This window comes from Embleya sp. NPDC020886 (assembly GCF_044333915.1).
Taxonomy (GTDB): Bacteria; Actinomycetota; Actinomycetes; order Streptomycetales; family Streptomycetaceae; genus Embleya.
The window spans coordinates 225,425-312,016 of record NZ_JBIRRX010000012.1 but is presented as its reverse complement, the minus strand read 5'-3'; the positions used below and the strand labels follow the sequence as shown (position 1 = coordinate 312,016).

Sequence of the window (86,592 nt, the reverse complement as noted above, 5' to 3'; positions counted from 1 at the left end):
GCGGCTTCGCTTTCCTCGCTTTCGGCTTCCACCGCGTTTCCGCGCTTTCCGCCTTCCGGACTCTAGCAGATCCTGCGACCCGCTTTTCGTCCGTTGCTTTCCGCCTTCGAAACTTTCGTTTCCTCGGCTTCCGGCTCTTCGAGCTTACCAGGTCTTTCGACCCGCTTCGCTCACCGCTTCGGCTTCGGAAATTTGTTCTTCCCGCTGCTTTCTGCGACGCCCCGAACATTAGCGGATCGCATTTCCCACCGTCTAATCGGCAGTAATTTGCGTTCCGGCAATCCGCAGGGACTCCCGAGCACAGGACGACGTGTGTGATGCGCATGCGCACCACACCCGGTTCAAGTGATCGGAATGGCCACCCCGGGACCAGCCAGCGCGGGCGCCTAGGCTCGCATCTGTCTCAGGTCTCCCTGTCGGGCAACTTGGAGGACCCTACCGGGGCCGGGGGCCGACTGCAAACCGGCGCCCACGGGCTCCGTTTCGGGTGTTCGAGTCCGAGCAGACTCCCGGCATGGTGACCTCTACCGCACGGCGAGTGAATCCGATCGCGACGGTCGTCAGCGTCGTCGCCGCAGGGATCGCAGTCGTCATCCTGCTGCACATCATTCTGTTCGTCTTCGAAGCCAATCCCGCCAACGGCGCGGTGGAGACCATCGCCGACTGGGCGGATTGGCTGACCCGGTGGGCGAGGGATCTCTTCACCCCCGACAACGTCAAGGCACGGGTCGCGGTGAACCAGGGGCTGGCCGCGGTGGTCTACCTGGCCGCCGGTGCGCTGATCTCGCGGCTGGTCGGCCGAGTCTGATCACGAGCGCAGTCGGCTCGATACTTCCGTACGGTGGCGGCGCATCAGTCGTAATGATTGGTGTGGAGTACCGAACTGCACCGCCGCCGACCGGAGGGCCCCATGTCCCTGCTCACCCCGGACAGCCTGGGCGATCTCCTGGGCTTGTTCGATTTCGGGAACGGGTGTGTCACCCGAGTACAGATCGACGACCCGTTCAGCCCGGGCGGGGCGACCGCGCGGGTGCTGGTCGATGCCCGGGACCGGGAACACGGCTGGCCGTGGATTCCGGTCGAGTTCACCCTTACGGGGCTTCGCGACTACCGGGTCGAACACGGCAAGGGTTTCTCCGGAATGCTCTATTTCGACCCGGTGCTGTCGCGTTTCACCGATGAGACGTACGGCGACCTCTTCTATCTGGACTTCGATCCGGTCGACGGGCCCGGGGCGTACGAACCCGTCGACGCCGGCGATGTCGTCGGACGCTCCCAGTGTTTCTTCGCCGCCGAGAGTTGCTCGTGGCGTGCTCTGCCGCCTACGGAGAGTCCCCGACTCAGGCTCATTGGTAACGCTTAGGTCTCAAACCTTTTACTCACTAGGTTTAGCTTCTACGTTCACTCGCACCTGAATCGGCCGCGAGTGTCGACGTCGTGGACACGCGACGGTCGATTCCTCCGTATTCGCCACGAAGTCGAGTCGAGGAAACATGAAGCTTCAGCGAAAGCGCTTCGTCGCCCTGCCCGCCGCCCTCGGCGCGGGCGCCCTGCTCCTGGCCCTGACCGGGAGTGCCGACGCGGCGCCCGGTCACGGCAACCACCGACCGTCCGTCGCCGGGATGCGCATCCTGCTGAGCAACGACGACTCGATGCAGAACGCCAAGCCCGACGGCGCCGACGGGCGGGGCGTCTACGAGGTACGGCGGGCGCTGTGTGCCGCCGGGGCGGATGTCGTGGTGATGGCGCCGTGGCAGTACATGAGCGGCTTCGGTACCGCGGCCACCGGCAGCGGCGCGCTCACCATGTCCAAGCGCACCGCGCTGCCGACCGGCTTCGAGGGCGACTGTGCCCAGGCCCCGAGCAAGGGAGCCGTCTTCGGCGTCTGCAAGGGCAATGCCCCGTGCGGCCCGACGACCCCGAGCGCGACCCCCGTGGACACCGTGCGGCTCGCCCTGCGCGGCGGACTCGCCGCCAAGATCGGCTGGCGCAACGGTCCCGACCTGGTGCTCACCGGCATCAACTCCGGGCCCAACGTCGCCTCGGTCACCAACGACTCGGGCACCCTGGGCGCCGCGATCGCCGCGATCGAGAACGGCAAGCCGGCCATCGCACTCAGCGGCGGCTTCGACATGGAGACGTTCAAGGTGACTCCGGCCACCTACCGGGCGTTCGCCGACTTCCTGCCCTCGTACGTGGCGCAGCTCAAGGACCGCAAGGCGCTGTCGGACGAGTACGTCATCAACATCAACCACCCCAACGTGGTGCCCGGGAAGCAGCCGGGTCGGCCGGTGTGGACCGAGATCGGCACCGAGACCGTGGTCGCGATCGCGTATTCGGCCGCCCCCGACGGTGACACCTTCGCGATCGGTCAGGGCGACTGCGCGGAGCCCGGCACCTTCTGCCGTCCGGAGACCAAGCGGCACGCCGACTGGACCGAGCTGAACAAGGGGAACATCACCGTCTCCGCGGCGACCGGCGACCGCACCCTGCGCGGCGGCGCGGACGACAAGCTGGAGCGCTTCGTCAAGACCGGCCGCTGATCCTTGCCGGGAGTGCGCGGACCGTCTCGATCCGGCCGGATCGGGGCGGTCCGCGTCGCGCGTCGACCGGCTCGATACTGGTCGGATGGCAGACAAGCAGCGTCGACGCGGGCGCGCGCCCGAGCCGGTCCGCGCCGAGGTGGGTTCCGGCAGTGTCGAGTTGGAGCCCGATCCGGATCGGGCCGGGGCATGGACGCTGCGCCTGCACGGGTCGCCGCAGTCGCATGTGGATCTGGGCGACCCGACCTGGTTGGAGTTCGAGTACGTGCGTCGGCTCGGCCACCTGGTCGACCTGATCGCCGACGCCGGCAAGCCGCTGCGGGCCTTCCACCTCGGTGGCGGTGGGCTCACCCTGGCCCGCTATGTGGCGGCCACCCGGCCTCGGTCGCGACAGCAGGTGGCCGAGTTGGACGCGGAGTTGGTGGAGTTCGTCCGGCGGGAACTGCCGTGGGACAAGAACTGGCAGATCCGGGTACGCGCCGGCGATGCCCGCGAGATCGCGGGCAAGGCGCCGGACGCGGCGTTCGATCTCGCCGTGGTCGACGTGTTCGCCGATTCCCGCGTGCCCGCGCATCTGACGTCGGCCGAGTTCGTCGGCGAGGTGGCCCGGACGCTTGCTCCCGGTGGGGTGTACGCGGTGAATCTGGCCGACGGGGGCCGGCTCGACTTCGTCCGGTCGCAGGTGGCGACGGTGCGCTCGGTGTTCCCGAATCTGCTGCTGATCGCCGACCCCGCGGTGTTGCGCGGACGGCGGTTCGGCAATGTGCTGGTGGTCGCCTCGCACGGCGAGCTGCCGGTCGCCGCGCTGGCGCGGCGCACGGCCGCCGACCCGTTCCCGGGTCGGGTCGAGCACGGCTCCGCGTTGGCCGACTTCCCCGGCGGGGCGGCCGTGGTGCACGACGCCACGGCGGTCGCGTCGCCGGCCCCGCCCGCCCGGACCTTCGGCCGGAACTGAACCGACGCGCACCGACGCACCACACGGCGAGTCGACGCACCGCTACCGCCGCCGCTTGCGCTCCTCCACCCGGCCCTTGAGCAGGCCGACGATCGTCAGCACGACCAGCGTCGCGACCAGCAGCACCACCGTGACCGCGGACCCGAGCAGCACCTTGCCCCGGTCGGTCAGGGTGAAGACCGAAACCGGCAGCGTCCGCCACTCGGCCGGGTAGACCATGATCGTCGCGCCGACCTCGCCCATCGACAGGGCGATCGCCAGGCTCGCCGCCGCCGTGATCGACGGCAGCAACATCGGCAGCCGTACCCGCAGCAGCACCCGGGCGGCGCTCGCACCGAGCGAGGCGGCCACGTCCGCGAAGGCCGCGTCGGTCCGGTCGAGTCCGGCCGACACCGTCGAGTAGGCGAACGTCACCACCAGCACCGCGTGGGCCGCGATCACGATCCACTTGGTGCCGTTGAGCAGGATCGGGCCGTCGCTGAAGGCCACCAGCATGCCGAGCCCGACCACCACCGACGGCACCGCGACCGGCAGGTGGAAGACCGCGTCGGTGAGCCGGCGAAGCCAACGCGGCGCGGTCCGGGCGGCGATCGCCGCCCAGGTGCCGACCACGATCGCGATCAGCGACGCGCCCAGCGCGGTCTCGATGCTGACCACGAGGCTGTCGTGGTTGGTGCCCGCCGTGGCCTCGCGGATGTTCTCGCTCGTCCAGGACGCGGGCAGCACGCTGTTCCAGTCGCCGGCGAACGCGGCGATGCCCAGGATCGCCAGCGGAGCGAGCACGAGAGGGGCGAAAACGAGTGCGAAGAGCGCCCAGACGAGGGCACGTCCGCTACGCGACCAGACCAGCACGGCCGGCTCCTGTCCGGGAGAAGACGAATCGGTAGACCGCGTAGAGCGTGAGCGACAGCGCGACCTCGACCACCGCGACCACACACGCGCCCGGGTAGTCGAAGGTGACCGCGCCCTTGGCGTGCACGAGCATCGGCAGCGTGGTGACGTCCTTGGCGCCGATGAACAGCACGATGCCGAACTCGTTGAGGGTGAGCAGCAGGGTCAGGCTGCCGCCGGCCGCGAGGGCGGGCCACGCCTCGGGCAACAGCACCCGACCGATCACCCGCAGCGGCCCCGCGCCGAGCGAGGCCGCCACGTCGAGCCGGTCCCGGGGGACCAACGCGAACGCGGCGAGCAGCGGGCGCATCACGAACGGCGTGTAGAAGGTGATCTCGGCCAGCACCACGCACCACGGCGAGTACAGGAAGCCGACCAGCGGCTCGCCCAGGCCGAGCTTGTCCGCCGCCGCGTTGACCACGCCCGCCGTGCCGTACAGGAAGGTGAAGGCCAGCGCGATCAGGAAGGACGGGAAGGCGAGCACGGTGTCCACGATCCGACCGACCGCACGGGCACCGGGAAACGGGACGAAGGACAACACCAGGGCCAGGAAGAAGCCGACCACCAGGCAGCCGAGCGTGGACAGTACGGCGATCTTGACCGTGTTCCACAGCGCGTCGCCGAACGAGGGCGAGTTCAGCACGTCGCGCCATACGTCCAGGCCGACCCGCTCGTTCTTGTCGACGAAGGACTGCTTGACCACGAGGGCGAGCGGATAGAGGAAGAATCCGGCGGCGAGCACGAGCGGCGGGAGCACCCACAACGCCCGGGACGCCCCGCCGCGGGCCTTGCTCGCGCGCGCCGGGGCCAAAATCGACTCGGCCGCGCTCGTCGGCTCGGTCAGGGTCGCGCTCATCCGGCCGCTCCCGCCGGGACCAGGACGCACGGTTCGGCGGGCAGCGCCACGCCGAGTCGCTCGCCCAGCGCCGGGACGTCGGCCAGGTCGGTCACATCGATCCGGATCTCCCGACCGGCGCGACCCGACTGCTCCGACCGCCCGGACTCGTCCGACTCGTCCGCCGGACCCGCCGCGCCGTCCAGCACACAGGTCAGCCGGTAGTCGGCGCCGCGCCACTGGGTCGCGGTGAGCGTCGCGGGCAACGTGTTCGGGTGGTCGACCGCGGTCACCCCCAGGGTGTGCGGGCGGGCCACCAACAACGCCCGCTCGCCCTCGGCGAACGCGCGGGTGGGATCGGCGGTCACGGTCAGCCCGCCCACCGCGACCTCGACCGCGTCGTCCCCGGCCGTGCACGCCGCGAGCAGCCGCGCGCCGAACAGGTTGGCCGCACCCAGGAAAGACGCGGTGAACTCGCTGGGCGGGCGTCGATACAGCCGATCCGTGGCGTCCAGGTCGACCAACCGCGCGTCCCGCATCACCGCGATGCGATCCGCGAGCGCGAGCGCCTCGGTCTGGTCGTGCGTCACGTACATGATCGCCACGTCCGGCAGGTCGGCGCGCAGCCGCTGCAACTCGCCGAGCAGGTCGGCGCGCAGCGTCGCGTCCAGCGCGGACAGCGGTTCGTCGAGCAGCAGTACGGGCGGCCGGATGGCCAACGCCCGGGCGATCGCCACCCGTTGCTGCTGCCCGCCGGACAACTCGCGGGGGTGGCGCCGGGCGTAGCTCGCCATGCCCACCATGTCCAACGCCTCGGTGACCCGGCGGGCCACCTCGGCGCGCGGTATCCGGCGGGCCTTGAGGCCGAACGCGACGTTGTCCGCGACCCGCATGTGCGGGAACAGCGCGTAGTTCTGCACGACGACGCCGATTCCGCGCTTGTTCGGCGGTTCGTACGTCACGTCGCGGCCGGCCAGGGTGATCCGCCCACCGGCGGGTCGGAGGAATCCCGCGACCGCCTTGAGCGCCGTGGACTTGCCCGAGCCGGACGGGCCCAGCAGGGCGACCGTCTCGCCTCGGGCGACCTCCAGGCTCAGCCCTTCCAGGGCCACGACGGATCCGTATCGGACCGTCAGATCCTGGATGCCGATCGCCGGCGGGGTCGGCGCTGCGCTCACGGTGATCGCCTCGGTGCGCTCGATGGCTGGTGCGGTCATGCGGGTTCCCTCCCTGTCCGCGGTCATCTCGGGGTGTGGGTGGACCTCGGTCGGGTCAGCGACCGACGGCCTTGTTGTACGCGGTCAGGTCGGCGTCCAGGTCCTTGAGGACCGTGTCCCACTCCGGCGCCCAGATCTCGACGCCCTCCAGGGCCTTGGTGATCTCGGCGGCGTTGGCGTCGGTCGGCTTGACGTCCTCGCGGGCGGGCAGGCCGAGCGCCTCGGCGGAGACCGAGGTCTGCGCCTCCGGGGAGAGCAGGTAGTCCATCAGCTTGCGACCGGCGTCGGCGTGCGGGGCGCCCGAGGACAGACCCATGAAGTAGGGCAACGCGAACGTCGACGCCTTGCCCGCGTCGTCGGCCGGGAACCAGACCTTGAAGTTGGACTTGTCGTTGTGGATGGACGCCAGGTTCATCTGGAGGTCGCCGTTGGCCACGGTGAGTTCGCCCTTGCCGACCTTGGGCTGGAGCTTGCCGGTGGAGGAGGACGGGCCGACGTTGTTCGATTCGAGCCGCTTGAGGTAGTCGAGCGCGCCCTGCTTGCCGTACAGGTGCTGGAGCTGGATCAGCACGGCGGTGCCGTCCCCGGCCTGGCCCGGCGTCGAGTACTGGAGCTTGGACTTGAACCGGCCGTCGGTCAGTTCCTGGAACTTGGTCGGCGCGGGCTTGGCCTGGTCGGGGTTGTAGATCCAGGACGCGTAGTTGTTGACCACGGCCACGTAGCGGCCCTGCGCGTCCTTGGAGGTCGCGGGCACCTGGTCGGCGCCGGCCGGCGCGTACGCGGTGAGCAGGTTCGCCTGGGCCGCGCGCTGGATGAACGGCGGCAGCGTGATCGCCACGTCGGCCTGCGGGTTGCCCTTCTCCTTCTCCATCCGGGTGACCACCTCGCCGGAGCCGGACTCGACCAGGTTGACCTTGATCCCGGTCTTCTTCTCGAAGTCCGCGAAGCGCTTGGTGTACCAGTCGGCGAGCCCGTCCACGGAGTAGACGGTCACGCTGCCCGAGCCCTTGGCCGGGGCGCTGCCGGGGGCGGCGTTCGCGGCGGGCCTGGTGTCGTCCGAACCGCTCCCGCCGGTCCCGCCGCAGGCGCTCGCGCTGAGCACGACCACGGTGGCGGCGGCGGTGAGGCCGAGAATGCGTCGCATGGGAAATCGCCCTTTCGAAAAGACGAATCAGCCCTGGAGCAGGGCGGGAAGTTCACGGATGGAGCCGAGTACGTGGGTGGCACCGGCCGCTTCGAGCGCGGTGCGGTCGTGGGCGCCGGTGAGCACACCGGCGGCGATACGGGCGCCGGAGCGCAGGCCGGTGAGCACGTCGAACGCGGTGTCGCCGACCACGGCGACCGCGCGCAGGTCCTCGACGCCCAGCCGCAGCACCGCGGTGAGCACCAGGTCCGGGTACGGCCGGCCGCGCCCGGCGTCGGCCGGGCACAGGGTCAGGTCGGCCAGGTCGGTCCAGCCGAGCGCGCTCAGGATCGCGTCCTGGGTGGGCCTGCCGAAGCCGGTGGTGAGGGCGACCTCGACGCCCGCCGCACGCAGTGCGCGGATGGCCTCCTCGGCGCCGTCGATCGGCGCGCAGCGGCCCTGGGCCACCAGGTCGGCATAGGCGCTCTCGAACGCGAGGTTGGCGGCCTGCGCGCGTTCCTCGTCGCCGTCGAGCAGGGCCCGGAAGACGGTGATCTTGCTCTCGCCCATGGTGGCGTGGACGTAGCCGAGCTTGTCCTCGAAGTCGGCGGAGCCGGCCTCGACTCCGGCCGCGCCGATCGCCCGGGTGAACGCCTCGACGACGAGGCCGTCGTCGGCGACGGTGGTGCCGGCCATGTCCAGGACGGCGAGTTGATAGTGCGTCATGAGTAGTGCTCCGGTTGGGCTTTCGGCGACGGGCGGGGGAAGCGGGAGGGCCTAGAGACCGGCGAGCCGCGCGGTCTGTTCGGCAATGGCGGGCGAGCAGGTCATCCCGCGTCCGCCGGGGCCGGTCACCAGCCAGGTCGCCGGGGCGACCTGCTCGCGGTGCACGACGCGGGTGGTGTCGGTGGTCTGCGCGTACACCCCGGCCCAGCGGCGGCGAACGGCCGGCAGCGGGCGACCGAGCAGCGCTTCGGCGACCTGGGCCAGGTGCTCGTAGGGCGCGGAGTCCACGTCGAAGGTGAACGGCTCGTCGTATTCGTGGGTGTCACCGATGGTCAGGCCGCCGTCCAGGCGCTGGACCATCAGGAGCTGCATGCGGTGTTCGGTGGGCACCGGCGCCTGCGGACGGGCGCTCCTCAGTGCCTCCAGCGCGGTGCCGGCGTAGGCCGGGTAGTAGCGGAAGCTGTCCCCGTCGGCGACCGAGGTGGTCAGTGGCTCGTCGAGCGGGTCGGTCTGCATCATCTGCAGCCGCACCCGGCGCACCGGCAGCTCGGGGGCCAGCTCGCGCACCAGGCCGGTCAGCCAGGCGCCGGTGCACAGCAGCACCAGGTCGCCCTCGTGCACGTGTCCGTGGTCGTCGCGCACGCCGGTGCCGCTCGGCAGCAGGTCGCGCACCTCGCGGCCGGGCAGCCAGGTGTAGCGACCGCTCGCCGCGAGGTGCGTACGCAGTGCGGGCAGCGCGACCCGGGATTCGACCGCGCCGTCCCGCTCGCACCACAGCGCCGCGTCGAAGGTGCCGCGCAGCGCCGGGTTGTGCGCCCGGGCCTCGCCCGGGGTGAGCAGCTTCAGGCCGCGCTCGGTGGCGTCGGGCAGGGCGAGGGCCGCCTCGGCCACCGCGACCTCCTCGGCGCCTCGGCACACGGTGAGCGAACCGTTGGGCCGAAAGCCGGTGCCGGGCACGTCGGCGCCGATGCGTTCCCACAGTTCGCGGGCCCGGAGCGCGGTGTCCAGTTCGTCGCCACCGGCCCGGCCGCCGATCCACACCAGGCCGAAGTTGCGTACCGAAGCACCGCGCGCCTCGCGCTCGCGCTCGATGTGCACAACCTCGTGACCTCGATCGATGGCCTGCCAGGCGTGCATGGTGCCCAGCACGCCACCTCCGACGACGATGACTCGCACCGGCTTCCTCCATGTACTCGGGGGCGAATGCGACCAGCTTGGGAGTGGTCGATGCCGAGCATGCGGAGGCGGTATGTCGCCCGGGTGAACAGTCCGTTAAGGTCCGAACCTGTTACCTTTCCGTTATCGAAGCGGGCCGGGCCTACGCCCGCAGGCGCGTGGCGAATCCCATCCGGTCCCCCCGGAACAGCGCCCGGACCCGCTCGATGGGCACCCCCTCCGGGTCGTAGGACGTGCGCATCACCAGCAACATCGGCAGCGCCGGGTTGGTCTCCAGGAGCAGTGCCTCGCGCGGCGCCGCCAGCACGGTCTCCACCGTCTCCTCTATCTCCGCGAACACCACGCCCAGATCCTTTTGCAGGCACTGGTAGAGCGAGCCCTCCGGGCGCAGCACGTCCAGCAGGGTGGGAAAGCGGTCCAGCGGCAGATATGTGCTCTCCAGGCCGATCGGTTCGTCGTCGGCGAGCAGCACCCGCTCCAGGTGCACGGTCAGGTCGCCGGTCCGCAGCCGCAGCCGGTCGGCGAGGTCGGGCTGCGCGACGTGGTGTTCCAGGGTGACCACGCGACGCCCGGGGGTCAGTCCCATCGAGCGCACCGCCTCGGTGTAGCTGCCGAGGCTGACCGGCTGCATCAGCTTGGGCGGCGCGACGTAGGTGCCCCGACCGCGGGCGGAGCGCAGTCTGCCCTCCATCACCAACTCGCCGATCGCCGATCGCAGGGTGCTGCGGGCGACCCCGTAGGTCGCGGCGAGCTCGCGTTCGGAGGGCAACAACGCGTCCTCCCCCAACTCGTCCATGAGTTGGAGCAGGCTCATCTTCACCGTGTACGACTTGGGGACGCGGCCGTGTTCGGGGACGCCGTCGCGATAGGGACGGGCGGTGGAGTCTGGGCTGGGCACGAACGGAGCCTATTCGGCCGGCGCCGGGTACGTGCGACCCTTCCACGCCGCCCCGCGCCCCCGAGCGTGCCGCAGCGCCGAATGCACCGTCATGCCCAGGTACAGCAGGGCCGCGAACGGCAGCAACACCGCCGCCGCGGCGGGTTGTCGGTAATAACGCACCATGGGCAGATAGGTCGCGGTCATCAGCGCCCACACCGCGAGCCCGAGCAGCGCGAGCGGGCCGTTCGCGCCGACGATCCCGGCGAACAACGCGACGGGTGCCGCCAGATAGACCAGGGCCAGGCCCGGCACGGTGCCCGCGAGCAACAACCAGGAGTGCCGCAACTGGGCGAACGCGCTGCGCGCGACCATGTTCCACAGATCGGCCAGTGCCGGATAGGGCCGCACACTGTCCACGTGCTGCTCGGGGTCCGCGAGCACGAGTCGGATCCGGCCGCCGGCGCGCTTGACCGCGGTACCCAGCGACACGTCGTCGATCACCGCGTCCCGGATCGCCGCCACGCCGCCGGCCCGCTCCAGCGCGGTGCGCCGCACCAGCACACAACCGCCGGCGGCGGCCGCGACCCGTGAGCCCGGCCGGTTGACCCGGCGGAACGGGAAGAGTTTGCCGAAGAAGTACACGAAGGCGGGCACGATCAACTTCTCCCACCGGGTGTGGGTGCGCAGCCGGGCCATCACCGACAGCAGGTCGAGCCGGTCCCGCTCGGCCTCGCCGACCAGGCGGGCGAGCGAATCGGGCGCGTGCGCGATGTCCGCGTCGGTGAACAGGATCCAGTCCACCTCGCCGACCGATGCGACGCCGTGCCGCAGCGCCCACAACTTGCCGGTCCAGCCCGCGGGTGGATCACCCGGCGAGGTCACGCTCAGGGGCACCCGGCCGGCCGTACCCAGCCGCCGGGCCAGCTCGCCGGTCCCGTCGGTGCTGCCGTCGTCGACCAGGAGCACCGCGGCCCGGCCGGGAAAGTCCTGCGCGAGCAGCGTGGGCAGGCTCTCGCCGAGCACCTCGGCCTCGTCCCGGGCGGGCACGATCACCGCCACCGACACGGTGTCGGCCACCGGCCCGGCCGAGGCCGCGAGGCGCACGTCGGTGCGCCAGAACCAGCCGTGGCACAGCGTCAGATAGAGCCACACGAGACCGGAAACGGCGGTGATCCACCACAGGACGTCCACACCGAAAGCCTGCCGGCTCGGCCGCGCCACTCGGGCGCTCCTTCCGGGTGAAGTCCGCGCGCGAACGGAGTCCTTGTCTCAAGAGCGTGCTCGCGCGGCCCGATATCGGGTAAGGGACCTGTTCTCGAAGGTTGAGTCAACTACCCATCGGCAGAAGGGCGGTGCCCGTCATGGGCGACGCGACGACGAGGACCCAGGAGCATGTTCGCGGCGGGGCCACCCGCTGGCAGGGATTCGAGATCGGCACCCGGGTGCAGGTCCAGGTGGGTCTGAGTACCGGCCACATCGGCGAGGTGTGCGAGGTGTTCGCGGACGCGCATCGGCCGCCGTTGTCCCCGTACCAGTGGTACATGGTGCGCTTCGCCGACGGTCTGCGCCCGCTGTATCGCCACGACGAACTCGTCGAGCTCGCCCAGGGCGGGTAGCCGGGCCGCCCCACCGGTCTCCGCCCCTGCCGCTGCCCACCCGAACCGCGTGCGCCCGCGCCCCGATGGCGGGCGCACGCGGCATGCAGGGACCGAACACCGAGGTCAAGCGCCCTTCGGCCGCGTGTCCAACGACACCGTCGGTCGGGTCTTGCGCTCGCACGCCCGTCGCGGCAGGGTGCGGACACGGGATCTGAAAGGGCGTCAGAATGACGATCAAGCTGGGCGTGATGGCGCCCTTCGCGGACGGTCTGATCACCTCGGGCGGCTTCCTGCGCGACTTCGCCGGGACGCTGGAGGAGTGCGGCGTCGAATCCGTCTGGACCGTCGAACACGTCGTGGTCGCCGAGGACTACGAACCCCTGTACCCGTACTCGGATTCCGGGCGCACCCCCAGCGCCGCCGGCGTCGTGCCGATGCCCGACCCGCTGGAGACCATCGCCTTCCTGGCGGGCGCGTCGCGCACGTTGCGATTCGGCACCGCGATGGTGGTCGCCCCGCTGCACAGCCCGGTGGTGCTGGCCAAGCGGGTCGCCACCATCGACCGACACTCCGCCGGCCGATTGATGTTGGGTCTGGGCATCGGCTGGCAGAAGGAGGAGTACGCCGCGGTCGGCGCGACCTTCGGCGAGCGCGGCGCCCGCCTGGAGGAGTGCGTCGGCGCGATGCGCGCGTTGTGGGCCGACGCGCCGGCCACCTTCCGCGGTCGGTTCACCGACTTCGAGCGGGTGCACTGCCTGCCGCAGCCCGAGCGTGGCGCGGTACCGGTGATCCTGGGCGGCAACAGCGAGCCCGCCGTGCGCCGGGCGGGGCGGATCGGCGACGGTTGGTTCCCGTACACGATCACCGCCGAAGACTTCGAGGCCCGCACCCAATTGTTGCGCGCGTCGACGCTCTCGGCCGGTCGGGCCGAGCACGCGGTCGAGATCACCGCGTGGCCCGGCTCGTGCGACCGGGAGCGCCAGCACGACCCGAACTGGGTGCGCCGGTTCACCGAGGCGGGCGCGAGCCGCCTGGTGTTCGCGCCCAACCCGGCCGAACTGGCCGGGCCGGGTGGGCTGGACACGTTGCGCGAGCGGATCGCGCAGTACCGCGAACGAGTGCTGGAAAAGTTGTGAGCAGCATCGACCCGGCCGCCGACTCCGCCGTCGAGACGGTCGACATCCTCGACCAAGTCACCCTGACGAACGATCAGGTGGCGTGGTGGCTGCGTCAGTTCCATGATCGTTACCTGCCCGGCGCGCAGCGGCGCGGGATGCGACTGGAACGGGTCTGGCGCTCGCCGGCGGGCCGCGAGGCGACCACCGTGCACATCCTGTGGGTGTTGCCCGGGATCCGGGCCTTCTACGCGATGCGCGGTGCCGCCGCGGCCGATCCGGACGTCGCGGCGTTCTGGGCGGCCACCGACGGCTACGCGTTGCACCGGCAACGTCGGGCGTTGCAACCGGCGATGCCCCCCTCCGGGGACGGCCCGGACCCCGGGGCGGCGGACCCGACCGCGGCCGGAACGACCGGGACGCCTCCCACCGCTGCGGTCCCCGCCGAGGCGGACCGCGCCGCACACCGCACCGGAGCGCACGCATGACACGTTGGGTGGTACTCGCCCCGACCATGCCCGAGCCCGGACTCGGCGCGGTGCGCTCGGCCGGACCGGATCTGCCGGGCAGCGTCGGCGGGCACGGCTTCTCCTGGGATCTCGACGCCGACGCGGCCCCCGAACTGCCCACCGGGGCCGAGGCGGTCGCGTTGCGCCCGGTGCGGGCCGCCTTCGTGCCGCTGGACGGTCCCCGGATCAAGCGCACGCTGCTGTTGACCGTGCGTACCGGCACATCCGCCGACGTGCTCGCGGAGTTCGAGTCGGACCTGCTGGGGATGCCGGAGCACATCGCGACGATTCGTTCGTGGGCGCTGTCCCGGGTGGCCGAACGGGCCGGGCCGGCGTCGCCGTGGACGCATGTATGGGAGCAGGAATACGCCACGGTCGAGGGGCTGACCGGCGAGTATCTGTTGAATCCGTACCACTGGGCGCATGTGGACCGCTGGTTCGACGGCGAGGTACCCGGGTCGATCGTCGAACCGGGTCTGGCCCACGTCTTCCGCCGCAGCGAGCCGCCGGTGCTCACCGCCGATGATGCTGACTGACCGTCAACTCCGGGCCCCGACAAGGGCAACCAACAGGTGCGTCCACTCCCGATCGGCGAATCGCAGGACCGCGCAGGCACGTTGCTTGGAATCGCGGACCGCCACCTCGCGCGGACACCGATTCGCCACCTCGACGCAGTTCCCCTGCACGCTGCTGTAGGAGCTTCGCCGCCACGTCGGTGCGTGGGTTTCCTGCAACAAGGTCGCCATCGGCCCGTCACCCCTGACTAGTCGAGGCCACGCCGACGGACGAGCAGAACCCGCTTCCTCCATGTGAGGGCCAGGGGCATCGCCCGATCGGGTGAACCGTGTACACGCGGACACCGAAGTGGCGGCGAGAGTTGCACCACCGGGTTTCGTGGAGCATCCTACCGAGCACCCTCACTTTACGCGCTTACAAGATCACTTAAAGCGACGGGACGGGGCGGGGCCGCTTGCGGGGGCAAACGCAGCCCACGCAACAGGAGGTAGCTGCATGACCACCCTGGCCGATCCGGAAGTGGCGGATGCAGAGGACGAGGTCAGCCCGACCATCACGCTGCCGGCGATGCCCGCCTGCGTGTCCGCCGTGCGGGAGCATGTCCGCGTGGCACTGACGGTCTGGGACCTCGACTCGTTGTCCGACATCGCCGTACTCCTCGCCTCCGAACTGGCGACCAATGCCGTACGCCACGCGGGCCTGGGACGCCCGTTCAGCGTCGTGGTCCGCCGAGATCGCGCCCCCGACGGCGCCGCCTGCGTCTGGATCGAGGTGCACGACACGGACACCCGGACGCCACAGGTGGTCGAGGCCGGCGACGACGACACCACCGGTCGCGGCCTGCTGCTGGTCGAATCGCTCTCGGACGGCTGGGAGTCGGTCCCCGAACCCGGTGGCAAGTGTGTGCGCTTTCGACTCGCGATGACCGCCTGACCCCGCCCCCGGCAGGCCCGCCCGCTCACCCCGCCGCCGGCTCGCCCGTCACCGATCGGGCCGCGTAGACCGGCAGTTCGTGCACGTGGGCGCGGCCCGGCGCGAGCGTGTCCACGGCCAGCCGACCCAGGTGCGGGTGGTGGGTGAACAGCACCACCTGGAACCGGTCGGCCATCGCGTCCAGCACCGCGAGCATCGCCCGGGTCCGCCCGTCGTCGAAGGTCATCGCGATGTCGTCGAGCACGATCGGCATCGCCCGGCCGGCATCCGCGTACGCGTCCAACGAGGCCAGCCGCAGCGCCAGATACAGCTGATCGCGGGTGCCCTCGCTCATCTCGTCCACGCCGACCGACCCGGCCGCGAAAGCGCTGCCGACGGCGTCCGCCGCGGCCGACGAGGAGCCGCCGGCGCGGCGCGCGCGCAACACCGGGGCACCCTTGCGGCCGTCGGTCTCCACGAGCAGCCGATCGAAACGGCCCGCGGTGAGTGCGGTGAAGACCTCCTCCGCGCGGGCCAGCACCGGGGCCTGGTTCTGTTTGCGGTAGTCCTCCATGCAACGCAGCAGCACCTCGCGGGCCAGCCGCAACCGGACGAACTCCTCGGTGTCCTCGGCGATCGCCGCCACCGTGCCGGCCGCCTCCTCCTGCGCCCGGGCGGCGGCCGTCGACTCGCGTTCCATCTCCAGCAGGATCTGCCGGCGCCGACCGAGCGTCTCGCCCGCCGCCGCGTAGGCGGTCTCGGCCTCCTCGACACGACGCGCGGCGTCCTCGATCTCCACGTCGAGTTCCTCGCCCGCGTGCCGCGCGACCTCCTGTTCGACCTCCGGTGTCAGCAACTCGCGATGCTCGGCGAGGGCCCGCTCGATCTCGCGCAGCCGGGCCGATCGCCCCACCGCGCGGCGCAGTTCGTCGGCGTCGGCGGTGCCGGCCGCGGCGACCAGCGCGGCGAGTTCGCCCGCGATCTGCTCGATAGCCGCGCGCCCGGCCGCCACCGCGAGCTCCAGCCGGGCGATGCGCTCGGCGATCCGATCGCCGGCATCCTCGGCGCCGCGGGCCGCGGTCAGCTCCTCGTGCAACGCGCGCACCGCCGCGAACGCCGGCCGACCGCCGTCCGCACCGGGCACCGGGCGTCCGCAGGCGGCGAACACCTCGGCCACGCGCGCGTCGAACCCGGCCACCCGCTCGGCCGCGCGAACCCGGCGCTGGTCCGCCTCGGCCGCGTGGCCGACCGCCGCCGCGACGCCGGCCAGGGTGCCCACCGCGGCGGCGACCGTGTCGGGGTCGCCCTCGGGCAGGTCCAGGCCGTGCACCAGGTCGTGCCAGCGCCGCTCCCACGCGGCGCGCTCGTCCCGGGCCCGGTCCGACTCCGCGCCCGCCTCGGCGAGTTCGGCCTCTGCCTCGCGCACGGCCGCCAGCGCGCTCTCGCGCACCCGCGCCGCGTCGGCGAGCGCGTCGCGGCGGGCGTCGGCCTGTTCGATCAGCGCGGCCAGCGTGCCCGTCGTGGTCGGTGCGCCGGATTCGGCCAGCGCGGTACGAAACGCGGTCACCAACTCGGCGGCGCGCTCGCGACCGGCGGCCAGCCTGGCCCGCGCCGTGCGCGCCTCGACCTCGACCCGGGCCAGCTCCCGGATCGCGTCCAGCAACGCGGCGGCGTCGTGCGGGTCGGGCGCGGGCAGCCCGCCGGCCGCCCAGGTCCGCACCCAGCCCGCCGCCAGTTCGTCCCGACGCGCACTCGCCTCCTGCCGCCGCTCGGCCAGCCGGGCCAGCGTGCGTTCGTCGTGTTCCAGGTCCACCTGGAGCCGGCCGCGCCGAACCGCGTCCTCGGCCCGGCGGGCGATCCGCTCGGCGATCTCGTCGGCGGCCCCGACCGCCTGCTCGAACGCGTCGATCCGGTCGTCGGTCAGCGGCGGGCTCGCGCAGATCTGCGTCCACAACCGATCGCGCTCGGCACGGGCGGCGGCCCAGTCCGCAGGCGTGGGCGGCGGATCGGCCAGGGCCGACACGGCCCATTCGCGGCGCCGCTCGTCGTGCTCGGCCACCGCCGCGTCCTGCGCCCTGGTGATCGTGTGCAGTTCGTCCAGGGCCCGGGCGAGCTGCTCCACGTGCTCGGCGACCCGCTCCCGGCCGGGCAGCTTCAACCGCGCCGCGTGGTCGTCGGCGAACAGGGCCGGATCGTGCAGATCGTGCCGGGCGCGCAGATCGGCCGCTTCGTGTTCCAGCTCGGCCACCCGCTGCTCGTCCCGGACGACGTCCTCGACCAGGCTGCCCGGCACGGCCCGACGCAGCGCGCGCAACGCGGCCGGGTCGCCGGGCTCGGGGATCAGGTCACAGGCCGCGCGGGCCGCGTCCAGCCGGGCCCGACGATGCGCGACCTGCTCGGCGGCGCCGGCGAGCCGGGCCTCGCACATCTTGAGCCGATCGCGCAGCTCGGTCACCCGTTCGCCCACGCCGGCCGGCACGTCGTACGCGGTGGGATCGTCGAGGGCTCGATCCGGGCGCACCCGGGCCAGCAGGTCGGCGGCGCCGGCCCGAGCCGCCGACGCCTCGGCATCGGCCTCGGCGGCCAGGTCCACCGCGTCGCGAACGGCCGCGACGTCCGCGTGCAGCGCGTCCACCTCGGCGGCATGCGCCGACAGCTCCCGGTCCACCACCACCTCGGCCGATTCGAGCCGGGCCTCGGCCAGGTCCCGGGCGAGCCGGTCACCCTCCGCCGCCACCTCGCGGGCACGTTCGTCCAGGGCGGCGAGTCGGGCCGCGAGGTCGGCGGCGACCGGCGGGCCCTCGGCCAGCAACTCGGCCCGCTCGGCGGCCAGCGCACCGTGCCGGGCCAGCACCGGAAGCGCCTGCCGGATGCGATCCAGCCGGTTCGCCGCGGCCCGCGCGTCGCTGCGATCGCGGCCGAGCCGGTCCCGCTCCTCCTCGGCGCGCCGAGCCTCCTTGACCGCCTCGCCGAACTCCGAGGGGGCCAGGCCGTCGTCCTGGACCCGCTTGCGCAGCCTGCCCAACTCGGTCAGCCCGGCGTTGATCCGCTGGTTCTTCCCGCGCGTCTTGTACAGCGCGTCGGCGCGCTCCTCCAGGCGGGTCAGCACCTCGCCGAGCCGGGCCGAAGAGCGCGACTCGAACAGGGCCCGCCCGATGTCGCCCTCGCCGCGCAGCAGTTCGACCCCGCCCTCGCGCAGGCCGGCGTGGTCCAGCGCGAACACGTGCCGGAAGTCGTCCCGGCTCACGCCCGCGAGCACCCGGGTCAGCTCGGTCTCGGCGAGCACCGTGCCGTCCGCGCGGGTGAGCGGGTTCTTGTCCCGCTTGTGCCGCACCACGTCCAGCACGCCGCCGTGCTCGTCGCGCACCAGCGCGCCGAGCCTGAGGTCGCGCATCGCGTGCACGAAGTCGTACGAGGTCTGCCGGTCCATCCCGTACAGGAGTTGGTCCAGGGCGTGGCGCACGGTGGACTTGCCGGCCTCGTTCGGGCCGCAGATCACATGCACGCCCGGTGCGCCCAGCTCGATGTGCCGGTCGGTGAAGCAGCCGAACGCGAACAGGTCGAGTCGGTCGATTCTCATCCGGACTCCCCGTCGGTCCCGGTGACCAGCGCGGTGAGCAGGTCGACCGCCTGGTCGAAGATGTCCGCGCGCCAGGTCGGGTCCGCAGGCGCGATGCCCTCCTCGGCCACCTTGGGGTCGAGGGTGCGCAGCCCCGGCACGGCCCGGACCAGGTGTTCCAGCGCGGTGGGGTCGGCGCGCAGTGCCTTGGCGGTGCGCGCCAAGTCCTCCACCAGCGTGGGCAACTCGACGCCGGCGTCGCCCAGATCGCGGTGCCGGGTCTCCAGCCGGATCTTTTCCAGCCACACCCCGGAGAACTCGGCGGCCAGGGCGCGGGTCTCGAAGACGAACCGGCGTTCGTCCCGCCACAGCGCCTCGTGCGCGTCGCTGGCGCCGACGATCGCCACCCGCGCGGCCAACAACCGGTCGCCGGCCGCGGCCCGTGCGTCGGCCAGGTGCCGACGGACCGAGCCCAGCACGTCCTCGACCCCGGTCGCCCCGGTGGCGTCCACCTCCAGCCGAGCCCAGCGCACCACGTCGAGGTCGCGGTGCTCGATCACGGCCCGCCCCCGGTCGCCGTCGACGGTGATCAGCGTCGCGCCCTTGGGCCCGGTCTCCCGGGCGTGCCGGCCCTGTGTGTTGCCCGGGAAGACGATCCACGGCTCGGCCTCGTGCACCACCGCGCGCGTGTGCACATGGCCGAGCGCCCAGTAGTCGTAGCCGCGGGCGACCAGGTCGCCGACGCTGCACGGGGCGTAGTTCGCGTGCCCGTCCGCGCCGGTCAGCGCGGTGTGCAGCAGTCCGACGTTGAACATCCCACCGCGCGGCGCCGGGTAGCTCACCGCGAGGTTGTCGGTCACGTCCCGGACCGCGAAGCCCTGGCCGTGCACGGCCAGGCCGAGATCCTCGAACGCGACGGTCTCCGCACGCGCGGTGGAGAACCGGTGCACGTTGGCGGGCAGTCGCAGTTCGCGGGTGATCCGACTGTCCGCGTCGTGGTTGCCCGCGACCAGCAGGACCGGGATCCCGGCCTCGGCCAGGCGACGCATCTGCACGGTGAAGAACAGACCCGTGTGGTAGTCCTTCCAGTCGCCGTCGTAGATGTCGCCCGCGAGCAACACCGCGTCGACTTCCTCGGCCAGGGCCAGGTCCACCAGGTTGACCACCGCGTCGCGGGCCGCGCCGCGAATGCGGGTCGCGGGCGCTCCCTCGTAGCCGGAGAGCCCCCGCAGCGGGCTGTCGATGTGCAGATCGGCGGCGTGCAGCAGCTTCATCGAGCGGGGCGCCTCCGGTCGGCGGTCACACGGGCAGCCCAGGATAGGCACACGGCACCGACAGGGCGGGAGTTCGGGCCGATCCGGCCGGGGGGTGGGGCTGGCCCCACCCCTGATCCGCCAGGCACCTACCTGGTTCGCCGGGGGTCGTCGGGCCAGGCTGGAGGAAACGCTGCACAGCCGTCCTGGAGTCACCGTGACAGTTCGCCGTACCGACCGGAGCCGGCCGGTCCCGACCGCGCTCGCCGCCTGCGCGGTCTGCGCGGTGGCCGGGGCGGTCCTGTGTCTGGCGGCCGCCCGTCGGGACGGATTCTCGGCCGACCTGGACGTGGTCGGGCTGCTGCGCCGGCCCGCGCCGACGCTCACCCTGGTGCTCGGCGTCTGCGGTCTGCTGGTGGCGCGGCACACTCGTCCCGGCGGCGGAAAACCGGTTGAACCGCAGCGGCGTTCGGCGGCACTGTGGAGCCTTCGCCGAAGGGCGGAACGTACGAGCGGGCCGCCCCGTCACGGGGAGGGGGCGACCCACTCGCGCACTACTGGTTAGGATGTGCACGAAACCTACGCAGGCTCGCGTAGCTCAGCGGGAGAGCGCCTCGTTCACACCGAGGAAGTCACTGGTTCGATCCCAGTCGTGAGCACCGATCATCCGATGATCCGCATCAATCGAGGGCCGCTCCTACGAGCGGCCTTCGGCACGTCCAGGACGGTGCCGGGCAGGAGTCGGTCCGGATCCGGGCCGATCACGTCGCTGTTCGCCGCGTACAACGCCTGCCAGCCGCCGATCACGCCCAGGTCGCGCGCGATCGAGGACAGGGTGTCGCCCTCCTGGACCGTGTAGGTCGCCCCGAGCAGCCCGACCTGTCGGGCGCACTGCGGCCACGCCTCCCAGCCCTGCAGCCGCAGGATCTCCTCGGCGACGGTGATCTGCTCCCGGCGGGTGGCCCGATCCGGGCGCGTGGCGTACTCCTGCCCGCCCGCCTCGTCCCAGGTGCTCGGCAGGATCTGCAGCCCGCCGTAGTAGCCGTTCCCGGTGTTCAGGTCCCAGCGACCGCTGCTCTCGCAGTCGGCGATCCGGTCCCAGACGCGGTCCTCGACCGCCGCGGCGGGTGCGGCCGGCAACACGACCAGGCCGGCACCCACGACGCCGGCGAGCAGGAGCAGGACGGACGATCCGATCATCAGCTTGGCCATGCCAGCCGACAGTAGGCAGTGAACGCCCGGAAACGGCCGACCCGACCCGGGGCCGGCCGAGGAATCACCCGAGTGCCGCAACGCGAGCAGCCACGCGCCCGGCACGACCGGCACCGGGCCCGACGGCGGGCACCGTCGGATCCGCAAGCCGTCCTAGCCGAGGTCCGGCAGCAGGTCCGAGGGGATGTCCAGCCCCGAGGGGAGCAGTCCGGACGGCAGTCCCGAAGGCAGGCCCGGTTGTTGGGGCGCCCGGGTCGTGGGGGTCTTGCCCGGGCTGTCGTCGCCGTCGTCCCCGCGGGCGATCAGGATGATCGCGGTCACCACGGCCGCCACCACCACGAGCGCGATCACCAGCGTGATCAACGGGTTGCCGCGCCGGCCGCCGCGCTGGGTGGGCGGGGGCGGCTGCCCGGGTCGTTGCGAATGGGGCGGTGGCGGTTCGTGGTGCGACACGGCTTCGAATCCCCCGATCGACCGGTGCCGGGGCCGAAATATCCCCGAACACCCATGCTGTCACGATCGCGACGCCCCGGCGGGGATCCACCGAAGTCCGGCCCGAGAGCACATCGAATCGAGGGGAATCCCGAATCGACCCGGCGTGCCGCAGCGGCCGGCACCGGTTTCGGTCAGCACAGGTCCTTGGTCAGCAACTCGAACTCCAGGTCGTCGCGCAGCGGCCTGCCGAACCGTTCGTTGCCATAGGGGAACGGCGTCGACACGCCGGTTCGGGCGAAGCCGCGCCGCTCGTACCAGGCGATCAACTCCTCGCGCTGGCGGATGACGGTCATCTGCATGCGCTTGCCGTCCCACCGCCGCACCGCGACCCGCTCGGCCTCGGCCAGCAACGACCGGCCCAGGCCGCCGCCTTGCCGGCCCGGTCGGATCGCGAACATCCCGAAGTAGACGACCGAGTCCGCGCGGCGCTCCAACTGACAACAACCGAGCAGCGCGCCCTCGCGCTCGGCGATCCACATCACACTGTCGGCCCCCTCGACCACCGCCGCGACGCCGTCGACGTCGGTGCGTTGCCCCTCCAGGAGGTGCGCCTCGGTGGTCCAGCCCCGCCGACTCTCGTCTCCGCGATAGGCGGACTCGATCAGCTCCACCAGGGCAGGGATGTCGGTTGATCCGGCCTGACGAAAGGAGACCGGGATGAGCCCCTCGGGGGACTCGTGCGTCCGCGTCGTCGCGTCCTGCGGCACCATTGTTGTTTCTCGCCCCTCGTCGATTCGGCGATGTGTTCCATGCCGTCCCCGAGCGTACGGCGCGGGTTCGGCGAGGACCCCTCCGCTTTCGGTCACGCCCGGGCGGTGACAAGGTGTCCGGAGCGTGGCAACCGGATGGCCTCGCCACGGATCGAGGACCATCGGGCGACAAGACACGGAAAACGGGAGAAGTCGCACATGGTGAGGGCAGGCGTTCGCCGGCTGCTGGACATACGACGGACCAGGCTCTCCCTGGCCCTGGTGGGTCTGTGGCTGCTCGCCGCATGCGTCGCCGTCCGACAGGCCAACGAGGTACTCGACCGACCCCAGGACCGCAGGCTGCCGGAGTTGGACGCCTGGCTCGGCCCCGAGGGTGTCCTGCACCTGCCCGGCTCGCTGTACGACACCGACTCGCGCGGCACCACGTTCAGCGGCACACCGTTCGCCGGCTGGGTGCTGCGTCCGCTCACCAACGCGGCGGAGAACGCGTTGGGCGTCGCGTGGACGATCGTGACGCTGCTGATAGTGGTCGCCATCGGCGTGCTGGTCGCGTACGCCCTGCCGGCGTTTCGCACGCGTCGCGCGCGGCTGCTCGCGGCCCCGCTGATCATCAGCCTCCTGGTGATGTCGCTGCCGGTTCGGGGCAACCTCTCGCTCGGTCAGATGAGCCTGCTCCCGGTGTTGCTCGTGCTGCCCGCGATGCTCAAACCCGCTCCGGGCAAGCTCGCCTCGATCGCCGCGGGTGTCGCCGCGGCGCTGCACCCGGCGATGTTGCTGTTCGCCGTGTACCTGTGGATGACCGGCAAACAGCGTGCCGCCGCGAACGCGACCGCCACCTTCCTGGCCTGCACCGCGCTGGCCTGGATCACCATGCCGCGCGACTCGTTCGCGTACTGGGTGCACCATGTCGCGGGCGCGGGTCTGGGCGGCGACGCCGACGCGTTGTCCAACCAGTCGCTGCACGGCCTGCTGCTGCGGATCGGGCTGTCCGGGCCGCTGGAGATCGCGCTCGTGGTGCTGCTGTCCGCGGCGGTGTTGTGGTTCGGCCTGCCGCGCGCGGTGGCCTACGCCAAGGACGGGCAGGCGCTGCTCGGCGTCGCGCTGGCCGGCTGTGTGATGGTCGCGGTGGCGCCGGTGTCCTGGCAGCACCAGCAGTTGTGGATCCTGCTCGCCGCCGCCGGTCGCCTGGGCGCCCGGCAGACCGACCGCATGGTGTGGCCGGTCGCGGTCTTCATGATCATGACGTTCGACAGCAAGACGCTGATCTGGGGCAAGTTGGCCGCCGTGCGGACGATCGCCGACAACGGGCCGCTGTTGCTCGCGATCGCCTCGGCGTGCGTGGTGCCGTTCATCACCCGGGCCTCGAACAAATGGAACCCGCAGGCGATGCCGCAGGGAGCCACCGCGCAGAGCCGGTTCTCCTGGATCCCGGCGCTGCCGTTCGGCTGGCGTCCGCTGTCCCGGCCCAACCTGCTGCTCGAACTGCTGATGATCCGGGTCGGCTACCAGGTCTACTCGTTCATCCGGGCCTCGGTGCCCGATCAGCGCCGGGTCGCCGAGACGCACGGGCAGCAGATCATCGACCTGGAGAAGTTCCTGTACATCGACGTCGAGCACGCTCTGAACCACTTCGTGGCGAAGATCGGCTGGCTCGAGAACGGCATGAACTTCTTCTACGAGACGTTCCACTTCGTCGTGCCGCTGACCATCCTGGCGATCCTGTACATCCGCAAGCCCGCCGCGTACCGCTCGGCCCGCACCGTACTGAGCGTGGCCACGATCACCGGCCTGGTCGGCTTCTGGCTCTACCCGCTCGCGCCGCCGCGACTGATGCCCGGCTACGACTACATCGACACCGTGCACGGCGTGCAGGACCTGAACAATCCGAACTTCGGCGCGCTCACCAAGATCTCCAACCAGTACGCGGCGATGCCCTCGCTGCACGTGGGCTGGTCGTTGTGGTGCGGCCTGATGATCCTGGCCATCGCCCCCAAGGGCTGGCGCTGGCTGGGTCTGCTCTATCCGCTGTCCACCACGCTGGTGGTGATGGGCACCGCGAACCACTGGATCATGGACGCGGTCGGCGGCGCCGCCGTGGTCGGCCTCGGCTTCGCGGTCCAGTACCTGCTCACCGGGCGCTCGGCCTTCTCGGTGGAGCCGCCCGCGGTGCCGATCGCGGCCGGGGTCGGGGCCGGGTCCGCCGACGGGACCAACCCGGCGGTGCCGGCCCAGATCGGCGAGTCGGTGGTGGTCACCCGTTCGCCGGAGTCAAAGCGGGACGATTCCGATCCACGCGACGATCCCGACAAACAGCCGGTCAGTCACAAATAGTGACGGCACGCCTTGCCATTACCAATACTTTGCCAACTATGCCCGCAACTCGAAGGTGCTTCGAGCGGTAGTCACTGTGGTCGGTGCCGGAGGGGCCCGACCTTCAGCAACACCACGAGGAGCACCATGACGCACATCTCGCGCCGCGTAGCCCAGGCCGCACTGCTGATCGCCGCGGGCGCCGCGCCGATCATCGGCGCGTCGGCCGCGCACGCGGCGGACCTGCCCACGGGTGGCCTCGGCGCACTGACCCAGCCGGACGTCGGCGGCGTCGCCGACAAGCTCCCCGCGGCGTCCGAGAGTGCCGGCGACGCGGCGGGTGGAACGGCCTCGAAGACCCTCCCCGCGGCCACCAAGACCGCAGGTCAGACGGCCGGCACCACCGCCGTCAACGCGAACAGGACGCTCGGCGAGACCGCCGCCGTGGCCGCCCCCGCCGCCGGTCAGACGGTCGGCCAGGCGGCCCCCGCCGCCGGTCAACTCACCGGTGGCGGGCTGCCCGCGGCGCCGTCCCTGCCCAGCACGTCCGCCCTCGGCGGTCTCCCGCTGGGCGGCTGATCGATCGGGTTGGAATCCCAGTGAAACCGGCGGGGCCGGTGCGGCGTGTCCATTGATGCCGCACCGGCCCCGCCGTATGTCCGAACCGTGCGTCTCCACCATTGGGAGTAGCAAACGATCGGGTATCCCTCCGTGGGATGACGTACAAAGGGCCATCGTGCGCATCCAAATTTCTTGGTGCATGTCTACGCTGTTGTGCGAGCGTTACGAAGAGTCGCAATCCTGGACATAAGACACAGGAGACCCTTCCACCACCCCACAATCGAGGAGCACGGTGTCTGCCACGACGCGGGCCGCCGCGAACGGCCACAACAAGAACGGCACCGGCACCCCGGCCGCCGAGCGCGTGCGCGGGATCTCGGCGGGGGTGTTGATCTGGTACCTGCGGATCGTGGCGGCGCTCGACTTCGTGTCCGCGATCTCGGTCCCGCTGCGTGACCGGGTTCGCCACCACGACACCGGCGAGTACTACACCCCGTTCCTGGTCACGTCCGGTTTCACGTCGGCGGCGCTCGCCGCGTTCCTCGCCATCATGCTCGGCCGACGCAAGCGGGCCGCCTGGGCGTTCACGGCGATCCTGCTGGTCCCGTCCACCGGCGTCTACATCTGGGCGCTGTGGTTCGACGACCTGCGCCAACACCCGTTCAACTGGTCCTCGACGATCATCACCCTGCTGATCTGCGTCGCGCTGCTGCTGAGCTTCGCCGAGTTCGGCGCCAAGGGCGACCGGGGCAACGTGCTCAAGGCCGGCCTGGTGCTGGCGGGCGGCGCGGTGGTCGGTGTGGTCCTGGGTTCGACCCTGGTCAACGCCACCGACGAGATCTCCACGTCGAGCATGGGCGACCGGATCCTGTACGCGGTGCTGCGCATCTTCACCCTCGCGCCGGACAGCGATCTGGGTTCGGTGTCGGTGCCGCGCTGGGTCGACATCCTGATCAACGTGGCCGGCGTGGTGCTGTTCCTGCTGGTGCTTTACGTGCTCTTCCGCGCGCCCAAGGGCCGCGAGTTGCTCACTCCCGACGACGAGGTACTGCTGCGCGAGCTGCTCGACAAGCAGGGCGAGCGCGACTCGCTGGGCTACTTCGCGCTGCGTCGGGACAAGGCGGTCATGTGGTCGCCGAGCGGCAAGGCGGCGGTCGCCTACCGGGTCGTGGGCGGCGTCTCGCTCGCGTCCGGCGACCCGATCGGCGACCCCGAGGCGTGGCCCGGCGCGATCGACCGCTGGCTGGCCGAGGCCGAGGACCGCGCCTGGGTGCCGGCCGTGATGGGCGCCAGCGAGGAGGCCGGCACGATCTTCGCCCGGCACGGGCTGGACGCGCTGGAGCTGGGTGACGAAGCGATCGTCGAGGTGGCCGAGTTCAGCCTGGAGGGCCGCGCGATGCGTGGGGTCCGGCAGGCGTACAACCGGGTCAAGCGGGCCGGGTACACCACCCGGGTGCGTCGGCACGAGGACATTCCCGAAGGCGAGATGCGCGAGCTGCTCGACCTCGCCGACCACTGGCGGGACGGCCAGACCGAGCGCGGCTTCTCGATGGCGCTGGGCCGGTTGGGCGACCCCGACGACGGCCGCTGCCTGATGGTCGAGTGCATGGACGACGAGGGTCGGCTGCGCGCGGTGCTCAGCTTCGTGCCCTGGGGCTGCAAGGGCGTCTCGCTGGACCTGATGCGCCGCGACCGGGACTCGGACAACGGTCTGATCGAGTTCATGGTGCTGGACGTGATAGAGGGTGCGAAGGCGTACGCGGCGGCGAACGCCAAGCCCGCCAAGGGCAAGGGCAAGGGCCGACCGGCGCCGGAGGCCGAGGCCGTCCCCGAGCCGTCCTCGCCGATCGACATCGAGCGCATCTCGCTCAACTTCGCGATGTTCCGCTCGGTCTTCGAGCGCGGCAACAAGCTCGGCGCGGGCCCGGTGTTGCGACTGTGGCGCACCGTCCTGGTGTTCTTCTCGCGCTGGTGGCAGATCGAGTCGCTGTACCGGGCCAACGAGAAGTACCGGCCGATCTGGGAGCCGCGCTACATCTGCTTCCGCAAGGCCAGCGAGCTGCCCCGGATCGGCATCGCGGCGGCCCGGGCCGAGGGCTTCCTGACCACGCCGACGCTGCCCCAGCTCTTCGGCGCCCGGCACGAGCAGCGGGTCGCGGCGATGGCCAAGCGCAAGGCCGAGGAGACGACTCCGCCGCTCACCGGGTGGACCGCCGAGGAGCGCGAGCCGGCCGAGCACAAGCAGCCCTGATCGGCGATCCGATCGGTTCGACCACGCCGAAGGGCGGCGCTCCCATCCGGGGGCGCCGCCCTTCGGCGTTCGAGTCCGCGCTGTCGCGGAAGCGGCTCAGACCAGCCGGCGAATCTCGCCGCGCACACGGTAGAAGCCGCCGCGTTCGGCCGGGTGTACCGCGTCCACCACGTAGCGCGCGCCGGCGACCCGCACGTTCTTCGGGAACTGCACGTTCCAGCCGCTCTCGTAGCCCGCGGTGACCACGTGCACCCGCAGTCGGCCGCCGCCCTGGTCGACGCACTCGACCACGACGCCGGTGCCCGCGTCGGTGGTGGTGGCCACCTCGGTGGTCGGCACCACGGCCTCGATCGTGGCCGCCTTGACGTCGCGCACCTGCGGCACGGTGCCGGCCTGGGCCGCCTCGATGGCGGCCTCGCTCACGTCGATGCAGGCCAGCGAGCCGTCCGTGGTGACGATGTACAGCCGCTCGTCGCGGTACTGCATCGAGTAGGCCGAGCCGCACGTGGTGCCCAGCTTCCACAACCGGCGGCCGTCCTCGGCGAAGCAGTACACCGTCGAGGAACTGTCGCCGGCGAACACGTACTTGCCGTTCTCGGCGGTCGCGCAGGAGAACACCGAGGAGTCGCAGTCGTAGGTGGTGCGGATCGTGCCGTCCGACTTGGCGATCCGGTGCACCTTGTTGCCGGAGGTGCCAGCGTAGACGTCGTCCCGCTCCTGCCAGCCGAAGAGCACGCTGCCCTTGGTCTTCTGGCGCCACAGTTCCTTGCCGTCGTCGGCGGCGAACGCCTGCACACCGGCGCTGTGTCCGTGGTAGATCGCCTTCTCGTCGCAGCGCACCATCCACGCGCCGGTGCCGTTGGTCGCCGCGGCCCACAACGACTCGTCCTCGTGGTCGATGGTGGTGCAGCCGCCGTTGGAGTCGGACACGCCCAACACGCCGTCGTGGATGTCGAGCCAGTAGATGTCGATGTTGTCGGTGATCTCGTAGGCCACGCGCGGGGCCTTGCCGCCGACGTCGTACACGTTGCCGTTGTCGCACCCGGCGTAGATCCACGAGTCGTCCGCGACGATGCACTTGACGCCGTTGGGCAGTTGGTAGCGACCCGTCACCACACCGCTGTGGTCGAGGAACCACACGTCGCCGCGCTGGTTGCCGACCAGCACCCGCTCGGCGTCCACGAAGATGCCGAACGCCGAGGAGCCGGTGCGGTAGCGCCACAACACGGGCGCCGAGTTGCGGGCCGTGGTCGGGCGGGACACGATCTCGCGGCGGGTGATCGAGCGCGGCTGGCGCACCCCCTGGACGGCCGCCTCGTAGCCCTTGCGCAGCTTCGCGGCGACCTTCTTCTTCGCGTCCGCCTGGGCCTTCTCCGGGCTCGGGTGGGTGGCCGTGCTGGTCTGGCCCTTGGCGCCGATCCGGCCGTACGTGACCGTGACGTCGACGCCGTCGACGACGACCTCGTAGTACTTGTGCGCGCCGTCGCCTTCTTCGGACAGCTCAAGGTAGGTACGGGTCTCGGCCATGACGACTCCTCGGCTCCGCTGCTCTGTCGATGCTGTTGTTGTTGCCGTGCTCGGGATGTGTGACTGCTGGTCGTACCGTGCTGCCGCCGCGGGCGGCTGCGGCCCGCGGTGGTGGACCTCGCGGTGGTGGACATCCGCCGCGAGACTCGTGGCGGGGCGCGGGAGGTGTGCCGTACGCGGGTGCCGTTCAAGGGGACTGATGCGCCGTCATCCCCCGTGGCGATGGTCAAGACCCTACTCACGCGAGCCGACAGCCACCGGGCCGGCGCGGTGCGGTTTCGCTCACTCGGACGGCGCAACCCGGGATCGAGCGGTTCGTTGTCGGGCAAAGCGTTGCGGAATCGAACCGTCCCCTACTCCGAGGGGAGGAGCGAGCCGGGTGCGGCCCCTCCCCCGGGACGACGTTTCAGCCTCGGAGGCCGGGTTAATCTCCACTCATCCCGATCACCGGTCGCCGGTCCGACCTCAGCACGGTCGGCCGAAGGCCCCGCTTGCCCGAGGAGTCCATGTGGCCGGGCACTTCTTCACGTCTTTGGCTCCCGCGGTGTTCGGCGCCAGACCCGCCGGCGAGCGGTTGGCCCGCATCCACAAATCCCCGCACTTCCGGGACGGTGCATTCCAAAATCCCGTGCCGACCCGTCGTGGCAGCCCCGGCGCGGTCGGCAAGATGTTGCGCGCGCAAAAGGCCGCGGCCGGGCTGCGTCGGCCGGCCCGCGCGATTCCGCTGGTCACCGCGTCCGCGTTGGACTTCGCCCGGGCGCCGCTGACCGGGCTGCGCGCCTGCTGGCTCGGGCACGCGACGGTGCTGGTGGAGATGGACGGCGTACGGGTGTTGTTCGATCCGGTCTGGAGCACGCGCTGTTCGCCGTCGGCGGCGTTCGGCCCGGCCCGGATGCACCCGGTGCCGGTGCGCTTCGCCGACCTGCCCGATCCGGATGTCGTGGTCGTCTCGCACGACCACTACGACCACCTCGACATGGCCACCATCCGGGCCCTGGGCAGGCGGGACGCGAAGTTCGTGGTGCCGCTGGGCATCGGCGCGCATCTGGAGCGCTGGGGCATCGCCGCGGATCGCATCACCGAGTTGGACTGGCACGAGGCGGGCGAGGTCGCCGGGCTGACCTTCACCGCGACGCCGGCCCGGCACTACTGCAACCGCGGCGCCCGGGTGCTCGGCACCGTGCTGTGGGCGTCCTGGGTGGTAGCCGGGCCCGAGCACCGGGTGTTCCACAGCGGGGACAGCGGCTGGTTCCCGGGCTTCGCGCAGATCGGGCGCGAGCACGGGCCGTTCGATCTGACCATGATTCAGGCCGGGGCGTACGCGGAGGCGTGGCCGGAGGTGCACCTGCACCCGGAGGGCGCGGTGCAGGCACACGCGGAGCTGGGCGGCGGGCTGATGTTGCCGATCCACTGGGGCACCTTCGACCTGGCGCCGCACGCGTGGGAGGAGCCGGCCGAGCGGTCGGTGGCGGCGGCCCGGGCGCTGGGCACCGACCTGGTGATCCCGCGGCCGGGTGCGCTGTTCGAGCCGGCGCTGGTGGACGGCGCGACGGTGGAGCCCTGGTGGCGCGACGTGGCCGCGGAGCCGACCCGATGGGCGGGCGCCGCGGGCACGGAGCGGGCGGCGGCGATCACGGCGGTGCCGGCGGCCTGAGCGGGGGCGGTGTGTGGCCGGCGTCGGGTCGGGAGCCGTCCCAGAGGTCGGCACGGACGCCGCGCGGGAGGACCATGACCGGGGTGCGGGCGTTGCGGACGATCTTGTGCGAGGCGTCGCCGACGAAGACCCGCTTGACCGGGCCGACCGTACCGGACGCGCAGATCAGCAGGTCGTCCGCCCAGGTGACCGCGTCCAGCGCGGTGCGCACGTCGGCGCCCTCGGCGGTCTCGCCGTCGGCCGGCACCGGAATCTCGGTCATCGCCGCCGCGAGGTCCTGCCGGGCCTGCTCGCGTGCGGCGCGCAACACCTGCTGTTCGGCGGCCTGGTGCTGCCTGCCGGAGTACAGCCGCACCGGGCGCAGCACCAACGTGAGCAAGCGCACATCCGCGCGCAGCCGACGGGCGAACTCCACGCCACAGGTGAGCACTCCGCTCGGGTGTGTCTCGCGCTGGTAGGCGATCGTGCAGCGGGCGATGCCGGGCGGCGGATGGTCGGCGAAGCCGCGTGGGGCCAACACGACCGGCACCGGCGAGCCGTGCAGGAGCTGATCGGCGGTACTGCCGACGGCGACCCGCGCGGTGCGGCCGCCCGGGGCCGGGCCGATCACCACGAGTACGGCGCGGTGTCGTTCGGCGATCCGGGCCAGCCCACGACCGCTGCCGCGGTTGTCCTCGATCGCCCGCTCCACCGGCAACTCCGGCGCCCAATCCCGGAGTCGGGCCTGGGCGTCGTCCAGCAACCGGTCGGTCTCCTCGCGCAGGAACGCGCGCCACTCGGCGTCCACCGCGCCGACCCCGGCACCGGGCGACGCGGGCGGACGCACGTGCGCGAGTACGACTTTCGCGCCCAGTTGCCGGGCCAGCAGCATGCCCAGCACCAGCGCGTCCCGGGCCCGCGGTTCCGGTTGGCAGCCCACCACGATTCGCATCCGCGCGTCGTCCCCGCTCATCGGCCCACCTCGACGCCGTCGGCGCCCTCGGCCCGCCAACGCGAGTGGCGGTAGCCGTACAGGAAGTAGATCGCCACGCCGGCCGCCATCCAGACCAGGAAGACCTGCCACGTGGTCCCGGACAGCCGGGCCATCAGGTAGATGCAGAATCCGACGCCCAGCAGCGGGGTGATCGGGAAGAACGGGGAGGTGAAGCCGCGTGGCAGGTCCGGTCGGGTCCGACGGAGCACGATCACCCCGATGTTGACCAGCATGAACGCGAACAGGGTGCCGATGCTGGTGGCTTCGGTGAGTCGGCCGAGCGGGACCAGTGCGGCGAGCAGGGCCACCCACGCGCCGGTGATCAGCGTGTTCGCCACCGGGCTCTGGGTGCGCCGGTTCACCTTGGCGAAGATCGGCGGGATCAGGCCGTCCCGGGACATCGCGAACAGGATCCGGGTCTGTCCGTAGAGCACGGTCAGCACGACGCTGGCGATCGCGATGATCGCGCCGCCGGACAGGATCGTGGAGGCCCAGGAGCCGCCGGTGACGTCGGTGACGATCTTCGCCAGGGTCGCCTCGCTGCCCTCGAACTCCTGCCACGGCATGGCGCCGAGCGCGGCGAGGGCCACCGCGACGTAGACGACCGTGACGATCCCGAGCGAGATCAGGATGGCCAACGGCAGGTCCCGGCGCGGGTTCTTGGCCTCCTCGCCGGCCGTGGAGGCGGCGTCGAAGCCGATGTAGGAGAAGAACACCTGGGACGCGCCGGCGCTGATCCCGGCCACGCCGAGCGGTGCGAACGGCGACAGGTTGTCGTGCTCGAACGCGGTGAACGCGATGGCGCAGAAGAACGCCAGGGTGATCAGCTTGATGAAGACCATGATCGTGTTGGCCACGGCACTCTCCGAGACGCCGCGCACCAGCAGGATCACCGCGAGCAGTACGACGATCACGGCCGGGATGTTGAACGTGCCGCCGTCGCCCGGAGGTTGGCTGATCGCGTCGGGCAGGCTCACCCCGAACGCGGAGTCGAGCAGCTCGTTGACGTACTGCCCCCAGCCGACCGCGACGGCGGAGATCGACACGCCGTACTCCAGCAGCAGACACCACCCGCACACCCACGCCACGCCTTCGCCGAGCGTGGCGTAGGCGTAGGAGTAGGACGAGCCGGACACCGGGATGGTCCCGGCCAGTTCGGCGTAGGACAGGGCCGAGAACAGCGCGGTGACCGCCGCGAGCACGAACGAGATGACCACGGCCGGGCCGGCCTTGGGCACCGCCTCGCCCAGGATCACGAAGATGCCGGTGCCCAGGGTCGCGCCGACGCTGAAGAAGGTCAGTTCGAGCAGCCCCATGGTGCGCCGCAGTGGCGGGCCTTCACCGGTGCCCTCGTCCTCGCCGTCGGAACTCTCCTCGAGGATGGCGTCCACGGGTTTCGTCCGCAGCACTCCCCGAAGCGACCGGGGTACGGCGTGGCTGGCGGGCAATCCGGCCTCCCTGGAGAACAGGTCCTGAGGAGGGACGGGTGCCCCGATGGCGGGCTGTCGAACGGGCCTTCAGCCATTCGGCCGGGCCTGGGCGCGGGCGCCGGGCGCGGTGGCCACATCCGGTGCGCCCGGGCGATCCGCGAGCGGGCCGTGCACCGCCGCGTGGAGTGCGCCGGGCCGGGTCCGGGTCGGCGCGCCGTTCGGCCGATCCTCGGCGAGTCGAACATCGAGCGCTCGCCCGTGATCCGCCGTCGGGTCGAAACGCGAAACAGGTCGGATGCCCTTTCGGGTATCCGACCTGTGTTGGAGCCACAATCCGTGTGCGCTCGGCAGGATTCGAACCTGCAACCTTCTGATCCGTAGTCAGATGCTCTATCCGTTGAGCTACGAGCGCTTGGTCGCTTGGACCGAGGTCAACAATACATGGTCCCCGGCCGGGGGTGAAATCCGTTGTTCGAGGGTGGCCGAAAGTCGGGCAAGCAGTGATCAAGCGCCTTTTACGTGTGGGTGTTCGATGCCGGAACGGGCGGTCGTGGGGCGGCGTTCGAGGGACGGTGTCGATCGGCGGGCGGCCTCGGCGGGGTGGCGGGCGGCGAACGGGCGGAACGGGCCGGCGAACGGGTTCGCCGGCCGGGGTGCTCCGAGCGGGCGCGACCCGAGGGTCGGCGACGCGCGCGAGGATGGGCTCGGCGCGTTCGCTGTGAGCTGAAAGCGCCTTTTCGGACATGTCGGCTCGTGGGGGAATCGCCGGACGCATGTTCGGGGTGCGACGGTCGCTCGGCGGCGGCCGGCCGCGGGTCGACCGAGCGGTCGTGGCCGGCGGACGAGAGGTCGGGGGCGCGGCTTCGGAAAAGAGCCGTATACCGGACATCGCGTCCGGTGTCGTGACCCGGGGTCGTCGTGCGCTCACCGAAACGGCATCGTGACGGGCACGAAACAGCCCGCCTGGTGGGACCAGACGGGCTGTTCGGGAAGCGGAGGCTCCGGGATTTGAACCCGGGATGGGGATGAACCCAAACCGCATTAGCAGTGCGGCGCCATAGACCGGACTAGGCGAAGCCTCCATCGGTGTTTGCCGACGAGGAACAGATTACTAGGCTCGTCAACGTGACTGCAAAAACAATGGGATAGTCGGTCGTGACATGCCCCGGCGGCGACGGGCAAGATGGCCGTCGCGCAGTCCGAGGACCGGAGGAGGTACGCGCTTCGTGAGCAGCAGGCCATCCCGAGGCGCTGCTCGCCTCGCCGCCATACTCGACGCCCTGCCGGATGCTCTCCTGCTGGTGAATCGCAACGGCACCGTCGTCAACGCGAACGCCATGGCACTGGAGGTTCTGGAGGCGCCGGGCACACCCGTGGTCGGGCGCGGTCTCCTGGACCTGTTGCCCTCGTTCGACCATCGACGCATCCCGGGTTCGGTTCGACCCGACGACTCGCGCGACACCCGGACCAAGCCGACCCGGATGTCCGCGCACCGTACCGACGGCGGCGTCTTCCCGGTCGAGGTGACCAGCGCGAACCTGCCCGCCGGATACGACGACGAGTTGCTGATGATCGTCGTGCGCGACCTGACCGGCAAGGTCGACGTCGAGGCCGAACTGGCCCGCCAGCAGCGGCAGACCGAGATGATCCTGCGCGCGGCCTGCGAGGGCATCGTCGGCATCGACGCCGAGGGCAACATCGTGCTCGCCAACCCGGCCGCCGCCCGGATCCTGCGCCATCGCGCGAGCGACCTCGGCGGCAAGAGCGTGCACGAACTGCTCATGCACGCCCGCGCCGACGGCACGCCGCTGCCCGCACAGGAGTGCCCGCCGCTGGTGACCCTGGGCAACGGCCGCCGACAGCGGCTGCGCGACCAGGTGTTGTGGCGCGGCGACGAGGGCTACGTGACGGTGGACATGATCACCGCGCCGATCCTGCTCGGCGGCACCGTGGTCGGCGCCGTGATGACCTTCAGCGACACCGGACGGGAAAAGCTGCTCGCCGAACGGCGCTCCCAGCTCGCCGAGTTGGTCGACGCGGAGATACTGGGCCGACTCGCCGCGGTGCGTGGTCGGCTGAAGAAGGTGGCCGACGGCGCGGTCGGCGAGGTCGGCCACGGGGCCCGACGGATGGTGCGTCAGGTCGCGGGCGAGTTGGAGAGCCTGGAGGAACTCGCGGGCGAAGTGCTCGCGCACCAGGCGGCCGGCGGTACGGACAAGGTCGAGCCGAAGGACGACGCCGACGCGGCGACCGAGCCGGAGCGGGTGCCGACCACGGTGGACGATCTGGTCGATCGGGCCATGGAGACCGTGACCTACCTCGCCCGCGGCGCGGGGGTGGAGTTCGCGGTCAACGCGTCGCCGGTCGGGGTGCGGGTGGACGTGGACGCGATGACCCGGGCCCTGGGGCATCTGCTCGCGGACGTCGTCGCCGCCGGTCCGGAAGGATCCACCGTCGTGGTCGCGGCGGCCCAGCGCGGCAACGTCGCGCGCATCGAGGTGCGCGGCCCGGAGAGTCGGGGCAGCGCCGTTCGGGTCCCGCTCGCCCGCGCCGTGGTCGAGGCGCACGGCGGCACCGTCGAGTCGCACACCATGGCCGGTCGGGGCAGCACGTACGTGGTCGAGTTGCCCGCCGACGCCGAGGCCGCCGAACAGGCCGAGAGTTCCGGCGAGCACCGCGCGGCCAAGGGCCGCCGGGCCCGCCAGACGGGCCGACCGGACCCGGCCGCCGACAAGGGCGGCAAGACCGGCAAGGACGCCGGGAACACGAAGGACGCCAAGGACGCCAAGGCCGAGGACGCGAAATCCGACGCCGACGACGCCGAGGACGCCACGACGTCGACCGACGAGGCCCAGGACACGCCGGCCGAGACGAGCGAGCCGAAGGCGGACGACGCGGCCGCGACCGAGACCGCCGAGAACGAGCCGGAGAGCGAGAACGCCCCCGACCCGAAGGCACGTTCGGGCGCCGCCCGCACGAAGGACGTCGCCCCGCGCCCCACGCCCGGCAGCGGAGTCGAACTCGCCGTGCGCGGACGCGGCGCACAACCGCCGCGCGCCCGCCTGGAGCCGGTCGGTTCCGCCACGCCGCCGGTGCCCGCGCCGCCGCCGCCCGGTTCGGTGGCCGCCGCGCCGCAGGGGCCGTTCGCGTTGCCGCCCGGCACGGTCGCGCCGGTGCCGCTGGTGCCCGCGGGTTCGGGTGCGTCCGAGGGGCAACACGAGCGACCGGACGCCGACGCGTACGACGAGGCCGAGGAGGCCGCCCGCAACAACAGCGGCGCGTTCGAGGCGGTCTATCCGCCGCGCTCGCGTCGCGGTCGGCCCTCGCGCGACGCACACGACGCCGGCGAGTCCGCGGCCGGACCCTCCGGTTCGCACCGCGGCGTCGCCCACCACGGCGGTGCCGAGGTCGAGCGGGTCGAGCCGACGCCGCTGCCGCAACGGCCCGCCGCCCCACCCGCTCCCCAGGCACCCGCGGCCGGTGGGCGGCTCAACGGCACGCACGCCCCACAGGGCGCCCAGGCGCGTCGCCGGTTGTCCACGCCACCGGCGCCGATCCCGGCGCAGGGCCGCACGTCGGACGGTTCGGGGCGCAGCACCAGCGTGCAGGATCGGCCGGGCCGGCCCGCCGCCGCCGACATGCCCACCGAGTTGTTGCCGCCGATCCCGGCCGCGCCGGATCAGCCGATTCCGGTTCAGGGCCGGCGGTCCGGCTTCCCGGGCGGGCCGCCCGGTGACGTCGAGGCGATGTCCGGGGCCGACCTGCCGACCATGGTCACGCCCGCGCCGGACGGCCAACCGCGCCGGCTGCTGGTCTGGCCCGAGCCGGACACCGCGACGGCGGGCGCGCTGACCGCGCGCGGCTGGAGTCCGTTGCTGGTGCGTTCGCGCGAGGAGGTCGACGCGAGCGTCCCGGTGCAGCCGGCCGCGCTGTTCGTGGATCCGCTGACCGGCCCGATCACCCGGACCGCGCTCCAGTCGCTGCGCACCGCCGCGACCGCCGCGCAGATCCCGGTGCTGGTCACGGCCGGCCTGATGCAGGCCACCCGGGACGCGGCGTTCGGTGCCGACCCGGCCGTGCTGTTGCGCTCGCTCGCCCCGGCGGACAGCGCCGGGCACGCCTCGCGCGTACTGCTCGTGGAGGGCAATCCGGACATCGCGTCCGCGTTCACCGCGTCCCTGGAGCGGCGTGGCATGGACGTGGTGCACGCGGCCTCGGAGAGCGAGGCGGTCTCCAAGGCGTCCAGCGTCGAGCCCAACCTCGTGGTGCTGGACCTGATGTTGGTGCGCCGGCGCCGGATGGGCGTGGTCGACTGGCTGCGCAACAACGCGCGCCTGCACTCGACCCCGATCGTCGTCTACACCACGCTGGACCTGGTCGAACACGACCTGCATCGGCTCCAGACCGGCGAGACCGTGTTGTTCCTGGCCGAGCGATCGACCCGCGAGGACGTCCAGCAGCGCATCGTCGACCTGCTCGGCAAGATCGCTTCACCCTCGTAGCCGTCGGGTGACCCGCGCTCCACCCGCGCGTCACCCGAACGGGCGGACCACCCGGGCGCGCCCCGGAGGCCGCCCACCCGACGTCCCGGTCATCCGCACCGACGCCGGGGACCGCTCCGGCAGCGGAAAATCGCACACGTACGCACCCGGACCGCCGGCACCCGGGGCCCGCACGGCACCCGCCGTATCCGCACCGAACCGCACCGCCTCACCATGCCGCCGGCCCCTGGGCGTGCAGCCGACGGCTCATCTCGCCGACGGCCAGCGCCAGTTCGGTGGCCAGATCCATCGCCTGGGGGTGGTCGTGGTGTTCGCGCATCCACCAACACATGACCTGCACGATAGGCCCGGCGGACTCCGGATGTCCGATGATCGCGGTGCGTGCGCACAACGGACGCGGGGGCCCGTCCCGATCGAGTCGGAACCAGTAGCCGTCCCGGAAGCCGAGCACGGGATGGCCGAGCGCGTCCGGTAACACGACGTCGTACGGTCGGTGCGGTTCGGGTCGCACCTCCAACGGGTACATGGGGCGCCCTCCAAGCGGGAGTCGAGGGCTCGCCGGTCCCCCTCCGGAAGCATGAAAAAGCGGGAATTACCGAACGCTCGCGGCGTTATGCCGAAAACGATGTGTCATCCGGAGCAACCGGGACACCGTCGCATTCTTCCGCTCGTCCGGCCCGATCGGCCGATCGCCGCGCCTGGTTCACCCGTACGGGCGCACGGCGGATCGTCGCCGGCGCGTGCGTCGGCGCTCGACACGGGCCCGATTCCGAGAGCCCCGGGGGCTGACAACCACCCGATCGGCGAGAAAGAATCCCTTCACCTCGACCGGTCCCCGTCCGGCGAATGCAGGGAGGCCACACAGTGCTGAGCACGATGCAGGACGTGCCCTTGACGATCGCTCGCATCATGCGCCACGGCACCACGGTGCACGGTGGTTCCGAGGTGGTGACCTGGACCGGTGGTACGCCCCGGCGGGCCACCTACGCCGAGGTCGGGCGCCGGTCCGCGCAACTGGCCCACGCCCTGCGCGAGCTCGGCATCACCGGCGACGAGCGGGTCGCCACGTTCTTGTGGAACAACCAGGAGCACCTGGAGTGCTACCTCGCGATCCCGTCGATGGGTGCGGTGCTGCACACGCTCAACCTGCGCCTGCCGCCGGAGCAGTTGATCTACATCGCCAACCACGCCGAGGACCGGGTCCTGGTGCTGGACGGCTCGCTCGCCGCGCTGGCCGCCCCGCTGCTGACCCACCTCGCGACGGTGGAACACGTCGTGGTCACCGGCGCCGACACCGATCTGGCCCCGCTCGCGGACTGCGGCAAGCAGGTGCACCGCTATGACGACCTGCTCGCCGGCCGGCCGACCGAGTTCGACTGGGCCGAGGACATCGACGAGCGGCAGGGCGCCGCCATGTGTTACACGTCCGGGACCACCGGAAACCCGAAGGGGGTCGTGTACAGCCACCGGTCGACCTACCTGCACAGCATGCAGGTGTGTGCGATGGAGGGCTTCGGCCTGGGCTCGGCGGACCTGTTGTTGCCGGTCGTGCCGATGTTCCACGTCAACGCGTGGGGATTGCCGTACGCGGCGATGTTGTGCGGCGCGTCCATCCTGATGCCCGACCGGTTCCTCCAGGCGGAGCCGCTGGCCACGATGATCGCTGCGGAGAAGCCGACCTTCGCCGCTGCGGTGCCGACCATCTGGACCGGGCTGCTGGACCACCTGGACGTGCACAAGACCGACGTGTCCTCGCTCAAGGAGGTCGTGGTGGGCGGCTCGGCCTGCCCGCCCGGCCTGATGCACGCGTTCGAGGAGCGGCACGGGGTGCGGATCATCCACGCGTGGGGGATGACCGAGACCTCGCCGCTGGGTTCGGTGGCCCGCCCGCCGGCGGGGCTCACCGGCGACGAGGCGTTCCCGTACCGGATCTCGCAGGGTCGGCTGCCCGCCTCGGTGCAGGCCCGGCTGGTCGGCCCGGACGGCGTGGACGTCCCGCTCGACGGCGAGGCGGTCGGCGAACTGCTGGTGCGCGGGCCGTGGATCGCGGGCGCGTACATCGGCGACGAGGGTTCGGTGGACGCCAGTGGCGGCGGCCGGTTCAAGGACGGCTGGTTGTGTACCGGCGACGTCGGCACCATCACCGCCGACGGCTTCCTGCGGCTGACCGACCGGGCCAAGGACGTGATCAAGTCGGGCGGCGAGTGGATCTCGTCGGTCGAGTTGGAGAACACCCTGATGGGTCACGACGACGTGGTCGAGGCGGCCGTGGTGGGCGTGCCTGACGACAAGTGGGGCGAGCGCCCGTTGGCCACCGTCGTGCTGCGCGAGGGCGCCACGACCACGGTCGAGCAGCTTCGCGACTATCTCGCGGGCCGGGTGGCGCGCTGGCAGGTGCCCGAGCGGTGGAGCCTGATCACCGCCGTGCCCAAGACCAGCGTGGGCAAGTTCGACAAGAAGGTGATCCGGCGTCAGTACGCGGAGGGCGCGCTGGAAGTCAGCGAGCTCGACCGGGGCTGAGCCCGGGTACGGACCTCGCCGGTCGGACCGTTTCGGGTCCGGCCGGCGCGGGGCCCGTGCCGGTCCGTCCCGGAGCGGTCACAACACCCCGACCGGTCCGTCGACCGCGTTGCGGTCGATGACGACGCGCTTGCCGCCGTGTGTCTCCGAGACGTTGCCGGTGTACTGGTGCACCCGCCGGCCGCGCCAGTATCCGTCGGGCAGCGCGCCGTCGCCGGTGGTGCCGGCGTGCCCGTCCCAGCGGGCGTACCAGACCGCGTCCGGGATCGGGCGTTTGTCGACCGCCTCGATCAGGTCGGCGATGCCGGAGCTGAGACTGCTGTAGTAGCCGGCGACGTAGCCGCGTTCGCGGACCCGGTCGGACCACGCGGACACGAAGTCCAGCACCGCGGTTCGGCAGCCGGCGTCGGTGTTGTCGTACGCCTCCATGTCGAACCAGATCGCGCTGCCCGGCCGGAAGCCGAGGGTGGCACTGCGGTCCACCGCGTCGTTCGCCTCGGCGACCCCCTGTCGGGCCGCGCGCGCCGGGTCGATCCGGCCGGTCTTGCCGGACTGCGTGCACGGTGCCTGGAGGCCCACCTGGATGGGCAGGAAGTCCCAGCCCTGGGCGTGGACGGCCTTGACCCAGTCGAAGGTCAGCCGGCTGCTCTTGCAGGCCCGGTTGTCGCCCGCGACGTAGATCCCGACCACCCGGTACGGCGATTCCCGCCAGGCGCGCATGGTCTCCACGGTGGGGGTCTCGCACGTGTCGAAGCCCGGCGCGGTCACCCTCCGGGAACGTTCCGGTGGGGCGCCGGCGGCTTCGGCGAGCCCGGCCGGCAACAGGCCGAGCACGGCGGTGAGCAATACGGTCGAGGCGATCCGACGAGTGGTCAGCGGGCGCACGAGAGCTCCTCGCGTGGTGGGAATCGGGCGTCCCACCACGCTGCGCACCACGTACGGCCGTACCGGTGGACCGCACGGGTGACGCGCCGACGCGTCACCCGTGCGGCCCAAACCCTCGGGGGTGTTCGCCCTGTTCGCCCCCGTCGGCACCGCTCCCGCTACTCGACGCCCAGCACCAGCCCCGACGTCGGCACCCCGGTGCCGGCGGTCACCAGCACGTTGTGCACGTTCTCGACCTGGTTGACCGAGCTGCCGCGGATCTGCCGCACGCCCTCGGCGATGCCGTTCATGCCGTGCAGGTACGCCTCGCCCAACTGGCCGCCGTGCGTGTTCGTGGGCAGCTTGCCGCCCAGTTCCAGGCCGCCGTTCGCGACGAACGCCGGCGCCTCGCCGCGCCCGCAGAAGCCGAACTCCTCCAACTGCATCAGCACGAACGGGGTGAAGTGGTCGTAGAGCACCGCGGTCTGGATGTCGTCGGGAGTCAGCCCCGACGTCTGCCAGAGCTGCTTGGCCACCACGCCCATCTCGGCCAGTCCGGTCATCTCGTCCCGGTAGAAGCTGGTCATCTGGTCCTGGAGGCGACCCGCGCCCTGCGCCGCCGCGTTGATGATCGCGGGCTTCTGCTTCAGGTCCTTGGCCCGTTCGGCGCTGACCACCACGATCGCCTGGGCACCGTCGGTCTCCTGGCAGCAGTCGAGCAGCCGCATCGGCTCGACGATCCAGCGCGAGTTCTGGTGGTCCTCCAGCGTGATCGGCTTGCCGTGGAAGTACGCCTTCGGGTTGTTCGCCGCGTGCTTGCGGTCGGCGACCGCGACGTGGCCGAACGCCTCGGTGGTCGCGCCGTACACGTGCAGGTAGCGCTGCGCGAACATGGCCACCCACGAGGCCGGGGTGAGCAGCCCGTGCGGCATGTTCCAGCCCAGGCCCACACCCTCGACGGTGGGATCGCGCTGGAGCACGCCGGAGCCGAATCGACGGCCGGAGCGCTCGTTGAACGCGCGGTAGCAGACCACCACGTCGGCGACCCCGCTGGAGACGGCCATCGCGGCCTGCGCGACGGTGGCGCAGGCCGCGCCGCCGCCGTAGTGGATCCGACTGAAGAAGGTCAGGTCGCCGATCCCGGCCGCGGCGGCGACCGCGATCTCGGGGTTGGTGTCCATCGTGAAGCTGACCAGGCCGTCCACCTCGGACGGTGCGATCCCGGCGTCGTCCAGGGCCGCGCCCACCGCCTCGACGGCCAGGCGCAGTTCGCTGCGACCGGACTCCTTGGAGAACTCGGTCGCGCCGATGCCGGCGATGGCGGTCCTGCCGCGCAGGTTGTCGGCGTGCTTGAGGCTCACGCTTCGGCTCCTTCCGGCAGCTTCACCGTGACCGTGCCGGTGACGTGATTGCCGAGCTTGTTGGCTCCGACGACGGCGATCTCCACGAGGGGGGTGCCGTCCTCGGCGGTGGTCTTCGCGGTCACCGTGCCGGTGAGGGTCATGGTGTCGCCGGGGTAGTTCGGGGCGCCGAGCCGGATCGCGACCTTGCGCAGCTCGGTCTCGGGGCCCGCCCAGCCGGTGATGTAGCGGCTGACCAGACCGTTGCTGGTCAGGATGTTCATGAAGATGTCCGGCGAGCCCTTGTCCGCGGCAAGCTGCGGATCGTGGTGCACGTCCTGGAAGTCGCGGGTCGCCAGCGCGGTCGACACGATCAGCGTGCGGGTCAGCGGGATGGCCAGCGGCGGCAGTTCGTCGCCGACGGACACCTCCGCGTGGGTCCGGCTCACGAGGTCCTCGGTGGTCATCGGCTGCCTCCCTGGGCGGGCGCGTGGGCGAGCAGCTTGCCGAGCGCGGCGAGCTGTTGGATGCCGCTGCCCAGGGTCACGTCGATCTGACGGCCCCACAGGAAGTGGCGGTGGATCGGGTGGTCGATGTCGGAACCGGTGCCGCCGTGCAGGTGCTGGCACGCGTGCACCACGCGCTTGCCCGCCTCGGAGGCGAACCAGCGGGCGACCAGTGCCTGTTCGGTGGCCGCTTCGCCCCGGTCCATCCGCCACGCGGCCTCCAGCGTGGTGACCCGGATGGCCTCGGTGTCCATGTACGCCTCGGCGGCGCGCAACATCACGCCCTGCTTGGTGGACAGCGGCTTGCCGAACTGCTCGCGGGCGTTCACGTGTTCGACCGTGCGGGCCAGCCCGCGCGCGCACACGCCCACCTGCTGCGCGGCCAGCGCGACGCGCGCCCGGTCGACGATCCACCCGGCGATCTCCGGGCCGGCCTCGGCGGTGCCGACCAGTCGGGCGGGCGCGTCGGTCAGCCGCAGGTTGCCCGACGCCCACGGCGCGGTGGTCGGCGCGGCCTCGATCGCCACGCCGTCCGCGTCCACGTCCACGGTGAACACGGCGAGCGCGCCGTCGAGGGAGGCGGTGACCAGGACGCGGTGGGCGACGGTGAGCCAGGCCACCGCGCGCTTGTCGCCGTCCAGACGATGGCCGGTGCCGTCCCGCCGGGCGGTCACCTTCGGTACGGCGGGCAGTCCCGCGCCGACCTCGGCGAGCGCACCGGCCACGATCCGCGAACCGTCCAGGAGGGCGGGCAGGTCGGCCTCGATCAGCTCGTCCGAACCGAAACGCAGCAGCGGCAGCAGCCCGTACACGACCGTGTCGAGCAGCGGGATCTGCGCGGTGAACCGGCCCTGCTGCTCCAGCAGCAGCGCCAGGCCCACCAGGCCCAGCTCGCCGCCGCCGTGCCGCTCCTCGATCAACGCGCCGACCAGACCGGCCTCGGCGACCTTGCCCCACAACTCGGCGTCCAGGTCCGCGTCGGACTGGGCGAGCTTCTTCAGCCGCTCGTCGGTGGACTGGTCGGCGAAGATGCGCTCGGCCAGCGAGGACAGCTCCCGCTGGTCCTCGGTGAGGTTGAAGTCCATCAGTTCTCCCCAACCGCTCGGAACGCGGGCACCGTCAGCTCGGCGTCGTGGGTGACGAATTCCAGCTCCACCGGCATCCCGATGCGGACCTCGTCGTGTGGGACTCCGAGCACGTTGCCGAGCATCCGCACACCCTCCTCCAGCTCGATCAGGCCGACCGCGTACGGCATGTCGAACGCCGGGAACTTCGGGTAGTGCATGGTGACGTGCGAGTAGACGACGCCCTTGCCGGCCGACTCGACGGTCTCCCATTCCAGCGACGCGCACTTGTTGCAGCCGGGTGCGAACGGGAAGCGCGGCGTCGCGCAGTCCACGCACTTCTGGAACAGCAGCTTCCCGTCGGCCACACCGTCCCAGAACGCCTGGTTGTCCTTGTTGACCACCTTGCGCGGGCGCAGCGGCCGCTCGACCGGCGGCGCGGCCGCGGCCTTCTTCTTGTGCGGGGTGTAGCGCAGGATCCGGAAGCGGTGCGTGCCGACCAACTCGCGGCCGGCCTCGCCCTCGACGTAGATGTTGGTCAGCGTGGTGATGAAGTGGCCGGTGCCCAGGCCGGTGGTCTTCTGCTCGGACACGGTCTCGATGAGCTGGTCGTACTGCACCACCTCGCCCAGCCGCAGCGGGCGCACGTACTCCTGCTCGCAGTTGGTGGCCACCACCGAGCCGAAGCCGTTGTCGGTGAAGTGCTTGTACAACTCGCCGGTCGCCGAGTTCGCCGGGGCGCCGCCCTCCAGGCCGCGCATGATCCACACCTGGAGCATGGCCGCGGGCGCGACGATCTCGCCGAAGTGGGTCCGGGCGGCGGCCTCGGGGTCGGTGTACACCGGGTTGGTGTCGCCCATGGCCTCGGCCCAGTGCCGGATCATCGGCCCGTTGACCGGGTCGAGCGCGAGCACGCCGGAGACGTCGTGCACGCCCTCGTACTTCTTGACGACCGCGAGGAAGGCGGCCTTGTCCTGGCTGATGGGGTCGGTCATGTCGTCCTTCACCGCTTCACTCGGGTCATGCCAAGGCGAACCATGGCGACGATCTCCCGCTGGACCTCGCTGACGCCGCCGCCGAAGGTGTTGATCTGCGCGCGGCGGTTCATCGCCTCCAGGAGGCCGTCGCTGAACGCGCCGGGCGACTTCGGTCGCAACGTCGCGTCCGGGCCGACGATCTCCATCAGGTTGCGATACACCTCGATGGCACCTTCGGTGCCGAAGAACTTCACGCCCGACGCGTCACCCGCGTTGAGCGTGTTGTTGCCCACGTCGTGCACGAGCCGCCAACTGAACATCCGGACGGCGGACAGGCGTGCGTAGGTCTCGGCGAACTTGAGCTGGACCCACGGCTGGTCGACCACCTTGACGCCCGGCTCGATCTCGGTCTCGCGGGCCCACTCCAGCACCTCGGCGAAGAAGTCCTCGGCCTGCATGCCCAGCGCGGCGAGGGCGACCCGCTCGTGGTTGAGCTGGTTGGTGAGCAGCTTCCAGCCCGAGTTCTCCTCGAACACCAGGTTGTCGTAGGGCACCCGGATGTTGTCGTAGTACGTGGCCGTCGTGGTCATCCCGCCGACGGTGACGATCGGGGTCCAGGAGAAGCCCGGGTCGGTGGTCGGCACCAGGATCATCGTGATGCCCTTGTGCTTGGGCGCGTCCACGTCGGTCCGGCAGGCGAGCCAGATCCAGTCGGCGCCCTGGGCGGTCGAGGTGAAGATCTTCTGGCCGTTGATCACCCACTCGTCGCCCTCGCGCACCGCGCGGGTGCGCAGCGACGCCAGGTCGGTGCCGGCCGAGGGCTCGCTGTAGCCGATCGCGAAGATGATCTCGCCCGCGAGGATCCTCGGCAGGTAGTAGCTCTTCTGCGCCTCGGTACCGAACTTCATCAGGGTCGGGCCGACGGTGTTCAGGGTGACCATGGAGACCGGCGCGCCGGCGCGGTACGCCTCGTCGAAGAAGATGAACTGCATCTCCGGGCCCTTGCCCTGGCCGCCGTATTCGGTCGGCCACCCGATGCCGAGCCAGCCGTCGGAGCCCAGTTGCCGGCGCACCCGCCGCGTGGTGGGGCCGCCGGCCTCGCCCTCGCGGTCGAGTTCCGCCCGGACGTCGGGGGTGATCAGGCGGGTGAAATAGTCCCGCAGCTCTGCCCGTAGAGCGTCCTGCGCTGGGGTCGGGGCGAGATGCACGTCGCTGCTCCTTCACGTGCGTGGATCGCGTGGTCGCGACGCGGGTCGACGCCCGCCGGGCACGGAAGGGTCGCGGTCGGGTCTGCCCCGCGCTGCACATCGATATGGACCGGGAAACGCATGTCACCCGGCAACATCGAATCTCTCCGACTCGGGATCGCTTGTCAATATCAAGCATTTTTTGGGAGCCGGCTCACGCCCGGTTCACGCCCTCTCCGGCGCCTCCCGCGGGCCGGCGAAAACGGGTGGTCCGGGCCGGGCCGCACCGACACACTGCGGGGCATGGAGACACCGAACCGACAGATCCGCGCCGCGTACACCGACGACACCATCACGGTGTATCAGGCGTACAAGCCGCAGATCGCCGATGCGGCCGTCCGCGATCAGCGGTTTCCGGACACCTGGAGTCGGGAGCGGATGACCTGGGTCAAGCCCAGCTTCACCTGGATGATGTACCGGTGCGGGTGGGCGACCAAGCCTCGGCAGGAGCGGGTCTTGGCGTTGGAGATCAGCCGCGAGGGGTTCGAGGCGGCGCTGGCCGGGGCGTGTCTGAGCCACTACGAGCAGCCGACCTACCCGGACCGGGACGCCTGGGGGCGGCGGTTGCACGCGACCACCGTGCGGATCCAGTGGGACCCCGAACGCGACCTGTCGCTGCGGCCGTTGGCGCATCGCTCGTTGCAGCTCGGGCTGGCCGGGTGGGCGACGCGGGCCTACGCCGAAGAGTGGACCCGCCGGATCACCGACGTGACCGCGCTCGCGCATCGGGTGCACGACCTGGTCCGCGCCGGTGATCCGGCCGGCGCCGAGGCGGTGCCGGTCGAACGCGTCTATCCGCTGCCGGACCCGCTGGTCCCGGTGATCGGCGCCACCGCGTCGTCGCACGGCACCTGAGCGCCGATCGGCTCAGTGCACGGTCAGCCCGCCGTCGATGCTGACGATCTGGCCGGTCATGAAGCTGCCCGCATCCGACGCGAGCAACAGCGCCAGGCCGGTCATCTCCTCCGGCGCGGCGATCCGGTTCAGCGGCGCGGCACCCTTCATCCGGGCCATCATCTCGGGGCCGGTCTTGCGGACCATGTCGGTCTCCACCGCGCCCGGGGCCATCGCGTTGACCCGGATGCCGTGCTCGGCGAGTTCGCCAGCCATCGTGCGGGTGAAGGCGACCAGGCCGGCCTTGCCCGCCGCGTACAGGCCCTTGCCCTCGGCGCGGGTGAACACCGCGGCGCTGACCACGTTGAGCACCGATGCGCGCCCGGAGGCGATCAGGTGCGGCAGCGCGTACTGGACCAGGAACACCGGTCCGCGCAGGTTCACCGCGAACGACTTCTCCCACGCCTGTGGAGTGATCTCGCCCACAGGTTGGGCGAGTTCGTTGGCCGCGTTGTTCACCACGATGTCGATGCCGCCGAAGTGGGCGACGGTCGCCTCGACCAGGGCGGCCAGGGCGTCGAGTTCGCCGCAGTGGGTGGGCACCGCGAGTGCCCGGCCGCCGGCATCGGTGATCTCCTTCGCCACCGCTTCACATGCGTCCGCCTTGCGGCTCGCGATCACCACCGAGGCGCCCGCCGCCGCGTACGCGTGCGCGATCGCCCGGCCGATTCCCCGGCTGCCGCCGGTGACGATCGCCACTCGACCGCTCAGGTCGAACATCGCGTTCGCGTCTCGTACTGCGCCTGCGTCGCTCATTTCGTTGCCACCTCGTCGTCTGGAACACGGTGCGCCGCATCGGGCGAAACCGCCGATCCGTCGCCGCATGGGCCGGTCGGCCGGTGCGACACGTGTAGAGATTTGTATTGCACAGTCAATTACTTCGGTGCAAGGTGTCGGGGCGAGGCAACGACCGGCGGAGGGTGCACACATGACCGGGCTCATCGACGCGCGACGCACGTGGGAACTGGTCGAGAAGCGCCTGGCGGCGGAGGACGATCCGCGTCGGCACGCGATCCTGACCACACTGGTCGCACACATGCGTGCCGAGCACGAGGGCGACCTGGACGCGCTGATGGCCACCGTGTCGCCGCGGGCGGTCTACCACCAGTGGGGAGCGTCGCCGGTCGATCGGGCCCCCAAGTCGCACGCCGAGGTCCGCGAGTTCTATCGTGCCGTGGTCGACAACGACTGCGGCCGACTCGCGCACCACATCGACCGGCTGACGGTGGATCAGGACACGGTGGTGACCGAGGGGTTGCTCCGGATCGCCTATCCGGGCCGGGTACTGGCCGGGATGGGTCGGGTGGTGGCGGACGTCGACGCGTTCTACCTGTACGAGACGCAGATGGCGATCGTGTGGGGCTTCGACGCGGACGCGCTCGTGGTGTGCGAGGACAGTTACTCCACGGGTGACGGGTTCGCCGACATGCGCCGCCTGGACCCGGACGAGGTGCCTGCCCGCAAGGGGGTCTGACGGCGTGTCCCCGAGGTGGTGCGGTCGGCCCGGCCCACGATGGGACACGCCTTGTCCACAGGAATCCCCGGCATCCACCAGAAGTTTCCACAGCCTGTGGATAACTTATGCACACCCGAGGCATCGGGTCGTGGCAGGAATCCATTCATGGTTGGCGTTTCCGCCACTCACGGCGACCCGACGCCGGCGACGAGGATCGAAAGCGAGCCGGCGTACCCCGCATCCCGCCCCGAGGCTCTTCCCGGGAGGTGGGGTACGCCGATCCGCTCGCTCGATCCCATCGGTCACGGGGCCGATGGGCGCGGGCCGCGCCAACGACGGCCCCGACGACAGGGGTCGGTCGGGAACGAGGACGGCCCACTCCCGGGCCGTGCTCGCTCCGGAGTCGGTACGGGCATAGGTTGCCGCCATGCGCCGCGTGGGAATCCTGCTGTTCGACCCGGTCCGGGTGTTCGAATACGCGGTCGCCTTCGAGATCTGGGGCGTCGATCGAACCGGCCGGGGGGTGCCCGCCTTCGAGGTGCGCGTGTGCGGCCCGCGGCGCGCCGATGTGGACCTGGGCGCCGGCGTCGTCTGCGTCCCCGATCACGACCTGGACGGCCTGGACACGTGCGATCTCGTGGTCGTTCCGGGCAACGAACAGCGGACCGAGCCGCGACGCGAGGTGTTCCCCGACGACGTGCTCGAAGCCCTGCGGTCGGCACACCGGCGGGGCGCCACGATCGCGTCGTTGTGCTCGGGCGCCTTCGTCCTGGCGGCGGCGGGCCTGCTGGACGGGCGGCGGGCGACGGCCCATTGGCTGGACACCGAGGACCTGGCCCGCCGGTATCCGAAGGTCACGGTGGACGCCAACGTGCTGTTCGTCGGCGACGGTTCGATCTGGACCTCGGCGGGCTCGGCCGCCGGCATCGACCTGTGCCTGCACCTGGTCCGGCTCGACCACGGCGCCGCCGCCGCGGGCGAGATCGCCCGGACGATGGTGACCGCGCCGTTCCGGTCCGGCGGGCAGGCCCAGTTCATCAGCAACCCGGTGCCGACCTCGCCCACCGACCAGGGCGACAGCCTCGGCCGGCTGCGCGACCTGGTCCTCGACGACCTGCGGCATCCGTGGACCGTCGCCGAACTGGCCGCCCTCGCCGGCATGTCCGAGCGCAGCTTCGCCCGCCACTTCGTCCGCGGCACCGGCACCTCGCCGCTGCGCTGGTTGGCCGGCCAACGGGTCCTGGCCGCGCAGCGCCTCCTGGAGATCGGCGACCTGTCGATCGCGGCCATCGCCCGCGAGTGCGGCTTCGGCTCGCCGCTGACGCTGCGCCAACACTTCACCCGCCATGTCGGCGTCGCGCCCAGGGACTACCGCGCCGCCTTCCGCGGCGGCCGGGGTCGACCGACCGCGAACGGCGGCATCGGGTAGCCGGCCGGCCGCACCCGCTCACGTGCCTGCGGCGATCCGCACCGTCAGGGCGAGGATCGAGTCCAGGGACGGGGCGAAGGCCAGGGCGCGAATCTCGGCGACCAGGGCGCGGGCGTCGCGACGGCTGCCGCCGAGACGTTCACAGATGTCCAGGTCGAATCGGTAGTCGGTTGTCCCGGCGGCGGCGGCGGGGTGCGGCGCGCAGGCCCACTCGACCCCGAGTCCGGCCCGGACCGTCTCCGGCCGCAGCCGCCAGGTACGGAGCAATTCGTCCATCCCGCGCGGCGGCCCGTTCGCCCCGGCGGCGGCCAGCCGCGCGGCGACGATCGCGTTGCCGGCCGCCATCCCGCCGGCCGGCCCGAGGATGCCGCCGGCGCCGATCGGCTCGCCCACGAACCCGCCCGCGATGCCCACCGCGTCCCGGATCCGGGCCCGGTCCAGCGCCATCAGCCGGGCCGCGGCCAACGCGCCGCCGAGCACCCCGACCGAGCGTGAGCCGTCCGACGCGGCCAACCGGCAGGCCAGTTCGTGCCCGGCGATCACCGCGATCAGCACCTCGTCGCCGCGTGCCTTGACCTCCTGGCCGACCGCCAGCGCGACCGGCAGCACCACCGCCATCGCCGCGCCCACGTCCACGTGCTCGGGGTCCGGCCGCGTCGCGCCGATCAACATGCCGTTCGCGAACGCGGCGGCGGGAGCGGCCAATCGGCCTGCGGCGTGCCCGATCAGCTCGGCCTCGGGTGGACCGCCGATCCCCACCGCCACGTGCACCGCCGGGTCCACCAGCCCGACCCGCGCCGCGACGACGCCGTCGGAGATCGCGGTCAGGATCCGCCGACCGGTCGCCCGTCGTACCGCCACCGGAATATGGCGCATTGTCAGCTCTGCGGCCCACTCGGCGAACTCGCCCGATACCGGCATGGAACACCTCCCCGTACCCAGGCTGCACGACGACGTGCGGCAAAGCACGGCGCAATGTCCCATTGTGACCATTCCGACGACATCGCGTCAGCTTCCGGTCACCTCGGGCGCACGAGCCGCGGACGCGGGCGCGGGCCCGCAGGGCGCCGACCCGGAGCGCCGACCCGGGACCCCGCGCTCCCGCGCCGGATCAGCGCACGACACCCGCCGCCCGCGCGGCGGTCAACCACTGCGGGAACTCGGCCAGGATGCGCTCGTACAGCTCGACGTCGGAGATCCGGTCGATGTCGTCGACCTGGAAGAAGCCCGCGTTGTCCACCAGTCGCCCGGGCATCGTGTCGATGCGCTCCAGGATCCCGTAGTTCGACCGACCCAGGCCGACGAACTGCCAGAAGATCGGCAGTCCGGCCGCGTCGGTCAGCAGCCGCTGGATCTGCTTGCTGCGGTTGACCCCGCCGTCCGAGTAGAACAACACCAACACCGGCGCGCCCGGCTCGCGCCGGTAGCGCGCGATGATGTCCTCGATCACCGCGGGCTCGTTGTTTCCGCCGAACACGCCGGAGAGGTGGTCCGGTACACGCTGCCCGCCGTCCGGCAACGGCGGCGACTGCGGCCGGTTGTTGCGGCCGTCGATGTAGACGTTGTCCGCGATCCAGCGCGGCAGTTCGGGGATCCGGACCGGTGCCAGCGGCGCGAACTCGTCGGCGAAGATCCACGCGTCCAGCTCGCCGTCGTCGTCGAGCCGGGCCGCGATCGGCGCCATCCGCTCGACCAGCCGCCCGACCGCGCCGTTCCCGTACAGCTCCCGCATCGAACCCGAGCGGTCCAGCACGATCGCCACCCGGGCGCGCACCTCGCGCAGGCCCTTCTTCTCCAGCGTGATCCGTACCGCCTCCTTGCGCAGCGAGATCCGCGCGCCCACCTCCGGCGGCAGCCCGGCCAGTTGCGGGTCCTCCGAGGGCGCGGGCAACCGCATCGTCGGCTCGTCGCTGTACGGCGGCGGCGCCCACCCGGGCGTCCCGCCCACCGGCGCGACCGGCAGCGTCCCGGCGGGCCGTGCGGCGTCGGCCGCGGCGGGCGTCTCGTCCTCCTCGCCGACGTCCACGCCGTAGTCGCTCGCGAGCCCGGCCAGCCCGGTGTCGTAGCCCTGGCCGATCGCGCGCAACTTCCAAGCGCCCTGGCGCCGATACAACTCGCCGAGCACCATCACCGTCTCGCTGCCCGCCGCCTCGACCGCGAACGTCGCGACGGTGGCGCCCGATCCGTCCAGGACCACCAGCGCCAAACCGCCCACCGCGGCGAAGGTGCCCTCGTGCACCGACGCGGCCAGCACCACCCGATCCACGTCGGCGGGCAGCGCGGCCGGATCCGCCACCACCGCCTCGCCGCCGGCCGTCGGACCGACGTGGCGCACCGCGCCGTCGGCCGCGCTCGGTTGGTTGTAGAACACGAAGTCCTCGTCCGAGCGCACCTTGCCGTGCGATCCGAGCAGCAGCGCCGAGACGTCCGCGATCGGCGCGTCCGCCGCGCGGCGGATCACCAGGGTCAGCGGGCCCGCGGGAACCGGGACATTGGCCCCGGCGATCAGAGTCGTCATGGTCGTCAGTGTGGCCCGAATCGGCCTCCTGCCGCTGGGGTGTGGCCGACCTCCGGGGAACGGACGTGATCGGCATCACGAGTGATGAGCCGGCACATCGTGAATGATCGGCCCCATCCGGTGGGAACCAAGCGGTTATGGGCAACAACGGTCATCATCCGGGCGGACATCGCGCGGACCCCGGCGAGTGGAGCGAGGCCGAGCACGAACGTGCCCGGGTGCTGGTCGAACGCGCGGCGTCGATCGCCCGCCGCCTGGAGTCGCTGTGCGCCGCCGAGGCGGCCCGGACGCAGCGCGGCCCCGGTCGCACCTGACGGTGCCACCGGGGCCGGTCGAGAGGCCCGTGGGACCCCTCGCGACGCCCCGTCCCCTCCACGGCGCGTCGGGGTACTGCCGCCACCGCGGTGACCGAAAGCGCACCACACCGACCGAATCGTAGGAAAAGGTCGGGGGCGACCGCATCTCCCGGTGTTCCCACAGGAGATACGGCCGCCCCCGACCGAACACGCGGGACTCGCCCCGCGCACTGCCTTGTTCCACGCACCACTCACTCGACGCCGTGCACCGCGTCGCGGGCACCACACGGCGTACGCCGAACGCTCAAGGACCGACCCGGCCCCGGGGAGTTCTAGCGCAGGACCAGCTTCTGGCCCGGGAGGATCAGGTCGGGGTTGCTGCCGACCACGCCCTGGTTCTTCGCGTACAGCGCCTGCCAGCCGCCGCCCACGTTGTTCGCCGCGGCGATACCGCTGAGCGTGTCACCGGCCTTGACCACGTATTCGCCCGCGGTCGAGGTGGTCGAGGTGGTCTCCACGACCGGAGCCGCGGCGGGCTTGCTCGCCGGGGCGGCCTTCTTCGGCGTCTCGCTCTTGGGCGCGACGGCGACCTTCTTGGGGGTGCTCGTCTTGCTGGTCGACTCCTTCTTCGGGGTCGACGCCTTCTTCGTGGTGGTGCTGCCGGCGTCCGAGGACGGGCTGCCGCCGCCGCGGGTCAGACCGGCCTTGACCGAACACACCGGCCAGGCACCCGGGCCCTGGGTCCGGAGCACGTTCTCGGCGACCCGGATCTGCTCGGCCTTCGAGGCGTTCTGCGGGCTGCCGGTACCGCCGTTGGCGCGCCACGTGCTCTGCGTGAACTGCAGACCGCCGTAGTAGCCGTTGCCGGTGTTGATGGACCAGTTGCCGCCGCTCTCGCACTGGGCGACCTTGTCCCACGTGGAAGTGGTGGCAGCGCCGGCCGAGGTCGCGGTCGCGAGCCCGACGAGCGGGGTGGCGGCGACGACGCCGACGATGGTCGCGGTGCGCAGGCGGCGCTGGGTACGACCCATGCCGCGGTGCGTGTTGGTGCGACCGAAAGCGTTGCGGAGAGACATACATTCCTCTCGGAATTCCCCTGGGGCGGATGGACCGGCGCGACCCTCGCGGATCACCCCCGCCCGGAACCGAACGGTCACGTCCAAGACGTGATGTCCGATGCCGCAACCCCGCGGCCCTCCCAGACCGCGAGTTCCGCCATGCCGTGCCGGCGGGAACCCAGGAGGTGCGATTTGCACATCGCCAGGACCATAAACAGGTTATCCGGCCCTTATCAACCCGCTCGGGCATTTACGCAGGTCAGGATAGGTATTAGAAATGCCCACCGGGGCCCGTGGGACGGCCTTCCGGGCCGGATTCGCGTTTACCGGGCCGCAAACCAGGGAACGTTTTGCCCCTTTTGACCCACAGCCATACACAATACGCAGTCGACACGTGACGCATTGTCGAATCATCACCGAAGGCGACCGGGCGATCACCCGGCCCGAGGGGTCGAAAGCCGCATTTCGACCGAGCCTTAAATGCCTTTATGTCCGGCTTACGTGCCGGGCGTGAGCGGCATCACAATTCCCTCGATGGTAGTCCGCGGGGGCGCCGGGTATAACCGGCCGGCCATGGCCCGGCGAACCGTCCCCGGCCTGCGTGTATTCACGCTGCGACAGCACTCCGCCACCGGCCGGAAAAGTATGCCGAATGCGATCCGAGCCACCCGGGGAACTGTGACCCGCGCCACTTTCCCCCACGCGTGGGGCTATTCACCCCCCTTTCGAGGGACACCGGCGCGGAACGCGACCGTCCGGAAGCCGGCATGCCGGGAAAGCGCGCCGATATCACGATGCGTGGCTCCGGGAAAGCGGATTCCTTGCGCCGAAAGTCGCGCCCGGCGTACCCCCTATATATAGGAGCGCTCTTCCGGGGTCCGGCGCGCCCCGGTACGGACGAATGCAGACCCGGCGCGGATCGGGGCCCGCGGGGTTCGCCGGGGGTCGCGAGGTCGCCGAATCCGCCGCGGGCCCGCCCGGGGGTGGGCCCGGCCCCGAAGCCGGTGGGACGTGCTCAGTCGCGAATTCCGTCGGCGGCCCGCGGCAGCAGGCCGCTCTCGATCGCGATGACCACCGCGTGCGTGCGGTCGCTGACGTCGAGCTTGGCGAAGACGCGCAGCAGATGTGTCTTCACCGTCGCCTCGGCGATCACCAGCCGCTTGCCGATGTCCGCGTTGGAGAGCCCGTCCGCCACCGCGTCGAGCACCTGCACCTCGCGGGTGGTCAACACCACCGGGGCGGGCCGGCGCATCCGGGCGACCAGCCGCTCGGCCACCCTGGGGGCGAGCACGGTCTGGCCCCGAGCCGCCGAGCGAATGGCGTCGACGAGTTGTTCGCGAGTGGTGTCCTTGAGCAGGTAGCCGATGGCACCGGCCTCCACCGCGCGCTCGATCTCGACGTCGGTGTCGTACGTGGTCAGGATCAACACCCGGGTCCGGCCGTCGAGTCCGACGATCCGAGTGGTGGCGGCCACCCCGTCCAGGACCGGCATCCGCAGGTCGATCAGCGCCACGTCGGGCTCCAGTCGCTCGACCAGTTCGACGGCGGCGAGCCCGTCGCCCGCCTCGCCGACGATCTCGATGGTGGGCTCCGAGGCCAGCAGCGCGACCACCCCGGCGCGCATCACCGAGTGGTCGTCCACCACCACGACGCGCAGCCTGTCCTGTGTCATGTCCTTCACTCCTGACCATCGGTGGGAATCATCGCCAGGATCCGGGTGCCGTCCCCGACCGAGCTGGTGACGGTGAACTCACCGCCGAGTTCGGCCAGTCGCCGCCGCATGCCGTCGAGGCCGAAACCTCGCGCCGCGTCGACCACGAATCCTCGGCCGTCGTCGGTGATCTCCAGTTCGATGCCGTGCGGGTGGGCGGCGAGCAGCACGCCGACCGTCGTGGCACCCGCGTGTTTGCGCACGTTGGCCAACGACTCCTGGGTGCAGCGCAACAGCGCGATCCGGGTCGGTTGGTCGCATTCGACGTCGGGCAGTTCCGCGTCCACGGTGAGCCCGGTGTCCTCCACGAAACGGTCCAGTGTGCGGCGCAGGGCGCCGGCGACCGAGCCCGGGACGACCCCGCTCTGCGGGGCGGAGCCGACCAACACCCGGGCCTCGGCGAGGTTTTCCCGAGCGGTGTGCTCGATCGAGAGCAACTGCCGGCCGGTGGTCGCGGGATCGCTCGTGATGCCCGACCGCGCCGCCTCGGCGAGCACGATGATGGACGCGAAGCCCTGGGCGAGCGTGTCGTGGATCTCCCGGGCCAGCCGCTCCCGCTCCTCCGCGGCCCCCCGGCGCTGATTGGCCTCGGCCAACCGCCGCTGCGCGCTCTCCAGTTCGCCGTCCAGGGCGCGCACCCGCTCGTCGCCCTGCTCGACGAAGCGAAGCACCGACAGCCCCAGCGGGACGCTGATCGCGTAGGCGATCAGCGTCGCCACGGTGTTGCCGGTGAGCAGGTCCGGGCTCCAGCCCTGCGGCGCGACACCACCGGCCACCGTGGCCGCGGCACCCAGGCCGCCGTAGACGATCGCCGACCGGGAGTCCCTGGTCAGGAACCAGAAGTGCGGGATGGTCGCGACGTACACCGACGCGCCGCCGTGGCGCGAATAGGCCATCGCGCCCAGTCCGACGATGAGTACCCACCCGAAGGTGCGCGGTCGCAGCACCGGGTTGTCCGGGAACAGTCGCATGATCAGGTAGGCCAGTGCGACCAGGACCGGCAGTGCCATCGACCAGTACCGGGACGCCCCCGGGTCGTCCCGGCCGGCGACGATCATCGGCATCAGACCCAGCAGCACCCAGAAGAGCAGGTACCACCGGTGCAGGTTCCAGATCCGGAATCGGTCGATGGACTGCGGCCGTTCGGACATGCCGATCAGCCTACTTTTTCGGTCGCACGCACCCCGGCGGCGGGGCCCTGCGCGCTGCTCCGGCGCATCCCGATCGACGGCCACCAGCTCCGGTCGCCCAGCAGCAACATCGCGGCGGGCAGGATCATGATCCGGATCACGAACGCGTCCAGCAGGACGGCCGCCGCCAGGCTGAAGCCGAACTGCTTCATCTCGATCAGATGCAGACCCATGAAGCTGGCGAACACGGTCACCATCACGAACGCGGCGCTGGTCACCACGCCGGCCGAGCTGCCGATTCCCTCCAGTACGGCCTGCCGGGTCGGCACCCCGCGCAGCGCGGCCTCCCGGATCCGGCTGATCACGAACACCTGGTAGTCCATCGACAAGCCGAACAGGATCACGAACAGGAACAGCGGCACCCGGGAGCCGATCGACCCGGTCGAGGTGAAGCCGAACAACCCCTCGGCCCAACTGTTCTGGAAGACCACGACCAGCAGCCCCAACGCGGCACCGGCGGACAGCAGGTTCAACAGCACACCGACCAGGCCCAGCACCACCGACCGGAACGCGAACACGGTGATCACGAAGGTCACCAGGAGCAGCGTCGCGATGATCAGCGGCAACTTCCCCTTCTGATGCTCGGGATAGTCCGCGTAGCGAGCCACATCGCCGGTCACCGCGATGTCGACGCCGGCCAACCTGCCCACCGTGGCCGGCACGTAGTCCCGGCGTACCCGCTCCAGCGAGTCCTGCGCCGCATCGGCACCGACGAAGTGCGGTACGCGCAGTTCCAGCATGGTGATCCGGCGGTCCGGCGAGGTGCGCAGCTCGTCGATGTGCGCCAGTGCCGGGTCGGCCTGTGCCCGTCGCTGCAACTCGCGCAGCGCGCCCGCCACCTCGTCGGCGCGGCCGGCGTCGGCCCGGACCACGACCTGGTGCATCGACTTGAGTTCCGGGAACGCCTGGTTCTGCCGGTGCCAGGTCTCCATCGCGGGCAGGCTGCGGGAGTAGGTCTCCCGGCCGATGTCGGTCAGCTTCAGGTCGGCCAGCGGGGCGGCCAGGGCCAGCATGCCGAGCACGGCGACGGCGAGCGTGGCACCGGGGCGGCGGCTGGTGAAGCCCAGCACGGCCGAGGTGATCCGGCCGGCTCCGGCGCGCGGTTCCCGGCGCACCGGTACGGCCCGGCCGCGCCGGCTCGCACGCTCGGCCCGGCGGGCCGCCCGACGCTCGGCCCGGGTGCCCAGCTCGACCAGCAGCGCGGGCAGCACGGTCAGCGACCCGAGCACCGCGACCAGGCAGACCACGATGGCCCCCGTGGCGATCGAGGAGAAGATCACGTCGTCGGCGAGGAACAGCGTCGCGCTGGAGGCGGCGACCGCGAGCCCGGACACCACGACGGCATGTCCGGAGGTGGCGGCGGCCAGTTCGACCAGCGCCCGCGAGTCGAGTCGGCCGCCGGAGCGGGCCCGTTCCTCACGTTCGCGCTTGAGGTAGAAGAGCGCGTAGTCGACGCCGACCGCCAGGCCGATCAACAGGATGACGTTGGTGCCGACCCCGGCGTCCGGGAACACGTGCGACGCGAGCATCGACAGCCCGATCGACGCCGCGATCGAGGACAGCGCGAGCAGCAGCGGCACGGTGGCCATCGCCGCCGAGCGGAACACGATCAACAGGGTGAGCAGGGTGACCGGCAGCGCGATCAGTTCGGTCCGCGAGAGGTCCTCGCCCCGCTGGCCCTGGACGTCCTTGCTGATCGAGGGGCCGCCGGTCTCCGCGATCCGTAGGCCGGGGTATCCCGCCCGCACCTTCGCGGTTTGCGCCAGCAGCGGGTCGACGTGGTTCTTCCCGTCCAGCTCGGCGCCCTTCATGGTGACGTCCACCCGGATCGCTGTGCCGTCCGCCGAGCGCACCGGCGCGACCACCGACGACACCTCGGGCAACCTGCCCATCCGGTCCACGATCTCGCCGGCCGCGGCGGTCGCGGCGCGTACGTCCAAAGGTCCGGTTTTCGCGGTGATCAACACCCGCTCCATCGGCCGCTGTTGCAGCCCGCCCTCGGTGGCCAGCGCCTCGCCGCGACCGGCCTCGCCGACCCGGAAGTCGTCCGCCGTGGCCGCGTTGCCCCCGACGGCGATGCCACCGCCGAGGCACAACGCGACAAAGAGAACCCAGCCGGCGATGGCTCGCCAGGGGTGTCCGGCGCTCCACCGCGCCACCCGAACAGGAAGATTCGTCATGCCCGAAATCCTGGTCGCCGGGCCGGTATCGCGGACAGGCTCGACCGATGGAACCCCTCGTCCACCGATCGGTGGACAAGGACCGAGGAACCGGCGGTCAGGACCCCGTCTTCTCGGACCCCGTCTTCCACTGGGTGACGTTCACGGAGAACGTCCGCAATCCCCCGGCACTCGAAGGCTCCCGGATGTCGGTCACCCACACCAGCACCACGGTCTTGCGGCTCGTCTCGACGCAGAACCCCATGTCGCGCGCCACCAGGTTCGAGTTGAGCGCGGAGAGCGGCAACGTGTCCGGCAGCGACGCCACGCGGGCCGCGCCGCGGCACTCCTCGACGGTCGCGTCGGGCTTGGCGACCAGGCCCGCGACGGCTCCGGTGTCCAGGAACCGCAGCTCGGCCGTGAGAGAGTCGTTCGAGTCACCGCCCGAATCCGAGTGACACGCCATGTACTTGAGCGTGACCGGCGGCGACACCGCGCTGTCCGCGACGTCCCGCTGATCGGCCTTGACCGACAGATTCTCCAGGTCGACGTACGTCGCGAAGCCGTCACTGCAGATGTCGTCGACGAGGTGCGCGGCCGACGGCACGCGGGGCGCGCTGATCACCAGGGCGACCTTCGAACGATTCGGCGTGGAGCCGTCGCCGTGACCGGCCCCGGTGTTCCCGGTTCCGTCACCGTCACCGTCGATCAGGGGCGGGACGACGAATACTCCCGCGACCATCACCGCGACGGCGGCAGCCGCGCCCATCGCGATCCGGACCCACGGTCGGCGGCGCGGCCCGCCGCCCGGAACGGGCTGCGCGGGCGCGAAGGGCGGGGCGGGCGGCCGGGCCGGGGGTGCCGCCTTGCGGAGGTCCGGCCCCCGGCCCATCCCCACGGTCGGCGGCAGCAGCGGAACAGGCGGGGCGGCCGGCCTCGGCGGCGGCGGAATCGGCGAACCGGGCGCGGCCTCGTCCGATTCCCGCTCGTCGGTCGCCGTCGGCGATGCCGCCTCGCGGCTCGCGGCGTCCTTGGCGATCGCCGCCGGCAGCCAGCCCGTTCCGCGCACGAGCGTGGTCACCTCGGCACCGCGCCGGCAGCCCTCGATCACCTCCGCGAGCGAAGGCCGGTCGGCGGGATCCTTGGCCAGGCACGCGTCGAGCACGCCCCGCAGCGGCTCGGGGCACGCGCTCAGATCCGGCGCTTCGCCGACGATCCGATACATCAGGGCCTGGGCGTGGCCCTGCCCGAAGGGATGGTCGCCGGTCGCGGCGTAATGACCCACCAGCGCGAGCGAGAACACATCGGACGGGAACCCGACCGGCCTGCCCTGCACCTGCTCCGGCGACATGAACGCCGGTGTGCCGACCACGACATCGGTGCCGGTGAGCGCGGTGGTGTCGGCCGCGCGGGCGATGCCGAAGTCGATCACCCGCGGTCCGTCCGAGGCCAGCAGCACGTTGGACGGTTTCAGATCACGATGGATGACACCCGCCGCATGCACCGCCTCCAGCGCCTCGGCCACCCCGGCGACCAGCAACAACACCGTCTCGACGGGCAGCGGCCCGTGCACCCTGACCGCCTCCGACAACGGCGGCCCCGCGACGTACGCCCCGGCCAGCCACGGCAGCGGGCCGTCGGTGTTGCTGTCCAGCACCGGCGCCGTGTACGGCCCGTACACCCGCCGAGCGGCCTGCACCTCGCGCTCGAACCGCCGACGAAACTCGGGATCCTGCGCCAGATCGGGCCGCACCACCTTGAGCGCGACCGGCTGCCCACCCCGCGTGTACGACAGGTAGACGCTGCCCATCCCGCCCTGGCCGAGCCGACCCCGCAGCCGATACCCGGCAACCTCCCGAGGATCACCCGGCAACAACGGATCCAACATGCGCAGTCCCCCGTTCGACCGATCCCGATCCCGGCCCCACGAGGTCGCCGGCCGAATCGAGCCCGGCCCCGATTATGGCCACCTATGGCCACCCACCCGACCCCACCCACCCACGCCCCGGGACGACCCCGTACGGGCGGAACGACCGCGAGGTCCGACCAGCTCACCCCCGCGCGCCGCAGGCCGGCGCACCCACACACAAGGGCGGCGGCACCCGAGTTGCCCCGGGTACCGCCGCCCACCTGCGTTTTCGCGCATCCGCGCCGCTTCCTGCGGAGGACGTGGGATTCGAACCCACGAACAGAGTCACCCCTGTTAGCAGTTTTCAAGACTGCCGCCATCGGCCACTAGGCGAGTCCTCCAGCGCCGCGACCTGGTTGGGGCGCGGGCGGCATCAGTCTCTCATGAGCGGTGGCTCGGATCACTGGGGATTCCGGGCGGGCCCACGGGTGGCCGGGGGCGGGGGTCAGTTGTCGCCCACCCGCTGACCCAGGGTGACCTCGGTGGTGGCCTCCTTGCCGTCGCGCTGGTAGGTGACCTTCACCTTGTCGCCCGGACGGTGGCTCCAGATCTCGCTGAACAGGTCCTCGTAGGAACCGATCGCCCGGGTGTTCAGCTTGGTGATCACGTCACCGGCCTTCAGGCCCGCGTTCGCCGCCGGGCCGTTCGCGGTGACCGGGTCCTGGCCGTTGGTGCCCTGCGCCATGATCTTGGCGCCGGTGCCGGTGTAGCGCGAGTCGGGCAGGACGCCCATCTGTGCGTAGACCGGCTTGTTGCCCTGGATCAGCGTGTCCGCGACCCAGCGGGCCTGGTTGACCGGGATCGCGAAGCCCAGGCCGATGCTGCCGGACTCCTGCTGCTGGCCGAACGGCGACTGACCGCCGCCGCCGGTCGAGCGGATCGCCGAGTTGATCCCGATCACCTCGCCGGCCGCGTTCAGGAGCGGACCGCCGGAGTTGCCCGGGTTGATCGCCGCGTCGGTCTGGATCGCGTTCATGTACGAGACCTTTTGCTGGTCGCCGGAGGCCACCGGGCGGTCCTTGGCGCTCACGATGCCCGTGGTCACCGTGTTGGACAGGGTGAACGGCGCACCGATCGCGATCACCGGGTCGCCGACCGCGACCTTGTCGTTGTCGCCCAGCGGCAGCGGCTGGATGCCGGCGGGCATGTCGTCGACCTTGATCACCGCGAGGTCGTAACCCTCGGCGCGGCCGACGATCTTGGCCGGCTTGGTGGTGCCGTCGGAGAAGGTCACGCTCAACTCGCCACCGGCGGCGGCCAGCGACACCACGTGGTTGTTGGTCAGGATGTGGCCCTGCTTGTCGTAGACGAAGCCGGCACCGGTGCCGCTCTCGGTGCCCTGGCCGGACACCTTGCCCTTGGTCTTGATCGTCACCGTGCTCGGGACCGCCTGCTTGGCGATGCCCGCCACGCTCGTGGGCGAGCGGTTCAGCGAGGCCGGGTCCACCGGAGAGGAGGACGGGCCGACGCCCGCCGAGGCCGGCTTGTCGTCCCGATCCACGATCCACGCGCCCACCCCGCCGCCGACGCCGCCGGCGAGCAACGCGGCCACCACGGCCGCGACCAGGATTCCGGACGGCCGACGCTTGGGCTTGGGCGGTGCGCCGAAACCGGGGTAGCCCGGGTAGCCCGGATAGGCGCCGGTCCCCCCGAACGGCGGAGCCCCCGCCCCACCCGCGGCGGGTCCGGCCGCGAACGCGGCGGGCACCTCGGCCGTCGGCTCACCCACCGGCGGCAGCGCCGCGGTCGGCGCCCCGACCTCCCCGTACGCCCCGGCCTCCCCGTGCGGCTGTCCCACGGTGGGCGCCCCGACCGGCTTGGCCGGCACCTCGGTGCGGAACTCCGGCTCCGCCGCCGGGCCGACCCCCGGCTGCGCCGCCTCGGACCCGATCCCCGGCTGCGCCGGCAGTGGTGTGGCGGAGGACGATCCGTGGCCCTCCCCCGGCACCGGTGAACCGACTTCGCCGCCGGTCACGTCGCGGTCGTCGCTCACGGTCTTCCTCCCACACACATCGGAATGTTTGATGAGCACAGACTCCCCGACGCCCTGTCTGAACACCGTAAGCGCCGGACGTGCCGGCCGCCCCTCCCCCTTATCCCGGGGTTATCCGTGCAGGTCCGGCCACGCGCGTCGGCACGGAAATCCCGGCGGAATCACCGAGGATCGGCCCCGAAAGCACCCCGACGACCCGATTCGGGAGCCCGTCCGGGCGCGGGACACCGTCGCCGGACACCCGGCCGTCACCGTGCGCTCACCTCGGGATGGCACGATTGTTCCGTGTCCACCACCGGGGCGCGCCCACTGCGCGCCAACGTGCAGGTCGTCGCCCACCGAGGCGCGTCCGACACCGTCCCAGAGCACACGCTCGCGGCCTACCTCCAGGCCATCGAGGACGGCGCCGACGCCCTGGAATGCGATGTCCGCCTGACCGCCGACGGCCATCTGGTGTGCGTCCACGACCGCAAGGTCGACCGCACCTCCAACGGCAGCGGGATCGTCTCGACGCTGGAGCTCGCGGACCTGTCCGCGCTCGACTTCGGCTCCTGGAAGGAATCCGGCGTCGAACGCGAACGCCCCGACGAACCGGAGGCCCCCGACTGGGACCGCCGCTCGGTGCTCACCCTGGAGCGCCTGCTCGAACTGGTGGTGGACTCGCCCCGCACGGTGCGCCTGGCGATCGAGACCAAGCACCCCACCCGGTACGCGGGCCTGGTCGAGCGCCGCCTGGTCGATCTGCTGGAGCGGTTCGGGCTGACCCGGCCCGCCACCGAGGACCCGTCGCTGATTCGGGTGATGAGCTTCTCCCAGTTGTCCCTGCGCCGGATGCGACTGATGGCGCCCGAGCTGCCCACCGTGTTCCTGATGGAGCACGTGCCGCTGCTGTTCCGCGACGGCACATTGCCCCGCGAGGTGCGCATCGCCGGCCCCAGCATCGACATCGTGCGCGCCCACCCGCGCTACGTCGCCCGCCTGCATCGGGCCGGGCACCGGGTGCACGTGTGGACCGTGGACGCGCCCGAGGACGTCGAGCTGTGCCTGCGGCTCGGCGTGGATGCCATCATCACGAATCGGCCACGACAGGTACTGGCCCAGGTGTCCGGTTAGACCCCATTGGGGGGCGTACGCTGGTGGCCTTTCGAGACGTTATATCCGTCTTGGCGGGATCACATACCCCTATACGCCCCCGAGCGAGTCTCAGCGCACAGCGCCCCGCCGTTTCCCGTCCGTCGGCATCGGGCATCTCAAGCCCGACGCGCGCGAGAGACCTGTGCGCAAGGCAGACGTGTGCACTAAGGAGGCCGGGGGTGGCAATGGTCGTGGCCCGTGGGGTGCCCGATTCCGCGGCGGTGTTGGTACCGCACGCTCCGGTCGGTGTGTCCGCGGCTCGGCACCGCCTGGCCATCGATCTCGACGAACGCGGCATCGCCGGGGCCGTCGTGGACGACGCGGTGTTGATCCTTTCCGAATTGTTGAGCAACGCGCTGCGCCACGCCCGCGCCCTGCCCTCCGGCAACGTGCGCGCGGCCTGGTGGGTGCGTCCCGACGGGTTGTTGGCGATCGAGGTCACCGACGGCGGCAGTTCCACCCGTCCCCGGCAGGCCAGCCCGTCACTGAGCGCACACGGCGGTCGCGGCCTGTCCATCATCGGCACGCTGGCCGCCGACTGGGGCGTGCGCGGCACGCCGGACGAGGTCACCGTGTGGGCGCTGGTCCCGATCGAGTCCCGCGCCGCCGACCATCTGTGGGACGAATTCGACCTGGACGCGGTCGACCCGCTCGACTGAACCCGGCGCGCGCCGGTGCCGCCCGCCCCCGGTCGACCGTCGCGTCGTGCACGCGTTCGAGCGTCCACTCGTGCTCGCGGAACTCAGTACCCTCGGACCTGGTGAGTCGTCGACCACCATCCCCCCGACACCGAGGCGGAGAGACCGCAGCATGGGCAAGAAGGCCGCGCTGAAGGGCCACACCGGCAACAAGACCCAGACCGCAGCCGCCACGGGATCCGTCCCGGTCGTCGGCGGTCGCGAACCGTGCCCGTGCAACTCGGGCCGCCGGTACAAGGCATGTCACGGGCGCGAGGCATCCGTCGCCGCCGAGACGCTCGTCCTGCGTCCCTTCCAGGGGCTGCCGAACGAGTGCGACTGGATCGCGCTGCGCGAATTGGTCCCGGCCGCGACCGCGCGGCTGACCCTGTCCGGCGAGCACGCCGACCAGGTGGTCACCCTCGCGACCGTGCTGCCGATGGCCTGGCCCGCGCTGCGGCGCGCCGACGGCGCCATCCTGGTCGGGCTGCAGACCCACACCAGCTCGGGCGACGTCAGCCGGGACATCGCGCACGCCCTCGAACGCGCGCTCGCCCAGGAGGACGGCACCTCGGTCGCTCCCGGCCCGCTGCCCGAGTCCGGCGACCGGCTGCAGGACCTGCTCGACCTGTCCAAGCCGCTCGAGATCACCGTGCACCCGGGCTTCGACTTCTGGGTGGACGACCCGGCCGCGATGAACGCCGAGGTGAGCGCGTCGCTGGAGCGGGCCAACGCGGCGGCCATGCCGACCGTCCGGCTGACCTCGGTGGACGCCGCGTACTGGTGTGGCACCACCGAGAAGAACCACCTGCGCTGGGTCATGCCGCACGCGGAGGAGGAACTGCTCGACGCCATCGCGCGGCTGCACGCGGCCGGCGAGTCGAGCCTGGGCGAGGGCACCCGCTTCGTCGGCTCGTTCCGCGCGCACGGGCTGCTCGTCCCGGTGTGGGACCTGCCGACCGCGATGACCGCCGAGGACGTGGAGAAGCCGGCCCGCGAGTTCGGTGAGCGTCTCGCCGCCGCGATGGCGGACACCAGCCCGCTGACGCCGCGTCAGCGCAGCGCCCGCAACGGTCTGCTGAACCGCCAGATCACGCTGAACTAGGCGACCCCCGGCCGACCCGCCTCGACGTGGGTCGGCCGGGACGAGGGCCGAACGCCCCGGGCACCGACCACCCGGGGGAACGCGCCTATCGGGATTCCGGGGACACGAGCGCCGGCGGCCGGGTGCCGGCCGCGTCGCCGTCCCGCTCGTCCACCCCGCCACCGGGCCGGCACACGTCGACGTTCGCGGCCGGCAGTTCGATCACGACGGTCAGGCCCGCGCCCGGTTCGGTCTCGACCCGCACACTGCCCCGGTTCGCGGCCACCCCCGCCCAGACGATGGCCATGCCGAGCCCGCTGCCCGTACCCGAACCACTGCCCGAGTCGGCACCGCCCGCCGTACCGGTACGGCCGTGCTCGCGCGCGGCCCGGAAGAACCGGTCGAAGATGCGCTCGGCATCCTGCGGTCGCATGCCCGGTCCCTCGTCGCGCACCCGCAACACCGCACGCCGCTCGCCGTCGTCGCCCGCGGTCTCGGACACCGACACGTGCACGTCCGCCGACACCGGCGTGTGTGCCCGGACATTGGCCAGCAGATTGCCGACCACCTGACTCAGCGTCGCCTCGTCGGCCAGCACCACACAGGTGTCCGGCGCGTCCGTATGCACCCGCCGAGTCGCCTGCTGCGCGGACAGATCGGCGACCGCCCCGCGCACCATGCCCACCAGGTCGATCGGGCGCGGTCGCAACTGCGGGCGCTGGTCCAGCCGGGCCAGCGCGAGCAACTCGTCGACCAGCCGGGCCATGCGCTCGGCCTCGCCCCCCATCCGGTTCAGGGCCCGGGTGCGCTCGTCCTCCGAGACGAGCATGCCCTTCTCGTACAACTGCAGATAGCCGCGAATCGCCGCCAACGGTGTACGCAGCTCGTGCGACGCGTCGGCCACGAACCGCTTGAGGTGCGTCGCCGCGTGCTCGCGGATCTCGAACGCCGACTCGACCTGCTGCAACATCGCGTTCAACGCGGTCCGCAACTGCTCGACCTCGCTGAACGACCTCTTGCGCGCCGCCACACGCGCGGACAGGTCGGGCCGGTCCGGACCGCCCTCGGCGATGCCCGACGCCGTCTCGACCATGTCCTCCAACGGCCGCAGCCGCCACCACGCGAGGCAGTAGATGGAACTGCCCAGCAGCACCAGCAGCACGCCGCCGACCATCAGTTCGAAGTGCACGACCCGGTCGACCACGGCGTCGAGCTCCTCGGTCGAGCGGGCCAGCAGGATGTAGCGGCCGTCGCCGAGGCGCGCCGCGGCGGCCCGGTAGGAATCCCCACCGAGCGAGATGCCGCGCGGCCCGGCATGCGGCATCAGGCCGCGCCCGTCCCGAAACGTCGACGCCAACGCGCGTTGCAGGGCATCCGGCGCCCGGTCGGCGATCGGCAGGGCCACGCCCCGCTCGTCGACCAGCACGAAGACCTTGCCGTGCAGCCCGGCCGACATCAGCACATCGCGCATGCCCGCGGTCGGGCCCGGTTCGGACAACTGCGCACTGGTGATGCCGGTCCGCTCGATGCCGGTCCGGCCGGTGGACAGGTCCTCGTCGACGCCCGACTCCAGATAGTGCCGAACACCCATCATGCTGAACCAGATCAGCAGCGCCAGGCCGGAGGCGAGCAGCGCGATGCTGCTGAGCGCCAGCGTCGCCCGCATCGCCACGATGTGCGGACGCTTGCGCACCGGCCGCGGCAGGAACCGTCGACGGACCGGGCCGGCCCGCCCACTCTCGCCGTCGCCACCGCCATTGCTGCCGCCGCCACCGGCGGACCTGCCCGCGTCCCCCGGCCGTTGTCCCGGTGCGCCCGGCCCCTCGGCCGACTCGCCCACGTCGCTCCGCTTCATCGGTCCGCCCGTCATGCGCCGTGGCCCGCCGGTCGCAGCCCGTACCCCACGCCCCGCCGCGTCGTGATCAGCGGCGGCCCGTCCGGCACCAGCGGATCGAGCTTGCGGCGCAGATAGCTGATGTACGTCTCAACCACCGTCGACTCCACGACGTGCTCGTACTTCCAGACCTCGCGCAGCAGTTGCTCCTTCGGCACGATGCGATCGCCGTGCCGGATCAGATGGCGCAGGAGGGCGAACTCGGTCGGGGTCAACTCCACGCCGTGCCCGCCCCGGCTCGCGGTGTACGTCGCCTCGTCCAACTCCAGGTCCCCGTGCCGTAGTACCGGCGGACGCGGGACCGGCGGCGCGGCCTCGTCCGGCGCCGGCCGGGTGCGCCGCAGCACCGCGCGGGTGCGAGCGACCAACTCGTCGACGTTGAACGGCTTGGTGATGTAGTCGTCGCCGCCCAGGGTCAGCCCCTTGACGACATCGGCGGGCGCGTCGCGGGCGGTGAGGAACACGATGGCGACGTCCGGTCGTTCGGCGCGCAACACGCGGCACACCTGGCGTCCGTCGCCGTCCGGAAGGGAGATGTCCAACAACACCACGTCGGGCCGCTCCCGGCGGGCGGCGGCCAGGGCCGTGTGTACGCCGTCCGCGGTGACCACCTCGAAGCCGTGGAACCGCAGGGTGATGGCGAGGACGTCGCTGATGCTCGGCTCGTCCTCGACCACCAGGACCGTGGCACCCACGCGTGGCTGACTGCTGCTCATGTCCCCAGTATCCGGCGGAAGTTTGCGGAAGTTCGGGGGACAGATTGTGAGCTTCCTGTGAGTCCGCCGCCGGCTCGCCGGACCGCCCGCGCGTCGACCGAATCTGGCCTGGAGACGCACGACCGGGCCTGGCGGCCCGCATGAGGAAGGAAACGGCTATGGCGGCCTGGGCGCGATGGTGCCTCAATCACCGGTCGACGGTGATCCTGCTCTGGGTGGCCGCACTGTTCGGATCCGTCGCGGCGAGCGTGACGGCGGGCAGTGCGTACTCCAATGTGTTCAAGATCCCCGGAACCGAGTCGTCCAGCGCGTACGAGCGCCTGCAGAAGGCGTTTCCGGACACGGCGGGCGACGTGGACAACGTGGTGTGGCGGACCGAGCAGGGCACCGTGCACGATCCCGCCGTCCGCGAGCGGATGAGCGCGCTGCTCGCCGACATCGCGCGCATGCCCGACGTCGGTCGGGTGGTCGGCCCGTACGACCCGGCCGGCGCCGCGCAGGTCAGCGCCGACGGCCGGATCGCGTTCGCGCAGGTGACCTTCGTCAAGCAGCAGTTCGAGCTGGACACCAAAGACCTCAAGCACCTGATCGAGCGCGCCGAACAGGCGCGGGCACCGGGGTTGCGGGTCGAGCTGGGCGGACCCGCGATCGAGGCCGCCCAGGAGCCGCCGGCCGGGCTCGCCGAGGGCGTGGGCATCATCGCGGCGGGCGTCATCCTCTTCCTCGCCTTCGGATCGTTGTTCGCGATGCTGCTTCCGCTGGTCAGCGGAGTGTTCGCGGTCGGCACCGGGATATCCACGGTCGTCCTGCTCAGCCACGTCACCGACATCCCCGAGACCGCGACGCTGCTGGGCAGCCTGATCGGGCTCGGTGTGGGCATCGACTACGCCCTGTTCATCGTGACGCGGCACCGCAACGGCCTCAAGGCCGGCCTCGCCCCCCGGGAAGCCGCGGTGCGGGCGTTGGACACCTCCGGCCGGGCCGTCGTGTTCGCCGGCGGCACGGTGTGCGTCGCGCTGCTCGCGCTGTTCACCGTCGACATCGCCCTGTTCGACGGAATCGCGGTCGCCACCACCCTCGTCGTGGTGCTCAGCGTGCTCGCGTCCGCCACCCTGCTGCCCGCCCTGCTCGACCTGCTCGGCACGCGCGCGCTCAGCCGCCGCGAACGCCGGGCCCTGGCCGCGCAATCCGCCGCCGGCACCGTGCACAGCGAGGAAGCCGGGCGTACCGCCGTGCGCTGGGCGAGCCTGGTGCAGCGCCGGCCGCGCACCCTGGGCCTGGTCGCACTGGTCGTCATGGCAGCCCTGTCGATCCCGGCCCTCTCGCTCCGCCTGGGCACCAACGACCAGGGCAACCAGCCGACTTCGCAGACGGTTCGACAGGCGTACGACCTGCTCGCCAAGGGCTTCGGCCCCGGCTTCAACGGCCCGCTGCTGATGGTCGCCGAGCTGCACGGCCCGCAGGACCGGCAGGCACTGGACGCCCTGATCGCCGACGTCCGCGGCACCCGCGGCGTGGTGCGGGCCGACGAGGTCCCGGTGCCCGCCGACGCCGGCGGCCTCGCCGCCGGCACCCGGGTCGTGCAGGTCGTGGCCGCGACGTCCCCGCAGGCCGAGGCCACCGACAAGCTGATCGACACGCTGCGCGACCGGACCGTCCCCGCCGCCGCGAAGGGCAGCACGCTCAAGGTGCACATCGGCGGCGACACCGCGCTGCAGAAGGACTTCGCCGCCGTGGTCGGCGATCGTATGCCGGGCTTCATCGCCCTGATCGTGGGGCTGGGCGCGCTGCTCATGCTGGTCGCCTTCCGCAGCCTGCTGGTGCCGCTGACCGCCGCGCTGATGAACCTGATCGCCGCGTGCGCGTCGTTCGGCCTGCTGGTCGCGATCTTCCAGTGGGGCTGGGGCATGGACCTGCTGGGGCTCGGCAAGGAGGGCCCGATCATCTCCTTCCTGCCGGTCATCATGTTGCCGCTGCTGTTCGGGCTCTCGATGGACTACCAGGTGTTCCTGGTCAGTCGCATGCACGAGGAATGGCTGCGCACCGGCGACAACGCCCGGGCGGTACGGGTGGGTCAGGCCGGCACCGGGCGGGTGATCAATTCGGCCGCGCTCATCATGATCTTCGTGTTCGGCTCGTTCGTTCTCAGCGGCGACCGCGGCGGCATGATGGCGGGCCTCGGCCTGGCGGGCGCGGTCGCGCTGGACGCCTTCATCCTGCGCATGTTGCTCGTCCCGGCCATGATGCATCTGCTCGGACGCGCCAACTGGTGGTTGCCCGGATGGCTCGACAAGCGGCTGCCGCACCTGGCGGTGGACCCGCCCGACCGGCCCGTGGACGGCCCGTCGGGGAACGCCGAGGGCAGTGCGGACAAGGTGCTCGCACCCAGCCGGTAGCGAATCGGGGGCCGGCGTCGGTGTCCCCGGCGCTCGGCACCCGCCGGGTACGACGATCGCCCGCACGCCCGACCACGGGCGTGCGGGATCGGTCGGGGAGGGTCGACGACCGGCCCCGGATTGGAGATCCGCCGGCTTGTTGTTACCTTTGATCCAGCTCGGTCGCTGATGCATCCCCCGTCTTCAGCGGCCGGGCCTCTCACTTTTCCGGGGTCTTTTCCCGGTCCCACCGACCCGGTTTCACAGGCGCGTCGGGGTGGTGCGGGTCAGCGCTGAGCGGTCGCCGAGCCCGAACGCAGCAGCTTGGTCGCGCCGTCCTTGGAGGCCAGCTCGGCCACCGCGGACCAGCCGTCGAGGCCCTTGGGCGCCCGCACCCGCGGGGTGTCGCAGCGACCCGCGTCGTCCTTGGCGGCGACCGTGCAGTTCACCCGCAGGGTGTTGCCGTCCGGCTGCAGGACACTCATCACCAGCAACAGCGGTTCGGGCGTGGGGTTTCGGTAGTAGACCCGGCCCCAGACCTCCGAGCCGTCGCGCTCGACACACGTCTGCGCGCGCACCGCCTTGGCGCCCTCGACCGCCTTGCCACACACGCTCTCGGTGCCCGCGGCCGGCAAAGTGGCGCTTCCCGCCGAGGACTTCGCGGTGGGCTTGCCACCGATCAGTTCGAGCAGGCCGGCCGAGCCGGAGCGATCGCCGTCGCCGACGCCGTTGCCGAACTCGGCCGCCTTGACGGCGCTCGGGCGGGTGGTCGGCCCCGAGTCGGCGGTGTGGCGGCCCTTGTCCGGTCCCGCCGAGTCCGCGGAGGCGGCGGCGAGCGGAACGATCAGGGACAGACCCACGACCGCGCCCAGAGCCACCGTGCGGATGTGACCCGTGCGTGGGCGCTGCATGGTGTCTCCTAGCGCGCGAAGCCCCCTTCACGCGCGGCCCGACGAGCGGGAAGTGTTGCGCGGAACGGGGCCGGAATGATCGGCGCGCCGAGCCTATCGCGCCGCCACGACGTGCAGCGATCACCACATGTTGCGGTTACGCCACAACGATCACTCCATCGCGTGACGGCGCGCCTCGATCAGGCTCTGGGCTCGGCGTGTTGGCAGGTGTCCACGAGCGTGCGGACCAGGTCGGCGACGGCCGGCAACCACGGTCCGCCGGCCGTCGGATCCCCGGAGGGAGCCGGTGGCCGGGCCCAGCGCAACACACCGCCCTGCACCCGGGACGGCGGCAGCGCGAGATAGCCGCCACCGCCGTGGAAGCGCAGGGTCGAGGGCACCGTGCCGTACCGATCGAGGCCGTATCGGTCCAGCAACTCGCCCAGTTCGCCCAGCTCGTACGGCTCGACCAGGAACGCGTAGCGGCCCGGCGCGGCGACGACCGGACCGGTACGCACACCGAGCCGGGCGAGTTGGTCGAGCGAACGGGCACCGGCTTCCGACGGCACACTCAACGCCGCCACCCGCCCACCCGTCGCCAGGATCACCGACGCGTCCGGTGTCTGTTCCCACCACCAACGCGCCATGCGTTCGTCACACGTGGCCGCGAGCAGGGGAGGTTCACCCGGATGGGCGCCCGGCACGCGACAATCGGTCGCACCACAACGACACACGCCCGACCAGCGGTCGTATCCGACGCCGGGCACCACGGGCCAGCGCCATCTCGCACACGTCAGCACGGCCGACATCAATGCGGTGCGTTCCCTCCGTCGTCTTCCGAGGATCTCGCGCAGCATGCGCTCGTTCCTTTCCGTGAACGTGGAAGCACTATGCGTGATACTCAGGTACTCCGCAGCCGACCATGACGAGGCCGCTTGGCGGCACATGGCGCGAGGTGGCGCAGGGGTGGCGAATTACGGCGCCCGGTACGGGTGTTGCCCTCGCGAATCGGGCCTCGGGCGGGAGATGGGGGCTCCCGAGCGGACCCTCGTGCCATCCGTTGCTGCGGTTGCGCTGCGGTTGGGTCTGTTGGTCTCTGCCTGGGGCGGCACCGCGTCCGATGCGACGCCGCGCCTGTTCCAGCTCTCCTCACCGAGGACGACGAACGGCCGGCCCTCGGAGGTTCCGCAGATGTCACGAGACCGCGATCACAGGATCCTGGGGGCATCCCCGCGATGTGGCTCTCTTCCGTTGTACCCCCAACGGCGTTGACCTTCACGCCGCCGCGCCGCGTCGTTGGGCAGGACGGGTGGAACCGGCCGGTATTCGGGTCGGCTCGTAGGATCACGCCATGGCGGAGCACACGACCGGCACACCGACCGGCGACACGGCCGTGGTGATCCCGGCTTACGACGAGGCACAACGAATCTCGGCCACGGTCGAGGCGGCGCGATCGATCGCCGGCGTGGATCTCGTGGTGGTGGTGGACGACGGTTCGCGGGACGACACCGCCGCCGCCGCACGGGCGGCGGGCGCGGTGCCGGTGCGCCACGGGCGCAATCGCGGCAAGGCCGGCGCGATGGAGACCGGTGCCGCCGTGGTCGCCGCGATCGACCTGCGCGAGGGCCGGGAACGGCCGCGTCACCTGCTGTTCCTGGACGCCGACCTGGAGCACACGGCCGCCGCCGCGGCACCGCTGATCGACCCGGTGCGGTCCGGGACGGCGGCGATGAGCATCGCGGTGTTGCCGCCCCAGCTTCGCGCCGGCGGCGGCCGCGGCTTCGTGGTCCGGGCCGCCCGGGACGGGATCGCCCGGGCCTGCGGGTTCACCGCGACGCAGCCGCTTTCCGGCCAGCGCTGTCTGACCCGGGCGGCGTTCGAGGCGGCGCTGCCGCTCGCGGGGGGCTTCGGCGTCGAGACCGGGCTGACCATCGACCTGGTCCGCAAGGGTTTCCCGGTCGAGGAGATCGAGGTCGAGTTGCACCACCGGGTGACCGGGACCGACTTCGCCGCGCAGCGCCATCGGGCCCGGCAGTACGCGCACGTGGCCCGGGCCCTGGCCGAGCGAGGCGCGGCGGGCGCGTTGCCCGGGGCGATCCGCGGTCGTGGCTGAACCGGTGGCGGCTCGGCCCGCCGCGGCGCGTCGCCCGTCGATGTTTCACGTGGAACACCCGTTTGGGGCGCTCGCCGTCGGCTTGTGCGCGCTGGCGATCGCCCTGATCGTGCTGACCGGCCTGCTCGGGCCCTCGGCCGCGCAGCCGCCGTTGCCGGGTGGGCCGTCCTGGCTGCCGCCGTACCGGTTCACGGCCCGGCCCGCCGCCGGGGTGGTGACCGGTCTGTTGCTCGCGGCGGCCCTGTCCGGGGCGATCGGCCTCGCGCTGGCGCTGCGCGCGCTGGGCCGGGGCTGGGCGCCGGACCCGGGTCGGCTGACCCTGGGCGGCGCGGTGGCCGCGCTCGCGGTGGTGTGCGTGCCGCCGATGGGCTCGGCCGACCACCTCGTCTACGCCGCGTACGGTCGCCTCGCGGCCACCGGTGGTGATCCCTATCGGGACACCGCGGCGACGCTGGTGCGCGACGGCGACCCGGTCGGTGTCGCGGTCGAGGCGCCGTGGACCGACGTGCCGTCCGTGTACGGGCCGGTGGCCACCGCGGAGCAGTGGTTCGCGGCCCGGATCGGCGGCACCTCGGTGCATACGATCGTGCTGGTGTTGACCCTGCTCGGAGCGGTCGCGTTCGTGCTGACCGGGCTGCTGTTGCAGCGCGCGGCCGGCCCGGATCGGGTCGCCCGGGCCCGGGTGGCGATCCTGTGGTCGCTCAATCCGCTGCTGCTGTTCGTGGCGGTGGGCGCCGGCCATCTGGACGCGTTCGCGCTGGTGTTCGCGGTGGGCGCGCTGCTCGCGGTGCGCCGCTCCCCCGTGCTCGCGGGTGTCCTGGTCGGCCTGGCCTGCGCGGCGAAGGTCTCGCTCGGGCTGTATGTACTGGCCCTGGCCTGGGGCCTGCGCGGGCGGCCGAGGGCGCTCGCCGCGATGATCGGGTCGGCGCTCGTGGTCGGCGTCGCGACCTATCTGCCGGTCGGCCTCGGCGCGTTCGATCAGATGCGCGAGAACACCAAGCTGGTCTCGCTCGCGGTGCCGCTGCGGCTGGTGCTGAAACCGCTGGAGTCGGCCGTCGGCCACGACACCGCGCGTTCGCTGATCGGCCTGCTCGGCTGGCTGCTCGGCGCGCTGGTGGTGTGGCTGCTGGCCCGAACCGCCGCCCGGGCGCGGCCGGCGGCGATGGCGCACGTGTTGCGGGACAGCGCCGCGGCCGCCGCGCTGTTGTCCCTGGCCTGGTTGCTGACCACGCCGTACAGCCTGCCCTGGTACGACGTCGCGGCCTGGGCGCCGCTCGTGTTGCTCGCGCCCTCCGCGCTCGACGGGCTGCTGTTGGCCCGCAGCACGCTGCTGGTGTGTGCGTACGTCCCCGGCCGGGTGGTCCCGCTGCCGGACGCGGTGGACACCCTGCAGCGCACCCTGCGCGGCACCGTCGGCCCGTGGGCGGGCGCGGCGATCCTGGTCGCGGTGGTGCTGGTCAGTCGGCGCGCGGGCGTCCCTCCGATGCCGCGATCACCGCGATGGCCAGCGGCGCGGCGATCGTGAGCGCGACCGCCGGGATCTGGATGCCGGAGTCGTTCACCGCGTAGCCGACCACCGAGGTCAGCCAGCACGCGATCAGTGTCGAGCGCAGCCACGGCACCGCCTCGAAGGACCGGGCCAGGGCCGGCGCGCGCCACTTGGCCGGATCGCGCACGGCGAGGATGAGCAGCACGAACACGACCGGGATGATCAGCGTGAACGGCGTGGTGAACGAGTGCAGGTTGCCCATGATCTTGCGGTGCAGGGTGTCGCCGGCATCGCCGTCCGCGATCTCCTGGACGAACCGCCCCAGGTGCGAGCGGCTCGCCGCCGGGCGAAGCCAGTCCAGCACGGCGATGGTGCCGATCACCACGACCGCGCCCAGGCCGACCAGGGCGACCTTGGCCCACGAGATCCGGGTGCCGGTCAGCAGCAGGCCGAGCACCGCCAGGCCCGGGATCAAGGCGAGCACCCCACCGAAGTCGCTGCCGAACGCGGGCCAGCCGTCGGCCACCACCGCGACCGCGCCCACCACCGAGAGCACCACGATCGCCGCCCGTCGGCGGCCTGCGGCGAGCAGCCGGCCCATCGGCCAACCGACCGCGAGCAGCACGGCCATCGCGAAGATCGTCCAGGCGACGTTGCCGAAGCCGTAGAACCGGCCCGCGACCAGCGGGGACAGGCCGAACAGGGTGTTCAGTTGCAGTGGTGAGCCGAGCATCACGTCGCCGGCCAGGATCACCGCGGTGGCCGCGGCGACCACGCCGGCCGGGCCGTACGGCTGGTTGCGCCAGGGGCCGAGCAGGGCGAACGCGGCAAGCACGGCGGCGAAGGCGACGGTGAGCCCGAGCAGCGTCCAGGCCGGGTCGCCGGCCTGCTCCCAGGGCACCAGTCCGACCAGGAAGGATCCGCCGGGGACCGCGCCGAAGAACACCCCGATCCCGGTCGCGGCACGTATCACCGTGTGCCGGGCCCGGGTTCGTCCGCTGCGGCCGAACCGCACGGCGAGCCACAACGCGACCGCCGCGCAGGCGATCGGCAGCAGGGTGAGCCAGGTGAAGAAGTACCAGACCTCGCGCACCGTACGAGATGCCTGGGCTCCCGCGTCGAACAGGCGCAGCTCCTCGATCGCGGCGCCGCCGGAGGGACCGGCCACCCGCGTGTACACCGCGCCCACCAGCTCGCTCGGCGCGTCGATGCCCAGCGGCGCGAGCAGGCTCGGAGCCAGGTCGGTGAGCTGGACCAGGCCGTCGTTGCGGGTCGAGGTCGCGGTCAGGTAGCCGGAGTCGAAGGTGGTGCCCGACCCCGTGCCGGGGCCGCCGACCAGGAGCGCGCGCAGGTGCGGGGTGCCGGTGTCGTCGGCGAGGCCGGCCACCACGAGTTGGCTGCGCGGCGGCAGCGCGGCGGCGATCCGGGCCACCTGGGCGTCCACCACCCGCAGCCGGTCGGCCCGGTCGACGCCGGGTCCGGTCAGGCCGCCGAGGTCGACCAGGGTCAGTGCGGAGCGCTCGATCAGCGCGGCGTCCACGGCGGCCGGGTCCGGCAGGTAGGCGCCGCGCACCCGGCCGGTCGGGTCGGCGCTCGCGTAGGCCGCGCCGGGGCCGACCGAGGTGACCGCGCCGCCGTGCTCGGCGACCGAGGCGGCCAGTCGGCCGTACTTGGGGTTGTAGCCGAACTTCTCGTTGCGCTTGACGATCGCGCGCATGTTCGGCACCGTCGCCGTGCCGTCCGGGGCCAGGGTCGGCGGCGGCGGCTCGGCGCACGGTTCGGCGCTCTTGGCGCTGGTGCGGGTATCCGTCGAGCGGGCCCCCGCGCCCGTGGTCAGCCACCCGTCGACGGGACACGCCCGCGGATGCACGGTGCGTACCGACATCGCGGCCGAGGTCGCGTGCCCGGCCAGGTCGGCCAGCGCCGGTGTACCGCGATCGTCGATGTCGGCCCAGGTCAGGCCCGGGATGCCGAGCAGGACGACGTGGTCGGCGGCGGCGGTGCGGGCGGGCGCGGCGCCGGCCGACCCGGGCAGCGCCGACAGCGCGACCACCGCCGTGAGCAGCGCGAGCAGCAACCGGAGGGGACGAGCGATCACGGGTGCCTGCTCCTCGACGTACGCGGCCTACACGGGGACGGATGATCGCCCCAGGCTATGCGCCGCGCCCCGCTGCCATGTTCACGGCAGCAGTCCGGCCGCGTACGCCGCCGCGGTCGCCGCGCCCATCACCACCTTCACCGGTCGGCCCAGCGACGCGGCCGCGGCGGCCACGTCCTCGTACTCCGGCTGGGCGTTGACCACCCTGCCGTCGAACATCGCGGTCTTGATCCGCACCGGCAGGCCCTCCACCTGCACCGTGCCGAACTCGCGGGCCAGCGCCCGCTTGGCCACCGGCAGGACCCGCGCCCCTATCGTCGAGGTCTCCACGAACACCGTGTGCAGCGCGGCGTCCACCCGATCCGCCGGGACCAGCACGCACAACGTGTGGGCGGGGCGGCCCTTCTTCATCAGGATCGGCACCAACCACGCGTCGCCCGCGCCGATCGCGAGCAGCTTGCCCAGCACCGCCGGCCACAGGCGCGGGTCGAGGTCGTCCACGTTGGTCTCGATCAGCACGTCCTCGCCGGTCGGTCGCAACCGGTCCGCCTCGTGCCGCTCGCCGAGCACGACCCGCAGGATGTTGGGCACCTCCTCGATCCGCCGGCTGCCCGCGCCGCTGCCGTCCGCGGTGATCCGCAGGGCCGGCATCGGCCCCCAGGTCCGGCACACCGAGGTGAGCAGGGCGGCGCCGGTGGGCGTGCACATCTCGTACGGGGCCGGGCCCGCGTAGACCGGGGCGGCGGCCACCCGCATCAATTCGAGCACGGCCGGCACCGGCACCGGCAACACGCCGTGGGCGGCCCGCACGCTGCCGCTGCCCAGCGCGACCGGCGACCCGACCGCCTCGTCGATGCCCAGCGCGTGCAACGCGGTGCAGGTGCCGACCACGTCGGCGATCGCGTCCAGCGCGCCGACCTCGTGGAAGTGCACCTCCTCGGGCAGACATCCGTGCGCGCGGGCCTCGGCGTGCGCGAGGCGGCCGAACACGTCGTGCGCCCGGGCGTGCACGGGCTCGACCAGATCGGCCCGGTCCAGCAGGTCGCGGACGTCGTTCCAGGTGCGATGCACGTGGCTGGGCACGGTCTTGACCCGGACGTGCGTCGCGACCAACCCGTGTCTGTCGGTGCGTTCGGCGGTGATCAGAATCGGTTCGACGCCCACCGCGTCGACGGCTTGCTGGACGGCCTCCAGCGGGGCACCGGCGTCGATCAGGGCACCGAGCAGCATGTCGCCGCTCGCACCGGCCTGGCACTGGAACCATGCGATGGCCACGCGGCTACCTCCCGTCGCGGCCACTGTCGCAGCCGACGGGGGGTCCTGCCGGGAAACCGATGAAGCGACCGAAACCGACCGCTTTCTTGCGTTTCACGGTTGCCCGGCTTCGGCGCCCGCCTGCCTACGACGTGCCGCGGGTCCGGTCCCCCCGGGCGGAGCGCGCCACCCGGGCCGCGAACACGCCGGCCCCGAAGCCGTTGTCGATGTTGCACACCGCGACCCCGGGCGCACACGAGTTGAGCATCGCCAGCAGCGCCGCGAGGCCGCCGAAGGACGCGCCGTAGCCCACGCTCGTGGGCACCGCGAGCACCGGCACCGACACCAGGCCCGCCACCACGCTGGGCAGTGCGCCCTCCATGCCGGCGACCACGATCAGACAGTCCGCCGCGTCGAGTTCGGCGAGCACCGCGAGCAGCCGATGGATGCCGGCCACGCCCACGTCCTCGATCCGCTCCACCTCGGCACCGAACAGCCGCGCGGTGAACGCGGCCTCGCCCGCCACCATCGCGTCCGAGGTACCCGCGGAGACCACCCGGACCAGGCCGCGGGTCGGCGGGGGCGGGCCCACCGCGACGCAGGTGCCGCCGTCGTCGGTGTAGGTCTCGCCGGGAAACGCCGCCCGCACCGCGTCGACCACGTCCGCCGAGGCGCGGGTGGCGAACGCGGGTCGCCGACTCGTCTCGCGCAGTCGGCGAAAGAGCGCGACGGTCTGTTCGGGGGTCTTGCCGGCCGCGAAGACCACCTCGGGGTCACCGGTGCGCAGTTCCCGATGGGTGTCCACCCGGGCGAATCCCAGGTCCGCGAAACCCTGTGCGGGCCCGCGCACGAGATCGTCGAGGGCCTCGTCCACGCCCGCCTCGCCGGCGGCCACGCGGTCGAGCAATTCCCGTAACTCGGCCCGGTCCACTTCCCCGATCGTAACCTTCCACCGGAACTTCCCCGTCCGGCACGGCCGTTGGTGGTCCGTGCCGGTTCGTCCGCAGCTCGCCGGGAGCCGCCGCACAGGTGCTACGACACCGGCACCAGCGCGTCCTTGCGCCAGCGCAGCGTCTTCTCGAAGCGCAACACCGCACCCCGCCTGGGATGGTTGCTGAGCTGCACGTGGTCGGTCATCGCCCGGATCAGCATCAGCCCGCGACCGTTCTCCGCTCCCGGGCCGACCGTCAGCGCCGAGCCGCGCAGCCGCTCGGGCGGAAAGCCCGGGCCGCCGTCGATGATCTCCACCCGACAACAGTCGCCGGTGATACCGGCACGAATCTGATATTCCGAATACGGTCCGCCTCGGGCATGTTCCACCACATTCGCGCACGCTTCGGACAACGCGAGGCCGATCTCCATCGCGATCTCTCGGTCCACCCCCGCGGTCTCCATCGCGCCGACCAAAAGCCTGCGCGCCATCGGCACGCTCGCCGCATCCCGTGGCAGGTGGACAGTCCACCTCATGTCCATGAGCGGCCTTTCGACTTCTCTGGGAGTCCGGCTGAATCCGGCGGATCACACACCTGGTTTTATTGCCGCCGCTCGGTCCCGGTATGCGCACATCACTTGATCGGTCGTCAATAGTCCGTGAAGACGATTCGTTCGGGCGTATCCGGGTCACGCCGGCGCCCGTCCGGGGTGGCATCGGGGCCGCAGCGGGCGCCGGACGGACATTGTCGGCCCGGCGCACGCGATGCCGTCGTGCGATGAGACGATGGGGCGTCATGCAGGCCGTGTCCGTACCTTTCCGCGCTGTGCGCGCCGCCGTGTTCGCGGCGGTCTGCGCCGCGCTCGCGGCATGCGGTCACGCATGGATGTCGACCGCGCCGCTGCCGCTGTGGGCGCCCGTCGCCGGCTTCGGTGTGGTGTTCGTCTCGGCCTTCGCCGGCGCCGGTCGGCAACGCTCGCTCGGCTCGATCACCGCACTGCTCGCGGTGGGCCAACTCGCACTGCACTCCCTGTTCGCCGCGGCCGCGAGCGCCGCCGTGCCCACCGGCGCGGCCGGGACCGGCGGCTCGGGAACGAGCTTCCTGCTGGACCGACTGTTGTGCGGCCCGCGCGACTCGGCCGGGCACATCCTGATGCCCTCGGGCTGGACGTCCGAACAGATCATCACCGCGGCGCGGGTGGATCCCGCCATGTTCCCGACCCCGGCGTCGGGCGGGCACCACCACATGTCCGGGTCGGGCCCGATGTTGCTCGACGGCGGCGCCGCGATGCTGGGCGCCCACCTGGTGGCGGCCCTGCTCACCGGTTGGTGGCTGCGCCGCGGCGAAGCCGCGCTGTTCGCGCTGCTCGAACTGGCCGCGGCACCGCTGCGGGTGGTGCTCGCGGTCCTGTACGGCCCGGTGGTCCCGGTCGCACAGACGCCGGGCCGGGTCCGGCGGACCGGCGCGGAGCCGCATCCGATCATCCATCGAACGCTGCTTCGGCATGCGGTGACCCGGCGCGGCCCGCCGGCGGAGTACGCGCTCGCCTGCTGATCCCGGGTGACCCCGCTCGAACGGGTGCCGGATCGGCGGTGGCGCGCGTCCGCCTTCCTGCCGTCCCCTCCCGGACCGAGGTCGACCACGTGTGTCCTCGGCCGGATCACCCATGGAGCAGACACCCCATGACCATGACCACCACGCGCCGCAGGTTGTCCGTGATCGCCGCCTCGGTCGGCGCCGGCATCCTCGTCTTCGCGGGCTCGGCCTCCGCGCACGTGAGCGTGCAGCCGGGCACCGCCGACCAGGGCTCCTACGCCAAGGTCGCCTTCCGGGTCCCCAACGAGCGCGACGACGCGGGGACCACCAAGCTCGAGATCACCCTGCCCGCCGACAAGCCGCTCACGTCGGTGCAGACCCGGGCGATGCCGGGCTGGAAGGCCGAGGTCGAGAAGACCAAGCTCGCCACGCCGATCGACAACCACGGCAAGCCGCTCACCGAGGTGGTCAGCAAGATCACCTGGACCGCGGAGGCCGGCACCCGGGTGAACCCGGGCACCTTCGAGGACTTCGAGGTGTCCATGGGCAAGCTGCCCACCGACACCGACAAGCTCGTCTTCAAGGCCGTGCAGACCTACGACAGCGGCGAGGTCGTGCGCTGGATCGACCTGGCCGGCGCGGACGGCAAGGAGCCGCAGTACCCGGCCCCGACCCTCAAGCTCACCGCCAAGGCGGGCGCCGCCGGCACGCCGTCCGCCGCCGTCTCGGCCAAGCCCTCGACCGACGCCAAGGCGTCCGTCGCCGCGGTCGCCGAGGACAAGAGCGACGACTCGACCGCCCGCACGCTCGGCGTGGTCGGCATCGTGGTCGGCGTGCTCGGCCTGGGCGCCGGTGTGTTCGCCGTCCTGCGCGCGTCGCGTCGGAGCACCTCCGCCTGATCCTCGTGGTCCCGCTTCGGGCCGAGGTCCTGCCACGGTTCCGGGCGCGAACTTCCCGGCCCGGGTACGGGCACCGATGCCATCGGTGCCCGTACCCGGGCCACCGGGTCCACGCCGACGCCGAACGCGTCGGATGCGGGCCCTCGGCAGCAACGACCTGGAGAACGATGAGCAACGCAACGCAATCCCGCGGCCGGACCCGCCGCACCGGCCTTCGCCTCGCCGCGCTGGTCGCGGCCGGGCTGCTCCTGGCCACGGGGTGTGGCGACTCCGACAAGTCCGCCGACGGCTCGCCGGTGAAGGTGCGCGAGGCGAACTCCAAGTACAAGGGCATCGCGGTCGACCCGCCGTGGAGCAAGCCGGAGCTGACCCTGACCGACACCTCCGGGCAGCCGTACGACTTCCGGGCCAAGACGGCCGGGCGCACCACGCTGTTGTACTTCGGCTACACCCACTGCCCGGACGCGTGCCCCACGGTGATGGGCGACATCGTCCGAGCGCTCGGCAAGCTGCCCGCGCCGGACCGGGCCACCGTGGACGTGGTCTTCGTGACCACCGACCCGGAACGCGACACCCAGGCGGCGCTGCGCGAGTGGCTCGACTCGCTGGACAAGTCCTTCGTCGGCCTGACCGGCCCGTTCGACAAGATCCAGGCCGCCGCCCGCCAGGTCGGCGTCTCCATCGACCCGCCGACCGTCGGCCCCGACGGCAAGGTCGTGAGCACCCACGGCACCCAGGTGATCGCCTTCGCGCCCAACAACGAGGGGCCGGTCATGTACAGCGCGAGCAGCGGACTGCTGCCGGACGGCACCGCGAACGGGAACTCGTCCGACGACTTCGCCCATGACCTGCCGCTGCTGATCCACCCCGAGGACGCCAAGAAGTGAAGCTCTTCCCGCTCCCCCGCAAGGCCGTACCACTCGCCGTCGGCGGCGTACTCGCGCTCGGGATCGGCGGTGTGCTGGTGGCCTGCGCCGATTCCGGATCCGGCGACTCCACCGACCGCAAAGCCGCCGCCCCCGCGAACGCGGGCGCCGCCAAGGGCATCCCGCAACTGCGCATCGTCGACCCGTACATCCCGCAGCCCTCGTCGGCGGACGTCGCGGCGGGCTACCTGATCGTGCAGAACGACGGCGACACCGCCGACCGGCTGCTCTCGGTGACCAGCCCGCTGTCCGGCGAGGTGATGCTGCACCAGACCAGCGGCAACTCGATGCAGCACATCCCGGGTCTGGACGTCCCCGCACACGGCAAGGGCGTGCTGGCGCGCGGCGGCAACCACATCATGTTCATGAATCCGAACAAGGCCGTGAAGAAGGGCGACACCGTGCCGCTCACGCTGACCTTCCAAACCACCGGGCCGGTCACCGTACAGGTGCCCGTACTCGGGGTGACCGAACGCCCCGGGGACGCGCCGGCCCCGGGCGCCTCGTCGGCCGCCCCCGCCGCGGATCCCGCGGGCCATGCGGGTCACTGACCCGGCCGGCCGCCCGGCCGCCGTCCCCGCAGCGCCCCCGTCCCGGGCCCGAACCGGCGGCGGGGCCGGCCGCCGTGCGCTCGCGTGGCTGCTCGCGCTGCCCCTGTTGCTGGCCGCGCTCGTGCTCGGCGGAGCCGGGGCGGCATCGGCGCACGCCGTGCTGGAGTCGTCCAATCCGGCGTCCGGTTCGACGTTGTCGACCGCGCCCGCGACGGTCACGCTGAGATTCAGCGAGGGCGTGGAGATCGGCCTCGGCGGGGTCAAGGTGTTCGACCCGACCGGCACCCGGGTCGACAACAACCAGACCAAGCACGGGCCGGACGGCGACACCAGCGTGGTCACCCCGCTGCGCGGCGGCCTGCCCACCGGTACCTACACGGTCGCCTGGCGTGCGGTCTCGGCCGACTCGCACCCGATCTCGGGCGCGTTCACCTTCAACATCGGCCAGGCGTCCGGCGGTGTGCAGGTCTCCGACCTGACCGACCAGGGCTCCACCGCGACCGACGTGCTGGAGCGGGCCTCGACCGGGGTCGCCTACCTGTCCTTCGCGGTGCTCGGCGGCGCGGTGCTGTTCCTGCTGCTCGCCCGGCCCGGCGCGATCGGCCGATTCCGGGTCTGGCTGCTGCTCTTCGGTGCGTGGGGCGGGCTGCTGCTGGCCTCGCTCGCGGTGCTGATGTTGCACGGCCCGAACGCCTCCGGCCTGGGGCTGTCCTCGGCCTTCGACGCGGAGGTGCTGCGCGCGACGCTGGACACCAAGCTGGGCAAGGCGATCGCGGTCCGGGTGTTGCTGCTCGGCGCGGCCGGCGCACTGCTCGGCTGGCTGATCGCCTCGCTCGCGCACGCGGCCGACCGTACCCGGCACATCCTGGTCGGCGTCTGGGCCGTGTTGTGCACCGCGATCGCGATCACCTGGCCGATCGCCGACCACGCGTCGGTGGGCCGTCAGGTGGAACTGGCGATGGCGGCGGACACGCTGCACCTGTTGGCGATGTCCACCTGGCTGGGCGGGCTCGCGGTCGTGGTCACGCTGATCGTGCGCCCGGGCGAGCCGGCGCCGGAGGCGGGGCTGGACGTGCCGACGGTGCGGATCTTCTCCCGGACCGCGTTCGCCTCGGTGTGCGCGCTGGTGGCGACGGGGTTGTACGCGAGTTGGCGGCAGGTGGGCTCCTTCGCGGCGCTGTTCGACACCACGTTCGGTCTGCTGCTGGTCTTCAAGGTCGACCTGGTGCTGCTGATGCTGGCCGGTGCGTGGGTCTCCCGGCGCTGGCTGATGCGCCGGTTGGCGGCGGGCGGCAAGGGTGTGGCGGGCGGGACCACGGCCAAGTCCTCGGGGGGCGGCCCGAAGTGGGCCGTGTTGCGCAAGGCGGTCGCGATCGAGGCGGCGCTGGCGATCGCGGTGCTGGGGGTCACCACGGTGCTCACCGACACCGAACCCGGCCGCACCGCGCACGAGCGCAAACAGTCCGAGGCGGCTGGCCCGGTCAGTCGCACCGTCCCCTTCGACGCCGGCGGCGCGGCGGGCAAGGGCAAGCTCGACATCACCGTCGACCCGGCCCGGGTGGGTCCCAACGAGCTGCACATCTACCTCTCCGATCCGCTCGGGCGGATCCGTGAGGTGGAGGAACTGACCGTGTCGATGGCGCTGCCGGGCAAGGGCATCGACGGCGCGGACGTGCAGGTGCGCCGGGGCGGGCCCGGACATTGGCTCGGCGATCTGTCGATGCCGATGGCGGGACGCTGGGAGTTGTCCTTCGCGATCCGTACCTCCGATGTCGATCGCATCACCGTGACGGTGCCCGTGGAGGTCGAGTGAGGCAGCTACGCCGCCTCGTGCTGCTGTTGGTCGGGGTCTTGGCCGGCACCTGGCTTGCCCCGGCGGGCAGCGCGTTCGCGCAGGAGTTGTCCGGCCAGGGGCCGAGCAATTTCCACACCGTGATGACCTCGCCGAGCAGGCTCGATCCGGGCCTGACGGTGCGGGTGATCGAGAACGGCGCGCGGATGGAGGTACGCAACACCGGTCCGCAGGACGTGATCGTGCTCGGGTACATGAGCGAGCCGTTCCTGCGGATCGGCCCGAGCGGGGTGTTCGAGAACCGCCAATCGCCCGCCGTGCAACTCAGCAGCGAACGCTGGGGCTCGGTCGACGAGAAGTCGAACCTGCAACCGACCGGCGCCCCGCAGTGGCACCGGATCTCCGCCGAGCCGGTGGCCCGCTGGTACGACCAGCGGGTGCACTGGATCGTGCAACAGCGGCTGCCGCCACGGGTGATGGCCGATCCGGATCGCGCCCAGCGGATCTCCACCTGGACCGTGCCGATGCGGATCGGCGACCGGGAGGTGGCCGCCACCGGCGAACTGCGCTGGGTGCCCGGGCCCAGCCCCTGGCCGGGCATCGTCGGGTCGATCGGGCTCGCGCTGGTGGTGCTCGCGGCGGTGTGGCTGCGGCCGGTCCGTCGGCGGGCCCTGCGCGGCTACGGCGTACTCGCGGGGGTGGTCGCGGCGGCGAGCGTGCTGCACCTGGCGCTGGTCGCGGCGGCCCGGGCGGGCGGCTTCGGCGCCTGGGTGGGCACGTTCCTGGCCGGCAACCTGCTGCAACTGTTGTCCTGCGCGGTGGCGTTCGCGGGTGCGGCGCTGCTGGTCCGGGGGCGGGTCGGCGGTGCGTGGTTGGCCGCGCCGGCGCTCGGCGTGTTGGCGCTGCGGGTGGCCGGCTACGACCTGCCGGTGTTGTGGCGCTCGTCGTCGCCGTTCGTGGGCGGGCTCGTGCTGGACCGGGCACTGACCGTGCTGGTGCTCGGCGCCGGCCTGGGCGCGGCACTCGCGCTGGTCGTGGTGGTGCGTCGGGGGCCCTCCCCGGCCCTGCCGGGCGGCGTGGCCGTGGTGGACGTGGTGGATGTGATGGACGGTGAGCGGGATGCCGAGTGCGTCCGCGAGCCGCAGGAACCTGCGAAGGACGACGTGATGAGCAGCCCGGAATCCTCCGATCGAGCGAGCAGCGGTTCCGCCGTCTCGCGCCGCCGCTTCGTCGGTGTCGCGGGCGCGGCCGGCGCGGGCGGCCTGGTGGTCGGTGCGGCCGGCGGTGCGGTCGCCCTCGCCGGCGAGTCCGACGGCGAGGCCGGCCCCGCGCTGGCCCGCGTCGGCACGGCCGTCGTGCCGTTTCACGGGAAACATCAGGCCGGCATCACCACCCCGGCCCAGGCCAAGGGTGTCTTCCTGGGCTGGGACCTGGAACCGGGTGCGGACCGGGCGGCGGTCGCCGCGCTGATGCGGCGCTGGTCGGACGCGGCCGCGGAGCTGACCTCGGGCCGGCCGGCGGCGGGCGACGGCCAGGTCGCGGCGGACGCCGGGGCCTGCTCGTTGACGGTGACCTTCGGCTTCGGCACGACCCTGTTCGACAAGGTGGGGCTGGCCGCCCGACGGCCCGCCGCGCTCAAGCCGCTGCCGCCGTTCCCGGACGACGCGT

73 protein-coding genes and 4 tRNA genes (1 of these 77 running past the window's edge) are annotated in these 86,592 nt (G+C 71.9%); 33 read left to right on the top strand and 44 right to left on the bottom strand.

Annotated features, from left to right (window positions below):
- Positions 1-538 precede the first annotated feature (538 nt).
- The 4 genes from ACH4U8_RS34470 (at position 539) to ACH4U8_RS34455 (ending at position 3,498) form a co-directional block, all read left to right on the top strand.
- On the top strand, positions 539-808 hold the full coding sequence (locus ACH4U8_RS34470) for a hypothetical protein (protein ID WP_395782364.1): 270 nt from the start codon (positions 539-541) through the stop codon (positions 806-808).
- Between the two features lie 102 nt (positions 809-910).
- Entirely contained in the window at positions 911-1,363 is a 453-nt protein-coding gene (locus ACH4U8_RS34465; RefSeq protein WP_360311068.1) for a hypothetical protein, read from the top strand.
- Between the two features lie 130 nt (positions 1,364-1,493).
- Positions 1,494-2,543, top strand: a complete 1,050-nt coding sequence (locus tag ACH4U8_RS34460) for a 5'/3'-nucleotidase SurE (protein ID WP_395782363.1) — start codon at positions 1,494-1,496, stop codon at positions 2,541-2,543.
- 85 nt (positions 2,544-2,628) lie between these two features.
- Positions 2,629-3,498, top strand: a complete 870-nt coding sequence (locus ACH4U8_RS34455; RefSeq protein ID WP_379989841.1) for a spermidine synthase — start codon at positions 2,629-2,631, stop codon at positions 3,496-3,498.
- A gap of 42 nt (positions 3,499-3,540) precedes the next feature.
- Here the strand turns inward: ACH4U8_RS34455 and ACH4U8_RS34450 are convergent, their stop codons facing one another.
- From ACH4U8_RS34450 to ACH4U8_RS34415, 8 genes are all read right to left on the bottom strand, one after another.
- Complete coding sequence (locus tag ACH4U8_RS34450) at positions 3,541-4,350, bottom strand: ABC transporter permease subunit (RefSeq protein WP_360311074.1); 810 nt, start codon at positions 4,348-4,350, stop codon at positions 3,541-3,543.
- Positions 4,331-5,245, bottom strand: coding sequence for a 2-aminoethylphosphonate ABC transporter permease subunit (locus ACH4U8_RS34445; RefSeq protein ID WP_395782362.1), 915 nt, complete (start codon positions 5,243-5,245; stop codon positions 4,331-4,333). The genes ACH4U8_RS34450 and ACH4U8_RS34445 overlap by 20 nt, the downstream gene beginning before the upstream one ends.
- Positions 5,242-6,441 carry an ABC transporter ATP-binding protein gene (locus ACH4U8_RS34440; protein ID WP_360311078.1) on the bottom strand — a complete coding sequence of 400 codons (1,200 nt, stop codon included), beginning with the start codon at positions 6,439-6,441 and terminating at the stop codon, positions 5,242-5,244. The genes ACH4U8_RS34445 and ACH4U8_RS34440 overlap by 4 nt, the downstream gene beginning before the upstream one ends.
- A gap of 55 nt (positions 6,442-6,496) precedes the next feature.
- Positions 6,497-7,585: a 2-aminoethylphosphonate ABC transporter substrate-binding protein gene (locus ACH4U8_RS34435; protein ID WP_395782361.1), complete on the bottom strand. Its 1,089-nt coding sequence runs from the start codon at positions 7,583-7,585 to the stop codon at positions 6,497-6,499.
- 27 nt (positions 7,586-7,612) lie between these two features.
- Entirely contained in the window at positions 7,613-8,290 is a 678-nt protein-coding gene (locus tag ACH4U8_RS34430) for a phosphonatase-like hydrolase (RefSeq protein WP_395782360.1), read from the bottom strand.
- Positions 8,291-8,341: 51 nt separating this feature from the next.
- Positions 8,342-9,466 carry a TIGR03364 family FAD-dependent oxidoreductase gene (locus tag ACH4U8_RS34425; RefSeq protein WP_379989839.1) on the bottom strand — a complete coding sequence of 375 codons (1,125 nt, stop codon included), beginning with the start codon at positions 9,464-9,466 and terminating at the stop codon, positions 8,342-8,344.
- A gap of 142 nt (positions 9,467-9,608) precedes the next feature.
- A complete protein-coding gene (locus ACH4U8_RS34420) occupies positions 9,609-10,286 on the bottom strand; it encodes a GntR family transcriptional regulator (RefSeq protein ID WP_379989843.1) in 678 nt (225 codons plus the stop codon).
- An 87-nt stretch (positions 10,287-10,373) separates the two neighbouring features.
- Positions 10,374-11,537, bottom strand: coding sequence for a glycosyltransferase (locus tag ACH4U8_RS34415; RefSeq protein ID WP_360311337.1), 1,164 nt, complete (start codon positions 11,535-11,537; stop codon positions 10,374-10,376).
- Positions 11,538-11,707: 170 nt separating this feature from the next.
- Between ACH4U8_RS34415 and ACH4U8_RS34410 the strand changes: the two genes are divergently transcribed.
- The 4 genes from ACH4U8_RS34410 (at position 11,708) to ACH4U8_RS34395 (ending at position 14,104) form a co-directional block, all read left to right on the top strand.
- Positions 11,708-11,962: a hypothetical protein gene (locus ACH4U8_RS34410; RefSeq protein WP_360311086.1), complete on the top strand. Its 255-nt coding sequence runs from the start codon at positions 11,708-11,710 to the stop codon at positions 11,960-11,962.
- Positions 11,963-12,171: 209 nt separating this feature from the next.
- Positions 12,172-13,080, top strand: coding sequence for an LLM class F420-dependent oxidoreductase (locus ACH4U8_RS34405; protein WP_395782359.1), 909 nt, complete (start codon positions 12,172-12,174; stop codon positions 13,078-13,080).
- A complete protein-coding gene (locus ACH4U8_RS34400; RefSeq protein ID WP_395782358.1) occupies positions 13,077-13,547 on the top strand; it encodes an NIPSNAP family protein in 471 nt (156 codons plus the stop codon). Before ACH4U8_RS34405 ends, ACH4U8_RS34400 begins: the two co-directional genes overlap by 4 nt.
- A complete protein-coding gene (locus ACH4U8_RS34395) occupies positions 13,544-14,104 on the top strand; it encodes a Dabb family protein (RefSeq protein WP_379989837.1) in 561 nt (186 codons plus the stop codon). Before ACH4U8_RS34400 ends, ACH4U8_RS34395 begins: the two co-directional genes overlap by 4 nt.
- A 3-nt stretch (positions 14,105-14,107) precedes the next feature.
- Here ACH4U8_RS34395 and ACH4U8_RS34390 read toward each other — a convergent pair whose 3' ends face one another.
- Positions 14,108-14,314 (bottom strand): DUF397 domain-containing protein, encoded by a 207-nt coding sequence (locus ACH4U8_RS34390; RefSeq protein ID WP_379989836.1) that lies wholly within the window; start codon positions 14,312-14,314, stop codon positions 14,108-14,110.
- 265 nt (positions 14,315-14,579) lie between these two features.
- Here ACH4U8_RS34390 and ACH4U8_RS34385 point away from each other — a divergent pair, with 265 nt between their 5' ends.
- On the top strand, positions 14,580-15,017 hold the full coding sequence (locus ACH4U8_RS34385) for an ATP-binding protein (protein ID WP_360311096.1): 438 nt from the start codon (positions 14,580-14,582) through the stop codon (positions 15,015-15,017).
- A 25-nt stretch (positions 15,018-15,042) separates the two neighbouring features.
- On the opposite strand, the gene ACH4U8_RS34380 is transcribed toward ACH4U8_RS34385, so the two are convergent.
- A complete protein-coding gene (locus tag ACH4U8_RS34380; protein ID WP_395782357.1) occupies positions 15,043-18,576 on the bottom strand; it encodes an AAA family ATPase in 3,534 nt (1,177 codons plus the stop codon).
- Positions 18,573-19,829 carry an exonuclease SbcCD subunit D gene (locus ACH4U8_RS34375; RefSeq protein WP_395782356.1) on the bottom strand — a complete coding sequence of 419 codons (1,257 nt, stop codon included), beginning with the start codon at positions 19,827-19,829 and terminating at the stop codon, positions 18,573-18,575. Before ACH4U8_RS34375 ends, ACH4U8_RS34380 begins: the two co-directional genes overlap by 4 nt.
- 196 nt (positions 19,830-20,025) lie before the next feature.
- On the opposite strand from ACH4U8_RS34375, the gene ACH4U8_RS34370 reads away from it, so the two are divergent.
- Together ACH4U8_RS34370 and ACH4U8_RS34365 are read left to right on the top strand one after the other, a co-directional pair.
- Positions 20,026-20,373 carry a hypothetical protein gene (locus ACH4U8_RS34370; RefSeq protein ID WP_395782355.1) on the top strand — a complete coding sequence of 116 codons (348 nt, stop codon included), beginning with the start codon at positions 20,026-20,028 and terminating at the stop codon, positions 20,371-20,373.
- Positions 20,374-20,395: 22 nt separating this feature from the next.
- Positions 20,396-20,467: transfer RNA gene (locus ACH4U8_RS34365), tRNA-Val, on the top strand.
- Positions 20,468-20,471: 4 nt separating this feature from the next.
- Here the strand turns inward: ACH4U8_RS34365 and ACH4U8_RS34360 are convergent.
- From ACH4U8_RS34360 to ACH4U8_RS34350, 3 genes are all read right to left on the bottom strand, one after another.
- Positions 20,472-21,020 carry a transglycosylase family protein gene (locus tag ACH4U8_RS34360; protein WP_360311104.1) on the bottom strand — a complete coding sequence of 183 codons (549 nt, stop codon included), beginning with the start codon at positions 21,018-21,020 and terminating at the stop codon, positions 20,472-20,474.
- Between the two features lie 153 nt (positions 21,021-21,173).
- Positions 21,174-21,473, bottom strand: coding sequence for a hypothetical protein (locus ACH4U8_RS34355; RefSeq protein ID WP_360311106.1), 300 nt, complete (start codon positions 21,471-21,473; stop codon positions 21,174-21,176).
- Between the two features lie 173 nt (positions 21,474-21,646).
- A complete protein-coding gene (locus ACH4U8_RS34350) occupies positions 21,647-22,225 on the bottom strand; it encodes a GNAT family N-acetyltransferase (protein WP_360311108.1) in 579 nt (192 codons plus the stop codon).
- A gap of 198 nt (positions 22,226-22,423) precedes the next feature.
- Here ACH4U8_RS34350 and ACH4U8_RS34345 point away from each other — a divergent pair, with 198 nt between their 5' ends.
- The 3 genes from ACH4U8_RS34345 to ACH4U8_RS34335 all read left to right on the top strand — a co-directional run bounded on the left by ACH4U8_RS34345 (position 22,424) and on the right by ACH4U8_RS34335 (position 27,347).
- Positions 22,424-24,556: a bifunctional glycosyltransferase 87/phosphatase PAP2 family protein gene (locus ACH4U8_RS34345; protein ID WP_395782354.1), complete on the top strand. Its 2,133-nt coding sequence runs from the start codon at positions 22,424-22,426 to the stop codon at positions 24,554-24,556.
- A 126-nt stretch (positions 24,557-24,682) separates the two neighbouring features.
- Positions 24,683-25,114, top strand: a complete 432-nt coding sequence (locus tag ACH4U8_RS34340; RefSeq protein WP_395782353.1) for an ATP-binding protein — start codon at positions 24,683-24,685, stop codon at positions 25,112-25,114.
- A gap of 274 nt (positions 25,115-25,388) precedes the next feature.
- Positions 25,389-27,347: a phosphatidylglycerol lysyltransferase domain-containing protein gene (locus tag ACH4U8_RS34335; protein ID WP_395782352.1), complete on the top strand. Its 1,959-nt coding sequence runs from the start codon at positions 25,389-25,391 to the stop codon at positions 27,345-27,347.
- Between the two features lie 96 nt (positions 27,348-27,443).
- Here the strand turns inward: ACH4U8_RS34335 and ACH4U8_RS34330 are convergent, their stop codons facing one another.
- Positions 27,444-28,874, bottom strand: a complete 1,431-nt coding sequence (locus tag ACH4U8_RS34330; protein ID WP_360311116.1) for a WGR domain-containing protein — start codon at positions 28,872-28,874, stop codon at positions 27,444-27,446.
- Between the two features lie 628 nt (positions 28,875-29,502).
- On the opposite strand from ACH4U8_RS34330, the gene ACH4U8_RS34325 reads away from it, so the two are divergent.
- Entirely contained in the window at positions 29,503-30,528 is a 1,026-nt protein-coding gene (locus ACH4U8_RS34325; RefSeq protein WP_395782351.1) for an MBL fold metallo-hydrolase, read from the top strand.
- On the opposite strand, the gene ACH4U8_RS34320 is transcribed toward ACH4U8_RS34325, so the two are convergent.
- The 4 genes from ACH4U8_RS34320 to ACH4U8_RS34305 form a co-directional block, all read right to left on the bottom strand.
- The gene (locus ACH4U8_RS34320) at positions 30,506-31,480 is read right to left on the bottom strand and encodes a universal stress protein (RefSeq protein WP_395782350.1); all 975 of its coding nucleotides are present in this window, start codon (positions 31,478-31,480) and stop codon (positions 30,506-30,508) included. The genes ACH4U8_RS34325 and ACH4U8_RS34320 overlap by 23 nt on opposite strands.
- Positions 31,477-32,970 carry an amino acid permease gene (locus tag ACH4U8_RS34315; protein ID WP_395782371.1) on the bottom strand — a complete coding sequence of 498 codons (1,494 nt, stop codon included), beginning with the start codon at positions 32,968-32,970 and terminating at the stop codon, positions 31,477-31,479. Before ACH4U8_RS34315 ends, ACH4U8_RS34320 begins: the two co-directional genes overlap by 4 nt.
- Before the next feature lie 300 nt (positions 32,971-33,270).
- Positions 33,271-33,343: transfer RNA gene (locus ACH4U8_RS34310), tRNA-Arg, on the bottom strand.
- Between the two features lie 581 nt (positions 33,344-33,924).
- Positions 33,925-34,013, bottom strand: a tRNA-Ser gene (locus tag ACH4U8_RS34305).
- 144 nt (positions 34,014-34,157) lie between these two features.
- Between ACH4U8_RS34305 and ACH4U8_RS34300 the strand changes: the two genes are divergently transcribed.
- A complete protein-coding gene (locus ACH4U8_RS34300) occupies positions 34,158-37,433 on the top strand; it encodes a PAS domain-containing protein (RefSeq protein ID WP_395782349.1) in 3,276 nt (1,091 codons plus the stop codon).
- 208 nt (positions 37,434-37,641) lie between these two features.
- Here ACH4U8_RS34300 and ACH4U8_RS34295 read toward each other — a convergent pair whose 3' ends face one another.
- Positions 37,642-37,959, bottom strand: a complete 318-nt coding sequence (locus tag ACH4U8_RS34295; protein WP_360311126.1) for a hypothetical protein — start codon at positions 37,957-37,959, stop codon at positions 37,642-37,644.
- A 338-nt stretch (positions 37,960-38,297) separates the two neighbouring features.
- Between ACH4U8_RS34295 and ACH4U8_RS34290 the strand changes: the two genes are divergently transcribed.
- A complete protein-coding gene (locus ACH4U8_RS34290; RefSeq protein ID WP_395782348.1) occupies positions 38,298-39,953 on the top strand; it encodes a long-chain fatty acid--CoA ligase in 1,656 nt (551 codons plus the stop codon).
- Between the two features lie 78 nt (positions 39,954-40,031).
- Here the strand turns inward: ACH4U8_RS34290 and ACH4U8_RS34285 are convergent, their stop codons facing one another.
- The 6 genes from ACH4U8_RS34285 to ACH4U8_RS34260 all read right to left on the bottom strand — a co-directional run bounded on the left by ACH4U8_RS34285 (position 40,032) and on the right by ACH4U8_RS34260 (position 45,912).
- On the bottom strand, positions 40,032-40,838 hold the full coding sequence (locus ACH4U8_RS34285; RefSeq protein WP_395782347.1) for a DUF1906 domain-containing protein: 807 nt from the start codon (positions 40,836-40,838) through the stop codon (positions 40,032-40,034).
- 158 nt (positions 40,839-40,996) lie between these two features.
- The gene (locus ACH4U8_RS34280; protein ID WP_360311132.1) at positions 40,997-42,178 is read right to left on the bottom strand and encodes a lipid-transfer protein; all 1,182 of its coding nucleotides are present in this window, start codon (positions 42,176-42,178) and stop codon (positions 40,997-40,999) included.
- Positions 42,175-42,624 carry a MaoC family dehydratase gene (locus ACH4U8_RS34275; protein ID WP_360311133.1) on the bottom strand — a complete coding sequence of 150 codons (450 nt, stop codon included), beginning with the start codon at positions 42,622-42,624 and terminating at the stop codon, positions 42,175-42,177. Before ACH4U8_RS34275 ends, ACH4U8_RS34280 begins: the two co-directional genes overlap by 4 nt.
- The gene (locus ACH4U8_RS34270; protein WP_360311135.1) at positions 42,621-43,748 is read right to left on the bottom strand and encodes an acyl-CoA dehydrogenase family protein; all 1,128 of its coding nucleotides are present in this window, start codon (positions 43,746-43,748) and stop codon (positions 42,621-42,623) included. Before ACH4U8_RS34270 ends, ACH4U8_RS34275 begins: the two co-directional genes overlap by 4 nt.
- Positions 43,748-44,722, bottom strand: a complete 975-nt coding sequence (locus ACH4U8_RS34265) for a bifunctional MaoC family dehydratase N-terminal/OB-fold nucleic acid binding domain-containing protein (RefSeq protein ID WP_360311137.1) — start codon at positions 44,720-44,722, stop codon at positions 43,748-43,750. Before ACH4U8_RS34265 ends, ACH4U8_RS34270 begins: the two co-directional genes overlap by 1 nt.
- 8 nt (positions 44,723-44,730) lie before the next feature.
- Positions 44,731-45,912, bottom strand: coding sequence for an acyl-CoA dehydrogenase family protein (locus ACH4U8_RS34260; protein ID WP_360311139.1), 1,182 nt, complete (start codon positions 45,910-45,912; stop codon positions 44,731-44,733).
- A gap of 282 nt (positions 45,913-46,194) precedes the next feature.
- Between ACH4U8_RS34260 and ACH4U8_RS34255 the strand changes: the two genes are divergently transcribed.
- Positions 46,195-46,806: a DUF4291 domain-containing protein gene (locus ACH4U8_RS34255; protein WP_395782346.1), complete on the top strand. Its 612-nt coding sequence runs from the start codon at positions 46,195-46,197 to the stop codon at positions 46,804-46,806.
- Positions 46,807-46,818: 12 nt separating this feature from the next.
- Here the strand turns inward: ACH4U8_RS34255 and ACH4U8_RS34250 are convergent, their stop codons facing one another.
- Complete coding sequence (locus ACH4U8_RS34250) at positions 46,819-47,601, bottom strand: SDR family NAD(P)-dependent oxidoreductase (RefSeq protein ID WP_395782345.1); 783 nt, start codon at positions 47,599-47,601, stop codon at positions 46,819-46,821.
- Between the two features lie 172 nt (positions 47,602-47,773).
- Here ACH4U8_RS34250 and ACH4U8_RS34245 point away from each other — a divergent pair, with 172 nt between their 5' ends.
- Together ACH4U8_RS34245 and ACH4U8_RS34240 are read left to right on the top strand one after the other, a co-directional pair.
- The gene (locus tag ACH4U8_RS34245; RefSeq protein WP_395782344.1) at positions 47,774-48,319 is read left to right on the top strand and encodes a nuclear transport factor 2 family protein; all 546 of its coding nucleotides are present in this window, start codon (positions 47,774-47,776) and stop codon (positions 48,317-48,319) included.
- A gap of 409 nt (positions 48,320-48,728) precedes the next feature.
- Positions 48,729-49,730, top strand: a complete 1,002-nt coding sequence (locus ACH4U8_RS34240) for a GlxA family transcriptional regulator (RefSeq protein WP_395782343.1) — start codon at positions 48,729-48,731, stop codon at positions 49,728-49,730.
- A gap of 18 nt (positions 49,731-49,748) precedes the next feature.
- Here ACH4U8_RS34240 and ACH4U8_RS34235 read toward each other — a convergent pair whose 3' ends face one another.
- Together ACH4U8_RS34235 and ACH4U8_RS34230 are read right to left on the bottom strand one after the other, a co-directional pair.
- The gene (locus tag ACH4U8_RS34235; protein WP_395782342.1) at positions 49,749-50,651 is read right to left on the bottom strand and encodes an MmgE/PrpD family protein; all 903 of its coding nucleotides are present in this window, start codon (positions 50,649-50,651) and stop codon (positions 49,749-49,751) included.
- Positions 50,652-50,841: 190 nt separating this feature from the next.
- Positions 50,842-52,248, bottom strand: a complete 1,407-nt coding sequence (locus ACH4U8_RS34230; protein ID WP_360311151.1) for a VWA domain-containing protein — start codon at positions 52,246-52,248, stop codon at positions 50,842-50,844.
- Positions 52,249-52,385: 137 nt separating this feature from the next.
- On the opposite strand from ACH4U8_RS34230, the gene ACH4U8_RS34225 reads away from it, so the two are divergent.
- Entirely contained in the window at positions 52,386-52,562 is a 177-nt protein-coding gene (locus ACH4U8_RS34225) for a hypothetical protein (protein WP_379990324.1), read from the top strand.
- A 314-nt stretch (positions 52,563-52,876) separates the two neighbouring features.
- On the opposite strand, the gene ACH4U8_RS34220 is transcribed toward ACH4U8_RS34225, so the two are convergent.
- The 7 genes from ACH4U8_RS34220 to ACH4U8_RS34190 form a co-directional block, all read right to left on the bottom strand.
- Positions 52,877-53,575 carry a transglycosylase family protein gene (locus tag ACH4U8_RS34220; RefSeq protein ID WP_395782341.1) on the bottom strand — a complete coding sequence of 233 codons (699 nt, stop codon included), beginning with the start codon at positions 53,573-53,575 and terminating at the stop codon, positions 52,877-52,879.
- 1,042 nt (positions 53,576-54,617) lie between these two features.
- A complete protein-coding gene (locus ACH4U8_RS34215) occupies positions 54,618-55,274 on the bottom strand; it encodes a response regulator (RefSeq protein ID WP_395782340.1) in 657 nt (218 codons plus the stop codon).
- A gap of 5 nt (positions 55,275-55,279) precedes the next feature.
- Positions 55,280-56,464 carry a sensor histidine kinase gene (locus tag ACH4U8_RS34210; RefSeq protein ID WP_360311159.1) on the bottom strand — a complete coding sequence of 395 codons (1,185 nt, stop codon included), beginning with the start codon at positions 56,462-56,464 and terminating at the stop codon, positions 55,280-55,282.
- A gap of 5 nt (positions 56,465-56,469) precedes the next feature.
- Positions 56,470-58,683: an MMPL family transporter gene (locus ACH4U8_RS34205; protein WP_395782339.1), complete on the bottom strand. Its 2,214-nt coding sequence runs from the start codon at positions 58,681-58,683 to the stop codon at positions 56,470-56,472.
- 97 nt (positions 58,684-58,780) lie between these two features.
- On the bottom strand, positions 58,781-60,550 hold the full coding sequence (locus ACH4U8_RS34200; RefSeq protein ID WP_395782338.1) for a serine/threonine-protein kinase: 1,770 nt from the start codon (positions 60,548-60,550) through the stop codon (positions 58,781-58,783).
- A 273-nt stretch (positions 60,551-60,823) separates the two neighbouring features.
- Positions 60,824-60,912: transfer RNA gene (locus ACH4U8_RS34195), tRNA-Ser, on the bottom strand.
- 104 nt (positions 60,913-61,016) lie between these two features.
- Positions 61,017-62,564 carry a trypsin-like peptidase domain-containing protein gene (locus ACH4U8_RS34190; protein WP_360311167.1) on the bottom strand — a complete coding sequence of 516 codons (1,548 nt, stop codon included), beginning with the start codon at positions 62,562-62,564 and terminating at the stop codon, positions 61,017-61,019.
- A 285-nt stretch (positions 62,565-62,849) separates the two neighbouring features.
- Between ACH4U8_RS34190 and ACH4U8_RS34185 the strand changes: the two genes are divergently transcribed.
- From ACH4U8_RS34185 to ACH4U8_RS34175, 3 genes are all read left to right on the top strand, one after another.
- Positions 62,850-63,677 (top strand): glycerophosphodiester phosphodiesterase, encoded by an 828-nt coding sequence (locus ACH4U8_RS34185; protein ID WP_360311169.1) that lies wholly within the window; start codon positions 62,850-62,852, stop codon positions 63,675-63,677.
- Positions 63,678-63,883: 206 nt separating this feature from the next.
- Positions 63,884-64,357 (top strand): ATP-binding protein, encoded by a 474-nt coding sequence (locus ACH4U8_RS34180; protein WP_360311339.1) that lies wholly within the window; start codon positions 63,884-63,886, stop codon positions 64,355-64,357.
- A gap of 151 nt (positions 64,358-64,508) precedes the next feature.
- Complete coding sequence (locus ACH4U8_RS34175) at positions 64,509-65,480, top strand: DUF5926 family protein (RefSeq protein WP_395782337.1); 972 nt, start codon at positions 64,509-64,511, stop codon at positions 65,478-65,480.
- A gap of 85 nt (positions 65,481-65,565) precedes the next feature.
- On the opposite strand, the gene ACH4U8_RS34170 is transcribed toward ACH4U8_RS34175, so the two are convergent.
- Complete coding sequence (locus ACH4U8_RS34170; protein ID WP_395782336.1) at positions 65,566-67,314, bottom strand: sensor histidine kinase; 1,749 nt, start codon at positions 67,312-67,314, stop codon at positions 65,566-65,568.
- Between the two features lie 11 nt (positions 67,315-67,325).
- Entirely contained in the window at positions 67,326-68,069 is a 744-nt protein-coding gene (locus ACH4U8_RS34165) for a response regulator transcription factor (protein WP_395782335.1), read from the bottom strand.
- A 158-nt stretch (positions 68,070-68,227) separates the two neighbouring features.
- On the opposite strand from ACH4U8_RS34165, the gene ACH4U8_RS34160 reads away from it, so the two are divergent.
- Positions 68,228-70,465 (top strand): MMPL family transporter, encoded by a 2,238-nt coding sequence (locus ACH4U8_RS34160; RefSeq protein WP_395782334.1) that lies wholly within the window; start codon positions 68,228-68,230, stop codon positions 70,463-70,465.
- A gap of 266 nt (positions 70,466-70,731) precedes the next feature.
- Here the strand turns inward: ACH4U8_RS34160 and ACH4U8_RS34155 are convergent, their stop codons facing one another.
- Together ACH4U8_RS34155 and ACH4U8_RS34150 are read right to left on the bottom strand one after the other, a co-directional pair.
- Entirely contained in the window at positions 70,732-71,355 is a 624-nt protein-coding gene (locus ACH4U8_RS34155) for a hypothetical protein (RefSeq protein ID WP_395782333.1), read from the bottom strand.
- 179 nt (positions 71,356-71,534) lie between these two features.
- Positions 71,535-72,143: a bifunctional DNA primase/polymerase gene (locus ACH4U8_RS34150; protein ID WP_380020579.1), complete on the bottom strand. Its 609-nt coding sequence runs from the start codon at positions 72,141-72,143 to the stop codon at positions 71,535-71,537.
- 542 nt (positions 72,144-72,685) lie between these two features.
- Here ACH4U8_RS34150 and ACH4U8_RS34145 point away from each other — a divergent pair.
- Together ACH4U8_RS34145 and ACH4U8_RS34140 are read left to right on the top strand one after the other, a co-directional pair.
- A complete protein-coding gene (locus tag ACH4U8_RS34145; RefSeq protein ID WP_395782332.1) occupies positions 72,686-73,447 on the top strand; it encodes a glycosyltransferase family 2 protein in 762 nt (253 codons plus the stop codon).
- Between the two features lie 49 nt (positions 73,448-73,496).
- The gene (locus ACH4U8_RS34140) at positions 73,497-74,972 is read left to right on the top strand and encodes a glycosyltransferase 87 family protein (RefSeq protein ID WP_395782331.1); all 1,476 of its coding nucleotides are present in this window, start codon (positions 73,497-73,499) and stop codon (positions 74,970-74,972) included.
- On the opposite strand, the gene ACH4U8_RS34135 is transcribed toward ACH4U8_RS34140, so the two are convergent.
- The 4 genes from ACH4U8_RS34135 to ACH4U8_RS34120 form a co-directional block, all read right to left on the bottom strand.
- A complete protein-coding gene (locus ACH4U8_RS34135) occupies positions 74,905-77,034 on the bottom strand; it encodes a hypothetical protein (protein WP_395782330.1) in 2,130 nt (709 codons plus the stop codon). The genes ACH4U8_RS34140 and ACH4U8_RS34135 overlap by 68 nt on opposite strands.
- A gap of 81 nt (positions 77,035-77,115) precedes the next feature.
- Complete coding sequence (larC, locus tag ACH4U8_RS34130; RefSeq protein ID WP_360311187.1) at positions 77,116-78,309, bottom strand: nickel pincer cofactor biosynthesis protein LarC; 1,194 nt, start codon at positions 78,307-78,309, stop codon at positions 77,116-77,118.
- Positions 78,310-78,433: 124 nt separating this feature from the next.
- Positions 78,434-79,219, bottom strand: coding sequence for a nickel pincer cofactor biosynthesis protein LarB (larB, locus tag ACH4U8_RS34125; RefSeq protein WP_395782329.1), 786 nt, complete (start codon positions 79,217-79,219; stop codon positions 78,434-78,436).
- A 101-nt stretch (positions 79,220-79,320) separates the two neighbouring features.
- On the bottom strand, positions 79,321-79,761 hold the full coding sequence (locus tag ACH4U8_RS34120; protein WP_360311191.1) for an ATP-binding protein: 441 nt from the start codon (positions 79,759-79,761) through the stop codon (positions 79,321-79,323).
- A 284-nt stretch (positions 79,762-80,045) separates the two neighbouring features.
- Between ACH4U8_RS34120 and ACH4U8_RS34115 the strand changes: the two genes are divergently transcribed.
- The 6 genes from ACH4U8_RS34115 to efeB form a co-directional block, all read left to right on the top strand.
- Complete coding sequence (locus ACH4U8_RS34115) at positions 80,046-80,774, top strand: hypothetical protein (RefSeq protein WP_360311193.1); 729 nt, start codon at positions 80,046-80,048, stop codon at positions 80,772-80,774.
- A gap of 128 nt (positions 80,775-80,902) precedes the next feature.
- Entirely contained in the window at positions 80,903-81,655 is a 753-nt protein-coding gene (locus ACH4U8_RS34110; protein ID WP_360311195.1) for a YcnI family protein, read from the top strand.
- 167 nt (positions 81,656-81,822) lie between these two features.
- On the top strand, positions 81,823-82,542 hold the full coding sequence (locus ACH4U8_RS34105) for an SCO family protein (protein WP_360311197.1): 720 nt from the start codon (positions 81,823-81,825) through the stop codon (positions 82,540-82,542).
- Complete coding sequence (locus ACH4U8_RS34100; RefSeq protein WP_395782328.1) at positions 82,539-83,132, top strand: copper chaperone PCu(A)C; 594 nt, start codon at positions 82,539-82,541, stop codon at positions 83,130-83,132. Before ACH4U8_RS34105 ends, ACH4U8_RS34100 begins: the two co-directional genes overlap by 4 nt.
- On the top strand, positions 83,119-84,945 hold the full coding sequence (locus tag ACH4U8_RS34095) for a copper resistance protein CopC (protein WP_395782327.1): 1,827 nt from the start codon (positions 83,119-83,121) through the stop codon (positions 84,943-84,945). The genes ACH4U8_RS34100 and ACH4U8_RS34095 overlap by 14 nt, the downstream gene beginning before the upstream one ends.
- Before the next feature lie 1,145 nt (positions 84,946-86,090).
- Positions 86,091-86,592, top strand: partial view of an iron uptake transporter deferrochelatase/peroxidase subunit gene (gene efeB, locus ACH4U8_RS34090; protein ID WP_379987940.1) — the 5' end (the start) only. The gene runs 767 nt beyond the window's last position; 502 of the gene's 1,269 nt are visible here — the first part of the coding sequence; its start codon is at positions 86,091-86,093; its stop codon lies off the right edge, out of view.

Excerpts from the sequence above, each read along its gene's own strand:
- ACH4U8_RS34240 (WP_395782343.1), top strand. The coding sequence starts at position 48,729 with ATGCGCCGCGTGGGAATCCTGCTGTTCGACCCGGTCCGGGTGTTCGAA.
- ACH4U8_RS34265 (WP_360311137.1), bottom strand. The coding sequence starts at position 44,722 with ATGACCGACCCCATCAGCCAGGACAAGGCCGCCTTCCTCGCGGTCGTC.
- ACH4U8_RS34175 (WP_395782337.1), top strand. The coding sequence starts at position 64,509 with ATGGGCAAGAAGGCCGCGCTGAAGGGCCACACCGGCAACAAGACCCAG.
- ACH4U8_RS34345 (WP_395782354.1), top strand. The coding sequence starts at position 22,424 with ATGGTGAGGGCAGGCGTTCGCCGGCTGCTGGACATACGACGGACCAGG.
- ACH4U8_RS34455 (WP_379989841.1), top strand. The coding sequence starts at position 2,629 with ATGGCAGACAAGCAGCGTCGACGCGGGCGCGCGCCCGAGCCGGTCCGC.
- ACH4U8_RS34440 (WP_360311078.1), bottom strand. The coding sequence starts at position 6,441 with ATGACCGCACCAGCCATCGAGCGCACCGAGGCGATCACCGTGAGCGCA.
- ACH4U8_RS34120 (WP_360311191.1), bottom strand. The coding sequence starts at position 79,761 with ATGGACATGAGGTGGACTGTCCACCTGCCACGGGATGCGGCGAGCGTG.
- ACH4U8_RS34105 (WP_360311197.1), top strand. The coding sequence starts at position 81,823 with ATGAGCAACGCAACGCAATCCCGCGGCCGGACCCGCCGCACCGGCCTT.
- ACH4U8_RS34180 (WP_360311339.1), top strand. The coding sequence starts at position 63,884 with ATGGTCGTGGCCCGTGGGGTGCCCGATTCCGCGGCGGTGTTGGTACCG.
- ACH4U8_RS34435 (WP_395782361.1), bottom strand. The coding sequence starts at position 7,585 with ATGCGACGCATTCTCGGCCTCACCGCCGCCGCCACCGTGGTCGTGCTC.
- ACH4U8_RS34205 (WP_395782339.1), bottom strand. The coding sequence starts at position 58,683 with ATGACGAATCTTCCTGTTCGGGTGGCGCGGTGGAGCGCCGGACACCCC.
- ACH4U8_RS34340 (WP_395782353.1), top strand. The coding sequence starts at position 24,683 with ATGACGCACATCTCGCGCCGCGTAGCCCAGGCCGCACTGCTGATCGCC.
- ACH4U8_RS34110 (WP_360311195.1), top strand. The coding sequence starts at position 80,903 with ATGACCATGACCACCACGCGCCGCAGGTTGTCCGTGATCGCCGCCTCG.
- ACH4U8_RS34320 (WP_395782350.1), bottom strand. The coding sequence starts at position 31,480 with ATGAGCGGGGACGACGCGCGGATGCGAATCGTGGTGGGCTGCCAACCG.
- ACH4U8_RS34410 (WP_360311086.1), top strand. The coding sequence starts at position 11,708 with ATGGGCGACGCGACGACGAGGACCCAGGAGCATGTTCGCGGCGGGGCC.
- ACH4U8_RS34160 (WP_395782334.1), top strand. The coding sequence starts at position 68,228 with ATGGCGGCCTGGGCGCGATGGTGCCTCAATCACCGGTCGACGGTGATC.
- ACH4U8_RS34295 (WP_360311126.1), bottom strand. The coding sequence starts at position 37,959 with ATGTACCCGTTGGAGGTGCGACCCGAACCGCACCGACCGTACGACGTC.
- ACH4U8_RS34145 (WP_395782332.1), top strand. The coding sequence starts at position 72,686 with ATGGCGGAGCACACGACCGGCACACCGACCGGCGACACGGCCGTGGTG.
- ACH4U8_RS34225 (WP_379990324.1), top strand. The coding sequence starts at position 52,386 with ATGGGCAACAACGGTCATCATCCGGGCGGACATCGCGCGGACCCCGGC.
- ACH4U8_RS34155 (WP_395782333.1), bottom strand. The coding sequence starts at position 71,355 with ATGCAGCGCCCACGCACGGGTCACATCCGCACGGTGGCTCTGGGCGCG.
- ACH4U8_RS34430 (WP_395782360.1), bottom strand. The coding sequence starts at position 8,290 with ATGACGCACTATCAACTCGCCGTCCTGGACATGGCCGGCACCACCGTC.
- ACH4U8_RS34380 (WP_395782357.1), bottom strand. The coding sequence starts at position 18,576 with ATGAGAATCGACCGACTCGACCTGTTCGCGTTCGGCTGCTTCACCGAC.
- ACH4U8_RS34360 (WP_360311104.1), bottom strand. The coding sequence starts at position 21,020 with ATGGCCAAGCTGATGATCGGATCGTCCGTCCTGCTCCTGCTCGCCGGC.
- ACH4U8_RS34220 (WP_395782341.1), bottom strand. The coding sequence starts at position 53,575 with ATGGGTCGTACCCAGCGCCGCCTGCGCACCGCGACCATCGTCGGCGTC.
- ACH4U8_RS34445 (WP_395782362.1), bottom strand. The coding sequence starts at position 5,245 with ATGAGCGCGACCCTGACCGAGCCGACGAGCGCGGCCGAGTCGATTTTG.
- ACH4U8_RS34200 (WP_395782338.1), bottom strand. The coding sequence starts at position 60,550 with ATGTTGGATCCGTTGTTGCCGGGTGATCCTCGGGAGGTTGCCGGGTAT.
- ACH4U8_RS34375 (WP_395782356.1), bottom strand. The coding sequence starts at position 19,829 with ATGAAGCTGCTGCACGCCGCCGATCTGCACATCGACAGCCCGCTGCGG.
- ACH4U8_RS34255 (WP_395782346.1), top strand. The coding sequence starts at position 46,195 with ATGGAGACACCGAACCGACAGATCCGCGCCGCGTACACCGACGACACC.
- ACH4U8_RS34250 (WP_395782345.1), bottom strand. The coding sequence starts at position 47,601 with ATGAGCGACGCAGGCGCAGTACGAGACGCGAACGCGATGTTCGACCTG.
- ACH4U8_RS34395 (WP_379989837.1), top strand. The coding sequence starts at position 13,544 with ATGACACGTTGGGTGGTACTCGCCCCGACCATGCCCGAGCCCGGACTC.
- ACH4U8_RS34215 (WP_395782340.1), bottom strand. The coding sequence starts at position 55,274 with ATGACACAGGACAGGCTGCGCGTCGTGGTGGTGGACGACCACTCGGTG.
- ACH4U8_RS34170 (WP_395782336.1), bottom strand. The coding sequence starts at position 67,314 with ATGAAGCGGAGCGACGTGGGCGAGTCGGCCGAGGGGCCGGGCGCACCG.
- ACH4U8_RS34235 (WP_395782342.1), bottom strand. The coding sequence starts at position 50,651 with ATGCCGGTATCGGGCGAGTTCGCCGAGTGGGCCGCAGAGCTGACAATG.
- ACH4U8_RS34385 (WP_360311096.1), top strand. The coding sequence starts at position 14,580 with ATGACCACCCTGGCCGATCCGGAAGTGGCGGATGCAGAGGACGAGGTC.
- ACH4U8_RS34150 (WP_380020579.1), bottom strand. The coding sequence starts at position 72,143 with ATGTCGGCCGTGCTGACGTGTGCGAGATGGCGCTGGCCCGTGGTGCCC.
- ACH4U8_RS34330 (WP_360311116.1), bottom strand. The coding sequence starts at position 28,874 with ATGGCCGAGACCCGTACCTACCTTGAGCTGTCCGAAGAAGGCGACGGC.
- ACH4U8_RS34460 (WP_395782363.1), top strand. The coding sequence starts at position 1,494 with ATGAAGCTTCAGCGAAAGCGCTTCGTCGCCCTGCCCGCCGCCCTCGGC.
- ACH4U8_RS34390 (WP_379989836.1), bottom strand. The coding sequence starts at position 14,314 with ATGGCGACCTTGTTGCAGGAAACCCACGCACCGACGTGGCGGCGAAGC.
- ACH4U8_RS34275 (WP_360311133.1), bottom strand. The coding sequence starts at position 42,624 with ATGACCACCGAGGACCTCGTGAGCCGGACCCACGCGGAGGTGTCCGTC.
- ACH4U8_RS34405 (WP_395782359.1), top strand. The coding sequence starts at position 12,172 with ATGACGATCAAGCTGGGCGTGATGGCGCCCTTCGCGGACGGTCTGATC.
- ACH4U8_RS34165 (WP_395782335.1), bottom strand. The coding sequence starts at position 68,069 with ATGAGCAGCAGTCAGCCACGCGTGGGTGCCACGGTCCTGGTGGTCGAG.
- ACH4U8_RS34465 (WP_360311068.1), top strand. The coding sequence starts at position 911 with ATGTCCCTGCTCACCCCGGACAGCCTGGGCGATCTCCTGGGCTTGTTC.
- ACH4U8_RS34350 (WP_360311108.1), bottom strand. The coding sequence starts at position 22,225 with ATGGTGCCGCAGGACGCGACGACGCGGACGCACGAGTCCCCCGAGGGG.
- ACH4U8_RS34245 (WP_395782344.1), top strand. The coding sequence starts at position 47,774 with ATGACCGGGCTCATCGACGCGCGACGCACGTGGGAACTGGTCGAGAAG.
- ACH4U8_RS34095 (WP_395782327.1), top strand. The coding sequence starts at position 83,119 with ATGCGGGTCACTGACCCGGCCGGCCGCCCGGCCGCCGTCCCCGCAGCG.
- ACH4U8_RS34230 (WP_360311151.1), bottom strand. The coding sequence starts at position 52,248 with ATGACGACTCTGATCGCCGGGGCCAATGTCCCGGTTCCCGCGGGCCCG.
- ACH4U8_RS34270 (WP_360311135.1), bottom strand. The coding sequence starts at position 43,748 with ATGGACTTCAACCTCACCGAGGACCAGCGGGAGCTGTCCTCGCTGGCC.
- ACH4U8_RS34210 (WP_360311159.1), bottom strand. The coding sequence starts at position 56,464 with ATGTCCGAACGGCCGCAGTCCATCGACCGATTCCGGATCTGGAACCTG.